98 protein-coding genes, 1 tRNA gene, 5 pseudogenes and 1 riboswitch (1 of these 105 running past the window's edge) are annotated in these 115,343 nt (G+C 39.0%); of the genes and pseudogenes, 39 read left to right on the top strand and 65 right to left on the bottom strand.

All coding sequences use genetic code 11. The features are described 5' to 3' along the window. The 3 genes and pseudogenes from L656_RS01000000122000 to L656_RS0106625 form a co-directional block, all read left to right on the top strand. Positions 1–2,192, top strand: a pseudogene (locus L656_RS01000000122000) (tetratricopeptide repeat protein); the annotation flags it as partial. Positions 2,193–2,211: 19 nt separating this feature from the next. Next, on the top strand, positions 2,212–2,607 hold the full coding sequence (locus tag L656_RS0106620) for a DP-EP family protein (RefSeq protein ID WP_024598589.1): 396 nt from the start codon (positions 2,212–2,214) through the stop codon (positions 2,605–2,607). Positions 2,608–2,776: 169 nt separating this feature from the next. Continuing rightward, the gene (locus L656_RS0106625; RefSeq protein ID WP_024598590.1) at positions 2,777–3,766 is read left to right on the top strand and encodes a sensor domain-containing diguanylate cyclase; all 990 of its coding nucleotides are present in this window, start codon (positions 2,777–2,779) and stop codon (positions 3,764–3,766) included. A gap of 77 nt (positions 3,767–3,843) precedes the next feature. Here the strand turns inward: L656_RS0106625 and L656_RS0106630 are convergent, their stop codons facing one another. After that, positions 3,844–4,326, bottom strand: coding sequence for a winged helix-turn-helix transcriptional regulator (locus L656_RS0106630; protein ID WP_024598591.1), 483 nt, complete (start codon positions 4,324–4,326; stop codon positions 3,844–3,846). A gap of 169 nt (positions 4,327–4,495) precedes the next feature. Here L656_RS0106630 and putA point away from each other — a divergent pair, with 169 nt between their 5' ends. Beyond that, positions 4,496–8,299, top strand: a complete 3,804-nt coding sequence (putA, locus tag L656_RS0106635) for a bifunctional proline dehydrogenase/L-glutamate gamma-semialdehyde dehydrogenase PutA (RefSeq protein ID WP_024598592.1) — start codon at positions 4,496–4,498, stop codon at positions 8,297–8,299. A gap of 117 nt (positions 8,300–8,416) precedes the next feature. Beyond that, on the top strand, positions 8,417–9,610 hold the full coding sequence (locus tag L656_RS0106640) for an HD-GYP domain-containing protein (protein WP_024598593.1): 1,194 nt from the start codon (positions 8,417–8,419) through the stop codon (positions 9,608–9,610). A 53-nt stretch (positions 9,611–9,663) separates the two neighbouring features. On the opposite strand, the gene L656_RS0106645 is transcribed toward L656_RS0106640, so the two are convergent. The 6 genes from L656_RS0106645 to L656_RS0106670 form a co-directional block, all read right to left on the bottom strand. Then, positions 9,664–10,695 (bottom strand): general secretion pathway protein GspB, encoded by a 1,032-nt coding sequence (locus L656_RS0106645; protein ID WP_024598594.1) that lies wholly within the window; start codon positions 10,693–10,695, stop codon positions 9,664–9,666. Positions 10,696–10,706: 11 nt separating this feature from the next. After that, the gene (locus L656_RS0106650) at positions 10,707–11,624 is read right to left on the bottom strand and encodes an ExeA family protein (RefSeq protein WP_024598595.1); all 918 of its coding nucleotides are present in this window, start codon (positions 11,622–11,624) and stop codon (positions 10,707–10,709) included. A 165-nt stretch (positions 11,625–11,789) separates the two neighbouring features. Further along, positions 11,790–12,308 carry an Lcl C-terminal domain-containing protein gene (locus L656_RS0106655; RefSeq protein WP_024598596.1) on the bottom strand — a complete coding sequence of 173 codons (519 nt, stop codon included), beginning with the start codon at positions 12,306–12,308 and terminating at the stop codon, positions 11,790–11,792. Between the two features lie 9 nt (positions 12,309–12,317). Further along, a complete protein-coding gene (locus L656_RS0106660; RefSeq protein ID WP_024598597.1) occupies positions 12,318–13,967 on the bottom strand; it encodes an Lcl C-terminal domain-containing protein in 1,650 nt (549 codons plus the stop codon). A gap of 69 nt (positions 13,968–14,036) precedes the next feature. Beyond that, positions 14,037–14,369: a hypothetical protein gene (locus tag L656_RS0106665; protein WP_024598598.1), complete on the bottom strand. Its 333-nt coding sequence runs from the start codon at positions 14,367–14,369 to the stop codon at positions 14,037–14,039. 22 nt (positions 14,370–14,391) lie between these two features. Continuing rightward, complete coding sequence (locus L656_RS0106670; protein ID WP_024598599.1) at positions 14,392–15,096, bottom strand: DUF2982 domain-containing protein; 705 nt, start codon at positions 15,094–15,096, stop codon at positions 14,392–14,394. Positions 15,097–15,342: 246 nt separating this feature from the next. Between L656_RS0106670 and L656_RS0106675 the strand changes: the two genes are divergently transcribed. From L656_RS0106675 to msrA, 3 genes are all read left to right on the top strand, one after another. Next, entirely contained in the window at positions 15,343–16,395 is a 1,053-nt protein-coding gene (locus L656_RS0106675; protein ID WP_024598600.1) for an efflux RND transporter periplasmic adaptor subunit, read from the top strand. A gap of 3 nt (positions 16,396–16,398) precedes the next feature. Beyond that, a complete protein-coding gene (locus L656_RS0106680) occupies positions 16,399–19,497 on the top strand; it encodes an efflux RND transporter permease subunit (RefSeq protein ID WP_024598601.1) in 3,099 nt (1,032 codons plus the stop codon). An 85-nt stretch (positions 19,498–19,582) separates the two neighbouring features. Further along, complete coding sequence (gene msrA / locus L656_RS0106685) at positions 19,583–20,119, top strand: peptide-methionine (S)-S-oxide reductase MsrA (RefSeq protein ID WP_024598602.1); 537 nt, start codon at positions 19,583–19,585, stop codon at positions 20,117–20,119. Between the two features lie 77 nt (positions 20,120–20,196). Here msrA and L656_RS0106690 read toward each other — a convergent pair whose 3' ends face one another. The 3 genes from L656_RS0106690 to L656_RS0106700 all read right to left on the bottom strand — a co-directional run bounded on the left by L656_RS0106690 (position 20,197) and on the right by L656_RS0106700 (position 23,750). Then, entirely contained in the window at positions 20,197–22,023 is a 1,827-nt protein-coding gene (locus L656_RS0106690) for a TonB-dependent receptor domain-containing protein (RefSeq protein WP_024598603.1), read from the bottom strand. A 37-nt stretch (positions 22,024–22,060) separates the two neighbouring features. After that, positions 22,061–22,224: riboswitch (cobalamin riboswitch) on the bottom strand. 98 nt (positions 22,225–22,322) lie between these two features. Continuing rightward, positions 22,323–23,108: a hypothetical protein gene (locus L656_RS0106695; RefSeq protein WP_024598604.1), complete on the bottom strand. Its 786-nt coding sequence runs from the start codon at positions 23,106–23,108 to the stop codon at positions 22,323–22,325. Between the two features lie 159 nt (positions 23,109–23,267). Continuing rightward, a complete protein-coding gene (locus tag L656_RS0106700) occupies positions 23,268–23,750 on the bottom strand; it encodes a YajQ family cyclic di-GMP-binding protein (protein WP_024598605.1) in 483 nt (160 codons plus the stop codon). Positions 23,751–23,902: 152 nt separating this feature from the next. Here L656_RS0106700 and L656_RS01000000122005 point away from each other — a divergent pair. Continuing rightward, positions 23,903–24,206, top strand: a pseudogene (locus tag L656_RS01000000122005) (VanZ family protein). Next, positions 24,199–25,101 carry a ketopantoate reductase family protein gene (locus L656_RS0106710; RefSeq protein WP_024598606.1) on the top strand — a complete coding sequence of 301 codons (903 nt, stop codon included), beginning with the start codon at positions 24,199–24,201 and terminating at the stop codon, positions 25,099–25,101. Before L656_RS01000000122005 ends, L656_RS0106710 begins: the two are co-directional and overlap by 8 nt. A gap of 25 nt (positions 25,102–25,126) precedes the next feature. Here L656_RS0106710 and thiI read toward each other — a convergent pair whose 3' ends face one another. Next, positions 25,127–26,584 (bottom strand): tRNA uracil 4-sulfurtransferase ThiI, encoded by a 1,458-nt coding sequence (gene thiI, locus L656_RS0106715; protein WP_024598607.1) that lies wholly within the window; start codon positions 26,582–26,584, stop codon positions 25,127–25,129. Positions 26,585–26,680: 96 nt separating this feature from the next. Next, the gene (locus L656_RS0106720; protein ID WP_007581663.1) at positions 26,681–27,334 is read right to left on the bottom strand and encodes a TetR/AcrR family transcriptional regulator; all 654 of its coding nucleotides are present in this window, start codon (positions 27,332–27,334) and stop codon (positions 26,681–26,683) included. Between the two features lie 198 nt (positions 27,335–27,532). Between L656_RS0106720 and coaD the strand changes: the two genes are divergently transcribed. After that, entirely contained in the window at positions 27,533–28,024 is a 492-nt protein-coding gene (gene coaD / locus L656_RS0106725; protein WP_024598608.1) for a pantetheine-phosphate adenylyltransferase, read from the top strand. Positions 28,025–28,059: 35 nt separating this feature from the next. Here coaD and L656_RS0106730 read toward each other — a convergent pair whose 3' ends face one another. The 9 genes and pseudogenes from L656_RS0106730 to argC form a co-directional block, all read right to left on the bottom strand. Beyond that, a complete protein-coding gene (locus tag L656_RS0106730) occupies positions 28,060–28,566 on the bottom strand; it encodes a hypothetical protein (protein ID WP_024598609.1) in 507 nt (168 codons plus the stop codon). 95 nt (positions 28,567–28,661) lie between these two features. Beyond that, positions 28,662–29,174 (bottom strand): hypothetical protein, encoded by a 513-nt coding sequence (locus L656_RS0106735; protein ID WP_024598610.1) that lies wholly within the window; start codon positions 29,172–29,174, stop codon positions 28,662–28,664. 2 nt (positions 29,175–29,176) lie between these two features. Then, on the bottom strand, positions 29,177–29,653 hold the full coding sequence (locus tag L656_RS0106740) for a hypothetical protein (RefSeq protein WP_024598611.1): 477 nt from the start codon (positions 29,651–29,653) through the stop codon (positions 29,177–29,179). A 577-nt stretch (positions 29,654–30,230) separates the two neighbouring features. Next, positions 30,231–30,431, bottom strand: coding sequence for a hypothetical protein (locus tag L656_RS0106750; RefSeq protein WP_024598613.1), 201 nt, complete (start codon positions 30,429–30,431; stop codon positions 30,231–30,233). A 265-nt stretch (positions 30,432–30,696) separates the two neighbouring features. Then, complete coding sequence (gene argH, locus L656_RS0106755) at positions 30,697–32,562, bottom strand: argininosuccinate lyase (RefSeq protein ID WP_024598614.1); 1,866 nt, start codon at positions 32,560–32,562, stop codon at positions 30,697–30,699. Positions 32,563–32,613: 51 nt separating this feature from the next. Continuing rightward, positions 32,614–33,788 (bottom strand): annotated as a pseudogene (locus tag L656_RS01000000122010) (argininosuccinate synthase). Further along, positions 33,785–34,717, bottom strand: a complete 933-nt coding sequence (locus L656_RS0106765) for an ornithine carbamoyltransferase (RefSeq protein WP_024598615.1) — start codon at positions 34,715–34,717, stop codon at positions 33,785–33,787. The pseudogene L656_RS01000000122010 and the gene L656_RS0106765 overlap by 4 nt, the downstream one beginning before the upstream one ends. 7 nt (positions 34,718–34,724) lie before the next feature. Further along, positions 34,725–35,492 (bottom strand): acetylglutamate kinase, encoded by a 768-nt coding sequence (gene argB, locus L656_RS0106770; RefSeq protein WP_024598616.1) that lies wholly within the window; start codon positions 35,490–35,492, stop codon positions 34,725–34,727. Continuing rightward, a complete protein-coding gene (gene argC, locus L656_RS0106775; RefSeq protein ID WP_024598617.1) occupies positions 35,493–36,503 on the bottom strand; it encodes an N-acetyl-gamma-glutamyl-phosphate reductase in 1,011 nt (336 codons plus the stop codon). Between the two features lie 223 nt (positions 36,504–36,726). On the opposite strand from argC, the gene argE reads away from it, so the two are divergent. Beyond that, complete coding sequence (gene argE / locus L656_RS0106780; RefSeq protein ID WP_024598618.1) at positions 36,727–37,887, top strand: acetylornithine deacetylase; 1,161 nt, start codon at positions 36,727–36,729, stop codon at positions 37,885–37,887. 68 nt (positions 37,888–37,955) lie between these two features. On the opposite strand, the gene L656_RS0106785 is transcribed toward argE, so the two are convergent. Next, on the bottom strand, positions 37,956–38,888 hold the full coding sequence (locus L656_RS0106785) for a hypothetical protein (RefSeq protein ID WP_024598619.1): 933 nt from the start codon (positions 38,886–38,888) through the stop codon (positions 37,956–37,958). A gap of 75 nt (positions 38,889–38,963) precedes the next feature. Beyond that, on the bottom strand, positions 38,964–40,349 hold the full coding sequence (gene radA / locus L656_RS0106790; RefSeq protein WP_024598620.1) for a DNA repair protein RadA: 1,386 nt from the start codon (positions 40,347–40,349) through the stop codon (positions 38,964–38,966). Between the two features lie 363 nt (positions 40,350–40,712). Between radA and L656_RS0106795 the strand changes: the two genes are divergently transcribed. Then, on the top strand, positions 40,713–43,190 hold the full coding sequence (locus L656_RS0106795; protein WP_024598621.1) for a PilZ domain-containing protein: 2,478 nt from the start codon (positions 40,713–40,715) through the stop codon (positions 43,188–43,190). 20 nt (positions 43,191–43,210) lie between these two features. Here L656_RS0106795 and serB read toward each other — a convergent pair whose 3' ends face one another. Continuing rightward, on the bottom strand, positions 43,211–44,239 hold the full coding sequence (gene serB / locus L656_RS0106800; RefSeq protein WP_024598622.1) for a phosphoserine phosphatase SerB: 1,029 nt from the start codon (positions 44,237–44,239) through the stop codon (positions 43,211–43,213). Positions 44,240–44,391: 152 nt separating this feature from the next. Here serB and L656_RS0106805 point away from each other — a divergent pair, with 152 nt between their 5' ends. After that, entirely contained in the window at positions 44,392–45,012 is a 621-nt protein-coding gene (locus L656_RS0106805) for an AhpA/YtjB family protein (RefSeq protein WP_007581635.1), read from the top strand. On the opposite strand, the gene L656_RS0106810 is transcribed toward L656_RS0106805, so the two are convergent. The 5 genes from L656_RS0106810 to L656_RS0106830 form a co-directional block, all read right to left on the bottom strand. Next, positions 44,979–45,746: a TatD family hydrolase gene (locus L656_RS0106810; RefSeq protein WP_024598623.1), complete on the bottom strand. Its 768-nt coding sequence runs from the start codon at positions 45,744–45,746 to the stop codon at positions 44,979–44,981. The genes L656_RS0106805 and L656_RS0106810 overlap by 34 nt on opposite strands. A gap of 21 nt (positions 45,747–45,767) precedes the next feature. Beyond that, positions 45,768–46,406, bottom strand: a complete 639-nt coding sequence (pdxH, locus tag L656_RS0106815; protein ID WP_024598624.1) for a pyridoxamine 5'-phosphate oxidase — start codon at positions 46,404–46,406, stop codon at positions 45,768–45,770. 411 nt (positions 46,407–46,817) lie between these two features. Further along, the gene (gene argS / locus L656_RS0106820; protein WP_024598625.1) at positions 46,818–48,560 is read right to left on the bottom strand and encodes an arginine--tRNA ligase; all 1,743 of its coding nucleotides are present in this window, start codon (positions 48,558–48,560) and stop codon (positions 46,818–46,820) included. A 62-nt stretch (positions 48,561–48,622) separates the two neighbouring features. Then, positions 48,623–50,212, bottom strand: coding sequence for a peptide chain release factor 3 (gene prfC, locus L656_RS0106825; RefSeq protein WP_024598626.1), 1,590 nt, complete (start codon positions 50,210–50,212; stop codon positions 48,623–48,625). A 415-nt stretch (positions 50,213–50,627) separates the two neighbouring features. After that, positions 50,628–51,002, bottom strand: a complete 375-nt coding sequence (locus L656_RS0106830; RefSeq protein WP_024598627.1) for an isochorismatase — start codon at positions 51,000–51,002, stop codon at positions 50,628–50,630. A 102-nt stretch (positions 51,003–51,104) separates the two neighbouring features. Here L656_RS0106830 and L656_RS0106835 point away from each other — a divergent pair, with 102 nt between their 5' ends. Both L656_RS0106835 and L656_RS0106840 read left to right on the top strand, forming a co-directional pair. Continuing rightward, positions 51,105–51,992, top strand: a complete 888-nt coding sequence (locus tag L656_RS0106835) for a LysR family transcriptional regulator (protein WP_024598628.1) — start codon at positions 51,105–51,107, stop codon at positions 51,990–51,992. A 280-nt stretch (positions 51,993–52,272) separates the two neighbouring features. Beyond that, on the top strand, positions 52,273–54,939 hold the full coding sequence (locus L656_RS0106840) for a sensor histidine kinase (protein WP_024598629.1): 2,667 nt from the start codon (positions 52,273–52,275) through the stop codon (positions 54,937–54,939). Positions 54,940–55,004: 65 nt separating this feature from the next. On the opposite strand, the gene rimI is transcribed toward L656_RS0106840, so the two are convergent. The 3 genes from rimI to L656_RS0106855 all read right to left on the bottom strand — a co-directional run bounded on the left by rimI (position 55,005) and on the right by L656_RS0106855 (position 55,905). After that, positions 55,005–55,472: a ribosomal protein S18-alanine N-acetyltransferase gene (gene rimI / locus L656_RS0106845; protein WP_024598630.1), complete on the bottom strand. Its 468-nt coding sequence runs from the start codon at positions 55,470–55,472 to the stop codon at positions 55,005–55,007. Next, entirely contained in the window at positions 55,459–55,764 is a 306-nt protein-coding gene (locus tag L656_RS0106850) for a hypothetical protein (protein ID WP_024598631.1), read from the bottom strand. The genes rimI and L656_RS0106850 overlap by 14 nt, the downstream gene beginning before the upstream one ends. Before the next feature lie 64 nt (positions 55,765–55,828). Then, positions 55,829–55,905, bottom strand: a tRNA-Trp gene (locus tag L656_RS0106855). 475 nt (positions 55,906–56,380) lie between these two features. On the opposite strand from L656_RS0106855, the gene L656_RS0106860 reads away from it, so the two are divergent. Then, positions 56,381–57,964 carry a BCCT family transporter gene (locus tag L656_RS0106860; RefSeq protein WP_029750664.1) on the top strand — a complete coding sequence of 528 codons (1,584 nt, stop codon included), beginning with the start codon at positions 56,381–56,383 and terminating at the stop codon, positions 57,962–57,964. 103 nt (positions 57,965–58,067) lie between these two features. Here L656_RS0106860 and guaA read toward each other — a convergent pair whose 3' ends face one another. Both guaA and guaB read right to left on the bottom strand, forming a co-directional pair. Then, the gene (guaA, locus tag L656_RS0106865; RefSeq protein ID WP_024598632.1) at positions 58,068–59,645 is read right to left on the bottom strand and encodes a glutamine-hydrolyzing GMP synthase; all 1,578 of its coding nucleotides are present in this window, start codon (positions 59,643–59,645) and stop codon (positions 58,068–58,070) included. A 102-nt stretch (positions 59,646–59,747) separates the two neighbouring features. Further along, on the bottom strand, positions 59,748–61,217 hold the full coding sequence (gene guaB / locus L656_RS0106870) for an IMP dehydrogenase (protein ID WP_002958783.1): 1,470 nt from the start codon (positions 61,215–61,217) through the stop codon (positions 59,748–59,750). Positions 61,218–61,352: 135 nt separating this feature from the next. Here guaB and xseA point away from each other — a divergent pair, with 135 nt between their 5' ends. Continuing rightward, entirely contained in the window at positions 61,353–62,684 is a 1,332-nt protein-coding gene (xseA, locus tag L656_RS0106875) for an exodeoxyribonuclease VII large subunit (protein WP_024598633.1), read from the top strand. Here xseA and L656_RS0106880 read toward each other — a convergent pair. Then, a complete protein-coding gene (locus L656_RS0106880; protein ID WP_024598634.1) occupies positions 62,681–63,361 on the bottom strand; it encodes a hypothetical protein in 681 nt (226 codons plus the stop codon). The two genes, xseA and L656_RS0106880, sit on opposite strands and share 4 nt — an antisense overlap. Positions 63,362–63,396: 35 nt before the next feature. Further along, positions 63,397–64,215 carry a serine O-acetyltransferase gene (gene cysE, locus L656_RS0106885; protein WP_002958786.1) on the bottom strand — a complete coding sequence of 273 codons (819 nt, stop codon included), beginning with the start codon at positions 64,213–64,215 and terminating at the stop codon, positions 63,397–63,399. A 658-nt stretch (positions 64,216–64,873) separates the two neighbouring features. Between cysE and L656_RS0106890 the strand changes: the two genes are divergently transcribed. Beyond that, positions 64,874–65,278, top strand: a complete 405-nt coding sequence (locus tag L656_RS0106890) for a hypothetical protein (protein ID WP_024598635.1) — start codon at positions 64,874–64,876, stop codon at positions 65,276–65,278. A 1-nt stretch (position 65,279) separates the two neighbouring features. Beyond that, positions 65,280–65,600, top strand: a complete 321-nt coding sequence (locus L656_RS0106895) for a helix-turn-helix domain-containing protein (RefSeq protein ID WP_024598636.1) — start codon at positions 65,280–65,282, stop codon at positions 65,598–65,600. Between the two features lie 191 nt (positions 65,601–65,791). Here the strand turns inward: L656_RS0106895 and L656_RS0106900 are convergent, their stop codons facing one another. Then, positions 65,792–68,674, bottom strand: coding sequence for a M16 family metallopeptidase (locus tag L656_RS0106900; protein WP_024598637.1), 2,883 nt, complete (start codon positions 68,672–68,674; stop codon positions 65,792–65,794). Between the two features lie 259 nt (positions 68,675–68,933). On the opposite strand from L656_RS0106900, the gene L656_RS0106905 reads away from it, so the two are divergent. Then, a complete protein-coding gene (locus L656_RS0106905) occupies positions 68,934–69,890 on the top strand; it encodes a methylenetetrahydrofolate reductase (RefSeq protein ID WP_024598638.1) in 957 nt (318 codons plus the stop codon). A gap of 330 nt (positions 69,891–70,220) precedes the next feature. Here L656_RS0106905 and L656_RS0106915 read toward each other — a convergent pair whose 3' ends face one another. The 3 genes from L656_RS0106915 to L656_RS0106925 form a co-directional block, all read right to left on the bottom strand. After that, positions 70,221–71,201, bottom strand: coding sequence for a sensor domain-containing diguanylate cyclase (locus L656_RS0106915; RefSeq protein ID WP_024598639.1), 981 nt, complete (start codon positions 71,199–71,201; stop codon positions 70,221–70,223). 58 nt (positions 71,202–71,259) lie between these two features. Continuing rightward, on the bottom strand, positions 71,260–72,507 hold the full coding sequence (locus tag L656_RS0106920) for a DEAD/DEAH box helicase (RefSeq protein ID WP_024598640.1): 1,248 nt from the start codon (positions 72,505–72,507) through the stop codon (positions 71,260–71,262). 187 nt (positions 72,508–72,694) lie between these two features. Then, on the bottom strand, positions 72,695–73,396 hold the full coding sequence (locus L656_RS0106925) for a DUF3581 domain-containing protein (RefSeq protein ID WP_024598641.1): 702 nt from the start codon (positions 73,394–73,396) through the stop codon (positions 72,695–72,697). Between the two features lie 112 nt (positions 73,397–73,508). On the opposite strand from L656_RS0106925, the gene L656_RS0106930 reads away from it, so the two are divergent. Together L656_RS0106930 and L656_RS0106935 are read left to right on the top strand one after the other, a co-directional pair. Further along, the gene (locus L656_RS0106930; protein ID WP_024598642.1) at positions 73,509–74,378 is read left to right on the top strand and encodes a CPBP family intramembrane glutamic endopeptidase; all 870 of its coding nucleotides are present in this window, start codon (positions 73,509–73,511) and stop codon (positions 74,376–74,378) included. Between the two features lie 101 nt (positions 74,379–74,479). Continuing rightward, positions 74,480–74,872, top strand: coding sequence for a hypothetical protein (locus L656_RS0106935; protein WP_024598643.1), 393 nt, complete (start codon positions 74,480–74,482; stop codon positions 74,870–74,872). 4 nt (positions 74,873–74,876) lie between these two features. Here the strand turns inward: L656_RS0106935 and L656_RS0106940 are convergent, their stop codons facing one another. From L656_RS0106940 to proB, 4 genes are all read right to left on the bottom strand, one after another. Then, positions 74,877–75,176, bottom strand: coding sequence for a hypothetical protein (locus tag L656_RS0106940; RefSeq protein ID WP_021032137.1), 300 nt, complete (start codon positions 75,174–75,176; stop codon positions 74,877–74,879). A gap of 181 nt (positions 75,177–75,357) precedes the next feature. After that, positions 75,358–76,842 (bottom strand): glutamate--tRNA ligase, encoded by a 1,485-nt coding sequence (gene gltX / locus L656_RS0106945; RefSeq protein ID WP_024598644.1) that lies wholly within the window; start codon positions 76,840–76,842, stop codon positions 75,358–75,360. Positions 76,843–76,881: 39 nt separating this feature from the next. Beyond that, a complete protein-coding gene (locus L656_RS0106950; RefSeq protein WP_007581591.1) occupies positions 76,882–77,241 on the bottom strand; it encodes a glutaredoxin family protein in 360 nt (119 codons plus the stop codon). Positions 77,242–77,357: 116 nt separating this feature from the next. Continuing rightward, on the bottom strand, positions 77,358–78,443 hold the full coding sequence (gene proB, locus L656_RS0106955) for a glutamate 5-kinase (RefSeq protein ID WP_024598645.1): 1,086 nt from the start codon (positions 78,441–78,443) through the stop codon (positions 77,358–77,360). Between the two features lie 119 nt (positions 78,444–78,562). On the opposite strand from proB, the gene L656_RS0106960 reads away from it, so the two are divergent. Then, complete coding sequence (locus L656_RS0106960) at positions 78,563–79,522, top strand: DMT family transporter (RefSeq protein WP_024598646.1); 960 nt, start codon at positions 78,563–78,565, stop codon at positions 79,520–79,522. On the opposite strand, the gene L656_RS1000000122750 is transcribed toward L656_RS0106960, so the two are convergent. From L656_RS1000000122750 to pdsO, 3 genes are read right to left on the bottom strand one after another with little or no spacing between them, the layout of a single operon-like run. Further along, a complete protein-coding gene (locus tag L656_RS1000000122750) occupies positions 79,417–80,022 on the bottom strand; it encodes a class GN sortase (RefSeq protein WP_076915761.1) in 606 nt (201 codons plus the stop codon). The two genes, L656_RS0106960 and L656_RS1000000122750, sit on opposite strands and share 106 nt — an antisense overlap. Further along, positions 80,019–82,043, bottom strand: coding sequence for a marine proteobacterial sortase target protein (locus tag L656_RS0106975; RefSeq protein ID WP_029750670.1), 2,025 nt, complete (start codon positions 82,041–82,043; stop codon positions 80,019–80,021). The genes L656_RS1000000122750 and L656_RS0106975 overlap by 4 nt, the downstream gene beginning before the upstream one ends. Before the next feature lie 45 nt (positions 82,044–82,088). After that, entirely contained in the window at positions 82,089–82,820 is a 732-nt protein-coding gene (gene pdsO, locus L656_RS0106980; protein ID WP_024598648.1) for a sortase-associated OmpA-like protein PdsO, read from the bottom strand. Positions 82,821–83,024: 204 nt separating this feature from the next. Here pdsO and pdsR point away from each other — a divergent pair, with 204 nt between their 5' ends. The 3 genes from pdsR (at position 83,025) to L656_RS1000000123255 (ending at position 86,284) form a co-directional block, all read left to right on the top strand. Continuing rightward, positions 83,025–83,714 carry a proteobacterial dedicated sortase system response regulator gene (pdsR, locus tag L656_RS0106990; RefSeq protein WP_024598649.1) on the top strand — a complete coding sequence of 230 codons (690 nt, stop codon included), beginning with the start codon at positions 83,025–83,027 and terminating at the stop codon, positions 83,712–83,714. Further along, a complete protein-coding gene (gene pdsS / locus L656_RS0106995; protein ID WP_024598650.1) occupies positions 83,714–85,852 on the top strand; it encodes a proteobacterial dedicated sortase system histidine kinase in 2,139 nt (712 codons plus the stop codon). Before pdsR ends, pdsS begins: the two co-directional genes overlap by 1 nt. 267 nt (positions 85,853–86,119) lie before the next feature. Next, the gene (locus tag L656_RS1000000123255; protein ID WP_007581574.1) at positions 86,120–86,284 is read left to right on the top strand and encodes a hypothetical protein; all 165 of its coding nucleotides are present in this window, start codon (positions 86,120–86,122) and stop codon (positions 86,282–86,284) included. Positions 86,285–86,286: 2 nt separating this feature from the next. Here L656_RS1000000123255 and L656_RS0107005 read toward each other — a convergent pair whose 3' ends face one another. Beyond that, positions 86,287–87,540: a multifunctional CCA addition/repair protein gene (locus L656_RS0107005; protein WP_024598651.1), complete on the bottom strand. Its 1,254-nt coding sequence runs from the start codon at positions 87,538–87,540 to the stop codon at positions 86,287–86,289. Positions 87,541–87,672: 132 nt separating this feature from the next. Here L656_RS0107005 and L656_RS0107010 point away from each other — a divergent pair, with 132 nt between their 5' ends. Next, positions 87,673–87,900 (top strand): hypothetical protein, encoded by a 228-nt coding sequence (locus L656_RS0107010; protein WP_024598652.1) that lies wholly within the window; start codon positions 87,673–87,675, stop codon positions 87,898–87,900. Between the two features lie 18 nt (positions 87,901–87,918). Here L656_RS0107010 and L656_RS0107015 read toward each other — a convergent pair whose 3' ends face one another. The 4 genes from L656_RS0107015 to L656_RS0107030 are packed head-to-tail and all read right to left on the bottom strand — an operon-like array spanning position 87,919 to position 91,784. Then, a complete protein-coding gene (locus L656_RS0107015; RefSeq protein ID WP_024598653.1) occupies positions 87,919–88,419 on the bottom strand; it encodes a DUF1543 domain-containing protein in 501 nt (166 codons plus the stop codon). Positions 88,420–88,427: 8 nt separating this feature from the next. Continuing rightward, positions 88,428–89,777 (bottom strand): sigma 54-interacting transcriptional regulator, encoded by a 1,350-nt coding sequence (locus L656_RS0107020; RefSeq protein ID WP_024598654.1) that lies wholly within the window; start codon positions 89,775–89,777, stop codon positions 88,428–88,430. Between the two features lie 2 nt (positions 89,778–89,779). Further along, the gene (locus tag L656_RS0107025) at positions 89,780–90,325 is read right to left on the bottom strand and encodes a hypothetical protein (RefSeq protein ID WP_024598655.1); all 546 of its coding nucleotides are present in this window, start codon (positions 90,323–90,325) and stop codon (positions 89,780–89,782) included. Between the two features lies 1 nt (position 90,326). Then, positions 90,327–91,784, bottom strand: coding sequence for a sensor histidine kinase (locus tag L656_RS0107030; protein ID WP_024598656.1), 1,458 nt, complete (start codon positions 91,782–91,784; stop codon positions 90,327–90,329). Between the two features lie 330 nt (positions 91,785–92,114). Here L656_RS0107030 and L656_RS0107035 point away from each other — a divergent pair, with 330 nt between their 5' ends. The 4 genes from L656_RS0107035 (at position 92,115) to L656_RS0107050 (ending at position 93,269) form a co-directional block, all read left to right on the top strand. Then, entirely contained in the window at positions 92,115–92,348 is a 234-nt protein-coding gene (locus tag L656_RS0107035; RefSeq protein ID WP_024598657.1) for an EF-hand domain-containing protein, read from the top strand. A 24-nt stretch (positions 92,349–92,372) separates the two neighbouring features. Further along, complete coding sequence (locus L656_RS0107040) at positions 92,373–92,600, top strand: hypothetical protein (RefSeq protein ID WP_007581559.1); 228 nt, start codon at positions 92,373–92,375, stop codon at positions 92,598–92,600. 186 nt (positions 92,601–92,786) lie between these two features. Next, a complete protein-coding gene (locus L656_RS0107045; protein WP_024598658.1) occupies positions 92,787–93,023 on the top strand; it encodes a calcium dependent protein in 237 nt (78 codons plus the stop codon). A 9-nt stretch (positions 93,024–93,032) separates the two neighbouring features. Then, on the top strand, positions 93,033–93,269 hold the full coding sequence (locus tag L656_RS0107050; RefSeq protein WP_024598659.1) for a calcium-binding protein: 237 nt from the start codon (positions 93,033–93,035) through the stop codon (positions 93,267–93,269). A gap of 57 nt (positions 93,270–93,326) precedes the next feature. Here the strand turns inward: L656_RS0107050 and L656_RS0107055 are convergent, their stop codons facing one another. Beyond that, positions 93,327–93,779, bottom strand: a complete 453-nt coding sequence (locus L656_RS0107055; RefSeq protein WP_024598660.1) for an energy transducer TonB — start codon at positions 93,777–93,779, stop codon at positions 93,327–93,329. A gap of 180 nt (positions 93,780–93,959) precedes the next feature. Then, a complete protein-coding gene (locus L656_RS0107060; protein WP_024598661.1) occupies positions 93,960–94,481 on the bottom strand; it encodes an energy transducer TonB in 522 nt (173 codons plus the stop codon). A 172-nt stretch (positions 94,482–94,653) separates the two neighbouring features. Between L656_RS0107060 and L656_RS0107065 the strand changes: the two genes are divergently transcribed. After that, a complete protein-coding gene (locus L656_RS0107065) occupies positions 94,654–96,336 on the top strand; it encodes an amidohydrolase (protein ID WP_024598662.1) in 1,683 nt (560 codons plus the stop codon). A gap of 55 nt (positions 96,337–96,391) precedes the next feature. Here L656_RS0107065 and L656_RS0107070 read toward each other — a convergent pair whose 3' ends face one another. Beyond that, positions 96,392–97,231 (bottom strand): HDOD domain-containing protein, encoded by an 840-nt coding sequence (locus tag L656_RS0107070; RefSeq protein ID WP_024590070.1) that lies wholly within the window; start codon positions 97,229–97,231, stop codon positions 96,392–96,394. A gap of 296 nt (positions 97,232–97,527) precedes the next feature. On the opposite strand from L656_RS0107070, the gene L656_RS0107075 reads away from it, so the two are divergent. Further along, a complete protein-coding gene (locus tag L656_RS0107075) occupies positions 97,528–99,228 on the top strand; it encodes a dipeptidyl-peptidase 3 family protein (protein ID WP_024598663.1) in 1,701 nt (566 codons plus the stop codon). Positions 99,229–99,269: 41 nt separating this feature from the next. Here L656_RS0107075 and L656_RS0107080 read toward each other — a convergent pair whose 3' ends face one another. Beyond that, the gene (locus tag L656_RS0107080) at positions 99,270–99,674 is read right to left on the bottom strand and encodes an HIT domain-containing protein (protein ID WP_024598664.1); all 405 of its coding nucleotides are present in this window, start codon (positions 99,672–99,674) and stop codon (positions 99,270–99,272) included. Positions 99,675–99,785: 111 nt separating this feature from the next. Between L656_RS0107080 and L656_RS0107085 the strand changes: the two genes are divergently transcribed. Together L656_RS0107085 and L656_RS0107090 are read left to right on the top strand one after the other, a co-directional pair. Beyond that, positions 99,786–102,011 (top strand): S9 family peptidase, encoded by a 2,226-nt coding sequence (locus L656_RS0107085; protein WP_024598665.1) that lies wholly within the window; start codon positions 99,786–99,788, stop codon positions 102,009–102,011. A 143-nt stretch (positions 102,012–102,154) separates the two neighbouring features. Further along, entirely contained in the window at positions 102,155–103,792 is a 1,638-nt protein-coding gene (locus tag L656_RS0107090; RefSeq protein WP_024598666.1) for a methyl-accepting chemotaxis protein, read from the top strand. A 71-nt stretch (positions 103,793–103,863) separates the two neighbouring features. Here L656_RS0107090 and L656_RS01000000122015 read toward each other — a convergent pair. From L656_RS01000000122015 to L656_RS1000000123260, 3 genes and pseudogenes are all read right to left on the bottom strand, one after another. Further along, positions 103,864–105,392: pseudogene (locus L656_RS01000000122015) on the bottom strand (M17 family metallopeptidase). A gap of 129 nt (positions 105,393–105,521) precedes the next feature. Then, a complete protein-coding gene (dinB, locus tag L656_RS0107100; protein ID WP_033036740.1) occupies positions 105,522–106,574 on the bottom strand; it encodes a DNA polymerase IV in 1,053 nt (350 codons plus the stop codon). 340 nt (positions 106,575–106,914) lie between these two features. Next, positions 106,915–107,091, bottom strand: coding sequence for a hypothetical protein (locus L656_RS1000000123260; protein WP_170071746.1), 177 nt, complete (start codon positions 107,089–107,091; stop codon positions 106,915–106,917). A gap of 168 nt (positions 107,092–107,259) precedes the next feature. On the opposite strand from L656_RS1000000123260, the gene L656_RS0107110 reads away from it, so the two are divergent. From L656_RS0107110 to L656_RS01000000122020, 3 genes and pseudogenes are all read left to right on the top strand, one after another. Then, complete coding sequence (locus L656_RS0107110; protein WP_024598668.1) at positions 107,260–107,694, top strand: acyl-CoA thioesterase; 435 nt, start codon at positions 107,260–107,262, stop codon at positions 107,692–107,694. A 9-nt stretch (positions 107,695–107,703) separates the two neighbouring features. Next, positions 107,704–108,756: an aldo/keto reductase gene (locus L656_RS0107115; RefSeq protein ID WP_024598669.1), complete on the top strand. Its 1,053-nt coding sequence runs from the start codon at positions 107,704–107,706 to the stop codon at positions 108,754–108,756. Between the two features lie 118 nt (positions 108,757–108,874). After that, positions 108,875–109,796, top strand: a pseudogene (locus L656_RS01000000122020) (ABC transporter substrate-binding protein). Here the strand turns inward: L656_RS01000000122020 and L656_RS0107125 are convergent. From L656_RS0107125 to L656_RS0107150, 6 genes are all read right to left on the bottom strand, one after another. Further along, positions 109,747–110,367 carry a fumarylacetoacetate hydrolase family protein gene (locus tag L656_RS0107125; protein WP_024598670.1) on the bottom strand — a complete coding sequence of 207 codons (621 nt, stop codon included), beginning with the start codon at positions 110,365–110,367 and terminating at the stop codon, positions 109,747–109,749. The pseudogene L656_RS01000000122020 and the gene L656_RS0107125 overlap by 50 nt on opposite strands. 284 nt (positions 110,368–110,651) lie before the next feature. Beyond that, a complete protein-coding gene (locus tag L656_RS0107130) occupies positions 110,652–112,619 on the bottom strand; it encodes a response regulator (protein ID WP_024598671.1) in 1,968 nt (655 codons plus the stop codon). A 10-nt stretch (positions 112,620–112,629) separates the two neighbouring features. Continuing rightward, a complete protein-coding gene (locus L656_RS0107135; protein ID WP_002958089.1) occupies positions 112,630–113,091 on the bottom strand; it encodes a response regulator in 462 nt (153 codons plus the stop codon). Continuing rightward, a complete protein-coding gene (locus L656_RS0107140) occupies positions 113,092–114,576 on the bottom strand; it encodes a sensor histidine kinase (RefSeq protein WP_024598672.1) in 1,485 nt (494 codons plus the stop codon). 38 nt (positions 114,577–114,614) lie between these two features. After that, positions 114,615–114,824, bottom strand: a complete 210-nt coding sequence (locus L656_RS0107145) for a histidine kinase dimerization/phospho-acceptor domain-containing protein (RefSeq protein ID WP_007581523.1) — start codon at positions 114,822–114,824, stop codon at positions 114,615–114,617. Between the two features lie 14 nt (positions 114,825–114,838). After that, positions 114,839–115,343 carry the final stretch of a sigma-54-dependent transcriptional regulator gene (locus L656_RS0107150; protein ID WP_024598673.1) on the bottom strand. Its footprint extends 836 nt past the window's final position, so 505 of the gene's 1,341 nt are visible here — the last part of the coding sequence; its start codon lies beyond the right edge, outside the window; its stop codon occupies positions 114,839–114,841.

Genomic DNA, 115,343 nt, shown 5'->3' on the forward strand with positions numbered 1-115,343 from the left:
CCTGCCAGCGTTAACCGCTAATTTAACGTTCTCGAATGACCCACAAACCCAAACACCACTGGATGAAATACTTTGTGCAGATACAGCCAATAACCCCGATGCACTGCCCATGCTGCAATACACATTGCAAGAGCTGTATTTACAGCGCAGTGATAATAACGAGCTACTGCACAGTGTTTACACAAAACTCGGTGGTATTGAGGGCGCCATAGGCAAAAAAGCAGAAGATATATTTATTGACCTCAGCAACGAGCAACAACAGCAACTAAAAAGCGTGTTATCACAGTTAATAACGCTTAACCATGATGGTAAAACCATTACGAGCCGCGCTGCCCGCTGGCAAACATTAACGAACACAAGCCAAAAAGAGCTTGTGCAAGCCATGGTCGATAGCCGTTTATTTGTATCGCACCTTCAAAACGAAGAAGCCTGTTTTAGCCTTGCTCACGAGGCATTATTACGTCAATGGCCGCGCGCAAAACAATGGATTAATGACCATAAAGATGCCTTAGCAATAAAAAGCCGCTTACAACACCAAGCGCAAAATTGGATAGATGAAGGTAAAAGTAGTGCCTACCTCCTAGCGCCAGGTAAACCGCTACAAGAAGCGCAGCTATTACTTAACGACAAACTGTTTAGATTAGATGATAACGAGCACGCTCTTATCAAAAGCTCTATTAAAAAAACAAAAGCAAAAATAAGAGTAAAACGAGTGACCGTTGCTTTATTGTGCTTACTTACATTCACCGCGTTATTAATGAGCTTTACTAGTTTTAAGGCCCAGCAACATGCGCAAAAAAAACAGCTTGAGGCCGAAAGCTTACTAGGGTTTATGGTGGGTGACTTTGCCGACAAACTGCGTAGCGTAAAGCGTATGGACTTACTTGATGGTATTAGTAATAAAGCACTTGAATATTTTACAAATCAAACAGACGAATCAGGTTCACTCTTCGGCTTTAGCGATAATAAAGCACAATTTAACAACCGTTTTCAGTACGCACAAACCCTCGAAGCAATGGGTGAAGTAGCTTATTCCCGAGGTAAAACCGATGAAGCCTTTACCGCCTTTGAAAACGCCAGCACCCGCCTTGAGGCATTATTAAAAATCAAGTCAAACAATTTAGAGCTACTCACGCTTGCGGGTGCAAATGCCTTTTGGCTCNCAGCTCCATTATGATAAAAGTGATTACGCTGCCACAGAGCCATTATTTAAAAAGTACCATACATACAGCGAAACCATGTATTCGTTAGCACCGAATGATTTTAACTCCATTATGGAATTGTCATATTCACATAATTCGCTGGGGTCTTTGTATTTAAAGCAATTTAACTACACTGGCGCGAAGCAACGCTTTACAGAGTCGCTTGCTTTAAAAAATGAAGCCCTTGAGCTTAAACCCAATAATAAAAACTTACTGCGTGATAAAGCGGATACAATCAGTTGGCTCGCCAGCACTGAAGAGAGATTAGGGCACTTTAATCGCGCACTGGATATGTTTAATAATGCTACTAACGAATTAAGAATCATGCTAAACAAGTACCCTAATGACGCTAGTTTATACAAGGGGCTTGCGTCAAATTACATACAACAGAGTTACTTGTTAAGTTATTTAAGTGATAAAAGTCTTGCGTATGAAAAAGCCGAACAGGCGACAACTGCGATTAATATTGCTCGCTTGCAAGACCCTGCAAATAAACAATTTCAACGTTCCTATTTTCGTTTTTTAGCTTTGCAGTTAGTGTTATCTAAAAATATTCAAACTGAAAATGAGGTGAATGAAATCCTGAATTTTTTAGCTCAAGAGAAATTTAACAATACAGAAATAATTAACACCCAAATAAGCCTAATTCAATATTTTTCACAACGGGGTTTCTACTCAAAAGCTGAAGCACTTTTAAAATCACTTGAGCAAAGCGACGATTATAGGGAGCAGGTAAATAGTCTTAATGAAGATGGTTTAGGGTCAATTTCTGCAATAGTAAATTTAGCTAATGCTAAGCTAACCCCAAATGAAGAAGAAAAAAAAATATACTGCCAAAACGCACTCAACATTTTGGGAAGTAAAAAAACTAAAAGCTTACATTACACTTTCCCACTAATCCAAGCGCATACTTGCTTAAACAAAGATGCCAAGATTACAAACTTAAAAAACAGCCTAACTAAATTAGGCATCAATAACTTTGAACTATAACAACTTAAAAGGAAAAAGCATGCTTCCAACCTTATCTCCATTTATATTTCATGTGGATATTATTATCAACGATACTGATGAAGCTATAATAACTTACTACCAGAATGACAAAGTGGTTAGCGGTGGTGGCAGCGTCGTAGATGCTAACTCAATTGGCCTTTATATTATTAAAGATCACCCTACCAATGAAGGTATCACATTCGTTGGCGTTGAGTTCTCGAAAGTAGAAGGATCTGTGGAGCCTTGCGCTAAAGAAGATTTTGCAGGTGCATTAATAAAAGGAGGTAAAGCTATTTGTGTATTTGATTCAAACCAAAATATTGGCCTCACCTGTATGCGTTTTGTAGTAGAGCGAGATGGTAAAGCGTACAAAAGCCCAGATCCACAAGTTGAGAACGATAAAAAACCTAACTAAAGCTGGAGGATAACACCAAAACAATTTGCACAGGCAAATCAAAGCCTGTGCAAAATAAAAATAAAAAAATCAAAGACTTAAAAAGGAAGATTACCGAAAGGTTTAAAAAATATAAATTAAATAAACTACTAGACATAAAGTTTCATTAACAATAAAAATGAGCAACACCATGTCTAACAATAATGAAAATAGCAGAGCAAATAACACCGAAAATGCTGTATCTGCATTAATCAGTAGCATTTCTAATACCGTTAACAATGAAAAAATAAGCGCAATTATTAATGTCACTAATGTCATGGCCGATGCTATTTTTATTGTTAATGCAGATGGGGTGTTTGAATCAGTAAATCCCGTTGCGGCTCGTTTTTTTAATGTTACGTCTGATTCATTAATAGGTAAAAAATGGCAAGATTGTTTACAAGAACAGTATCGCGATGACTATGCTTACATGTTTGAAAGTTGGAAAAACAACTATCAAACACCACTCAATCATGGCCCCAAAGAAGTTAAAATAATAAAAAACAATGGTAACTGTTTAGATATAGAGCTCTCAATTTCTTGTATACCCGCATCAACCACAAACAATATCCCTCTATTTATTTGTATTATGCATGATATTTCTAGGCATGTTAAAAAGTATAAAGTACTCGAAAACATAGCCAAAATAGATCACCTTACAGGTATCGCTAATCGCTGCACTTTAGAAAAGGCGATTATTAAAAATTGGCAAGAATGCATAGTAGACAAACAGCCTTTGAGTTTTATCTTGATCGATATTGATTTTTTTAAACTGTTTAACGATAATTTTGGTCATGTAAAGGGTGATAAATGTTTGCAAAAAGTAGCGCAAACAATTGAAGACTGCCTCCCCTCAAAAGATAGTTTAGTAGCACGCTATGGTGGTGAGGAGTTTGCTGTTGTATTACCTCGCTCACATGTCTCAAATGCAGAAATGATCGCAAAACGTATTCAAGAAAAAATACTCAACATTAGTTTTAGAGATATTGGTTTGCCAGCGAATGTAAAGATAAGTGTAAGCCAGGGTTTAGCCTGCGAATACGATAATCAATACAGAACATCTGAGGCATTAATATGCGCGGCTGATACGGCTTTATATAGAGCGAAGTCGGAAGGTCGAAATAAATTATGTATAAGGTGATGTACTCACTATTTGGTATAGCCTTTATGTACTGAAATAAAAACCGCACTTGGCGGTTTTTATTACTTGAGAAAAGTTTAAACGTCGATTAGCAGCCCTTCGTCTTTTTTAATCTTTTCGATCACCATATATGTATGATGAGTGCCCACGCCTGGAATATCGACTAAGTCGCCAAGAACTTGTCTATATTCTTCCATATTAGAAACGCGGATTTTTAATAAGTAATCATAACCGCCTGCCACCATGTCACATTCAACGACTTGTTGTATTCTTAGTATATGCTCTCTAAATACCTTAAATACTGCTGTATTTGAAGCAACAAGCGACACTTGAACGTGCGCTACTAAGCTCTGATTAAGTTTAGCTTCGCTAAGCTTAGCGTAATAGCCTTCGATATAGCCTTCTTGCTCTAATCGTTTTACACGATCAAGACACGGGCTTGCACTCAAATTAACCTGTTTTGCGAGGTTAACATTTGAAATTCTGCCGTTCTTTTGTAGAACGTCTAGTATGGCTAAATCAATACGATCTAGCATGCGTAATCTATTTGGAATTGTCATAACAGAATTTTATGCGGATAAGTTAAATTTATGCCCTGTAAATTATCGTAAAACGCGAAATTTAACCAGCATATTCTGCTGAAATTTAATTAGAATGCACTCACAATATCACTGGTAATTTATTGGTAATTAATTTTACTTTAATTCTTAACACTCCTGAGGGTTGCTTATGTTATTCAACGGCGATTTAACAACGATTTGTCCTATTAGACAAAGAATCCGTGACTTCTACCGCATAGATGAAAATGCGGTTATTGATCATATTTTACCGCTTGCAGAAGTAGGCGTAAAAGCACGAAGTCGTGCCTGGGAAAGAGCCCGCCAGATTGTTTTAAACATTCGTAAAGAGCAAGATGGGCAAGGCGGTGTTGATGCGCTTTTAAATGAATTTTCACTTTCAAGTGAAGAAGGCGTTGTATTAATGTGTTTGGCCGAAGCACTGCTTCGTGTACCAGACAAAGCAACTCAAGATGTACTGATTCGCGACAAGTTAGCGAAAGGTGATTGGAGCTCTCATTTAGGAAGTAGCGATTCTTTATTTGTAAACGCGTCTTCTTGGGGATTATTAGTTACCGGTAAAATGGTTAACTACACTGACAAAACGAAAGAACAACAGTTCGGTATGCTTAAAAAGACCATTGGTCGTTTAGGTGAGCCAGTTATTCGTAAGTCTGTAAATTTTGCTATGAAAATTATGGGTAAGCAATTCGTTATGGGTCGTACCATTGACGAAGCAATTGAACGTGCTGCCGATACAGAGCAAAAAGGTTATGTATATTCTTACGATATGCTAGGTGAAGGCGCGCGCACAATGAAAGATGCGAAGCGTTACTTTGACAGCTACATGAACGCTATACACTCGATTGGTAAAGCGGCCAATGGTCGTGGTCCAATTAAGAGCCCTGGCATTTCAGTTAAGCTTTCTGCTATTCATCCACGTTATGAGTTCACTCATAAAGACCGTGTGATGGAAGAAATTGTACCAAAGTTAAAAGAGCTTGCGCTTGCCGCTAAGAAATACGATATCGGCTTTACTGTTGATGCTGAAGAAGCTGACCGTTTAGATATTTCTCTAGATGTAATTGAAGCGGTATTTAGTGATGAAGATCTTGGTGATTGGCAAGGATTTGGCTTAGCGGTTCAAGCGTATCAAAAACGCGCTATTTTTGTAATTGAATGGCTAACAGACCTTGCAACCCGTGTTGGTCGTAAGATGATGGTACGTTTAGTTAAAGGCGCATACTGGGATACAGAAATCAAAACCACACAACAAGATGGTTTAGAGCATTTCCCTGTATTTACTCGTAAAGCAACAACCGATGTTTCTTACAAAGCATGTGCAATTAAAATGCTTGAAGCGCGCGACGTGCTTTATCCGCAATTTGCTACACATAACGCTTACACTGCCGCGACTATTTTAGAAGTAGCGAAAGGCGACAACACAGGTTTTGAATTTCAACGTTTGCACGGTATGGGTGAATCATTATTCGACCAAATCGTTAACGAAGAAAAAATTCAATGTCGTGTATATGCACCCGTTGGTCAACACGAAGACCTACTTGCTTACCTTGTTCGTCGTTTGTTAGAAAATGGTGCTAACTCATCATTTGTAAACGCCATTGTGGATACAACAAAACCTGTTGAATCATTACTACCAGACCCTGTAGAAACACTGCAAGGCTTGCGTAATAAGTACAATACGCAAATCAGAATGCCGATTGATTTATACGGTGAAGAACGTGCTAATTCTAAAGGCATGGATTTAACCGATATTAACGTTATTACCCCTTTCAAAGAGAATCTTGAAACATGGTTTAACGAGCACTTAATTGAGCAAAGCCAAGTACCAGAAGGCTCACTGGCTGTTAAAAACCCAGCAAATCACAAAGAAATCATCGGACACGTTAAATTGCAAACTGGCGAAGAGATGAAAGTATTACTGGCTAACGCTGAAGCTGCACTTGAATCATGGTCACAAACACCTGTAAAAGACCGTGCTAATTTACTGCGCCGCGTTGCTGATATTTTAGAGCGTCATCATGATGAACTAGTCGCTATCTGTATTAAAGAAGCGGGTAAAGTAGCGCAAGATGGTATTGATGAAGTACGTGAAGCGGTTGATTTTTGTCGTTACTACGCAGCGCGCGCTGAAGAGTTATCTAAAGATGAGCGTTTTGAAGCCCGTGGCGTTATTTTATGTATTAGCCCGTGGAACTTCCCGCTTGCAATATTCTTAGGTCAAGTCGCTGCTGCGATTGTTACAGGTAACACTGTAATTGCTAAGCCTGCTGAGCAAACAAGTTTAATCGCCCTTCGTGCTATTGAACTAATGCTGTCTGTTGGTTTACCTGAGCATGTTGTTCAACCGGTTATTGCTCGTGGTTCTGAAGTAGGTAAAACAATCGTTCCTGATGAGCGCATTCAAGCGGTTATGTTTACAGGTTCTACTGAAACAGGCACATTAATTTCTCAAACACTTGCTGCACGTAACGATATTCAAGTACCGTTAATTGCAGAAACAGGTGGCCAAAACTGTATGATTGTTGATTCAACGGCCCTTCCTGAGCAAGTAGTTGACGATGTGATCAGCTCTGGTTTTCAAAGTGCTGGCCAACGTTGTTCTGCCCTTCGTGTTTTATTCATTCAAGATGACGTAGCTGATGGCATTATTGAAATGCTTAAAGGCGCTCTAGCTGAGTTACACATTGGCGACCCAGCGTTACTATCAACTGATGTTGGTCCTGTAATTGATGAAAAAGCACTTAAAAACTTAAATGAACACGTTGAGTACTTAAAAGGTAATTCTATACTTCATTACGAGTGTAAAATCCCTGATAACACTCAAAATGGCGCATACTTTTTTGCCCCTCGCTTATACGAAATCGAAGACTTATCAGTACTTAAACGTGAAGTGTTTGGCCCATGTGTACATATTGTTCGCTTTAAGTCGAATGAACTTGATGATGTGATGGATCAAATAAATAACACGGGCTATGGTCTGACAATGGGTGTTCATTCACGTATTGAAGAGCGTTGTGAGTACCTTGCTAAGATGTCACGTGCAGGTAATGTTTACATTAACCGCAACATGATTGGTGCAATTGTTGGTGTGCAACCGTTTGGTGGCCGTGGTTTATCAGGTACTGGCCCTAAAGCCGGTGGCCCTAACTACCTACAACGTTTAGTAAAAGAAAAAGCATCACCAGATAACGTACAAATGACTAACCTGACGCCAGATGAGCTTGATTTACACCACTACAGCGGTGCGAATGAGCAAGTTCAAAAGCTAATGACGAACTCAATGCGCGATGAAAAAATCTGGCGCGCAACACCACTAAACGACCGTGTTTCGGCTGTACGTCAGTTGCTTGCTAAAATTGCGACGGTAGAAATTATCGACGATTTAGCAGACGATTTAGCATTAACACTATCAGAAGCACGTGCACAGCTTAATCGCCTTGAAAAGCACATGCGTAAGTTTACTACCCTGCCTGGGCCAACGGGTGAGTCTAATACACTTCATCTAGAAGCACGTGGTTGTGTAGTGTGCTATGCAGATAAGAGTACATCATTTAACTTCTGGGCATTGTCTATCATTACTGCTATTGCCGCTGGTAATACGGTAATTACAGTAGCGTCTGAGCTGTTTTATGATGAAGCCGTTGCCTTTAAAGATAAATTTATCTCTACAGGTGTTGCTGAAGGTGTTTTCCAAGTAGCTAAACCTAACCAGTTACAAGCTATTTTGGCCCACCCTCATTTGGCCGGTGCAGTAGTTGCTGCTCGCTCGTCTCGCTTGGGCTACTTTAGCCAACAGCTTGCACAGCGTAAAGGTGCTATTTTACCAGTAATTAGCTCTGAGTATTACGATACACTGATTAAACGTCTTATTACTGAAAAAACAATCAGTATTGATACAACAGCATCAGGTGGTAACACATCACTAATGACGCTTGTTGAAGATGATGAATAATTAAGCTAATGTTTTTTCATTAAAAAATAAAAAAGGCACTGAAAAGTGCCTTTTTTATTAGGTAGTAACGTATGTTTTTGTTAAATTAGTTAAAGATTAGTAACAGAAGCAGTAAATTTGAAAATAATTCCCGTTAGTCAGCTACTCCCAGGTATGTTTGTACAAAGTGTTACCAAGCAAACTGGTAGTATCAAAATTAAAAATCAAGGCTGGGTTAAAACTCAGGCAGGTATTAACAACTTGATAAAAGCAGGCATTCTAGAAATAGAAATCGACCCTGATAAAACCCTCATTGATACAGTCCCCGAAAAAGATCCAATTGCGACACCTACAACAAAAATAAAGCGCGACCCTTGGCAAAAAACACACAGTGCCGAACAAGAAATGGGAAAGGCAAAAAAGCTGTATGACGAAGCTAAAACGCTACAAATAAAAGCATTTAAAGATATAAAAGCAGGCCGCGATATAGATATTGCGCCATTTAAAGAGCTGGCAAGTGGCTTTATGGACTCTGTTTTTAGAAACCAAGATGCCCTAGCCTGCCTTACTCAAATGCGCCAAAAAGATGCCTATCTACTTGAGCACTCTATTAATGTATCGATACTAATGGGGATCTTCGCTAAGCATTTAAGTATAGAAAAAAACATTATCGTTGAGCTGACTACAGGCGCACTTTTACATGACATTGGAAAAATAAAAATTCCAGATGAAATACTCAATAAACCTGGTCGCTTTACTGATGAAGAATTTAAAATAATGAAATTGCACTCGCTTTTCAGTAAAGAAATTTTAGAAGAGTCCGGCTTAACAGGTATCGCTGTTGATATTGCAGGTATGCATCATGAAAGGCTTGATGGTAAAGGCTACCCATTTGGTAAAAAGGGTGACGAAATAAGCCAATACGTACGTATGGCGTCAATTGTAGATGTGTATGATGCACTCACTGCAGAGCGTGTTTACAAGGCAGGCATGGAGCCAATAAAAGCGTTTAAAATACTAAAAGATGGGTGCCCAGATAGCTTCGACCCTGTGCTGCTTAATAAGTTTATTCAATGTATTGGTATTCACCCAGTAGGAACGCTTGTTAGGTTATCGAGTCAAAAAGTTGGCTTAGTGACCGAGAGTAACCCAAGTACACCACTAAAGCCTATTGTTAAAACATTTTACAGCGCCAAACATAGTCGCTATACAGAGATAAAAGATATCGATTTATCTAATAAAAAAACCCTAGATACCCTTGAATCAGCGGTGAAACCTAAAGAGTATAATATTGATTTAGAACGCTTTTATAAAAACTCAATATTATCCTAAGCAATATTGAGAGCTCAACATTCTACCGAGCTCTCAATTAAATAACTAAGCGCTTACTCTGGCCAATCTTGCAAAGCTTTTAAGCTAAACTCATAACCATCAAAATCAAGTACACTTTGTTCAGGTGTAATCTCTCTTACAGTTAAAGCGCCAATCCTCTCACCCTCATGTAGCTCTCGGCCATTTAGCTTGATCCAACGCTTATCCGCACTCGATGAATATATATGTGCTTGATATTTAATACTAGGCAACATTGATTGCAAACCATCAGGCAGCAATTCTACAGGCTCAACACGTGATGACCTTTTTGATGCTTGGGTAACTTCATAATCTTGATTTTTTTCGACGTCTTGTATAGCTTGAGCAAACGCATTTTTAAGTGTTGTAGGCACCTCATCAAGTTCAGGATCGCTCATCAATTGAGATTGGTTGCTACCATTAATTGGCTTACCCAGGACTTTATATTTACTCATATCTAGTTGAGCAGATGCTGTATTTTGACTTTGCCCAAATACCGAAGCGTTCTGCATATTATTTGGATTGTAATTACTTTGTGGATTAAATACTGGCTGATTATAATTTTGAACTGGCATTACTTGCTGCACGCTCTGCTGATTATAACCTGCTGCATTCCCGCCCTGACTCGATGGCATAGGAATATATTGCCCATTAGGCGTTAATAACATTTGCTGTACACCATTAGGTGTTTGCACATGTACAAGTTGTCCTTCAATCGTTGCTGTATTTGTTGGAGCTACTTTAGCAGGCTCTAACTTAGCTATTTGCTGTTTTTCAACATCTACCTCTTTAACTTCTTCTTTAGGTGACGATTTTTCACTTTCAACCACCTTAATTACAGCGGGCTCCGATATGTTTAATAAAGTAGTACCTTGAAACCACTTACCCGTAGTAAACCCACCAGCTACCGCAATAAAAGCAGCTAAGCTTGTACCAAATACTAGCGCTAATCGTCTATAACGCTTAAGTGCTTGCTGTTGCTTTAACTGCTCTGATTGTAAGTCGTATTGCTCAGCACTCATATCTGATTGCTGTGACTGCTTTAGCGCATCTAATAAATAAGACATAACTTACCTAACTATAAAATAAATGAAAGCCCAATGCCTACGGCAAATAAAGCAGCGAATGCAAGGCTATATGGTACTAGTGACGTTGCTTTGTTAGCCTCATTAACGGGCGCTACAAAATCCATGGGTAATGACTCATGTGCTGATTTTTTTATTATATCGCTATCAACTATCAACTGCTGCTTTGCAAAAGTGCCTACCAAAGCTCGCTCACAGACCAAGTTCATTAATCGTGGCACACCACCGGTTAATTGATGAACAGCTTGCATAGCATCCATCGAAAAAATTCCTTTATCACATCCTGCAACATGTAAACGGTGCTTTATGTAAGCTACTGTTTGGCCTTGCGTAAGTGGTAATAAATGGTAACGAGCTGTTATTCTCTGGGCGAGTTGCCTTAATTCATTGCGCTTTAAAAGCTCTTGTAGCTCAGGTTGACCAACCAATACTATTTGTAATAATTTTTTATGATCGGTTTCTATATTTGTCAGCAAGCGTAATTGCTCAAGCACATTAGGGGCAAGTAACTGCGCTTCATCAATTATAAGAATGGTATGCCCACCCGATTTATTATTGGTCTCTAAATGCTTTTTTATAATATCGGTAAGACTTTTAAGCGTTGCATTATTAGCATCATAACTAATGTTGAGCTCATCACAAATACTGGCTAATAACTCTAGCTCTGAAAGTGCTGGGTTATGGATCATAGCTACTTGCGTGTTTTCAGGTAACTGCTCTAACATACTGCGGGTAATTGTAGTTTTACCTGTACCCACTTCGCCTGTTAATAATACAAAACCACCGTCTTCACCTAATCCATAGGTAAGGTGTGCTAAGGCTTCTTTATGTCGTTCACTTAAAAATAAGTAATGAGGGTTGGGCGAAATTGAAAAAGGTTTTTCATTCAGGCCAAAATAGCTTAAATACACCGTGATGTTCCTTCGTAATTAAATCACGGCCTATAATGGCAAAAAAACGCGCTAAGTGACAACGTTGTAAGCGCTTTATTATTGAAATAACGTAAATTTATGTAAAACAAAAAAATGCAGCGGGTTTAAGGCTGCACTTTCATCTATCTAATCTTACTATGTACTTTATTCTTCGTAACGAACTAACCGCAAATACACATTACTGGTTTTGGCGTGTAAGCTATTAAGCCCACTATCAAATTGATAAACCCACGCTGAGCTCATCGTGCTCACACCCGATGTATTTGACCAATAGTTTTGAAGCTTAGTACCAAAAAACACCTCTTCATTAATGCTCGGCTCGGTACAACTGTGCTCTAAAATACTCGCAAGCTCTTTAATGTTAGGCATTTGCCAATCATCGTAATCTGCGGTTGTATCATTTTTAGCACCGCGTAGTGCTTCTTGCCAAGTAAGAGAAGGTGTTGAGCCTTCACAAAGCTGGGTCTCTGTATTATAAGTTTGCCCATAACTACAGCGTTGCCACATGAGGCCTGTTTCGGTATCAGACACTGTACCATCTGTATTTATGGTAAATCTATCTGTCGGCGTTGTGGTATCTGCACCGTCGTAGCACGTTTGCGCCGCTGCAATATTAAAGCTCAAGCTTATAGTTGCTAGTGCATAGAGTAATTTTAATCTCATTATTTTCTCCTAACGGCTTCTAACTAAGCGAACATACGCGGTATTTTCTTTTGGATAAGCAAGATCGTTACCATCACTCATGTCAATAATGTACGCTTGCGATAAACTTGTACCATCGGCTGCGGTTTGTGAGGTCCAGTAACGTAAATGGCTTAATGCACTTTCACTGGGCATATTAGGAAAAAACGCCTCATCAATTAATATGCTTTGCCCTTGTTTACCGTAATCAATTAAACCTAAAAGCTCTGTATAAGTAGGTAACCGCCAGTTTGTACCACCACAAAAATCTAAGTTATTCACTTCGTTTATATAACTTTGTACACCGCAACTTGTGTTGTCCGGACACGTTGAATTGGCTGTACTGGTATCGGTAAAAGTAGTATTCCCTACATCCCAAAAGTAATGATTTTGCCCCTCACGCAAACTTGTATTTGGTAATACTCCTGAGGATTCACTTTTTACTTCCCATACAAGTCCAGTAACATTATCGCGTATACAGGTAAAGTCACTACTATCATCACCAACTTCATCAGCAAACTGATTAAGTTTAGTGTAGTCAAACGCTAAATTGCCTTTGCCAACCTTATCTAAGCGGTTTGCATAGCTATCGCGTCCAAGCTCAGCATCTTGCGCTGGAAAGTCATCGCTTTCACAGTTAATTCGTTGGGTGTTGTTATAGCACTCACCAACACCACTATCATTTATAAGCCCAAGCGCTTTTGGTGATACATCAACAAATAAAGAATCTGTATCGGTGCGTCCTTTTGAGTCGGTTACCGTTACTTCAAAGCTCAACGTAGATTCAGTATCTACATCAGAGGCAAAAAATGTCGTTGTACATTGGTCGCTATTACTTAATGTTTCGCTATTACCGGTAAGTTGTTGCCATTTACACTGATACGTATCGGTGACAGTTTCGCTATTCGTTGCATCAAGCGTTACTTCTTCAAACTCTTCGACATTTTGATCAGCGCCTGCATTTGCATCCACTAGTTCATTTGTTTTATTAAGTGTCATTGAATATTGAGTACTCGCCTCACCGCCTTCATCATCAGTGACTGTTAGCTGCCAAGATAAATTTACGTTACTTTCTAGTAATGGATGAGAAAAGCTAAGAGTTGACTCGTTAAAGCTCGCAATATCTAAATCAGGACCTGATAGCAGTTGCCACAAATAACTATCAATTTGGCCATTATCATCAGGATCGCTCGACTCAAGGGCGCTCAAAGTCACTGTATCTTTGTATACAGAAGGGAGTGTTTCAGGTAAGGTTTGGGTAACAACAGCAAGAGGAAGTTGATTATTAGAGCTCACTGAAATAGAAATATCGTCACTAACAGCGCTACTACCCGTACTTTGATAGCTCACTCTTAAGATAATTTCGCTGTCAGCTTTTACGTCAGGGGCTGTAAGTGTTTGATCTGCGCCATCAAGCGGAAAACCTTCTAAGCTTGGGCCGCTAACCTGTTGCCATGAAAACGTACCATCCGCAGGGGAACCTTGTGCTGTGATGGTAAATTCAGTTTTTTCGATAATTTGTAAATCGGTTCCAGCATTAACAGACGTTTCTACAACTGTATTATCGCTATCACCGCCACCGCCTCCACACGCACTCAGCAAACCACAAGAAATGAGGGGGATTAAAGCAAACGCTTTCATACGCAGCACCTTATTATGTCAAATAATTACTATAGTGTAATCATAAGCAATAAAGATGCCATTAAAGTACTACATATATGTATCTTGATGAATGCGTACAAACAACTTTGTACCTATTTTACTGTAATCTACTTTGTATTCACGCCCATCTAAAGCTTGAATAAACAGTAATTGTTTTTCTTCGCCGAATACATCAGCGCTACTCACATAAACCATCTCTAAATAACGTTCTTTTGCGTCACGGCGGTTTTTAGGTAACTCTTCTTTAAATGGCTCTAAGCCATGCTGAGTCACTTTAATTTTGGGATGAATTTCAGAGTTTACAATTACTAAATCGTGCTTTTTATCTTTATGTATTATGGTGTTTCGACCACTTTTTAAAAAGGCTCTGTCTTGGCTCATTTTTCTTTCCTACAGTCGCAGCTTAATTATTAATTTGCGACGCTATAAACTGACTAGGCTCGCGCTTCCATTTATTTAAGTTAGCACTAAATGTCCAGATATCTCTATCCAACACACTGGCTGGCAATAATAAATCGTAACCGGTTAACAGTCGAAGGTGCTTAGTCCTGTTAGCAAACATAGCTATAAGACCAGTATAGCTTATCCCTTTATGGGATGTGTAATGTGTATCTTCTATTAGCCATTCTGATGGGCAATTGCCATTTTTGCAATGTTTTTGAACAACTTGCATGAATAAGTTGCGCTGCTCTATTAATAATTTCCCTGCAATTCTAGGCGCTATGCTTGTTAAAAACTCGTCTATGTCGTTTACCTTAACACCAACTGCATTTAATTCTAAATAATCAAAGCCATCTTCTACTTTGGGTATACCACTGTGATGAAAGTTACTATGGGGCATACACCAAGCCCCGTACTTATGGCAATAAACAAGCTCCGACTCACTTAAAATAAGACTATGATATGGCTCTTGGGTTTTCAAAAAGCCAATAAAAATAGCAGCAAGGCACAAACTAACTAAAAACACTTCAAGTATGCTAATTTCACCTGGCCTTAGTATATTGAATAACATAATAAAAGCTAAGCCTATAGCACCTACAGCGAGCACCTCAATTGCGTTTCGCGCACCTTGTGCTCGAAACTTAATGACATTGTTAGATTTATCCATATTGGTAAAACACCATATAAAAAACAAACATAATAATGGCCCAAATTATGACCTTTCTTGTTGTTATACATAAGTTACAGGTAGTTTTAAATTTCATACATTACCGCTTTTACCTCAACAAAATAGGAACAATGAATAAATCTTATTTACTTTTACGCTTAACGCACAAATTTATGAGACACATAACCGTCTTTTCCCGGTCTTATTTCGTACAATACTTACAATTCATTTTCAGGTATGAAATCAATGTACTCAAGACAATCAGGTAAAGCACTTTTTCCATTTATTATTACGTTACTTCTAATATTTAGCGTTTATTTATATCTACCCGCTAGCCACGGCGAACAGGCCGATTCATCACAAATGTCTACTCAGGTAACTGCTCATACTGTTACTTCACAGGAAAATGCTGTGATGATAGAAGCTATCGGTAGCGCGCGTGCAAACCAAGCTATCTATATAAAAAGTGCGCAAAACGATTATGTCACAGATATATATTTTAAAGACGGCGACTTAGTCAGTAAAGGACAAAAACTAGTACAGCTACAAAGCCAACAAGAACAAATTGCAGTTAAAGAGCTTGGCATAAACTTACGTGAAGAAAAGCGCCAGTTAGATCGCCTAACCGAACTTTCACGCTCGCAATCAACGGCAAAATCGTTACTTGAGGAGCAGTTATCTCGTGTTGATGCCACTGAAGCTCAATTAGAAAGCGCTAAAACCAAATTAAACGAAATGACTATTAGTGCTCCGTTTTCAGGTTTGTTAGGTAAGCGTGAAATATCAATAGGTGCCTACGTAAGTAATACAACAATAATCACAACACTTGATGATATTAGTATTATTAAAGTTGACTTTAAAGTACCTGAAAAATATTTAGCACAATTAAACATGGGCATGAAAGTACTTACTCAAAACGATGCCTATCCAGGACAAACATTTAACGGCAAGGTAACGCATATTAGCTCGCGTATTGATTCGGTTACACGCAGTGTTGAAGTAACAGCAAGTTTTGCTAATAAATCAGGATTACTTCGCCCTGGTATGTTACTAAATACAGCACTTGAGCTAAGCAGCAACCAAGCATTAATGGTGCCAGAAAAAGCGGTTATACCTTTGCAAGACAAACACTTTGTTTTTCAAATTCAAGACGGAATAGCTAATCGAGTTGAAGTACATGTAGCTGGCAGAAATAATGGCTGGGTTGCTATAGACGAAGGCTTAACCGATGGCGAGCAAATTGTTACTGAGGGGCTAATAAAAATTCGCTCTGGAAGTAAAGTAAGCGTAAAGGGGTAATACGTGAAAATTACAGATACTAGTGTTAAACGCCCCGTTTTTGCCATTGTAATTAATTTACTGCTGCTTACTTTTGGACTGGTTGCGTTTACTATGCTGCCACTTCGTGAATATCCAGATATTGAAACACCCATTGTAAATATCAGCACTGAATACACAGGTGCTTCTGCCGAAATTATAGAAACCAAAATAACGCAAATAATAGAAAATCGAATTTCAGGTATTGAAGGCATCAAAAGTATTAACTCTTCGAGCCGTAATGGGCGCTCAAACATTACTATTGAGTTTGATATTAACCGCGACATAGACGCTGCATCTAACGATGTACGCGAACGGGTAGCACGTGCACTTGATAGTTTGCCTGATCAGGTACGCCCGCCAGAAGTGTCTAAATCAAATAGTGATGAAAGCCCAATCGCATGGTTTGTATTAAACAGCGAAACAATGGACTCGTTACAGTTATCTGATTACGCGCAGCGTTTTATTGTTGACCGTTTAGCCGTGGTAGACGGCGTATCTAACGTACGTATTGGTGGTGAGCGTCAATACGCAATGAAAATTTGGCTAAACCGCCAAGCAATGGCTGCTCGTGGTATTACTTCAAGCGATATTGAAAATACACTTCGTACAGAAAACGTTGAACTACCTGCCGGTGAAATAGAATCAATAGATCGTGACTTTACAGTACGTACTGCACGTAGCTATAAAGATCAACGCGATTTTAAAAACCTGGTAATTAAACGTGGCGATGAAGGCTATTTAGTACGTTTAGGTGAAGTTGCCGATGTACACTTAGAAGCTGCCGATGACGAAAGCTTATTCCGTGGTAACGGGCGTAATATGATTGGCTTAGGTATTGTAAAACAAGCTAAAGCAAACACACTTACCGTAGTAGATAACGCACGTAGCGAGCTTGAAAAAATCAAACGAAATCTACCTGAAGGCACCACAATCCAAGACAGCTACGATTCATCTGTATTTATTAAAGAGTCTATTAATGAGGTTTACAGCACACTAGCAATCTCTATGGGTTTAGTAGTACTCGTTATATTTTTGTTTTTAGGCAATATACGAGCAACGCTTATTCCAGCGGTCACCGTACCCGTTGCACTTGTTGGTAGCTTTATGTTTTTATTAGCAATGGGCTACTCAATTAACTTACTCACTTTACTTGCCTTAGTACTGGCCATTGGTTTAGTAGTAGATGATGCCATTGTAATGCTTGAAAATATCCACCGTCGTATTGAATTGGGTGAGCCGCCGTTACTAGCTGCATTTAGAGGCGCGCGTGAAGTAGGTTTTGCCATAATAGCAACCACTCTTGTACTTATATCTGTGTTTGTGCCATTAGTATTTATGGATGGCCGTATAGGTGCATTATTTACTGAGTTTGCTATGGCGGTAAGTGCTGCCGTATTTTTCTCAAGTGTTACAGCACTTACTCTCGCACCAGCTTTGTGCTCTAAAGTACTTAAAATATCAGACAAACCAAATAAATTTAGCCAATGGATGGACCGTCAATTTACTAAAATTGAAGTAAGTTACCGTAATTCACTCTCCACTAACATAACCCGAAAATGGGGCTTAATGGTGAGCTTATTATTAGCTGGCTTTGTTAGTTACTCGTTGTTTTTACAAGTTCCTTCTGAGCTAACACCAAAAGAAGACCGTGGCACGTTCTTTATTATGATGAGCGGCCCTGAAGGCGCAAGTTACGAAAATAACGCCGCTAATATGGCTAAAATTGAAGAGCGCCTAATGCCTTATTCGCAAGCAGGTGAACTGAGTCGCGTACTTGTTCGAGTACCCGGTTGGGGTGGCAGCGGCGGTGTTGCGATTGTGGGTATGGCCGATTGGGATAAACGCAAACGCTCAACGTGGGAAGTAATGGATGAAATAAGCGGTAAAATGCAAGAAGTTACCGATGTTCGTGCATTTGCCATTATGCGCCGTGGTATTGGCGGTGGTGGTTCATCTCGCCCAATTGAGTTTGTGCTGCAGGGTAATGACTATGCACAACTTGCCGATTGGCGTGACCGTATAATAAAGCGTGCTGAGCAAAACCCTGGTTTAGTAAGAATCGATCATGATTATAAAGAAACCTTCCCACAGTTTTTAGTCAGTATAGATAAAAACAAAGCCGCCGATTTAGGCGTGTCGGTATCTGATGTAGGCCGTACACTAGAAACAATGTTGGGTCAACGCCGTGTTACAACCTTTATTGACCGCGGTGAAGAATACGATGTGATTTTAAAAGGGACTAAAGAAGATTTCACCAACCCTACTGATATTTCAAATATATACCTTAAATCACGAAGCGGTGAACTAGTACCACTTGATAGCCTTATCAGCTTAAAAGAAGAAGCAACAGCCTCACGCTTAAACCGTTACAACCGTATGCGCGCAATTACATTAAGCGCCAACTTAGCCGACGGTTATACACTTGAGCAAGCGCTTAACTTTTTAAACGAGGTAGCCGCGCAAGAAAACGATATAGATGGCGCAGTAGATTACAAAGGTGAATCGCAGCTTTATTACGAAGGCGCATCAGCGATGACCTACGTATTTATACTTGCACTCACCGTTACCTTTTTAGTACTTGCTGCGCAGTTTGAAAGCTTTATGCACCCGTTTGTAATTATGCTTACCGTACCGCTTGGTTTAATGGGCGCTATGTTTGGGCTTTGGGCTACAGGACTTACCTTAAATATTTACAGCCAAATAGGTATTGTCATGCTCATAGGCTTAAGTGCTAAAAATGGTATTTTGATTGTAGAATTTACTAACCAATTACGCGATAAAGGCGTTGAGTTTAGTGAAGCAATACTACAAGCAGCTACCCAGCGCCTTCGCCCAATAATAATGACCTCACTAACAACCGTTATGAGCTCTGTTCCTTTGGTTTTTGCCTCAGGCCCCGGCGCCGAAAGCCGTATGGTAATTGGTGTAGTTGTGTTTACAGGGGTTATTGTATCTACCCTGCTGACTCTTTTTGTTGTACCTGCTGCGTATTATGCTCTGTCGAGAAATACTCAGTCACCTGAGTTTTTACAACAAAAGCTGAATAAACAAGCTGCTGAAAAACCTTTCGAAGAGATCTAATCTCTTTATTGCGCCGTAACCTTGTTGTTGCGGCGCATACAATTTATGCTCGCCTTTAAACTCCATATACATTTTAGGAATACTTATGAGCTCAACAACGCAAGTAGCAACATTTGGTGGCGGCTGTTTTTGGTGTATAGATGCTGCATTTAGACGTGTAAATGGCGTATTAGATGTGAGTTCTGGCTATACAGGCGGCGAAACCGACGACCCAACCTATAATTCTGTATGCTCTGGCACAACAGGGCACGCTGAGGTTGTTAAGATTGAATTTGACGCAACTGTCGTTAGCTTTGAAACACTGCTGGCAATGTTTTTCACTTTGCATGATGCAACACAGCTGAATCGACAAGGTAACGACATAGGCACACAGTATAGAAGCGTTGTTTACTATCACGATGAAGCTCAGCTAAAGCAAACCAATGAAATGATAGCTCAACTGCAAAGCCATGTGAGTGAGCCAATTGTGACAGAAGTCAGCCCTGCCACTACATACTATCCAGCAGAGCATTACCATCAAGATTACTATAACGAAAACCCACAGCAGGGTTACTGCAGTATTTTAATCGCACCTAAATTACATAAGTTTGAAACCGTATTTAAAGAGTTTTTAACTGAGTAACTAAGTTTAGTCGCATAGTAAAAAGCCCGATTTAAATCGGGCTTTTGTCTTTTTTACTCTTTAACTATTAAAAGCGATTAAAACTGGTAACTTGCGCCTGCAAAAAAGCGGCGCTCTGGTGTGTTGTAGTAATACACTTGACCCGTTGTAAAATCAGCGTTTGAGTCAACCGCGTTATACTCTTTATCAAATAAGTTTTCTACACGAAGCGAAACCTCAATGTGTTCATTTACTTGGTAATTACCCGCTAAATTCCACAGCGTGTAAGAGCCTAAACGCGTTACTGCACCTTCTCGGTCGCTACGGTATTGCATGTCTAACCTTGCATCAAAAGCACCAAACTGTTTTGCAAGTTCCCAGTTAAATGTGCGTTTAGCAACATTACGTAACTCTGCGCCCGTTTCTTCGTCTTCTGCACTTAAATAAGCAAAGTTAAGGTTGCTATCAAAACCAAAAAACTGCTGAGATAAGCTAAATTCAACCCCTTCATAACGTGCTTCATCGATATTAGCTAATGCAAAGTTTGCATCGTAATCAATTTTATCTTCAATATCGTTTCTAAATATTGCAACATCAACTTGCGCAATATCAAAGTCCACACTCAAACCTAACTCACGGTTTACTGATTTTTCAGGCTGTAAATCAGGGTTACCATAAAGTGGGAAATATAAATCGTTAAATGTAGGGGCTTTAAAGCCAGTACTTTGGCTTATACGAAATGTTGCATCTTCAGATAAATGGTAACCTGCAGCAGCTGTATACGTTGTTTCGTCGCCAAATTGCTCGTCATCATCTTGGCGAACAGTTAAATTAGCCAATACTTTATCTGCATCGTAGTAAGCACCTACAAACACAGCAAGTACATCTCGGCTGTCTTCAACAAATAGTTGCGAACTATGAGATACATCATCGTTGTACCAGTTAACACCACCACTAATGTTAAGCTCATCAGATAGTAGGTATTGGCCGTTATAATCAACCTGTGTGCGTTTAGTTATAAAAGTACTTGTTGTTGGTCCAACTGAAAAATCGACATATGTATTGTCTGAATCATCCGTTGCTAGCGCTAAATCAATACTGTGCGTTTGATTAGTGTAGTTTTTACTCCAACCTGCAGAAAGCTGGTAGTTTTTAAAATCATCTCGTTCAATCGTACTGTCGGCTGGACTAAAGCGACTGTCGTAATCTGCGAAACCTTCACTGTATTGACCTAATAACTTAAAGTCGCCGTAGTGTGCATCAGTATAATTTACTTTAAAACCAAGATTTTTATTTTCATAGCCATCTTCATCGGGTGCTACGCCTTGCAGTACATCAAAGTTATCTGTTTTTTCAAATCCTGCATTAAATGCTGTTGTTATATCGCCTGATTTTACAGAGCCTGCCACTTGATAATTTTGATAAGAATCAGAACCAAACGTAGCACTCAAAGATAAGTTATCTGATTCACGCGTTATAATGTTGATTACGCCAGCAAGTGCATCAGAGCCGTAAACAGCCGCGCGAGAGCCCTTAATAATTTCGATGCGTTCGATACTATTTAGAGGAACATTATTTAATGCTTTTTGACCAAGTGTTGCAGAACCCGTACGTACACCGTCAATCAAAATTAGCGTATCGCCAGAGCCAGTACCACGAAGTGACACACCTGTATTTTGGCCAAAACCACCATTTGGATTAACCTGAAAACCAACTCGCGTGCTTAATAAGGTTGGTAAATCGCGTACGTTGCTTGCTTCTATTTCAGCGCGTTCAATAACACTTACACTCGCTAAAACGTCATTAATTGATTGCTCAAATTTATTAGCAGTAACGATTATTTTTTCAATTGAATTATCTGCAGCAGACACAGAAAATGAAAGCGCAGCAGAAATAGCAACGCCTAGAGTTGTTTTGTTTAACATGATGTCCCCTACCTTTGCCCACCGCAAAGATTTAAGTAAGTAAGATTGCATCAAGGCCGGTCTCCGGACTCAGTAAGCACATAAAAATATGCAATACTTTACCGTTGCGGGGGCAGTGTTGGGCTTGTAGTCATCATGAAAACTCACCAACTTCCCGATTATCTTGCTGTTAGTTTCAATACCTTAAAACCAATGCATAAGCATTAAGCAAGCACCTCAAAAATATGCGGCTATTGTGAGCATTTTGTTTACAAATGTCAACGGACGTCTATACAGCTAAAACAATTTAACTATAAGTATTACTCAATATTAAAACTTGAAGAAACACCGTATTTATTTAGCAGGCTTTTGATCTGGAACTTAATAGCTGAAGAATTAAGAATAGCATCAATTTTAGACGCTGATATTTTGCTTTGCTGAGTATTAACTAAAAAGTGAGTATCGAAAACGGCATCGGGGATTTCACTTTTGTATAGCAAACTCATATCGAAAGCTTTTTGGTCTTTAAAATACTGGTACGCAATACTATTTAGTACGCCAATGTTGGCACGCTTTAGTAACAACATTTTTACCACGTTGTATTCGTCTATAGTAAGGCTAACACCGTGCTCCTCACTTAAATAATATGCATCAGTATTGTAGCCAGCAAAGTGATACGAATAGCCTAAAACCCCTACTTTTGTTAGTGCTCGTAAATCATTAAAATAAGCTTGATTTATTGCATTTTCTTTAAGCGCATATAACTCATTTTTTGTAATCATATAAAAACTACTTTGCATCACATTCGAGCGCATAGATTGCGGGATCCATTGCAATGCCATTAAGAATAGAACATCAAAATGCCCCTGTTCAACAGACTTTGATAGCCTTTTAACAGGTAAGGAATTGAGTATAAAGTTAAATTCGCTCTGTGAGTCATTCAATATTTTTATAAACTCAGGTGCAAGCCCTCGTTGTGTTTGTGCATCAATAACAATCGGGAAATAGCCATCTTCAACCAATATATTAATATCAATTGCTTTTGATAAACTAGGCTGCGTAAATAGAGCTAACAGAAATAGCAAAAATAATTGATAGGCTTTCATTTAATACCTTGTATAAAAATCACATGTAATAAATATAGTAGCTTAAATACTAAAAAGTGGATCAATCGAAGAAAGGTCTTTAGAAGGGAATATATAAAGCGGCTTTAATCAAAAGTAAAAAATCAAAGCGCGCTTTATTACAAAGCTTATAAAGCTTTATTAATCGCGGAAATTTTTAAACTGAAAAGGCTGACCTAGTTCAGCGCTGCGTACTACTTGCATAGCCTCTTGAAGATCGTCACGTTTTTTACCCGTTACACGAACTTCTTCGCCTTGAATAGCAGCTTGAACTTTAACTTTAGAGTCTTTAATGGCTTTAACTACTTTTTTAGCCATATCTTTTTCGATGCCCTGTTTTAAGCCCACATTACGAAAAACATTTTTACCTGCGCGGCTAATATCTTGAAGTTCCAAGCTTGATACATCCATACCACGCTTAGATATCTTGCTTGCTAAAATATCAAATAATTGCATAACCTGAGAGTCAGCTTCAGCTTTAAGCTTAATTGTTTTATCATTTAGCTCAATAGATGCATCAACCCCTCTAAAGTCAAAGCGGGTCTCTAGCTCACGATTTGCATTATCAACTGCGTTTTTAGCTTCGTTCATTTCTACTTCAGATACAATATCAAATGAAGGCATTGGTTTGCTCCTAACTATTTAATCTTAATTTTATGTCGCAATTATAACGCTAAAATTATAAATATTTACATTTTTCTGCATCTTGTTCAGGTGCGATACTAATTTAGTTTGATATAATCCAGTTTCTTTTTTAAGCGATTTTAGGATTTGTCGTGACAAGGCGTGTTTATCAAGCAATTTTTTTAATCAGCATAGTAGCTTTTACCTTTTTATTTGCCAAAGAAGTAAAAGGTGGCGTTGTAAATTTATTTCCTCATGTTGATAAAGTCGCCCATTTTGGGATTTTTTTTATACTAGCCANTGGCTGGTTATGGCGCTTCTATAGAAATAATGCAAGATGCACTTCCATATAGGCAAGCATCACTCGGTGATTTTTTTGCTGATTTTGCAGGTGCTGCAAGCTACTTTTTACTTAGAGTAATTTTTACACCTCGAAAAAAGAACCCATATGGCTAATATTTTAATTGTTGGCGATGGTGCTATTGGCTTGTTACTTAGCCATTTTCTAAGCGCGTCGCATAATGTCAGTGTTTTAACTCGCAAGAGCCCAACAAATACCCGCTTTTATAGTCGAGGTAAAAGCGCATCTAAAAAAATTGACGCACAATTTATTTCATTAAATCAGCTAAATAAAGCAGCTGAATTTGATGTTGTTTTATTTACCGTTAAAGCCTTTCAAGTACTTGATGCATTTTCACAAATAAAGCCGCTTTTACCAAATCATTGCTCTGTTGTACTTTCGCATAATGGAATGGGTAATGTTGATGAGGTAAATAGCCAACTAAGCACTCACCAAGCGCTCTACTTTTTAACTACAAGTATAGCGGGCTTTAAATCAAACCAATACATTGTGCAGCACACTGGTGAAGGGCAAAGCGTTATTGGTGACTGTAATGAATTAGCTTTTCAAAATAGTGCGCCAATAGCTGATATTTTTAAAGTAATACCCAACCTAAAGTTTACTAATAACATTCAGCAGCTTCGTTTTGAAAAACTACTCGTAAATATTGCTATTAACCCATTAAGCGCCTTAAATAATGTAAAAAATGGTGATTTACGCGCACCTAAGTACAACGCTATAATTTTTAATGCACTCACTGAAGCATGCAATATAGCAAAGGTACAAGGGCTTAATATCCCATTGATTAAAGCACTTAATACCGCTTATAAAATAATGGAATTAACGTCTGACAATTACTCTTCAATGCAGCAAGACGTAGCGCATAGCAGAGAAACTGAAATATCAGCTATATGTGGCTATATTAGCCAACAAGGTAAACTCCACGGTGTTCCAACACCTTACAATGATGAGTTACTTGCTAAAATTCAGGCAAAAAAAAGCGTGGTGTAAACCACGCTTATATAAGTTTTTTACTTTACGGACGATAAACTTTTACAGTTTCAAAGCCCTGTTCGTGCAGCATAAGTGCCTGTAGTTGGCTCATTACACCTCTATCACAATATAAATAATAGTCAGTGTCTTTTGGTAAATCACCAAACTTAGTCGCCAGACGGAAGAACGGTAAATGCACCACTTCAATACCATCAATTTCTAAGGGCGCAGCTTCTTCTTCCTCAGGAGAGCGAATATCAACTACTACAGAGCCTATAGGTAAATCAGCAACCGACTCAGCTTCTTTAAGTTCTTGCTTGGCTTCTACATCAATATCACGCACGTCCATTATACGTGCATTATTTACAACAGTATCAAGCACATCAAAGTCGAATTTTTCTTCCTCACCAAGAATAACGTCTATTTTGGCTTTAACCGTTGGCTTTTTAGAAATAACACCACAGTATTCAGGCATTGTTTCTGCCATTTCGGCTGTACCAATTTGGCGAGCAATATTAATAATTTCTTGCTTATCGTGTTGAATAAGCGGACGTAAGATAAGTGTTTCAGTAACACGGTCAATCACGCTTAAATTCGCTAATGTTTGACTAGATACTTGGCCAATACTTTCACCAGTGACAAGTGCCTGAATGTTTAACTTTTCGGCAACTACACTACCCGCGCGCATCATCATACGTTTAAGTACAACACCCATTTGGCTGTTTTCAACGTTCTCTAATATTTCAGCAACAACAGGTTCAAAATCAACCGTTACAAATTTAACTTTATGTGTAGAGCTGTATTTTTTCCATAAGTAGTAACTTGCTTGCTTAACCCCAATTTCGTGGGCTGCGCCACCAAGGTTAAAGAATAAAAAATGTGTGCGCGCGCCTTTACGAATCATTTGGTAACTTGCTACGCCAGAGTCAAAACCACCCGACATAAGCGAAAGCACATCTTCTTGCGTTGGCAGCGGAAAACCAGCCATACCAAAATGGGTTTGCGAAACAATGTAAGCTTTATCATCTTTTACTTCTAAGCGTATTGTTACTTCTGGGCGGCTAAGCTTTACGCTTGCGCCTTCGATATGTTGATTTAATCCACCACCAACATAACGCTCTAAATCAGTTGAGGTAAAGTCGTGTTGACCTATACGCTTTGCACGAACACAAAAGGTTTTACCTACAATTGTATGACCAACTAACGCTATTGTTTTTTGGTAGATATCATCAAGAGTTTCGAATTGTGTTTCGGTTACTTCAATAAATTGAACAATGCCAGGGATGCGTTTAAGGCTATCGATAAAATCAAGACGAACTTGTGCGTCTTCAAGTTTCGTAACAACTGAAATGTTATCCCAGTTATTTCTTACTTGTACTTTTTCGTCAACACGTCGCAATACAATTTTAATGTTATTTTCTAACACTTTAGTAAAGCGTTTACGGACCGAACGGCTTTTAATGGCTATTTCAGGATGTAGTTTGACGATAAATTTAAGCATAGTTCACTCTTAGACTGCGGGAATTCGCGCTCCCAGGCATTTGGCGCGGGATTATAGCAAAAAATTCAGCGCCTAGGAAACAACCAAGAGCAAAGGCTAAACAACAGTTGGGGCTTGTTGTGCTAATTCAGTATATTTTTCACGTAGCAGGTTCATTTTATCAATGCTTTTATCGGTACTGTACGCTCTAAATAATGTAAGTACTTTTAAAATACCATGATATATATCTTGCTCAGCAAGCGTACCACTTGGCCTACGGGCTTTAATATAAGGTGTCCAAAAACTAACCGTTAACTTTAGTGTATGTGCTAAATCAATGACATCTTGCTCATCAATAGCAATCATTTCACTGTCGCGAAGTCCTAAAATAATTTTACGAACTTGCTCTAGTAATTCGAGTTGAAAATCAATATAAGCTTGTTTTAAATCAGCATCTCTAGAGAGAATATCACCGAGATTGTCGTAAAAAAAATGATAGCGCCACATCAGCTCAAATAACGAATCTAGGTAAGCCGTTAAATGATTAAAAGCATCATCATCTTTATTTATTGGTTTAAAGTGAGTATTTAAATGATCGCGATACAACGCAAAAATATGACGGATAATGTCTTCTTTATTTTTAAAATGATAATAAAGATTACCCGGGCTCATCCCTAAGTTTGATGCAATATGATTTGTCGTTATTGCACGCTCACCATTTTCGTTAAACAACAAAATACTGGTGTGTATTATTTTATCCTTGGTATTCATATGCTAATACTCAAATTATCTATAGGCTACATTACACTCAAAAGAGGTAAACAGTATAAACAAATATGAATCATTAAAACACTCCCACCATGGACTGACCTGTTTAAAGAAAGTAAGTGTTTATATGGTTTTTTAGCTAGGCTGCTTTGTGGCATAAACACTGTTAAACTAGCGCTAAAATAATAAACAGTGAATATTATGAAAGTTATTGCAATTTACCCAGGCACCTTTGATCCATTAACTAACGGGCACACAGACCTTATTCAACGTGCGGCTAAAATGTTTGATACCGTATTAGTTGCTGTTGCTAATAATCCAAGTAAAAAACCCTGCTTTAGCCTTGAAGAACGTGTTGAACTTGCAAACACTATTTTAAACCACTTAAACAATGTTAAGGTAATTGGTTTTTCTGGTTTATTGGCTGACCTTGCGCGCGATCACAATGCTAATGTGCTTATTCGCGGTATTAGAGCGGTCTCTGATTTTGACTATGAATTTCAATTAGCGAATATGAACCGGCGCCTAAACCCTGATTTAGAAAGCGTATTTTTAACACCCGCAGAGCAAAATTCATTTATTTCATCAACACTCGTTAAAGAAGTCGCTCGCCATAATGGTGACGTAAGCGAGTTTGTAAACCCTGTAATTGTTAAAGCTCTAAAAACTAAACTGGGCTGTGGTGCCAGTTAATAATAAATAAGGCCTGTTAGCACTGAAAACCATTACTAATAGGTCCTTTTATTAAACACTTTATTTAGCTTTCCTTCTAACCAAGCAAGTTTTAAAACATCTTTACCTATAAAGAAAATCAAAACCATGGTCAAATCTGTAAAATTCATACCTACTATGTACACCCACCAGAACCACCAAAATTCATAATGGTGCATAACATCATTATCTATATACATTGCAAAAAATAGTAAGGTGTTTATACCTAAACCAAATAATAAATAAATGTATACACCGCTAATCTTTATATAAAAGCCAGATAAAATAATAACAAATAGAGTAATAATATCGAATAAGAAAAAATCGAAGTAAGTTATCGCATCCATATCAATAAAAATACTAGAAGAGTAAGAAAGTGCCATGATGAAAGATAGCCAAACAATGCTTTTATCTGCGCTATTTATCGAACTTACTAAAGAATATAAAAAAGCCATCAAAAAGCCCCACTGTACAAAAGCACCTATATAAAAAGAGATATTTGTATTTAAAAGTAGCTCAACCATCTTACTCCAACACTAGATAAATAAAAATTATGCCGCTTTACGGCAACATCAAAAAGGCATAAAACCACTGTTGTATTCAGTTGAACTTTACCGCCTCACCCATTTAAATATAACTTTTTAAAACTCTTTAAGAGCTTGTTTAAGCCTAAAACATCCTTATTGATGATTAATACCAATGCCATTGTAAAATCGACAAAGTACATTCCAAAAATATAAACAGTCCAAAACCACCAATAGTAAAGAGTACCTGCAATTTCAATATCGTAATGCATACCTAAAAATAAACATGCATTAATAAAAAGCCCAACAATTAAATAGGAGAAAGCAATTGGTACTAATTTTTTATATATAAACCGCCAAAGTATCAGGACGCTAATAGTAGCAAGATCATAATAGAAGTAATTTAGATGAGGATTTTCAATAAGTGGATCCATAAAAAGACTAGATATATATGAGACCATCATTATAAATGAAAGATGCATTCTACTTTTATCATTTTTATTAATACTCGCTGATAGGTTATATAAAAATGCGATTAGGAAGAACCATGTAAATAGTATTGCTACGTTATACCCTAAATCTACCAAAGCCCATAGTATGTCAGCCACTACTATTTATTCCTTTTCATAATACTATTGTGGAACCATGTTTTAATTGCAGCTAAAGCTAAAAAATCTTTGTTTATAAAAAATATAGCTACCATCATGAAGTCGGCTAAATTAACAACAATTGAATAAAAAAACCAAAACCACCAAGGTTCGTAATTATTAAAAACTGACATATCTATATACATACCAAGAAATAATGATGAGTTTATAGTCAACCCTAACAACAAGTAGATCGATATAAGATTTTCAATAATGAAAAACCTTAAAATAAAGATGGCTAAAATAGTTGCTATATCAAACAAAAAGAGCTGAAGGTACGATATGTGTTGTATATCGATAAACAGACTTGAGGAGTAAGAAATTGACATAACAAATGATAACCATACAGCTTCTTTTTTAGGTGTGTTAATACTTACAACTAATGAGTACAAAAAGGCCATTAGAAAGCCCCATTGAGAGAAAGCTTCTACATAATCCATTAGGGCTTCAGTAACGTACATTTTAAACTAGGTTACTTTGTGGGTATCGTTTGATTTGAAGTAGCTGAGTAATTTGTTTTTTAATTTATGAAGACCAAGAAAGTCTCTATCTACAATTAATACCACTATCATAACTAAATCAGATATATTAATGCCAAATGAATATATCTCCCATAGTATCCAATGAGTTGTATTTTCGTATATATAGATATCAATATATATAGATATCAATAAGGCTATATTAAATATAAGACCTGTTAGCAAGTAAAGAAAGGAGGGAGTAGTTTTTTTTATAAAATAAAGACAAATTAATAGGCATATAACAGTGGCTATATCATAATATATCCAATCTAGATAAGTCGCTGCGTTTATCGAAAGGAAAGTAAAAAAATAATCACCTAAAGAGTATGATAGCATCATAATAAATGAACTGAGTAGAAGGGTACTGTTTCTTTTGATACCTAGTGAATAAACAAAGGCATTAAAAAAAAAAGCCATTAAAAAACCCCAGACAGCAAAAGCTGACAGAGAAAACATACCAAAAAACTCAGTTAAAAACATTTAATACCTATATTCACTATTTTGGTTTCTTCGGTAGATACACACCGCCGCCTCGCTGAAGTTCTTCACTGCTTGCTGCAGCCATACCTTCTTGAGAGAAGCTTACTGTATCAGATTGCAGGGTTTTAGGGCTAGCAGTTTGTTCCATTGCAGGCTTTAATTGTTGTGTTTTGTTGTATGCTTGCATTTGTACTTGGCTATTAGCTGAAACTTGCATGTGATTGATCCTTGTAAAAGTTTTAATTATATTTGGTGCAACTTTTAACCACATTATTATGTAGATAAATGCATCACCTGTTTAAAGTAGTGATAGCTATTTTGCTATCTACCTTATACAAAGCAACCAATGTGCCAACTTTTTTTGACACCTTAAAATTCACTCAAAACATACTTATATAATCAAACCAAACAACTCCGACCAGTTTACTGTAAACATAAAAAAACGCACAGGGATAACCGTACGTTTTTTGTATCCAGGGAGTTTAAGCTACGTATTTACACGGGATCTCCGCACGTGTACTTAGCTTCAAAATATATTCCATTGCTACTTCGTCACAATTTTCTTTACGAAGGCAAAGTTCACAATCTTTCATTACTTTTTCAGGCAAAGAGTCTTTGCTACAAAAAGTAAAACGTTGCTGCTCAAAAAAGTCTGGTACACGCGTTAATACAATAACGCGGTTAAGTGCCAATTTTTTGGCTTTAGCAAGTAAGTGCTCTACAAGCAGTCTTCCCTGCCCCGACACTTTACTTTCTGGGTTTATGCCCAGTGAGCGTATTTCAGCAAGGCCTGTATCGTAAATGTATAACGACGCACAGCCCGACACTTTGCCGTTTATTTCTGTTACTGCAAATTCGTTAATTGAGTGAACCATGTCGCTCTTTGCACGAGGCAGGTTTTCACCTACCGTTGCCCAATGCTGTATAAGTGTGGCAATTGCTTCTACATCATCTAAATTTGCATCACGTACCGTTATTTGCTGTTTTTTTTTGGCTTCTTTAACAGCATTGGTTACTTGTTCAATAGACGTCCCACCAAGGGCCTTACGTGCTTTTATACACGCATCAATTTCAAGTACTGGATAAACATCGTCTTCAAATACAGTGTTTACTGACTTGTACTGTTCAAGCGATAGCTCTTCAAGCGTTTTACCTTCGCTAATCGCAAGCTGTACAAGTACACCTACGATGTGATGCCCTTCTCTAAATGGCACTCCTTTAGCAACTAAGTAATCAGCAAGTTCGGTGGCATTTGCATGTCCTCCTTTTGCTGCAGCAAGTGTCTTATCACCGTTTACTTTAACGCCTTTAATACATGCTTGCGCCATATGAATACATGCAAGCCATGTTGGCATAGCGTCGAATAGGCCTTCTTTGTCTTCTTGCATATCTTTATTGTATGCAAGTGGCAGCGCTTTTAACGTCATCATCATAGCGCTAAATGCACCAAATACACGTCCGGTTTTACCGCGAATAAGCTCGAGTGCATCAGGATTTTTTTTCTGAGGCATGAGCGATGAGCCTGATGTTACGTTATCAGCAAGCTCTATAAATCCGGCTTCACCCGAATTATAAAAAATCAGATCCTCTGACATACGAGATAAGTGAATCATCGAAATAGACGCACAACTTAAAAGATCTAAAACAAAGTCACGATCAGATACGCCATCAAGGCTGTTTTTTGTAGCCGCTGTAAAACCTAATCCGTGTGCTAATGCTTGGCGATCAATCGGATAAGCTGTACCGGCTAATGCACCGCTGCCTAATGGGCAAAAATTCATGCGCGCTTTAGCATCTTGCAGGCGGCTTTCATCACGCTCTAGCATTTCTACATATGCCATACACCAGTGGCTGAATAGTACTGGTTGTGCGCGTTGCAAGTGCGTGTAACCTGGTAATATTGTACCAAGCTCTCGCTCTGCAAGCGCTACAAACTCGCCTTTAAGCTGTGCAATAGCATCTAGTAAATGGTCAGCCGTATCACGGCACCATAATCTAAAGTCGGTGGCAACTTGGTCATTGCGGCTTCGGCCTGTATGTAATTTTTTAGCTAAATCACCTACTTTTTCAATTAGAGCTGCTTCAACATGTGAATGAATATCCTCTGCACCTGAAGTAGCTACCGCTTGTGGATCTGCTTTAACTTCTTCAAGCAGCTCATTTAATGCAGCAACTAATTTTGTGTGCTCATCACTTGAAAGTACATTTACCTGCTCAAGTGCGCCAGCCCATGCGACAGAGCCAATAATATCTTGCTCTGCTAACTGGTAGTCAAAGGGAAGAGAGTCGTTAAATTGCTTAAACGCCTCATCTGGACCCGTAGAAAAACGTCCGCCCCATAATGCCATGAAATCTCTCCAAACCCTGTAGTGCCCCTTTTATAAGAGGCTATAAATAATTTACTTTTTAGCCAATGCTGAAATTCTGCTTGAAAGCGAAAATAAACGAATAAAGCCTTCAGCGTGTGACTGGTCGTACACATCATCTTCGCCAAATGTAGCAAATGCTTCGCTGTATAAGCTATTTGGTGACTGCTTTTGAACTGCAGTTACTTGGCCTTTGTATAGCTTAAGTACAACTTCACCTGTTGCCACTTTAGAAAGTGCTTCTGCACCGGCTAAAATAGAATCTTTAAGAGGTGTAAACCAACGGCCGTCGTATACTAAATGCGAAAACTCACCACCGAGTACTTCTTTCCACTTACGGCTTNTTGAAGCGCTGCCATAATGACTGTGCCGCCTGGGGTTTCGTAACAACCGCGTGACTTCATGCCAACTAAACGGTTTTCTACAATATCAACACGTCCAACACCATGAGGCGATGCAATATCGTTTAATTTAACTAAACAATCGTAAGGTTTAAGTTCTACGCCATTTACAGCAACCACTTCGCCTTCAACAACTTTTAATGTTACTAGTTCTGATTTATCTGGTGCTTGCTCTGGAGAGTTAGTCCAAGTCCATACTTGTTCAGTTGGTTGACACCATGGGTCTTCAAGCTCACCACCTTCGTGCGAAATATGCCATGCGTTAGCGTCACGGCTATAAATTTTTGTAGCAGATGCTGAACACGGAATGTCACGCTCTGCTAAGTAATCAAGTAATGATTCACGGCTCGATAAGTCCCACTCACGCCATGGCGCAATTACTTTTAAATCAGGGGCAAGGGCCGCAAAACATGATTCAAAACGAACTTGGTCATTACCTTTACCAGTACAACCATGAGAAAGTGCATCAGCACCTACTTTACGCGCAATTTCAACTTGTGCTTTAGCAATAATTGGGCGCGCCATAGACGTACCTAATAAATAAGTGCCTTCGTAAATTGAGCCTGTTTTAAGCGTTGGGTAAATGTAATCACTTACCATTTCATCTTTTAAGTCAACTACGTAACATTCAGATGCACCAGAGGCAATTGCTTTAGCTTCTACGCCTTCAAGTTCTTCAGCGCCTTGACCTACATCAGCAACAAACGCGATTACTTCACAGCCATAGTTTTCTTTTAACCATGGAACGATAGCCGACGTATCAAGACCACCAGAATAGGCTAAAACGACTTTTTTAATTGAACTCATAGGTGTTCCTTAACAAAATTTGGATTTAGTAATGTAACTAGCAGAGCATTTTGCGCATGCATGCGATTCTCTGCTTGTTGAATAATTTTAGATGCTGGACCATCCATTACCTCAGAGGTAATTTCAAATTCACGGTGTGCCGGTTGGCAATGTAATACCGTAGTCGCACCAGTTTGATCTAGCAATGCCTGATTTAATTGATAAGGCATGTATTTTTCTTTTACTTGCTCAAGCGGCGTTGTATCACCCATTGATACCCATGTATCTGCGTATACAACATTTGCACCAACCGCAGCTTCAACTCTATCGCTCACCATAACTGATGCGCCATTCATTGCTGCAATTTGCTCAGCCTTCTTAAGTATTTGCGAATCTGGTGAACATCCTTTTGGGGTTACAGCAACAAAGTCAGTACCTAGCGTTGCAGCAAGTAACATCAATGAATGAGTCACGTTATTGCCCTCACCTAAGTAAGCTACTTTAAGCTCACTTACATCCCCATGTACTTCTTGAAGTGTTAAAAAATCAGCAAGAGCTTGGCAAGGGTGGTACAAGTCACATAAGCTATTAACTACAGGTACTGATGCATATTCACCTAACGTAGTTAATGTACTGTGTTGATTTACACGCGCTACAATACCGTCGGCCCAAGTAGAAATATTAAGTGCAAAATCTTTAATTGATTCGCGTGCACCCATAGCACCATTTTGCTGATCTAAATAAACAGCATGGCCGCCAAGGCGATTAATGCCTATATCAAATGATAAACGTGTACGTAAACTTTGTTTTTCAAACAATGTTACGATTGATTTTCCTGATAATACTTGGCTGTATTTTTCTGGCTTTGCCTTAATATCGCGCGCTAACTTTAATAAATTAAGTGCGCCTTCTTTGTCTAACTCTAAACCCGTTAAAAAATTCTCAAACATAATAAACCTATGGTGTAATCTTTGTTCCGACATGCTCACCTTGTAGCAGAGCAGTTAAATTTTCTGGCTTTTGCCAGCTGGAAATATACACACCGCGTCGTAAGTGTTGGGCAGCGTGAAGACTGGTCTTAACTTTGACCTCCATCCCGCCCACAATTACTCCATCTGTAATTAAAGTATCAATGTGTTTTGTGTCAAGTTGATGTAACGGCTGTTTATTTGCATCAAGTACCGCTTCTACATCTGTCATAAAAATAAGTTCTGCATTTAAATTACTAGCAATAGCCGCTGCAGCTTCATCTGCATTTACGTTGTACCACAAGCCTTGTTCATCAAAGCCGATAGAGCTAACAATAGGTAAACGACCTATTTTAAGTAAATCACTAATTATAGAATCGTCGTTGCTTTTGCACTTACCTACTAAGCAAAGCGCTTTTAGCTTTTGAGTAGCAGTCACACCCGCTTCAAAAAGGCTTAAGCCAACAGGTTTATGCCCTGCATTAATCGCCTGAGTCATTAATTGTTTATTAGCACAACCTGCAAGTGCCCCAACTATATAAGGCATTTGCTCTGCTGGACTAATACGTAAGCCTTGGTGCTTAGCACTAGCAAAACCGGCTTGCTTAAGCCATGTATCAACTAAAGAGCCACCACCGTGCACAATGACAAACTCATTATTTTTTTGCTCATTGAGTACATCAAATAACGCTTTTGCTGCATTTTCTGTATTAAGTACTGCACCACCGAGTTTAATAACCCACGTTTTTTTACTCATTTAAAACGCCCCTTTTAAGCCGGTCGTGTGCTCTAAATTCATAGAAATATTAATACATTGCAAAGCTTGACCGGCAGCACCTTTTAATAAGTTATCAATCGCAGACATTACAATTAACTGCGTGCCTTGTTGTTGCCAACCAATATCAACAAATGGCTGCTTAGCTACACCTTTAATTGAAGGTATTTTATTGCCTAACAAACGAATTAATGGCTCGTTAGCAAGTACTTGATAAGCCGATGCAACGTTTTCCTTGGTAACGCCTGGCTTAAGTTGTACATAAATAGTTTCTAAAATACCGCGCGGGAAATTACCTAAATGCGGTGTAAATAACACTTTGTGGCCAAGGTGTTGTTCAATTTCAGGACCGTGGCGGTGGTTAAACAAACCATAAGGTGCAAGCGATACCTCACAAAAATGTGTTCCTACACTCGCTTTACGCCCGGCACCCGTAACACCCGATACGGCATTAATAATAATACTTTCACTGCTCAATAAGCCTGCTTTTTTAAGCGGTTTAAGTGCATTAAGTGCGGCAGTTGGGTAACAGCCTGCAACAGCAATTAGCTTTGCGTTAGCTATAGCATCACTGTTCCACTCTGCTAAACCGTAAGCCGCTTCATTTAAAAGCTCTGGGTGTTGATGCTCAAAACCATAGTAAGTAACGTAATCATCATTACTTGCTAGGCGATAACCACCAGACAAATCAAATACTTTTTTACCCATAGCTAAAAATTGAGGCGCTAAATCAACACTTACTTTGTGATCGGTACATAAACATACATAGTCAGCATCATTTTGAATGTCATCAAAAGCTGATGCACTAAGAGGAAGTAAAGGACAATCTAGTAAGCCAAGGTGCTCTGGATATAAATCACTTAGTAATTTATTTTTATCTAAGCTACCCTCAGATACATAACAGCCTGTTAAGGTAAGGTTTGGATGATTAGCAACTAAGCTTGCTAACTCTGCGCCGCTGTAACCGCTTGCGCCAATAATAACTACATTCATTGATTACTCGTTATTTTTAAATTTACGGCTAAATATATATGTTGTTCGCTTAAACTAGCTAAAACGCTAAATTAAGACTTAATTTAATGAATTTGTAGATTATCGTCGCATTATTTTCATAGCTTTACTTTAATATATTTATGCTTAAAAAGTGAATTGATATTCATCATAAATACTTTTATATTGTTATGCAATTAAATTGAATAATAATTTTGGATTTTTTATGCCTTTGCCTTCGTTTATTTCTATGTATCAACAATTGATTGCAGCCCCTTCTATTAGCGCAATTGAAGACAACCTGTGTATGAGCAATAAAAACGTAATCGAACTCCTTGCAAACTGGTGTGAAACACTTGGTTTTACGTGTGAAATTATTGAACTAGAAGGTGGTAAGGGCCGCTTTAATTTATTAGCAAAACGCGGGAAAGGCGATGGCGGATTAATGCTTGCGGGCCACACTGATACAGTGCCTTTTGATGACAGCCGCTGGAACCACAATCCGTTTAAACTTACCGAACTCGACAATAAATTGTACGGGCTAGGAAGCATTGATATGAAAGGTTTTTTTGCTTTTGTATTACATGCGATTAGTGAGCTTGATGAAAAGCAGCAAACTCAACCTATTTTAATACTCGCCACTGCCGATGAAGAAACAACTATGGCAGGTGCACAGCAAATATGTAAGCACCCTAATTTAAAACCTGCGCGCTGTATAATTGGCGAACCTACTGATATGACTCCAGTATTTATGCACAAGGGCCATATGAGTACATCAATAAGAGTAGTTGGTCGCTCTGGGCATAGCTCAGATCCCGAACGTGGCCTTAACGCCATTGAAGTAATGCATAAAGTGATTACAAAATTGATGTTCTTAAAAGAGCAACTAAAGCATAAGTATTCAATAAATCACTTTGAAATTCCTTATCCAACATTAAATTTAGGTAATATTCATGGTGGCGATAACGCGAATAGAATTTGTGGTTGCTGTGAAATGCATATAGATATGCGCCCATTACCGGGTTTAAGCATTAAAGAACTACAAGCATTAGTACACGATGCAACGAAAGAAATTAATGATCAATACCCTAACGCTGTGAGTGTTATTGATTTACACGAACCCATTCCGGCATTTAGTGGCAGCACCGACAGTGCTTTAGTAAAAATGGCTGAAAAAATAGCGGGGCAAAAAGCGGTCGCGGTAAATTACTGTACTGAAGCTCCTTTTATACAACAACTTGGCTGTGAAACAATTGTAATGGGTCCAGGTTCAATTAACCAAGCGCATCAACCTGACGAGTTTTTAGCGATGGAAAAAATAAAACCATCACAACAAATAATCACCGATATTATTAAAGCTAATTGCTTTAGCTATCCGGGTCACTAGCTGCTTATAACAACACAAATAATAAAGGCGCCAATTGGCGCCTTTATTAGATGATTAAATACTAATATTTAATCACCTTTAACTTCTAAATTAATAAACTTAACTAGCTCTTCAGGTTGCCCTACTAGCATCATAACTTGTTGATTAATTTCCATCATGGTTTTACCTTCAGGTAGCTTTGCAGATACGCTAAATGAATTTAAACCTTTAGCAAAGCTAGTTAAAGCTGCGGCTATGTCTTCAGTAACAGGCGCTTGTTGCAACTGTTGCTCTAGCGTCATTTCCATCTGCTCAAGCGTCATACCTTGCTTTTCAAGCTCGCTTGATAATAAATCTTTTAGCTTACCTTGATTATTTAAAACAAAGCTAACATTACGTGGCTCTAACTTACTCATTGCTTGCATAACAAGTGTTTGCTGCTGTAACTCTTGCTCGTAAGTAAGTGGCTGGTTACCCGCTTCTTGCTGTGCTTTACTAATCGCCAATGAAGCATCCATTAATGCTTTTGAATTAGCCAAGCCCATATCCATATTAAAACTAACAATATCTTTTGCATCAAGCTTAACCACAACATCACTGTTGCCAGACTCTTCATCGTAATCAAGTGATGAATGTAAATCGTAACTTGCCGACGCTAACATTTCGTTTGTATCTGCAGGTAATTTTGAAACAAAATCTTTATCAAACTGAAAGCTTTTTACATCAAATGATGTATGCGGTGATATTTTATCTGGCTCGTAACCAGTTATTTCAATGCTTTGAATATTAGCAACATTGTCACCCTCAGGGCTTATTACTTCCATGTTTGTTATTTCTACGCTTTTTGAAATAACACTTGCCGATAAACCAGCGTATTTAAATGTAGCGCCAGTTTGCTCGCTTACTAAAGCAAGTTGCTTATCTACTTCTGCACGCACTTCTTGTGTAGCTACATAATTTGCATAGCTCACGCCACCAACGCCCGCAGCTACAATTGCTGCAACTATTACTAACTTTTTCATGTTATTTCCTTATTCTATTCTTTGTGTAAACCGAGTTTTCTTAAGAGTAACATTACAAATTAACACCCGTAAGTGTTAATTAATTAAACTAAGCAACTCATGTACTGTTTTAACTGGCGTAATTTTAGCGCCAAGCCCTTCCATTGATTTATGATAATTACGAAATGGAATATATATTTCTGTAAAACCATGCTGAGCGGCTTCTTTAACACGTGGTACACCACTGTCGATTGGGCGTACATCGCCGTTTAAGCTAAGCTCACCCATAATACACGTGGTACGAGGTACAACAAATTCGTTTAAGCTACTAAGTAATGCGGTAACCAATGCTAAATCAATACACGTTTCTGTTTCATCAATTCTTAGGCCGCCAACAATATTAAAAAAAGTATCGTGAAATATTTTAGTTTTAGTGTGTTTGCGTAATATACCAGTCAGCATTTTTATACGGTTCATATTTAAACCAACACAAACACGCTGCGGAAATTCTGCCTCGGTTTCGGTCGTTAAACACTGAATTTCGAGCAATAAATTACGATTGCCTTTACGAATACAGGTAATTGTAGACCCTGGTGAATCGGTTGTAGAACCCGATAAAAATATTTCGCTTGGATTATCCACGCTCAACATCCCACGTTCACACATTTTAAAAATGCCCACAGTATCAATATCACCAAAGCGGTTTTTATTTGCCCTAAGGGTTCGAATTTGCCCATCATTGGTATCTATGTGTAAAAGTGCATCGACAATATGTACGAGTGTTTGAGGGCCTGCTATTTCGTTATTTTTATTTACGTGAGCAATAATGAACATGGTTACATCATTTTGCTTACAGTATTGAGTTAACGCTTGGGCTGCACTTTTTACTTGCGATGGCGAACCTGGGCTGCCATTTGCCGTATCGGTTACAACAGCTTGAATAGAGTCAATGACAGCAAACTTAATTTTATTTTTCTCGAGCTCTTCAATAATAGTTTCAACACTAGTTTCTGAAAGTAAATAAAGCTCATCAGGGTTATAGTTTAACTTTAAACGATTTACCCTGTTTTTAAACTGAGATAAAGACTCTTCTGCCGTACAGTAAAGTGATGGCATACGTTGTGACATTCTCGCCACTAAGTCAGATAGTAAGGTTGTTTTACCAGCGCCTGGATCACCCGAAATTATATTAACCGAGCCAGTAGTTACACCACCGCTTAACACTCGATCGAGCTCGCCAATTTCTGTTAGCTGTTTTTCTGCCTCTGACGTAGCAATATCATTAATTTTTTTAGAGCCGCCACCAATACCCCCAGCATAACCACCAACACTTGATCGCACTGCCGCTTTTTTACTTTGTCCTGCTGAAGGTTTAAATTCTGCTAATGTGTTCCATGCACCGCAGCGGCACTGACCTTGCCAACGAGGGTAGTTCATGCCACATTCTGTACACACAAACTCTATTTTTGCCGCTTTAGTCATTTATTACCTTACCTACTATTCTTTAATTTTGAAAATACTTACCATTAAACGCATATTTTGCCATTTCAAGCATTTACTTAGCAACAAACTCTTGCCTGCGTAAAAATCTACCGTCACAATCATTAAATACACATGGTGTTTCTTTTTAGCTATAATTTAGGGCATACTTTTTGCTTTGAAATAGTTTAAAGTAATTTGCCAATAAAATGGCAAATAACACATAAATAACAAGAGCTAAACGGTAGTTACTTAAATAATCGTACCTATATTAATAACATAGCGCGATTTAACGTTTATTGAATTTCTAATAAATGGACTTAATAGTATACCTACTTTTTCAATTAGACGGTGATGGTTTTATAAATGGCTGATGACATAATGCTCAAACACGAAGACCTCGTGAATGAGTTAAAAACATATTTAGGCAATGCTAAATTTGACCTGATTTTCAAATCAAAAACTGCGGGGTTAACCAAACCTGAGCAATTTTTGATGAAAATGGAAATGTCACGCTTATCTCAGCCAGTGGCACGTTTTGTTGATCTTCGTGGATTAGTAACAGGCCAAGTAAAACCGTATGAGCATAACGGCAAACAACACTTTATGGATGACACTGCCATTGAAGTGTTTGAAAAAGCGCTTAAACAACATGGCGAATACACCCTAGCCGTTTATGAAGCAGTAATGAATACAGAAAATAATCACCGTGTATTACAAAAACAAGCCGCCGAAAAATCAGAATTACAAGAATTAGAAAATAACTTAAGCACTGAAGTAATTAAGTTTGCCTCTTACGAGAGCCGCCGTGAAGAGCGGATGAATTACTCAATAAAAGTAACTATTGATTACAAAGATAAAAAGAACATTGCAGCGAGTACTTCAGATATATCTTTAAGCGGTTGTAAGGTTAAGCTAGCAACTCGTTACTCTATAAAAAAAGGCGAGCTAATTGCAATGCGCTTAGTTGGCCTTGAACAAGACTTTGAGCTTGGCTTAAAAAACGGTATTCAATACGAAGTTGTTGCCGTTGAAAATATTTCTCGTGAGTTTAATCATATTCGCTTAAAACGCACTTATATAGAAAATAACGATGCCTTTAATGACTTTTTAGAAAGCTTTATTCACGGTAATAAACGTCGTTATAAAGTGAATTTAGATAACACACTCGATGCTGTAGTATCAAAAGGGTATGAACAATACTACATTCCTCGCGTAACGTCTTTATATGTATTTTTAAGCAAAAAAGATGATCAATATTACCCAAGTCTTAGCCTTACTACTGAAAATAATATTTTTATCCAACGCTATTTTACCGATGAAAGAAAAATACCGTGTTTGTACAATGTACTTAATCATCAACGCATTACACAATTACTAACCCAAATTACTGCGGTCAAAGAAGATTATCTTTATACATTTACTCATGTATCATCAGGTAAAATTTATTACTACTCAGCGACACGTACAGAACTAACTAATAGTCCCAAGTTACGTGATCTATTTTTAGGTTTTGGTAGCCAAAAAGAGAGCTGGAAGTGTTTTAAAATACAAATAATGCCAAGCCATCCTGACGACTCTTTTATACCCCTTTCACTACCTAATAGTGCTGGTGAAAATATAGAAAAACTCAATAAGCCGCCATCACCTCGCGTAAAGGGCCTTATAAAAGACGTTAAATATATTGTAGTACTAACAAGTATCGGCAATAAAACAGAGCAGGCAGATTATAAACAACTTACTTTTGACAAAGCGTTAGTAAATCAGCTTAAGCATTTTGGCCACGCCAAACACAAAACGCCACCTTATTTAGACATTGTGCCACTTGAATACGTAAATTTACGCTCACATAAGCGCTACCTTTATAAAACACCAGTTAGCATCACAATTAATGGCGAAGTATTTAACGGTTACACGCGTGATTTTTCAGTGATGGGTTTACAGTTAGAGTGCGAGCAACCTGCTACATTCAAAAAAGGCGATATAGTACTTTTAACATTTCCTGAGCTTCAAAAAATAACTAAAAAGCATAAACTTAGCGAACTAAAGTACGAAGTAATGGCTATTAGTAAGTCATTTACTACTATTAACCTAAAAGCGAATCGCATTGCTGAGTTACCCCATGCTGGCGTAACCTTTTTCACTCAGTTAATAGAAGGAAATAAAGACAAGCTTAAAGTATCTGAAGAAGCACCTAAAGTAGAAGGCTTATCTACCGCGCTTAGAAATATGGTGACGAAAAGTGTATGCCAATTTCCACTGTATTTACACAAGGAAGCTGCACACTTTAAAACGGGTGCAATTGGTTATGGTTTATACGCAAGCCCTATGCATGTTATTTTACAAAACTTTGGTTTATTAAGTAACAAAACTGACTTTTCGAGTATTCTTACCGAAGAGCAAATTATTAATGTTATAACGCCTAATATAAAAGATCGCAGTCGCCAAGATGCACCGCTTGCTTTCACAATCGCGATTAACTTCGACCCTCGTAAGGGTAACATTGAAGAGGCCATTGTTAGCCAATGCACTTTAGGCGAAGACTACTCAAGCTTTTATAAACAAATTAGTAAAGACATTACATCGCAACTTATATTTGTAATGCGTTTATATATTTCGCGCACAGGTCGCCCTGACACTGACTACCTCTCTAATGAGCTAAAATACGTAAGCCAATACGCAATGCACAAAGCAAAAGATTTAGAAGAAGCCTTATGGGCTGTTGCGGGTGTGGGTGACGTAGTAGATATAACTGAAGAAGCTTTAAGCCATTTAGAACTTAAAAAAGAGCAAGTTGAACAAATGGGCCGTCGTAAGCTAATTTGGTTAAACCGCTTACGCTAAGCGGTTTAACTTAATTTATTTTAAAGTGTTGGTTGTTTTTCTAACGGAATAGCCAACATATACAGCAATTGCAATAATGACCCTTCACAAATAGCCGCTTGCGCTTGCTCAACTACTTTAGGTTTACCATGTACAGCAACACCAAGGCCTGCTTTTGCCATCATTACTAAATCGTTTGCGCCATCCCCAATAGCTACAGTTTGTGTTTTTTTAAGCCCTAGCTTTTGCTGAAGCGCCTCTAAAATAACCGCTTTTTGCTGCGCGTCTACAATTGTACCCAGTACCTTACCTGTTAATTTATCGTCTTTAAATTCAAGCACATTAGCGTGTACTTCATCTAAATTAATAAGCTCTTGAACGCGCTCAGCAAACGGTACAAAACCTCCAGAAGCTATTGCTAAATACCAATTATGCTGCTTTAAAATTTGGCATAATGCTTTAATACCAGGCATTAAAGGCAATGCATTTTTTAGCTCTTCAATTAAGCTTTTTTCAATACCTGTAAGCTTCGCTACACGCTGATTTAAGCTCTCGCTAAAATCAAGCTTACCGGCCATAGCAAGTGCGGTTACAGAGGCAACTTCATCATATACATCTGCAAGGCGTGCTATTTCGTCTATGCACTCAATAGTTATTGCAGTTGAATCCATATCCATAACCAATAAACCAGGCTCATATAAATTAGGTGGAGTAACAACTTGCACTAATTGACAATCTAGAGTGGTTGAAAATTCTTGTAGCACGAGCGGGTTTATAGTTTTATCTGCATTTTGCGCGTAAAAACACAATGCAGGTGCAAGCCCTAAATCTGGTTGATATTGGCATATAGCAGTGACGGTTTGGTTATGCGTAGCTAAAAAATCAATAATGCTAACAATGTGTTTTTCTTCAAAATCACCTGCAAACGCGATGCTGAATAACCCTAATGCTTTATTGGGAATATAATCAAGAAATGTAAATACACCATCACTAAAGCCAAACCATTTATTTAAAGTTAAGTGTTGTAATGGCTGCTCAGCAGTTGGCTGTGCCATGTTGATTTGCGACATGGGATCTCCGTGTTTATTTTTATTTTCCTGATAGTTGGCATATCAAAACTGGTATTCTCAACACTAAATTCGCCATCAGGTGGGGTTTAAGGTTATAGTTAGTGTAGTTGTAACATCAAATCAAAATGCTGTCAGCAGCATAAACGGTGACTATGAAAAATAACCATATTAAAAACCCTATTACCGCTTCACAAAGAAAGCGACTTGTTCGCTTAATACTTGCGGCTGGCTGTTTTGTATTATTAAGCTGGGTAGGCGTTAATAGTAGTTTTCAAAGTCATCAATTGTTATACGATAGCGCCGATAGCACTGCAAAAAGCCTCACTCAATTTATGGCTTTAAATGTTAAAACGCCGCTCATAGAAAAGAATAAACCACAACTCAACGCCATTTGTAACGATATAAGTAAAGATGAGTTTGTGCTTTCTGCCACTATTTATGATCAACAGGGCATTTTAATTGCCAGTAGTGACAATTGGCAATCACACCATATTTATGGACAGCTTCCAGACTCAACACCGGGTATTAGTAAACTAAAAACACCTTTTATGGAACCAGTGATAAGCGATGATGACCGCCCTATAGGCTTTGTGTCTGTTACTTATTTAACTCGCGCTGCAATATCCGACAGCCATAATCATTTTCATGACTTAGGTCGGCAGGTACTATTAATGCTAGTGATTGCGTGTATTTTTACGTGGCAGCTAGGACGTGGATTAAAACGTTGGCAGGTAAATCGCTATATGCAAAAAACATCTGAGCAAGAATCGTAAAGCTGCTTTGCAAGCGCTTCTCTATCGCTGTGTGGTTTTAAATCACATAACGCGTTAAATACATCAGGTATATGCAGCGGTGTGTTTATTTCACCTTGGTAGCCACTTAACGGCATTGAAGGTGAGTCGGTTTCAAGCACTAAGTTATCTGGCTCAATAGCAGCAATAACAGCGCGTGTTTTAACTGCGCGATCATAGGTAATAACACCGCCTACACCAAGCTTAAAACCGTGCTTTATATAATACTGCGCTTGTTGGATTGATCCCGAAAATGCATGAATCACCCCGCCACTTTTTGGCTTACACCGTTTAAACGATTGCGCAATTAAATCGTGACTTTGTCTGTGATGTACAATAAGCGGTAAGCTTAGCTCGTTAGAAAGCCTTATTTGCTGTTCAAATAAATAAGTTTGTTTAGAGAGGTTTTCAATACTTCGATCAAGCCCGCACTCCCCAATAGCTACCAGTTGGCGCTTATTTTCAGTCGCAAAATCAAATAACGCTTCTATGTGCGATTCTTTATGTTGTTCTAAAAAATAAGGATGTAGCCCAGCGGCTATTTTTATACTTGGGTAAGTTGCTTTGAGTTTTATGAGGGTATGCGATTGAGCAAGCGTAATACCTGGCACAACAAACTGATTAACTCCCTTTGCTACACACTCGTTTATGAGCGATTCACGATTCGAATCAAACTCGCTAAAGTCGAGATGGCAATGAGAGTCAATAAATTGCACGGTTACTTACTCATCTATTTATTAAGGGTTTAAGCGCGTAACTTGCCAGCTGTTATCTGCTTGGCGCTGATACATAAAACGGTCGTGCAAACGATGCGCTCCGCCTTGCCAAAACTCAATTTTAGTGGGTACTACACAATATCCGCCCCAAAAATCAGGAAGTGGTATTTCACCTTTAGCAAACTTGTTTTTCATATTGGCAAAGGTTTCCATGAGTACTTTACGTGATGACACCGGACGACTTTGCGCTGATGCCCACGCGGCTAATTGGCTTTCTTTAGGACGGGATAAAAAGTACTTTGCCACAGCAGAAGTCGGTAAGGGTTTAGCCTCGCCATACACAATAACTTGGCGCTCCATGTGATGCCACGGAAAGTGCAAGGAAATTTTGTTATTACCTTTAAGCTCTTGCGCTTTACGAGAGCCGATATTAGTAAAAAACACAAACCCGTCATCATCCAAATGCTTTAAAAGCACAATACGTTGTGAAGGCTGACCGGTTTCATCAACGGTTGCTACAACCATGGCAGTTGGATCGGGTAATTGGCTTGCTACCGCATGCTCAAGCCATGTTTCAAACTGCTTAAACGGATCATCTTGCAAGTTATCTTCGCTTAACGCGTCTTGCAGGTATTCACGGCGGATATCTTCGAGTTTCATAACAAGTCCTTTAAATAAAGCCTTAGAAAAGAGCTTATAGTAGCGAGCTTAAAACATTAGATGTTGAGTAATAACAAATATTAAGATTCAGGTGTATGCGATAGCAATAACACCGAGTCTTGAGTGTATCCATAACAGTAAACATAGAGCCTCAGGTGCATTCGATAGCAATAAACACAGAGCCTCAGGTGTATTCGATAGCAGTGAACATAGAGTCTCAGGTGTATCGTTGGGTTTCGTTTCACTCAACCCAACCTACAGCGCAAACTACACAGCTCAGATATCTGCAAGTGTAAGAGTGCTGACAAGGCGGAGTACTTTTTTATGCCAAGGAGCATACATTTAGTATGTGACTTAGGCTAAAAAAGCACGACAACGCAGTCAAAGCGAACTACACGCAGCAGAAGGTGATTACATTTGCTCCATAACTTCAATGCCAAGTAAGTCTAATCCCGTCTCTAATGTTTTAGAAACCAAATTACACAGCACTAAACGGCTATCGCGCACGCTTGGCTCTACGCCTTCTTTAAGTACTGGGCAGGCTTCGTAAAATGTCATGTATAAGCTTGCTAACTCATATAAGTAACCACATAGTACGTGCGGTGTTGCCTCAGAGATCATTAAATCAAGTACTTCTTCAAGCTGTAGTAGCTTAAGTGCTAGTGCTTTTTCTTGAGGCTCAACAATTGCTACGTCTGAATTTAATGTAGCTGCATCAACGCCTGACTTACGGAAAATACTGCGGATACGTGTATAAGCATATTGTAAGTAAGGGGCTGTTGCGCCTTCAAAGCTTAGCATGCTGTCCCAGTTGAATATGTAATCGCTGGTACGGTGCTTAGAAAGGTCAGCGTATTTAACTGCGCCAATACCTACTTTACGGGCAATTTCGCTGCGATCGCTATCACTTAAATCCGATTCACGTTCAGCTAGTTTTGCAGCTGCACGGTTGATTGACTCTTCTAATAAGTCAGCAAGTTTTACTGTGCCGCCAGTACGTGTTTTAAATGGTTTGTTATCGGCGCCCATCATGGTGCCAAACGGGCAAAACTCGTAACTTGTTTCGTCTCGTAATAAACCTGCTTTACGCGCTGTTAGCTCTACTTGATTAAAGTGTAGGTTTTGACGTGCATCTACAAAAATTAAGATGCGATCGGCACCTAATTTATTTGAACGATAATCACATGCCGCTAAATCTGTTGTTGCATATAAAAAACCACCGCCAGATTTTTGTACGATAAACGCAGATGGTTCGCCATCTTTGTTGGCTAGCTCATCTAAAAACACAACTTGTGCGCCTTGCGACTCTACAGCAATGTTTTTATCTTTAAGTAGGCTAATAATATCGTTAAGCTCTGCGTTGTATGCGCTTTCAGCCATAATATCGGCTTGCGTAAGCGTTACATTTAAACGTTTGTATACTTCTTCAGAGTGCTTAACTGAGGTTGCTATAAATAGTTTCCAAAGCTTTTCACAGTGCGCGTCGCCACCTTGTAATTTAACAACGTAATTACGGGCTTTATCTGCAAAGCCTTCTTCGTCGTCAAAACGTTTTTTAGCATCGCGGTAAAAGGTTTCTAAATCGGCAAGTGCAACAGTATCTAAATCTACACCTTGGCTAATTTGATCTTCTAAATGCGCGATTAACATACCAAATTGCGTGCCCCAATCACCCATGTGATTTTGACGTACAACCGTATCGCCTCTAAATTCAAGCGCACGTACAATTGAGTCACCAATAATGGTTGAACGTAAATGGCCTACGTGCATTTCTTTAGCAAGGTTTGGTGATGAGTAATCCACAACCACTTTTTGTGGGTTAGCGTGCTCGTTTACTGCAAGCTTTGCATCGCTATTAGCTGCTTTAACACTTTGCGCTAAAAACTCTGGCTTTAAATGAATGTTAATAAAACCTGGACCCGCAATTTCAGTTTTCTCTGCGATATCACTTACATCAAGGTTATCTATAATTTTTTGTGCAAGCTCTCGTGGGTTGCTTTTCATTTTTTTAGCCGCGCCCATTGCTGCATTAATTTGGTAATCACCAAATTGTGGACGTGTGCTTTGCGTTACTGCTGGGTTTGTGTCTTCAGGTAAGCCTGCGCCAGCCATAGCGGCAATAGCTTTTTCGATTAAAATAGTACGAATGTTCATTATATTATTTACCTTTGTAAGCCCGCCTAAGCAGGCTTTCAGTTAACTGTAGTCGGTCAATTCTAGTTTTCGCGCGTGTGGTTAAACGTTACTTCTGGATAACGCTCTACCGATAAATTAAGGTTTACACGGCTCGGCGCTATGTAAGTTAAGTTATCGCCACCATCGAGTGCTAAATTGCTTTCGCATTTGCGTTTAAAGTCTTCAAACTTTTTAACGTCACTGCACTCAACCCAGCGTGCTGTATTTACGTTTACACCTTCGTAAATAGCATCTACGTTATATTCAGCTTTTAAACGCGCTACAACCACATCAAACTGAAGTACACCTACCGCGCCCACAATTAAATCGTTGTTTATAAGCGGTCTAAATACCTGTACAGCACCTTCTTCAGAAAGCTGTACTAAGCCTTTTAATAATTGCTTTTGCTTAAGCGGATCGCGAAGACGAATACGACGAAATAGCTCAGGCGCGAAGTTAGGAATACCACTAAATTTAAGTTTTTCGCCTTGCGTAAACGTATCACCAATTTGAATGGTACCGTGGTTATGCAAACCAATAATATCGCCAGCGTAAGCATCTTCTGCTCGCTCACGATCGCCTGCCATAAAGGTTACCGCATCAGAAATACTCACCTGCTTACCAATACGCACGTGGTTCATTTTCATGCCCTGGCTGTATTTACCCGATACAATACGCATAAATGCAATACGGTCACGGTGTTTAGGGTCCATGTTGGCCTGAATTTTAAATACAAAACCGGTAAAATTCTCTTCTGTTGCAACAATAAGTCTGTCTTCGGTTTCGCGTGGTAATGGCGTTGGCGCCCATTTAGTTAAACCATCTAAAACATGGTCAACACCAAAGTTACCAAGTGCAGTACCGTAATAAACTGGCGAAAGTTCACCGGCTAAAAACAGATCTAAATCAAATTCGTTTGATGCACCAATAACAAGCTCAAGCTCATCGCGTAATTGCGCAGCTAAATCTTCGCCAATCGCAATATCTAACTCTGGGTTATCAAGTCCTTTAATAGTGCGAACTTCTTGAATTTTATGACCTTGACCTGTTTTGTATAAAACAGCTTCGTCATTATGAATATGATAAACACCTTTAAACTCTTTACCACAACCAATTGGCCACGTAATTGGAGCACAGGCTATATTTAGCTCTGTTTCAACTTCGTCCAATACTTCCATTGGGTCACGAATATCACGGTCACACTTGTTCATAAACGTAACAATTGGTGTTGTACGCAGGCGCGTAACTTCCATGAGCTTACGGGTACGGTCTTCTACACCTTTTGCCGCATCAATAACCATTAAGCACGAATCTACCGCTGTTAGCGTTCGGTAAGTATCTTCCGAGAAATCTTCGTGTCCTGGCGTATCAAGTAAGTTAACAAGCGCATTGTTATACGGGAACTGCATTACAGAGGTAGTAACCGATATACCACGCTCTTTTTCCATTTCCATCCAGTCAGATTTAGCATGCTGATTAGAACCACGCCCTTTTACAGTACCGGCTCTTTGAATAGCTTGTCCGAACAACAATACTTTTTCGGTGATAGTTGTTTTACCAGCATCCGGGTGAGAGATGATAGCAAAAGTCCTTCGCTTGCTGATTTCATTGATAATAGTTTGGTCTGCCATTAATAAATTCTTTTAGTTTGATGCGGGGTTGAATGCATTTAAATAAGCGCTTGCGAGTAAACCCGTAATGTTGATCGTAATTAACTACTATTTCCGCTGATTTTAACGTTATAAACAGCTGATAATAAAACGCCAATAGCTAATTTTTTAATAATGACAATTGTAACAGGAGTCGGTATAAAAGTGTGCTATCTAACTTAAAAATTTCTTGGCTTTATAATGAAGAGATATGACTAGAAATATTTGAAATATGGTCAGCAATTAAATTACAGACCATTTTATAATTGTTTAAGCGATGATTCGTTGCTTTTTAAGCTTATTTTCACCGAGGAATTTATATAAGTATTTTATTTCACAACCTTAGATAAATTAGACTCACTAGTTAGCACGTACTCAACTCTAAATTAATAATTACTTAGCGCTCACCTAATACTTCAAAATCGTCACTTTTTAACTTTGCTTTTCCATCTGCTGCAACAACCCAATGTTCGCTATGAACAACACCATGCGCTTGGTTCATTGTCCATTTAGCTGATAAAACATAACCATCATCACCAAGCATTTCCCATGTTACATCAGTGTATTGCACATTTTTAAAGCCTTGATCCATGATCCCTTGCCAAAAGCTTTCTATTGCAACCTCTCCTTTAAACATACCAAATGGGCGAGCATGCATTTCACAATCAGAAAAATACTGTTGCGCGCAGCCTTTTGCATCTTGGTTATTAAATGCATCCTGCCAATCCGCTATCCCTTGTTTGCATTTTTGAAGTACTAATTCGCTATTCATAGATCACCTGTAGTTAATAAATTACGCTTATATTAGCTATATCTTTTAACACTAAAAACAAAGATAATAAAAAATACAGTTTAGAAAAACAGAACAATAAATATGAGTAAATTTAAACAAATGTCGGTGTTTGCAAATATTATTGAGGCAGGCTCTATATCTGCCGCAGCTGATAAGCTTAATGTTTCTAAATCGGTAGTAAGCCAGCATTTAAAAGCGCTAGAGCTAGAGCTTGGGGTAACCCTTTTAAAACGCACAACGCGTAGACAAGCATTAACGGCAACCGGCGAGCTGTTTTACATACAATGTAAAGAGTTAAATAATATCGCGACTACGGCATGGGATACCGTAAAAACTCAACAAGCAGAGCCTACTGGCAATATAAAGATAACTGCCCCAAATGCATTAATGGAAACGCTTATTACCCCTGTTATTGCTAACTTAATGAATCAATACCCCAAATTAACGCCAGAGCTTGTAAGTGCCGATCAGCATATAGATTTTTTAGATCATAATATTGATCTCGCTATTCGAGTGGGTCCCTCAAAAGACAGCGCCCTAAAACAAAAGCGCATAGGTAGCTTTACTGACAGGCTGTGTATAAAAACGGGAGTAATTAAAAGCCCTAAACAGCTAGAGTCTAAAATATTGAATGCAACGCCTTACATCGCTAATACTTGGCAAGGGTTAAATATAGATCACACCTTTAAAAATAAACATGGAGAACTACTTCACTTCAGTACCCAAGCTCGTTGCCTTGCAAACTCTTTCCATAGTTGTTTATCGCTTATAAAAGCAGGAGCTGGAATGGGGCTGGTACCGGATTTTTACTTAAACTTAGTAAAGCCATCACTTGAGGTAATTAACCCCGATTACTCACTTAGTAGTAAAAGTATTTATGCATTAACGCCCTACACGCACAACATGCCAATCTCTGTAAAAATATGCATTGATGAAATAACAAAACACTTAAACAAACTTACAACTTAAGTTTAATAAGCGTTACTCCACTTTTTTAAATATATTAAGCATAAAAAGTCACTTTTACATGCATAAATATTGTAAAATTTATTCAATCACTAAAATACCATTTCAATAATACGTAACTTATTAAATTAAAATAACTTAATTATACAAATAAGTAGCTAACCTTAGCTAAATACCGCGCAATTAAAGGTTACATTTCAGCCATCAAGACCGCTATAAGCTTGTTTAATAAAGCCGTAACGCATATTATTGGTAGATTGCATGGAGGATAAGTCGCTTGGTCATGAAAACCAGTAAGTTAAGTATTCGATTATTATGGTATATAACACCCCTTGTTATTCTACCGCTGCTATTTTTAGGTGGCTTTACGCTCACCAATGTAACTAATTCAACACAAAAACAAGCTGATTTAATAATGAGCCGTTTTGTTGAGCAACAACAGCAAAAAATATTTAACTATATCGACTCTTTTCACTCTACAGCAAAACTACTTTCAACTTCGCCAGTACTTAGCGACTTTTTAGCAAACGACATTCGTGCCAACGGTAACCACACCCGAAAACTTGGCGCGCTTATGGATGTATTTGCCAGCTACAGTGAAGCTTATCCAGATATTATTAGTATTAATTTAGTCTCTGCCAGTGGGAAAAGTGATGCTTACTACTCTAACAACCTAACTACTGCACCTAAAAGCTATCCATTTTTTAATCAAGTCTTGCAAAGTAATTTAAGTAAACAGCAATTTATGATTCAAAAGGATGACGGCACCACTAGTTTGTATTTTATTCAACGAATTTATAGTGTTGATTACTACTTAAAACGCCCACAGCAACTTGGTTTTATTGTAATACATATAGAGCCTTCAATACTTAACTCCAGTATTTTAGAAGCCCCATATAACAACACGCTTAATTTGATGTTAACCAAAGACGGTAAGATATTATTTAGCTCTGACTACAACATGCGCGGCCAATATATAAGCGAATACGAACTCAACCAAATCCACGACCTGGCCGATATAGGCATGCTTTCGACCATTGAGCTCTCAAGCATAGATAAAATTGAGCGTATGATTTTTGCAGTACAAATGCCCGGCGGATATTATTACGTATCTACCATTCCAAAAGGTGTGCTTTACCAATCAGGCAAAGCTATAAGTTTAATAACGGGCTTAATTGTTATTATTTCGGTGATCACTCTACCAATATTAATTTTTGTAGTGGTACGTAATTTATTACTTAATCCAATTGAGTTACTAGGTGCAGCGAGTCACCGTGTGGGTGATGGTGATTTGTCGGTGCACTTACCTGCGCACACTAATGATGAAGTGGGTGTTTTATTTAACGACTTTAACCACATGGTTAATCAAATAAGGCACTACCAACAGCAGCTTGAAGAATATAAGCATCATCTTGAGGATAAAGTAGAAAGTCGCACCCAAGCACTTGAAGCTATGAACAGCCAACTTGAGTTGGCTATTGGCCAAGCTGAGCAAGCCAATCAACTTAAGAGCCGATTTTTAGCTAACATGAGCCATGAAATACGCACGCCACTTACTGCTATTATGGGCTTTACAGAACAGTTGCTACACAATGGCAAGATTGAGAACGATAAGCAACATCTCAGTACTATTTTACGTAACTCAAAACACTTATTAGAGCTAATAAATAATATTTTAGATTTATCTAAAATTGAAGCCGAAAAGCTAGCTGTTGATTTGTCAGCATTAAACGTAGTGCAGCTTGTACACGACATTGAATCAATTATTCAACCACTGGCACAAGAAAAACAATTAACCCTTAATATTGACTATCAACTACCACTACCTCGCACTATTTATAGTGATGTGACTCGCTTAAAACAAATACTTATAAACATTGCCAATAACGCCGTTAAATTTACCGAAAATGGCAGTGTGTCTATTTGTGTGCACTATTTAGAATCGAGTCAAAAGCTTGAGTTTGTAATTAAAGATACCGGTATTGGTATGTCTGAGCATCAAATAGAGCGTGTATTTAAACCGTTTGAACAAGCTGATGCAACAACTACACGTCGTTTTGGTGGTACAGGTCTTGGATTGTGTATTTCTAAAAATTTAGCACTGCTACTTGGTGGCGATGTAAATCTTGAAAGTGAAGTGGGTGTTGGTAGTCGCGTTACAATTAGGGTGGCGTGTCAGTTATCTGATGATCAACCCATGCTTGAATTTTTAACGCAAGACAGCCAGTTAATACCAGAGAAAGACCCTCTATTATCATTTGCCAGCAATAGCTTCGACGCCAATATATTAGTTGCTGAGGATAACCCAGATAACCAATTATTAATTAAATTACTACTGCAAACCTGGGGTCTTGAACCCGATATTGCCAATAATGGTGCACAAGCCGTAGAAATGGCACTCGTAAACGACTACCAACTTATTATTATGGATATGCAAATGCCTGTAATGGGCGGGTTAGAAGCGACTAAAATGCTTCGCCATGCCGCGTATGATGGCCCTATTATTGCCCTTACTGCCAATGTAATGAACCACGATATAGGGACTTACCTAGAGGCTGGTTGCGATAAAGCACTTGCTAAACCCATTGATAAAGATGCTCTGGAAAATGTACTCGTGAGCTACCTGCATCTTGAAAAAGATAATCAAAATAAATGGGATAGCCTATTAAAAAGCGAAAAATTCCAGCAAATTGCTGATAATTATTTAGCTAACTTACCTACATATTTAAAAGAAGTTAAAGCTCTGCAACATTGTGATGATTGGGAAGCATTAAGAGGTGTAGCGCACAGTATTAAAGGTAGTTCTGGATGCTTTAACTTTGATGAAATTTACCATAGTGCTACGGCACTTGAAGAGAACTTAAAAAGTAACAATAAAGTGCCAAGAGACGAGCTGGTAAATGATCTAATAGCAGCCATTGAGCAAGCAATTAGCGACAAAGTAACCTAAAAGCAAACTTACAAAATGCAGTACTTTAGCGACTCTGTATTTTAAATGCTAATTACCGACTTTAATTATGAAAAGTTTAAACCTAGCGCCATACCCATTAAAATAGCGTCTTCAAAGCCATTTTTAGCAGGGTTATCACTTGGGTAGTAGTTTTTACGAACTGACATCTCAGCAAAGCCTGCGCGCTCGTACAGCGCAATAGCACGTGTATTTGATTCGCGTACTTCTAAAAAGAGGTTTTCAGCATTTTGCTGCTCACCATATTCAATAAACTGCGCTAACAACTGCCTTGCAATACCCTTACCCTGGTGACTTGGTGTTACACAAATATCCATAAGTGTAAAATCAGGCCCCGCCTTTTCACCAATATAAAAACCAATCATGCTACTCTCATCAAATGCGGCAACATTAAAATAGCGCCCGCCTATGCATGAACTCATTGTATTTAAAGTCCACGGATGGCTATGACACGCTGTTTCGACGGCCATTAATTGAGATATTGCAGTTTCATCTACTGGTTTAAAGTTTATCAAGGTGTTCACTCATTAAAGCCCATAAAGCACGCTTTTCAGAAGCGTTGAGCTGTGGGGTTGGCAATGTAAGCTCATTATCGTTTAATTGCATCTCACGGCCCTGTACAACGCTATTTATAATAATAGGCTCGGCACTGAGTTTAATGTCTGCAAGTAGTTGCTCATTTAGCGTTAAAGAACTAGCTATCGTGCTTTGCGATAAAGTATTAGCTTGATCATTTGCTTGAGGACAATAATGTTGATTGAGTTCAAGATTTTCTATATCAAAAATAGCTGCGTAACGTGGATGCATAACAACTCAGTAGATTAGACATTTGAACAATATAAGAAGTAATAAAAACGATGTAAAGAAGAAATGGCAGGGGCGGAGAGATTCGAACTCCCAACCATCGGTTTTGGAGACCGCTGTTCTACCAATTGGAACTACGCCCCTGCAATGACGACGAATTATAGAGAAGTTTCGCCAAAGGTAAAGAGAAAAATCACTCTTTTAGCTCAACTGCTTTTAAAATAAACAAAACGGTGAATTAGCATGCTAATTCGCTGTTTTATCTACTGTAGTAACACAATAAATACTTTTATTTAGCGCTCTGCCCAGCGAGGGTTATTAAGAATAGACATCATAGAAACATAAAGAGCATCAGTTCCATTCAAAAAGTTGGTGAAAAAAAACACCTAAAGTAACTGTCATTACTGTTTTCTTAACTAAATAAAACTTAGCGGATGAGTAAACATACAAACAAATCAATAACATTGATAGCATTTATGATACAGTTTTCCTCCAGAAGATCCGCGCTTTATCTCTAAATTGCATATTTCATCATGTATCTTATTCACGCGGGTTATACACAATACCAATATGGAGGAGTTTTACTATTCGCTTTTGCGGATGGTTTACACCATGTTATATGAAGTTTAAATCAAAAAAATATAGTATCGATTCAACCGATTATCAAGTAGGTCAAGATAACGTCAGTAAATGGGGGATGGATATTCATAGTAATGTGTTTTCTATTTCAATTGGCTTATCTTTACTTTTCATAATAACTTTACTCGCCTTGCCACCTAGCGAAACAAAAGACGCTATTAACACGATAAAAAATGCTGCACTCGTAAATTTTGATTTCGTATTTATGTGGGGAGCAAATATACTCCTGCTTTTTGCTATCGGCATTGCAGTATCTCCGCTTGGAAAAATTCGCTTAGGCGGCGATAAAGCAACAACCGACTACTCTACCCTTTCTTGGATTTCAATGTTATTCGCTGCTGGCATGGGCATAGGGCTTATTTTTTGGGGTGTTGCCGAACCAACCGCATTTTATACAGACTGGGCAGGTACTCCTCTCAATGCTGAACCATTTACCGAGCAAGGTCGAGAAATTGCCTTAGGTGCAACGGTATTCCATTGGGGTCTTCATGCGTGGGCGATTTATGGGATGACCGCATTATGCCTAGCTTATTTTGTTTATAATAAAGGCTTACCACTTTCAATGCGCTCTATATTTTATCCACTTTTTGGGGATCTAGTATGGGGAAAACTAGGCGATGTTATAGATGTAATGGCTGTTTTAGTGACTCTATTTGGTCTGGCTACATCACTTGGTCTCGGTGGTTCGCAAGCAGCAAGTGGGATAAGCCATGTTTTAGGGTTTGAAAATTCGCTACTATTGCAACAAGGCATCATTTTACTGATTATGGGCTTAGCCATTTTGTCGATTATACGTGGTATGGATGGCGGCGTTAAACTGCTTAGCAACATTAATATGGGCATTGCTTTTGTGTTTCTTGCTCTAATTGCTATTTTAAATTTTACTACCGTACTTGATTCTGGCTACACCGCAGTCGTCGGCTATGTAAAAAATATTATACCTTTGAGCTCAAGCACAGGCCGAGAAGACACTGAGTGGCTACATAGCTGGACTGTATTTTACTGGGCTTGGTGGGTGGCTTACGCACCTTGCTTTGGCATGTTTGTGGCACGTATCTCTAAAGGCCGCACCATACGAGAGTTTTTAGTATACGTATTACTTATCCCAACGCTTGTTACTACAGCCTGGATGTCGGTTTTTGGTGGGATAGCTATCGATCAGGTTATAAATGAAATTGGAGTGCTAGGCGCCGATAAAGGTATTACTGATGTATCACTTAGCTTATTTTATATGTTGGATGCATACTCTTTTAGTACAGTGCTTTCGCTTTTAGCTATCGCGTTGATTATCATCTTTTTTGTAACGACTCTAGATTCGGGCTCTATTGTGATAGATAGCCTTACATCAGGCGGTAAACTTGAAGTACCAATAAAACAAAAGCTAGTATGGACTAATATTGCAGGTATTATTGCAATGCTAATGCTCTGGATTGGGGGGACTGAGTCTATTCAAGCGCTACAATATATAACGATCATTGCGGCGCTCCCTTTTACGCTTATTTTATTACTTGGCAGTATTAGCCTTGTAAAAGGACTAATAACAGAGCTAGAAACACACAAGTAAAAACCTATCAGCACGAAGCTGTAGTCGTAAAAAAGCCCGTTTTATAAACGGGCTTTTTAATGAGCAACTATAAACTGACTAAAATAAGCTTATACGCTTAGCGTTATTCCCACTCAATAGTTGCCGGTGGCTTACCAGAAATATCGTAAACTACACGTGAAATACCATCTATTTCGTTAATGATACGGTTTGATACCACACCTAAAAACTCATATGGTAAATGTGACCAGCGCGCAGTCATGAAGTCGATTGTTTCAACACAACGAAGTGATACAACCCAATCGTACTTACGTGCATCGCCCATAACCCCTACCGATTTAACAGGTAAGAATACAGTAAATGCTTGGCTTACTTTATGGTAAAGCTCAGCTTTGTGAAGCTCTTCGATGAAAATCGCATCAGCGCGGCGTAATAAATCACAGTATTCTTTTTTGATTTCGCCAAGTACACGCACACCTAAACCTGGTCCAGGGAAAGGGTGACGGTAAAGCATGTCGTACGGTAAACCTAGCTCTAGGCCAATTTTACGTACTTCATCTTTGAATAATTCACGTAATGGCTCAACAAGTCCCATTTTCATGTCATCTGGTAATCCGCCCACATTGTGGTGAGATTTAATAACATGTGCTTTGCCTGTGGCAGATGCCGCAGATTCAATAACGTCTGGGTAAATTGTACCTTGCGCTAACCATTTTGCATTTTTAAGCTTTTTGGCTTGCTCATCAAATACATTAATAAACGTGTGACCAATGGCTTTACGCTTATCTTCTGGGTCTGACTTACCAGCAAGATCATTTAAAAACTGCTCTTCGGCTTCAACTTTAACAATGTTTAAACCAAATTTATTACCAAACATGTCCATTACTTGTTGGCCTTCGTTTAAACGAAGTAAACCATTATCAACAAATACACATGTTAGCTTTTCGCCAATTGCACGGTGAATTAGCATAGCCACAACCGATGAATCAACACCACCAGAAAGGCCTAAAATAACTTCGTCATCACCTACAGTTTCTTTAATACGCTCGATAGCATCATCGATAATTTTTGCAGCAGTCCACAACTTTTCACAGCCACAAATATCAATAGCAAAACGCTCTAATAAGCGCTGACCTTGATGCGTGTGCGTCACTTCTGGATGAAACTGTACGCCGTAAAAACGTTTTTCTTCATTAGACATTGCAGCATGTGGACAAGTAGATGTTTTAGCTGTTGTAGTAAAGTCAGCTGGAATATCCATTACTTTATCGCCATGGCTCATCCAAACGTCAAGTATGCCGTTGCCGCCATCTGTAATATGGTCTTCAATTGCATCAAATAATGCACAATTGCCCACTTTTTCTACTTGTGCGTAACCAAACTCTTTTTTATCTGAGCTGTGTACGTTTCCGCCTAGTTGAGCTGCCATTGTTTGCATACCGTAGCAAATACCTAGTACAGGCACGCCTGCATTAAATACATACTCAGGAGCGCGCGGGCTATTTTCAAGCGTTGTTGATTCTGGGCCACCAGAAAGAATAATACCTTGTGGGTTGAACTCGCGGATTTGCTCTTCAGTCACATCCCATGCCCATAGCTCACAGTAAACACCAATTTCGCGGATACGGCGCGCGATCAATTGCGTGTATTGTGAACCAAAGTCTAAAATGAGAATTCGTGAATCGTGAATATCTTTGCTCATGGAGTATCTCGTAAAGTCTGATGCTAAATGTCATTTGTTAATGTAAACGACTAAAAAGAGGGCTTGCAAAGCAAGCCCAGTATATTAAATTAATTACGCTGCTTAACCTAAGCGGTAATTTGGTGCTTCTTTAGTGATTTGCACATCATGAACGTGCGACTCACCCATACCCGCTGAAGTAACACGTACAAATTGTGGTTTTGTATTAAGCTCTTCAATTGTTGCACAACCCGTTAAGCCCATAGCACTACGTAAGCCACCTACTTGCTGATGAATAATCGTTGCAATAGGACCTTTGTAAGCTACGCGACCTTCAATACCTTCAGGTACTAACTTGTCTGCTTCGTTTGATTTTTGGAAGTAACGATCTGATGAACCTTCTTTTTGATCCATCGCACCTAATGAGCCCATACCGCGGTATGACTTGTAGTAACGACCTTGGTATAATTCAACTTCACCTGGCGCTTCTTCAGTACCAGCAAGAAGAGAACCCACCATTACACACGATGCACCAGCAACAAGTGCTTTTACAATATCGCCAGAAAAACGAATGCCGCCATCAGCAATTACAGGAATGTCGCGACCTTTTAAGCCTTCAACAGCATCTGAAATAGCTGTAATTTGTGGAACGCCACAACCGGTAACAATACGTGTAGTACAGATAGAACCTGGGCCTATACCTACTTTAACTGCATCGGCACCAGCGTCTGCAAGTGCAATAGCACCTTCAGCGGTAGCTATGTTACCGGCAATAATTTGTAAGTCAGGGTACTCTTTACGCGTTTTAGTAACACGGTCAATAACGCCTTGAGAGTGACCATGCGACGTATCAATAAGTAAAACATCAATACCCGCTTCTACTAATGCAGCAATGCGCTCATCAGTACCTGCGCCAACACTTACAGCAGCACCTACACGTAAACGACCTTGGTCGTCTTTACATGCGTCAGGTTTGTCTTGGGCTTTTTGGTAATCTTTTACTGTGATCATGCCTTTAAGTTTAAATTCATCATCAACAACTAAGATTTTTTCAATGCGGTGTTCGTGCATTAAGCCTAAAATTTCTTCGCGTGCTGCGCCTTCTTTAACGGTAACAAGCTTTTCTTTTTTAGTCATAACGGTAGAAACAGGCTGTTCAAGCTTAGTTTCAAAACGCATATCACGACTAGTAACAATGCCTACAAGCACATTATTGCTATCGGTAACCGGAAAGCCTGAAAAACCTTTTTCGTGCGAAAGCTCAATTGCATCTGCAATTGTTAAATCGGCAGTAACCGTTACAGGGTATGAAACAATACCTGCTTCGTAGGTTTTAACTTTACGTACGTTTTTCGCTTGTTCTTCAATAGTCATGTTTTTATGAATAAAACCAAGACCACCTTCTTGCGCAAGGGCAATAGCTAAACGAGCTTCTGTAACAGTATCCATAGATGCTGAAATAAGCGGCAAGTTAAGTTTGATACCACGCGTTAAGCGAGTTGAAATATTTGCCGTGTGTGGCAAAACAGTAGAATGACCAGGTACTAAAAGTACGTCATCAAAGGTAAGAGCTTCTTTAGCGATTCTAAGCATTTTGGCAACTTCTCACATGTGGATCTAAGATAAGGAATTGCGGCCAAATTTTAACAGCGTTGTTGGCATGAGTAAATAATATTTCGCAAATATTTATGATAAAGTAGCCCTATAAATAGATTTAGGTTGTTTTTTATGTTTTCACCGTCCTCAAAAGCAGTTTACACCGTGTCACGCCTTAATAGAGAAATTCGCACGCTTCTTGAACAAGGGTTTGCATCGCTTATATTAACCGGCGAAATTTCGAACTTTATTACACCAGCATCTGGGCATTGGTATTTTTCGTTAAAAGACGATAAAGCACAAATTAAAGCCGCTATGTGGCGCGGCAACAATCGCAACCAAAGCTACCGCCCTGCCAATGGCGCACAAGTTACAGTAAAAGCGCGTGTATCGCTTTATGAACCACGCGGTGATTACCAGCTTATTGTTGAGCATATGGAACCCGCAGGCGAAGGTCAGCTAAAGCAAGAATTTGATGCGCTTAAAATGCGCTTAGCCGCCGAGGGATTATTTAGCTCAGTTCACAAACAACCATTACCGCAAAATATTAATCGTATTGGTGTTATTACCTCAACAACCGGCGCTGCTATAAAAGATATTTTAACGGTACTCAAACGCCGAGCGCCGCAGCTAGAGGTCATCATTTACCCTGCTATGGTACAAGGCAAAGAAGCGCACGTGCATTTAATTAACCAAATTGACTTAGCCAACACACGTGACGAAGTAGACGTACTTATTTTAGGACGCGGCGGTGGTTCACTTGAAGATTTATGGTGTTTTAATCACGAACAGCTCGCCCGCGCTATTTTCAAAAGTGAATTACCGATAGTAAGTGCGGTAGGCCATGAAATAGATACAACTATTAGCGATTACGTTGCTGATGTTCGTGCAGCGACCCCATCAGCCGCTGCAGAGCTTGTAAGCCCAAATACACAAGAGTTACATAACAAGGTAACGCAATTAGTTAATCGTTTATCCAACGCGTTTAAGCACGATATTGCTGAAAAACGCGCACTTGCAACGCAGCTACAACATCGCCTTAACTTATGCCATCCGCGTAATCAGCTTAATCAAAAATCACAACGTTTGGATGAGCTAAGCATTGCGCTGCAACAAGCTATGCGTAATCGTTTATACCAGCAAGAACGCACACTCAATAACTTAACGCCGCGTTTAATGCGCCAATCGCCTGATAAAAAACTCGCTACAGCAAGCCATCAACTTTCGCAATTACAAGCTAGGCTAAACCAAGCTATACAGCATCAATTACAGCAAGCTAATAATAGCTTGGCATTGCAAGCAAGTAGGTTAGATTCGGTAAGTCCGCTTAATGTTTTAGCGCGCGGTTATAGCATCACTAAAACACAGCAAGGGAAAGTAGTTAAATCTGTGGATAAAATTAAAACAGGCGATGTTTTAATTACAGAGCTCGTTGATGGCTCTATAGAATCACAGGTTACTTAAAGCTCGGTACTTAGCAACAATTTAAGCTCGCTATCGCTAGATGTAGAGGTAGTGCTTTTAAATTGCTGCCAAAATTCCTGCTTCATCAACTTGTCGTTTAGCTCTCGCCATTGAGCACTGCCAAATGTATCGTTATCAGCGGGCGCGGCTAGTTCAAATTCACATACCGTTGTTTTACATTTTGCGCTAACAATATCAGGCATAATTGCCAAATCAGCTGTTAATAAAAAATCTTGTAATGCCATTTCAGTACGATAAGCCCATTCTTCGTCACGCGTTTGCTTTTCAAATTTATCACGTAAGACCTTCTCAAAATCTGAAGGGCCTCTCATTTGCTTTAAAACGCTTTTAAGCGTCGCTTTCTGTTCGGCGAGTTGCTGCTTAAGCTGAGTGACTTGCTCTTCTAAAGGTAGCTCATCAAGCATTTGGGGTTCTAAATCGGTTGGAGACGTGTCTTCAGCGGGCTCTGTATTAGCTACTTGCTCAGGTACTACAGAGTCTGCATTACTTAATACCTCATTACTTTGTTGTTCAGTATGAAGCTTTTGCTGTTTTTCATAACGTTGCTGCGACTTAACAGATTCTGGATGACTTGAAGCTGCATTAAAGTAGCTCCAAGTTAAACCTACACCCGCAATAAACCCAATCCCTAGAGCCAATAAACTATTTTTGTTCATGTTAATTCCTTTTAAGTTTTATTATTTTTCATTACCTATAGCATTGCACTCGTGTGCGATTCGTTTTCAGGCTCAGGATTTGCTAAAAAGTTTTGGTTCATACTTTGCGCCGGACACTCACAATCCGGTCGACCAATAATTTTAGCGGGTACGCCAACAGCGGTTGTGTGTGGTGGAACATTGCTAAGTACAACTGAGCCCGCGCCAATTCGTGCGCCCTCACCTACTTCAATATTACCCAGTACTTTAGCACCCGCGCCAATTAATACGCCCGCTCTAATTTTAGGATGACGATCGCCCTGCTCATTGCCTGTACCGCCAAGCGTTACAGATTGCAAAATTGATACGTTATCTTCAATTACCGCTGTTTCACCAATAACAATACCGGTTGCGTGGTCAAACATAATGCCTTTACCCACTTTACATGCTGGGTGAATATCGACCCCAAACACTTCAGAGTTACGGCTTTGAATAAAGCGTGCTAACTCTTTGCGATTTTGTTGCCACAAACAATTAGCCAAACGGTGCGCCTGAATAGCATGAAAACCTTTTAGATTTAATATAACCGTAAGATAGGTTTCTGATGCAGGATCGCGGTCTTTTACCGCTTTAATGTCCTCAGCAACAAATGAGAGCATACGGTCACATTTTACAAATGCTTGGTCGAACAGCTCTCGGATAGTGAATGCAGATACAACCGCATCAGCCAACTTATTAGCAACAATAAAGCTCAATGCCGAACCTAAACAATCATGATTCAAAACACATGAATAAACATGACTTGCTAATAATGGTTCACGTTTTACTACATCGTTAGCTTCATCGCGAAGCTGTTGCCAAATTGCATGACGCATAATACTGCACTGCCTTAAGTTGATATAAAATAGCCTTTTCCCAAGTCTAACGGATTTAGCCACTAAGGTGTTAATCCCTTAGTTATTTGTTCTGGTTATTAGATATAACTAGGGCGTGTTGATCTTTGGTGATTGGATTTGCAGCAGTATATTTGGTTTTTAGGCAAGGCAGAGCCTATGTAGTGTGGTTACTCCCCATAAATAGGCGATAACGCAGCATAAATACCAAACATGCGCTGCCCTTTGAGTTCTTTCTAGGGACGATTAACTCTTTGTTGCTCGGTTTTTACTTATTCTTATATGGATGTAAGCCAGTAGAATAACGCAGGAGCAGTTATCGAGCCCACTAGGTTACAAACCGCGCGCCGCGATTAAATCGACCCTAGATTGAACAAATTTCAATCCACAGAGTTCAACACGCCCTAGCACCCAGAAATGATATTTTAAATACATACCCACTTTTTAGATTAAGTTATACGACAGTTGCTAAAATTTCCAATACATACTTAAAATATAATAAATTAATAAAAATCAAAAGCTAACAACATATGACAGCTCACCTGTCATATGCCAAAATACATACTGGCGTATAGCTGACGGCGTAAATAACAAAAACAAACGCTAAATTAGCATCATCAACTCAACAAGGATAACGATGATGAAAAACGATATATTAAATACAAGAAAATTAGGTTACAAATTTTACTTTCAAGATGGCGATAATCAAATAGCGTGTTTTGGTAGCTACTTTACAGGGAAAGAAGAAGTATACGTAAATGATGAACTTATAAGTAATAAGCGTAACCAAAGGATTCACAGTGGCCATCAATTTAATATTGGTGACAATGATTTTAAAGTAATGTTTGAAATGCGTAATATTTTAACTGGCAAGTTAGAGTGCTCACTTTATAAAAATGGCCAATTTATAAAAAGTTATGAACAATCATCATTATTAAATAATCCAAAAACTTCGTTAAAAGTGCTTTTTGGTTGCTTTTTTGGAGGCCTAGTTGGTGGCTACTTGCTAATTATAATTTTAGAATTCTTGATTGGGAAGCTTTAAAATGCAACTTAATCCTAAAACAATAAAAGAACTTAGGCAGCAATTTAATTGGACGCAACAGCAACTTGCCGATGCCTGCGATGTAAGCTTGAGAACAATCCAACGGGTAGAAAAAGAAGGCGCGGCATCAAAAGAAACCACAATGGCTTTATGCGCGGTTTTAGAAGTACGCCAGGGTAAATTAATTAAGCTTGATGAAGATACAACACCTCTCGGTGGTGCAACAACTTTAAACAAGCACACTATAACCACGGTGTTAGCATTGTCATCAGTAGTCAGCTTCATATTAGGCATGATAACTGTTTTTTTTATTATGAAATAAAGAGCTACAGCAATATCAAAATATAAGTCGAAAGAGCTACGTGGCAACATCACTTTAGTTGTAATAATAAGTGCAATGATACTTTTTGGGTTAGGTGTAAAAATTGGTTCAATACTATATCCAACACCATAAAAAATGCCCCAATATATGGGGCATTTTAATTATCTTAACTTATATAACTATTTAAACCTTCATTGAAAGACTTTATCGACTTTCATCACTTCAATATTTTTTGCAGGAATGGCTAATTTGTAATCAGCAATTACTTTATCCTCAGCAACCAACTCAGCAGGTTTATTAGTGTTGTAAACCATTGGTGATGTTTGCTCAGACGCTAAACGTTTTTGCATATCAGCGCCGTCTGCGGTTATAAACACATATTGAACATTGTCTGTTTGTAAGTTTTCTTTAATAACGCGATTAACATCAGTAAGCGTTAGCGTTTTAAGTTTATTAGTTACGTAACTTACAAAGCTATCTGTGTTGTAGAATTCGCTATCAAGTGCGTAACCTAATTGGCGATTTTGACTTGCGACCATTTGCGGCACAAAGTTAATTAAAAAGTTACGCGTTGCTTCAAAGTCATCTTCGCTCATACCATTTTTAATTAGCTTATCTAGCTCAAACAAGGCTGTACGTGTTGCAAAGTGCGCATCGTTATTAGAGCGAAGTGGGCGTAACCACACTTGAAAAATTTGCTCAGAGCGCCCTAGGTTTGCATCAGGCTTGGTTTGAAACATACCACGTGGAAAATATTCAATGTATGCGTAATCGCCGTAGTTCATGCCGCGAGTTTCACGAATGCGCTCATATAAAAAGCTGTTAGAACTACGGTGCTCACCAAAGTACGAACGCACAAGCCAAAGGGCTGTCCAGTCTTCGCTACTTCTTATTGTATCAATAGGAAAACCAAACGATACCGCAGTCGATTGTGCCGATTTTTCTACAATCGTTGCATGATGACCTTTAAGCACTGGCGCATCAGGAATACTTAAACGGCTTTGCTCACCTTTTGGTAGCGTTGCAAAATCGCTCATCATTTTAGCTTTAAGTTTTACAGGCACAGCCCCAATTAAGCCAACCGTGAGTTTTGATTGCGTAAGCTCGCTGTTATAAAACGCTTTAACATCATCCAGCGTCAACGCTTCTAAATCCGAAATATCACCGTAGTTGTAACTTTCATAAGGGTGATTTTTGTAAAGCGCACTGTATAGCACTTCTTTGCCTAGCTCTTCATCGTTAGATGCTTTTAAGCCTGACTTAATGCCGTCGATCATTTCTTTTTTAAGGCGCTTAAAATCGTCATCTCTAAAACCTGGATTTAGTAATTGATCGCTCACAAGTGTATACCACTGCGCCGCATTATCTTTATGAATACGCCCTTGAAACGACAGCATTTCTTTATCTATTTGGTAGCCAAAGCTACCCGCAAGCGGATAAAGTGCTTTTTGAATATCTTTATAGCTTGTCGCCTCTGAGCCACCTTGTGCAAGCATAGCCGCAGTTAACGCAGCAACACCTTTTTTACCTTGTGGGTCGGCAGCCGCACCAGTATTGAATAAAAAGTTAACATCAATTAATGGCGAGCTATTCGTTTTATCAAGTACTTTAAATGCAACTGCCGCTGGTGCTTGTTCAAGCTTTGCAGTAAGCGCATTTAAATCAACTTCTTGCTCAAAACCTGGGGCTTTATCAAGTGCCGACATTGTTAATGTGGTACGTGCGTTATCGGTAAAGTATTTATTAGCAACGGCTTTAATATCTGCGCTGGTGATATTATCTGCCGATTTATACAGTTGGTTTATAACCTCAGGATCGCGCTCAAAATGCATGTAGCTGGCAAGGGTTGATGCAATCGCTTGCGACGAATCTAAGCCATTAATAAAGCTGTATTTAAGGTTCGATTTTAAATCACTCAGCTTTTGCTCATCAACAAGCTCAGTGCGTGCTTTTGCATAAGTTCGGTTAATCGCATCGCGTGCAGTGGCTAAATCGTCTGCGTTTTCTACTTTAACAAATACGTGTAATAAACCCGGATCTTTAGTCTCTGGGTTATAGGTAAACATTTGGCTGGCAATTTGTTTGTCGACCACTAGCTCTTGATATAGATCTGAATTATTTGAAAAATAAAGCTGTGAAATTAAATCAAGTGCCGCTCTGTCCTTTTTAGCAGGCTCCCACGCAGCACCTTTGTACGATACAAGTAACCAATGCCCTGGTAGTGCTTCATCTTGCTGGTGCAGATATTTTGGTGCTTGTTGAACAGGCCCTGCTGTAATGTCAGCAACATAGTTACCTTTTTTCCAGCTTCCCCAATGCTTTTTAACCATTGCCATTGTTGCTTGTGGGTCTACATCGCCCACGATGACAAGTGACACATATTCAGGCTTATAAAACTTAGCAAAAAATTCTTTCCCGTACGCCATTTGATCAGGCATGGCTTCTATGTCTTTAAAAAAGCCCATAGTGGTGTGTTTATACGTGTGCTTATCAAAGGCTTCTTCGCGTACAGCACTTAATAATTTACGAATTGGGCTCGCGTTGTTTTTTAAGTACTCACCTTTTACCGTTTGTGCTTCGGTTCTAAATTGCTCTTCGGTGTAGGTTAAGTTTTGAAAAATATCAGCTTCAAGCTCAAGTACTTTATCAAGATGCTGCTTTGAAAAGTTTAAATGGTAATTTGTGTAATCGTTTGTTGTATACGCGCGGTTATCAACACCTGAATTTTTTAATATGTCTGAATATACGTCTTCAGGGTATTTTTGTGAGCCTTTAAACATCATGTGTTCAAAAAAGTGAGCAAAACCTGTTTTGCCCTCTTCAACTTCGTTACGCGATCCAACCGATACCGGAATTTGCAGCGACACTACATCAGGGTAATCGGTTTTAACAACCATGACACGTAAGCCGTTTTCTAGCTCTTCAATTAAATAATCTTGCGAAAAAACACGATCATCAGCTTTATTTACTTGTTCTTGTTGTGCTGTTGTTTGCGTGCTTTGGTTTTGTTGCATGGCGCAACCCGTTAACGCCAGCGATACCGCTAAGCTGGTTGCTAATAATTTAAATTTCATTGTTGTCCCTTTTTAAATTGAGCAAATTTGTTGTTAGATTTAACACTAACTCACCCTCGATTATGCCCCAAAGCCAATAAATATAAGAGTCCCAAGGGAATTTATTATGTAAACAACTGTGTCAATTATAAATAATGGGAACAAGCACTATGAATAAACATCATGTTAGTTGAAAAACTTTCATTAAATAAATCTATCTAGACGTCTAAATGGCTGCTATATTAAATCTATCAAAACGCACTTGGCTGGAATGAGGATTATGGCTTTATCATTAAAAGAGAAAATAGAGGACACCAACCAAGGTGTTTATCTTATTGGTACTACCCCGCCTAAAATAGGCACCGATAAAGCGCAATTAAAAACTATTGCAGAAAAGCTATTAGGTCGCTTACACGAAATTGAATACGACGGCGTAATAATTTACGACATTCAAGACGAAAGCAGTCGAACTAATCAAGCGCGCCCGTTTGCGTTTAAACAAACCGTTGATCCGCGTGAATACAGCCATTTACTGCGTGATTTATCTGCACAAGATGTAATTACTTATAAAAGTGTGGCGCAGCGTGGCGTAGGCGAATTTAAAGATTGGCTAAGTGAAACTAAAAACGACTACGATTTACAAAATGTAGTTTTAGTAGGTAGCCCGTCATCGGTAGGCGATATAAAGCTAAGCCTGCCAGACGCGTATAAAGCATTAGCTGAGCAATCAGATGATTTCTTTTTAGGGGGCGTTACGATTGCCGAGCGCCATTCAAGTAAACGAAATGAGCACGAACGCTTAATAGAAAAAACAGCACAAGGTTGTCAGTTTTTTATATCGCAAGCTGTTTACGACGCACAAGCGACTATAGAGCTAATTACTAGCTACGCGCGTACATGTAAAGCACAAGGGATTACACCACAACGTATTATATTAACGTTTACCCCGTGCGGCGGCGAAAAAACCTTAGAATTTATGCAATGGTTGGGTATCTCAGTGCCAGAGGCAACTAAATGGCGCATGCTTGATGCAGACAATACATTAAGCGAATCAGTTCGTATTTGCCGCGAGAACCTCGACTTAATACTTAAAAGCTGTGCACATTTAGACGTGCCGCTGGGCTTAAATATTGAAAGCTTAACAAACCGTAAAGAAGAAATTGACGCGTCAATTAACTTATACCGTTTATTAAAAGCCATTATGGAATTGAACCTTGCGGAAAAACTAATTGCTTAGAGCTTGAGCCTAAACTAATTCACACCCTTCTTGGCAAGCCTAGTGGCTTGCTTTTTTATGTCCGTTCTTTGAAAAATGAATTAATAAATACAAGTAAAGATTTGCAGCTTAAGCTATTTATTAAAGCTATTTTTGGTTATTACTCTCAAGCTTTTTTAAAGCAAACCCCATAGAGGAGCACATAACACCAAAAATAATTCCCTCATTAGATATAAATCTAATGTTAGGGAACGTTTCAAATCAGCTTATTATTGCTAATGAAAAAATAAAACCTATCGCAGAAAAAACCAACTAAGTTTTGTGGTATTAGTCATGACGAACTTCCTTTTATTATTGTGCTTTTTTAGCTAGCTTATACGCTTGTTTATTTTTATACATTGCGTGGTCCGCATCATTTAATAGCGCTTCAAAGGGCTGCTTTTGTTTATCAGTAAAACTATAACCAATACTGAGTGATAAATCGCACACGTTTACTTTAAGTAAGGCTTTTGAATACTCGGTCGAAATTTTATTCATAATATAGTTAATTTTACTTTTATCGCTTACTTGCATTACTGCAACAAACTCATCGCCACCTAAACGCCCTACTATATCGGCATCTCTTAAATGCGTTTTTAGCGTATCTGCCAATATAATCAATGCTTTGTCACCCACTTCATGTCCGCAGGTGTCGTTTAATTTTTTAAAGTCGTTTATATCAATAAACAAACAACACACGTCAAAACCTAAACGCAGTGCTAAGTTAAGCTTTTGCTGAGCTAGTAAGTTAAGTGCTCGGCGATTATAAATATTAGTTAATGAGTCTAACATGGCTATTTCACGCATTTGCTCATAGCTATAAACAAGGGCTAAGTCGTCTTCAATCAAATCGCGTAGCTGTTCTATGAGTTCAAAGTATTCATCGGTATAGCTTGTTATTTTAGTGTCTTTTAAACATAACGTGCCAAACACTTCGCCTTCAGGCCAATGAATGGGTAAACCTAGGTAGGATTCAACACCGTCTTCAACGACTTCTGACAGGGTATTCCATGTATCGTTATTACTTGCATAATTAACATATAATGTATTGTTAGTTTCAGCTACGTGGCGACAAAACAGAGGAGTTTGAGGAGGGAGTATAGGGTTGGTCTCAAAGTTAGATCCACCCTCGTTACTTCTAATAACAACGCGATAGCCTTTGCTTGTTGCCTGAACTATATAACCAGACGGGGCTGAAAAAAGCCCCGTTATAAGATCTATGGTTTTTTGCCATTTATGCAAAGATATTTGGCCATCAATACCAGAAAATGCCCATTGATCAATTTCAAACATTGCTTTACCTCGGCTGCTTAGTAGCTCCAGTATAGGCAAAAAAGCAAAGTAAAAGCTATTATTTACGACGCCTACTTGGCTCTCTTTTACCAGTGATGCGTTTTTTATCGCGATCTTTTCGCGACTTATTGGTGTTTTTACGGTTGTCTTTTGGCTTTTTATTAGGATCTGGCTCGTAACCTTCTAACCACTGCGGCGTTAGACGCGTATCGAGTAACATTTCAATTTCTTCTAGCAGCCATTGCTCATCAAGACTTACCAGCGACATAGCAAGTCCTTGTTCACCTGCACGACCTGTACGACCAATACGGTGTACGTAATCCTCTGCAATGTATGGTAGCTCAAAGTTAATTACGTATCTAAGTGTTGAAATATCTAAACCACGCGCGGCTACATCGGTTGCAACAAGTACACGTGTAATACCTTCTTTAAAGTTTTGCAATGCACGGTCGCGTGCGCCTTGAGATTTATCGCCATGGATTGATTCGGTTTTTAAACCGTCTTTACACATTTCTTTAGCGAGCTGATCAGCCATTTGTTTTGTGCGAGTAAAAATAAGCACTTGGCGCCAGTTTTTCATGCCAATCATGTGCGATACAAGTTCGCGCTTACGATCCTCATCTACAGCGTAAATAACTTGCTCTACTTCAACCGCAGCTGAGTTACGTTTATCAACTTCAATTAGCTCTGGGTTTTTAAGTAGTTTTTTACTGAGTTCAAACACGCTGTCATCAAACGTAGCTGAAAATAGTAAAGTTTGGCGATCGCCTGGGATATGACGCAATATACGTCTAATTTCATCAATAAAGCCCATATCAAGCATGCGGTCAGCTTCGTCAAACACTAAAGAGTCTACGCTTGAAAGCACCACACTGCCTTTAACTATATGATCAAGTAAACGCCCAGGTGTTGCCACTATAACTTGGGCTGTTTTAAGTGCTTTTATTTGTGGACCAATACTTACGCCGCCATACGCTAAAGCACCATTAATGTTAGTGCCTTTTGCGTACTTTTCAAAGCTTGCAAATACTTGCTGAGCAAGCTCACGGGTTGGCGTTAAAATTACAACGCGAGCAATGCCTGGCTCATCTTTTTTTGGGGTATTTAAAAGCTTATGTAATAGAGGTAAAACAAAGGCGGCGGTTTTACCCGTACCTGTTTGTGCACTGCCCATTACATCACTTCCGGCTAAAATAGGCGGAATAGTTTTAATCTGAATTGCGGTAGGCTGAGTGTAATTATTTTGCTCAATCGCAGTTAATAATAACGGGTCGAGATTAAGTGATGTGAACGTAGTGGCAGACATAGGCTTAGCTTTAAAATAACAAAGAGCGCTATTGTACGCATATTACTGTACTGCGTAAATTAACCAGTTCAGAAAAGTATTTAATCGTAGTTACTCACTTTCGCTTTAGCGCTAAAACAATAAAAAACCAATAAAAAAGGCGCTAAATAACAGTTGTATTTAGCGCCTTTTATAATTTTCTGTAGCTTTAAGCTGGCTTTAGTGTCGCTTTACGTTCGTTGTAAAACGCTATTAAATCGTCAACTGTTGCTTGGCAGTATTCGCGTATACCCGAAACCACCATGTGCTTTTCACCACTACCCACTTTAACGCCGTTTTCCAACAGGTTAAAACGTAGTGTGATTTTTCCGCGCTTACCGGCATACTCAAAACTAGGCTCTGCAAACTCAAGTTCTGGTTCTGTAATATCAAGATTATCAAGATTGATAAGCATTGATTCGTAAATCACCATCGGACGAGCAGGGTTTATCATTACCTCTTGCTTACCCATTAATGGAATAATTACATGCGGAAAAGTAGTACCAGAAAACTCAACATAATTTTTTATAAGACTATTAGTTAATGCTGGGCATTGGCTGGTTTTACCGCTGCGCTTTACCTTTAAAATTACTTTTTCGCCATTGGTAACATCAAACTCATCAGCTCCCTCAGGAAAATTAAGTTTGGTGTTTTCATCAACCATACCGGCAAAAGTAAATTCCATTTGTTCACTAATACCGTAGCGGTCTAGTACCAATGAAAAAAGTAAGTCTCCTGGCGCGCAAAACTTTTTGGCATCTTTGTCGTGAAGTGGATTGTAATCGTCAGCAACGCATTTAGCGAATCGACAACCCTGCTCACGAGAGATAGAAACATAATCAGCATGCTGCTGAAAAAAAGGACTTAACATAGTTTGTTCACTGCTTAAACTGCTTATAACCTATCTATATTACCAGAAAAAAAATATTGAGAGGTCGAATCTGTTAGATTAATGGCTAAATAAAACAGAGCAATAAAAAACAATGACCTTTTATTTATTAGCGCTATCAATTATATGTGTTTTTCCGTACTGCAAAATATCAATAATGCGGCAACCCCTTTGGCACTACTTACTAGCTTTAGGTGTTGTAAGTGCGTATTTTCAAGGTTATATAAATTTATATGCTCTGCTGTTCACTGGGCTTTACGTTGTTTTATACTACTGTGTGCTAAATACAAAGCGGGCAATAATACGCGCTACTTTAAGTACTGTGTTTATAGTTTTCTCATTGGCGTTAGCGCTTCATTGGGTGCCTGGTTTTAATAACCTTCCTATTGTTATAGACGAGCGTATTACCAGCGATGCGATTGCTTTTACCCTTTATGCTAATTTTGATAAAGCTATGGCTGGGTTATTTCTTTGTGCTTACTTTTATTCGAATAAACAAGCTTTAAAAGCAGACTCTAATAAAGCGAGCCCATTAAACGTTAAACAACCCATTTTTATAATTATTGCTACTGTTTTAGCTTCGCTCACTGCGGCTTTAATGCTTGGACTTGTAAGCTTTAACCCAAAAGTACCCAACTTTTGGTTAGCCTTTATTGCTATTAATCTTTTATTTACCTGTGTAGCTGAGGAAGCTTTGTTTAGAGGATTACTACAAACTAAGCTTAGCAAAATAATTACACCGACCCGTTTAGCAATACTTGCCCCTGTAATTACTGCAGGTATTTTTGCTTTGGCACATTTTGCTGGAGGAATTAACTATGTATTGGTTTCATTTATTGCAGGCTTGGGGTATGGCTATGTTTTTTATAAAACGCAGCGCTTAGAGTGGGCTATTTTATGCCATTGGTTGGTTAATGTTTGTCACTTCTTTTTGTTTACTTACCCTATGCTCAGTAAAATCTAAATACATTTACAAATGCTAACAATTTACTCAGCAGTAAACATTGCCAGCATTTGATTTTGTTAGTAATTTACTACTTTAAATAAATTAAAGGATTAATGAATATGCTACGTTTTATAACAACAATAACTGTGCTCGCCACAATAACTGGTTGTTCAAGCATGACTTATCATACAGATATAGACAACGGCGTTTTATCTCAAGAAATTGGCACTTACGTTAATAAAAGAGATTTACAGCAATTTTATAGCGATCAAGAAGCTCACGAGAGTGGCGCAACACTTTTAGGCCGAATAGAAGCTGAAAGCTGTGATGGCGACGGTAGAGGTAAAAATAATGTAAGCTACAATCGCTCTAAATCAAACGCGATTGATTTACTTAAAGCTGATGCCATGCGCAGAGGTGGGAATGCTTTTACTATCAATTCTTGTAGTGAAACCTCTGTATCGTACTGCGACCTATCTGTTTTATGCACCGGACAGGCCTACGATTATTAATAACTTATATATTAAGCGCAAAGCTCAGTAGCACACGCTTTCCAGACTCGATTTTAGATACGCTGTGTTCGTACTTATCGGGTCTGAATAAATACACGCGATTAAATAAATTTATAATGCATTTTGAACATTTAAATACCCCACCCGCTTTAGGTTTTTCTAATACAAAGTTGAGCTTGTAATAGCGCCCTTGCTGCACAGGGTCAATATGGTTCATTACGCTGTGATTAGTTGGGTAAGTAACAAGGTTTATCGAAAATGTATTACTGCTAAAAATAGCTTTGTTTTTAACGGTTGCAATCATACTGCCTCCTATGAGTTTATATGCCGCATTGTAGCATTTAGTAAATTATGAATGCTTAGGCTAAACAATATCAAAATACGATGTCATATAGCTAAACAGACTGAAACAAAAAAGCCGAGCTTAATAAAGCTCGGCTTTTAATACTTTTAACAACTAACTATTGAGCCGTTATTATTAAATACTATGCGCTTGGGTATTCGCGGTACGCACGTTCTATATTTTTAGCCTGCTTTTTAGAAATACCTAAATGAGCAAGCGCTACACGTAAACGGGCGCGTGATAGGTCAGAGCCTAAAATTTCCATTGCATCAAGCACTGACGTACTTGATGTTTTGCCAGTAATTGCGACAAATATTGGCTCTAAAAAGTCTTTAATTTTTAACTCATGGAATGTTGCAACTTCTTTTGCGATTGCAAAAATAGCGGGTTTTTCAAAGCTACGCAAACCTTCAAGCTGCCATACAAAAAATTGTAGCGCTTGGCGAATTACGTTTTCGTCTGCTTTGCCGGCTGTTAATAACGCAGGATCGTAAATTGGAATTCCGCCTACAAAGTGCCCTGCTAGTTCAACCATATCCGACAGTGTATTAATACGTGTTTTAACTTCTGGTAATATTTTAGCGAGCATTTCGCCGTTAAACTTCCAATCAACAAAGCGCTGAATTAACTGTTCGTCGGTTAGGTTTTCGCGGATCCACATGCCGTTTAACCAGCTTAGTTTATCTACGTCAAATACCGGACCACCAAGCGATACACGCTTCATGTCAAAGTTTTCAATCATTTCATTAAGTGTGAATTTTTCACGCTCATCTGGCATTGACCAACCCATACGACCTAAGTAGTTAAGTACGGCTTCTGGCAGGTAACCCATTTCTTTATAGTAATTAATAGACGTTGGGTTTTTACGCTTAGACAGCTTTGATTTATCTGGGTTACGTAGTAATGGTAAGTGACCAAGTACTGGTGCTTCCCAACCAAAATCTTCATACAGTTTTAATAACTTAGGTGCTGAGTTAATCCACTCTTCACCACGGAAAATATGACTAATTTCCATGTGGTGGTCGTCAACTACGTTCGCTAAAAAGTACGTTGGGAAACCATCCGCTTTTAAAAGCACTTGCATGTCTACGTTTTCCCACGGGATCTCAATTTCATCACGTAGGTAGTCGTTAAACTTAAATGTGCCTTCGCTTGGGATTTTCATACGTATAACGTAAGGTTTGCCTTCAGCTAAGTTTGCTTTAATTTCTTCATCTGTATGGTTTAAACCACGGCCGTCGTATTTAGGGCGTAGGCCTTCTGCCATTTGCTCTTCACGCATTTGATCAAGCTCTTCGCTTGTTGCAAAGCAATAAAACGCTTTACCATCGTCAACTAACTGATGCGCGTACTTTTTATATAAATCGCTACGCTCAGATTGACGGTAAGGACCAAATTCGCCACCCACATCAGGACCATGATCCCACTCAAGCCCTAACCAACGTAGGCTATCCATAATCGCAAGTTCAGACTCTGGCGTGCTACGTACTTGGTCTGTATCTTCTATACGAAGTACAAATTCACCGCCTTGTTGTTTAGCAAAACAGTAGTTAAATAAGGCGATATAAGCGGTGCCAAGATGCGGGTCACCAGTTGGCGACGGGGCAACACGGGTGCGAATTGTCATGGTATATTCTCTTTAAATAAGTGAGATAGTAAAAGTGGTTTATGCAGCTACTTTGTTTAAATAAGCAATAATATCGTTTGATTCATACAGCCATTGTACTTGGCCATTTTGCTCTATACGCAGGCAAGGTACTTTAACTTTGCCACCTTGCTCTAGTAGCTCTTGACGATATTGCTCATTGTCTTTTGCATCACGCGTTTCTATGTTTAAGCCTTCGCGTTTAATGGCGCGACGTACTTTTACACAAAACGGGCATGCTTTAAATTGATACAGTTTAAATTGTGAGGTTTGCTGATCAAGCTGTGCTTGCTCGTCGCTTGCACGCTTTTTACTGCGAGGAGTAAATACAAAATTAAAGAATAAGATTATACAACCTAAAAACCAACGAACTAATTTCATGTTCTGTGCTCTGCTTACAACAATTTAAGGAGCCAGATTTTAGCACAAATTTACAATCAAAAAAGTGTAATACTCCGAGAATTACACTCAAGTAATTTAATTTACTAAAAGTGCTTCTATAGCAATACCATATCATCCCTATGAAGTACTTCTGCGCCACTATCGTAATCGAGTAATTGGCCTATTTGACTAGAGTGCGCACCCTTTATTTTATTTACCTCAACGCTACTAAATCGCGTTAAGCCCCGTGCAATCACTTGATTTTTTGCATCTATTAAATCAATTAAATCACCGCGTTCAAAACGTCCAAATGCATTAGTAACGCCTTTAGCGAGTAAACTTGCGCCTTTATTTTGAAGGGCGCCAATAGCACCTGTATCAATAACAATTTGACCGGTACTTTTAGGCCCGGCTAGTAACCATTTTTTACGGCCATCTTTTGGGGCGGTGAGTTTTAAAAAACGCGTGCCTGGTAACTCGTCACTCATACATTTTAAAATAACGTTTTTACCTGCACCTTTAGCAATAATAACTTCAACGCCTGCGCGCCTTGCAATATCGGCGGCNCCGCCGGTGCCTAAATTTGTGCCACTGCCACCAGCAAGTTGGCGCAGTTCATCGTTTATATGTGTTACTTCGCCAATGAGGGTGGCATCGGCGTTTGTACGCGGATCGCTGGTAAATAAGCCTTCTTGATCGGTAAGTAGCAATAATTTATTAGCATTAGCCAAAATAGCGACAAGCGCCGATAAATTATCGTTGTCGCCTACTTTTATTTCACTGGTAGCTACTGCGTCATTTTCGTTAATGATGGGTACAACGTCGTAATTTAATAACGCATTGAGTGTATCGCGGGCATTAAGGTAGCGCTCTCTGTCGTCTACATCAGCGCGAGTAAGCAGCATTTGTCCTACATTTATCCCATATAAACCAAACAAGCTCTGCCAAATATGAATAAGTTGACCTTGTCCAATTGCAGCAAGCATTTGTTTATCAATTAAGCTTCTGCCACAGGGTTTTAATAGCTGTTCACGCCCAGCAGCTACCGCGCCGCTCGAGACTAAAATAACGTGATGTCCCAGCTTTTTAAGCTCGCAGCATTGGCGTACTAATTCAACCATGTGCGCTTTATCTAGTTTATCGGTGCCGCCAGTAAGTACGCTTGTACCAAGCTTTACAACTATTACCTGTTCCCTTTGCATGTGCTTTTTACTAATCATTAATTAAAGATGAATTAATTTATACCAGCTCGGTATTTTTGAACAAGTTAAAAATATTCATGCTAGGATCTGATTTTATTAAATTATATAAATTACTCTCTATGCCTGCCAGTTTGTGTTTAATTATTGCCACCTTTTTATGGGGCAGCTCTTTTATAGCGCTTAAATATGCCATTGCCATTTACGACCCTGCCTTGGTAATATTTTTACGCATGCTCACCACGTTAGTTTTATCGCTTTGCTTATGGCGCTACGTTATTCGGTTTGAGTATTTAAAAGGTGATTGGAAGTATTTAGTGGGTATGTCGCTTGCTGAGCCTTGCTTGTACTTTTTATTTGAAGGCCATGCAATGGAATATACATCAGCCTCGCAGGCGGGTGTTATTGTGTCGTGCTTACCTATAATTATTGCCCTACTTGCCTTTGTATTACTTAAAGAATACATAAGTAAATCCATTGTGGTCGGTTTTACGCTGTGTATTGGCGGCAGTATTTTACTTACGCTTCTTTCACCAAATTCTGAGCAAGCACCAAATCCGTTACTGGGTAACTTTTTAGAGTTGATGGCTATGGTGTGTGCGGCATTTTATACCGTAAGTATTAAGCATTTAGCTAATCGCTATTCCCCCCTTACTTTAATTGCACTTCAAGGTATTAGCGGCAGCTTGTTTTTTGCACCTTTTTTGTTTTTTATCGACCTACCAAGCGAAAACCAACACGACTTAACCGCGCTTATGAGTATTTTATATTTAGGTTCGTGTGTAACCCTTGGCGGCTACGGCATGTACAATTATGCTATTAGCAAAGTATCGGTATTAACCGCGGCTGCATATTCTAATTTAATTCCTATTTTTACACTTATTTTGTCAGCTATTATTTTGGGCGAAGTGCTCAACGTGTGGCAATGGCTGAGCATATTTGTGGTATTTATTGGTGTAATGGTAAGCCAGCGCCATCAAGAACTTGTGGTTGATATACCGCTTAGTGAATCGGGCGAAGACATTTGCGCAGATACAAGCAATCTTAAATCAGTACCTGAGGCAAGCGAATCAAAAGGGTAACAGGTAAGCAAGTACAATCCAGGTGTTTGTAAAAAGTCATGTTGAGATTGATGAATAACCTCAATCCCCGTTACTTCATAGTTTTGTATCACCCCACTTTGCAATTGCAAAGTAAACGCCTCCCCCACTTTTGCGTTTTGTAAAAATGCAAAGTGGGTGTCGTTATGCCCTGCTATTAGCGCGCCTTTGTTGTTACCAAACTCTTTGCCACCAAGCGCCCCTGCGGGTAAAAATTGGCTTGGCGCAAATGCTAAGTTACGCCCGCTTGCTCCTGCCAATACACTTAAAGTTTTATTGTGGCTTGGCCAATTAAGCTTTGCAGTAACGTAACTGTCTGCGTAATACCACGGTTTTACTTTAGTGCCGGGTGATTTAAGCGCCTCTTGCCATGCTTGCTCAATTAACACTTGAGCAAGCCACGCTTTTGCCTGCATATAAGTGCCGTGCCCAAATAATCCAAGCCCAGCTATTAGTAAGCCCGCGCTTAGCCACTTTTTCATTTATGCTCCCTACTTAATTTAAGCCCTCGGTTTATTTTAAGCGCGCCAAATCCTAATAATAAAATACAGCCTAATACTATATGCAGCCTGCTTTGCCCATCGGTTTGTGGTAAACGCATTGCCATACCTTGCGGTACTACATTAGTAGCTTGCGCCGTTTGCTCTGCCACTTCTTTTATTTGAGTTTGTTCAATCGCTATAAAAGCAGTAAACGGGCTAAGTAATTGATGAGTAAGCGCAAGCCCCTGTACTTCATCTTTAACGGTACTTTGCTCGTTGTATAAAAGTAATGACTTAATTTTTTGGCGCGCCCACAGTTTTGCTATACCTTGAGCGCTTGAACTATTTTGTGTACTTAATCTAATACTTAAAGGCCCTTGTGCTGTTTGCCCAGCAAGTACCACACTTTTAGCATTATTAAGTTTTATAGCGACCATGATAGGCTCGCCAAAATATAAATCAGGTAGTGGTGATGGCCAAAAATCTAAGCTGTTACCGCTTTCATCGCTTAGCGCCAAATTAGTAATCGCTGGATGTGCAAGCTTGTCAAACAATTGCTGCATTTTAGGTTGCACCTCGCTTGTGCTGCCTATAAACGTAAATGAGCCTTTGCCTATATCTGCCGCTCGGCGCATAAAAAAGCTGTTAGGTGCGCTGCCAATACCCACTGTAAATAAACGGCTATCACCTAATTTACTTTGAATGTTTTTAAACAATGCGTCTTCATTACTTACGCTGCCATCGGTTAAAAATACAACTTGGCGTACAAAACCATCAAACTGGCTGCCATCAAGTACGGCATTAAGCGCACCTTGTATTTCTGTGCCGCCGTCGGCTTCTAGGCTATAAATAAATCGCTCTGCACGGCGTAAATTAAAGTCGCTGGCTATAAGTGGTTTATCGCTCATTGGAGTCACTATGTTATCAAAACCAATAATATTAAAACTGTCGTCGCTATCAAGTAATGACAGCGCATAAAACAAGGCTTTTTTAGCTTGCTCCATAGATTGCCCGTGCATAGAGCCTGACGTATCAACTACAAATACCATTTCGCGAGGTAATCGCTGAGTTTGTGTAAAGTGATCCCCCGGTGGCATTAGCATAGCAAGCCCGTATCGGTCACCATTTTCAAACTGCTGAGTAAAAAATGCGGCTTGAGCTTGCTCTTTTTGCAGCGGTTTAAACTCAAGTACAAAGTCGCGATCAACTGCATTTGTCTCATTTAACGCTATTTTATATTGCCCAAATGCGGTGTTTTGTACATCAACATTATGAAATTTAGAATTGATATCCACCAGTTCTAAGCCCACGTCTATATCAATGTTTAAGCTAAATTGGCTACTTGGTACGTTATCAGTTTGAGTGCTGTTTTGAATGCTGTAAACAGGGCTCAACCACCCAGTTGGGAACGGATTAACATGCGTTTGGTTTTGAGTATTAACTTCAACTTCACCACTAATCGCGTGATAACGCGGTGTAATGGTAGTAGGAAATCTAATAGCGAATGTACCGCTGTTGTAATCAATTATTTCTTGATACTCAAGCTCAATAATTACCAGCTCACCAGGACCAATATTCGCCACATTCGTAATAAACATATTGGCGCGTTGCTGGCGTACGAGTGCCGCTTGCTTGCCTGATTTTTTAGCCTCGTCGTATTTTTTTTCAGCCTCCACTTTTTTATCAATTTGGCCTTTAATAACTCGCTCACCTATACGCATCGTCATGGCATGTACGGCGCTTTCATCTGGCAATGGAAAAACGTAGCGCGCATTAACTGCAAACGGATTTTCGTTTTGATAGGTTTGCGTTACTACAACATGATTAATCAGGCCGGTTAAGGTCATATTGGCATCGCTTTTTAATATTATTGCTGGCCCTGCTGGCGCACCATTGCTATCAAAAAGCTCTAACTTGGGTGATTGCGCATGGCTTTTAAAGCTCGCTAACAGCACAATCACTATGAATATAAAAATGCTTACTTTAGTAAGCATTTTGGTTGGTTTACTCAATTTAAACATAAATCACTCCATCGAACGCTTAGCTTTACTTAGATTCAGTTAGGTTTAGTTACTCGCCGTTTGGCCATTTACACTATTCATTGAGCGAGTGGTAAGCGTTACGCGTCTATCAAAAAAGTTATCTTCCACCGTGTTGCTGTTAGCCAATGTTTGCTGCTCGCCAAATGCCTGCGTACTTAAGCGCTTGTGGCTCACACCGTGTTTTATTAAATAGCTTTGCACAGCATTTACACGTGCTTTAGAAAGTAAAAGATTTGCTTGCTCATCGCCGCGCTGATCGGCAAAGCCACTTAAATCAAGTGCGAGTTGTGGTTGGTTGTTTAACAAGGTAATGAGTTGATCTAACTGCAGCGCAAAATGCGGGGCAATAACACTTGAACCTGTTTTAAATTGTACCGTCATCGCCAATAAGTTATTAATTTGAACTTGAGTTAACTGCTCATTTTGATTGGCAAGCACTTCTAGCTGTTGCTCTAACATATTATTGTGGTTAAGCACGTGTTGGTAATCGCTGGTTTTTTCTTTCATAACCGTAATGGCACGCTCTTGCTCTGCAATTTTGTTATCAGCTACTTTTGAATCACCTATTAAGCCACCGGCAAATGCCCCAATAAACGCACCAATTGGCCCGCCCACTACGCCGCCAATAATAGCGCCTGCACCTAGCCCAATAGCCGTTTCTTTATGGGCTTCTTTTGATGGCGAGTTAGATGTTGAGGCAATTGCTGGAGTACAAAAACTAGCAACCAGTGTTAATGCAATTAATGTCTTCTTCATGATTTGATCCTTAAACTTACTTTTTAATTTGTGACGTTTTGTTTTGATGGCTGTATTAAAACAAGCTCAAGTGGCAATAAAGGGGATCAAAAATGGCAAACTGCTGAGCAATTGTGGCAAAAAAATGGCAATTGCCTTTTTAAGCGTACTTAGCTTAAAAACTTCGATATAGTGCACAGCAGAGCCGATAGGATAATGATTAAGATGAAAAAAATAGCCATCGTTGAAGATGAACCCGCAATCCGCGAAAACTACATAGAAATGCTGAGCGCACAGGGCTACCAAGTAAGTGGCTTTGCCGATCGCGCTTGCGCAGAAGCTGAATTTAAAAATGCCCTGCCCGATTTAGCCATTGTTGATATTGGCCTACGCCATGAAATAGATGGTGGTTTTTTACTGTGCCAAACATTGCGATCGCTTTCTAAAACACTGCCTATTATTTTTTTAACCGCCCGCGATAGCGAAATAGATACCGTATGCGGCCTGCGCATGGGCGCCGACGACTACCTAACAAAAGACATAAGCTTGGCTCACTTGGCTGCACGTATTGGTGCGCTGTTTCGCCGAATGGAAGCACTTGAGCAACCCGCTGATGCAAACGCACTCATAACACGCGGGCAATTAACGCTCGACACACAACGTATGCAGGTATTTTGGCAACAACAATTAGTTGATTTAACCGTAACCGAATTTTGGATGCTGCATTCACTCGCCCAGCGACCAGGCCATGTTAAAAGCCGTAACGAATTAATGAGCGATGCTAAAATTTATGTAGACGACAGCACCATTACTTCACACGTAAAACGTATCCGTAAAAAGTTTATAGCACTCGACAGCGCCTTTGATTGCATAGATACGGTGTATGGCATGGGCTATCGGTGGGAACAACACTAATGCTACGATTTGGTCTGCGCAGTAAATTTATATTACTTTCATGTTTTTTGTTTTTGCTGCCGTGGCTTGGCTACGAGTACGTATGGGAAATGGAAAAGTTTTTACGCCAAGGCCAAGAAAAAACCCTCGTAGGCACTACTCGCGCACTTGCTACTGCACTACATGAGCGCCCCGCATTATTTGACGAGCAAACCAACTTTTTAGACCAAGTAGTAAAAGGCCGCGATTTATACGCTTATAATCTTAAAAATCCTATTCAGCTCGACGGTAAACTTAACGATTGGGACAGCTACCAACCGCTATTTTGGCATTACGACAAGCGCTACTTACAAAAAACAGATAACAAACATCAAGCCAGTGACTTATCGTTTGATCATATGGTGGGAAAGTTTGATAACTACTTATACGCCGTATTTAAAGTCACCGACAATACCCTTATTTATCGCGCTAAAAATAGCTTAAGCATTACTAATAACGATTATTTACAAATTGGCCTAAAAACGCCTGACGGCCAGTTTAACACTTACATTATTGCGCCACGCCAAAACGGCTGGGTTAATGCGTTTGATGCAAAAACCAAAGCCCCTTTTACTAAAATCCAGGGCTATTTTGAAAGTACCGAATCTGGTTATAACGTAGAGCTGCGTTTTCCTATCAACATGCTGGGCAACAAACTTGGCTTTGCCATTGTTGATGTTGATAATAAAGAGGCGTTGTTAGAGCCTAAAATAATGTCGACCTCAAACTTAAATAACCCAAACGATTTAGGCTCGGTACTCGTACCTTCCCCAGAAATTAGCCGTATTTTAAAAGGCATGGGCCACAGTGGTAGCCGCATTTGGGTAGTTGATAACCATCATCGCGTACTTGCACAATCGGGTACTATTCAAAATGCAGATGGCGTATGGGCTGATGGGCTTACTAACCAAGCACCTAAAACTTGGTGGCAGCGCTTTGAGCAAAATTACTTACACCCAATTTACTATAAAATATTAACGCGCCCCGAAAATGAGTTTTTAGATACCCTGCACGATGTAGCTTCTATGCAGGGCACACATTTAGCTAAAGCATTAAAAGGGCAACCAGCATCGTCTTGGCGCTTAACTCCCGACAGCAAAGCTGTTATTTTATCGGCCGCTTACCCTATTTGGATCCAAGACCAAGTAATTGGTGCAGTAATAGCAGAGGAAACCACTAACGGCGTACGTACGCTACGTAATAAATCGCTCGAAAAACTGTTCAACGTTATTTTAGCCGTAATGCTAATTGGTACTGTCACCTTGTTCTTTTTTGCCTCGCGTATATCGAACCGAATTAGGCGACTGCGCGATACAGCTGAACAAGCAATTGATGCACAAGGGCGTGTTACCGGCAGTATTAATTACAGCGATGCTAACGATGAAATTGGCGATCTGTCTCGTAGTTTTTCAAACATTGTTAGTCGACTTGGTGGCTATACCGATTACTTAGAAAATATGTCGTCGCGATTATCACACGAGCTGCGCACGCCGGTTGCCGTAGTACGCTCGTCACTCGAGAACTTACAAAGCTTGCCGCAAAACGAGCTGAGCCAAAAATATCTCGATCGCGCCAGCGAAGGAGTTGAACGCTTAGGTAAAATAATAACCACCATGAGCGAAGCCACTCGCCTTGAACAAAGTATTCAAAGCAACGAACCTGAGCCTTTTGATTTACAAAAAGTAATAAATGGCTGCATGCAAGGCTATCAGCTTACTTACCCAAACCAGTTATTTACGCTTGATGTATGCCAAAACAAATTACCTATGCAAGGTGCACCGGAGTTTATAGCTCAGCTACTTGATAAGCTTATTAATAACGCGCTGGAGTTTAGTGAAGCCAATACGGCTATTAATGTAGGCCTTAAGCAGAGCGAAAATAAAGCAACATTAACAGTGAGTAATACAGGCCCCGCATTACCCGAAGGATTAACTGAGCATATTTTTGACTCTATGGTGTCGGTACGTAGCCAGCAAATGCAGCAACAGCCACATTTGGGGTTAGGTCTTTATATTGTAAGGCTGGTGTGCGACTACCATAAAGGCAGTGTAACAGCGCAAAATGACGAGCAAGGTGATGGTGTCGTATTTACCGTAACGCTGCCGTTAGTTACTGGCTAAGTCTGTATTTTTACCATTATATTTATAGCTACAGTCTTATATGCAAATAGTAAGTACACAATAAATTAAATTCAGCTGTATATTTTTAGTTAAAAATAGTTACTTTAATTTACCTTAACTCCATATAAATTAACAAATAAACCCCTCTCATCCCTCAAAACCTGCCAGTTACAATTTAGTACAACTTCAAATGTAACTATTCACTTTTAATTCAGTCGAATGACCATACCCTACATCATATTAAAGTATTAAATTGAAGGAATAATCATGAAACCATCACTAGAGCGTGAAGAACTAGACTTTATTTTTGACTTATACAGGCCCTCTAAAAAACCGGAGTCTGAAAATGTAAAACCTAAAAGTACAAACTACAAAGAACTAAGAAAGCACGACGCGACTAAAAACCAAGGCGTATCGCACTATTTAGTCTAATTTTATTGCGCTTGGGATTTCTCATGTTCTAAAAATGCTTTAATGCAGTTTATTTCTGCAAGTTTTACTTCTTCGCCTATTTCAGGGCCTTTTTTGCCATTTTTAAGTGCATTTTGCACTACTTGCTTCTTATCCATTTTTTGCAGTTCAGTATGAATTGCTCGCAGCTTAGCTGCTTGCGGATATGGCTTATCTACCAGTGTTTCACCACGCCCTTGTGCATCGCATTGGCATGCTTGGGTAAACGCTATAAAACGTTCTGGGTGTACCAACGCATTTAAGTTAGTCACTATTAGCTTGTGAATAGTTTGCGGCCTTAACTGATCAATCGTGTGGCAAAGGGTATGATTATCACTGGTGAGTACACCAACATCGCGAAAACGATTAGGCACTTTTAAGCGCTCACAAAACGCCTCAATAACTGCAACACCTTCGCGTTCGTGCCCACGTAGGTTTCCATACTTTTTAAAACTAAGCGCTTTTCCAAAATCATGGGTTAGTGCAGCAAAACGTGCTTCCAAGTTAAAGTTTAAATCGGCAGCACGCCTAAGTACCAGCATAGTATGTACAAATACATCCCCTTCAGGATGATGGTTTGCTGGTTGCGGTACATTAACCATGCGCTCAAGCTCTGGAAAAATACCTAAGCCTTGCAGTGCTTCAAAATAAAGCTCAGGGTACTTTTCACCCAGTGCTTTTTCGGTTTCAAGCCACACGCGCTCTGGTACTAAATGATTTAGCTCACCTTTATTTTTAAGCTCACGCATTAGTGCATACGTACTTGGGTGAATACGCCAATCACTGCCATAGCGCGCTAAAAAACGGGCAATACGCAGTACTCGAACAGGGTCTTCTACAAATGCCTCAGTGGTGTGGCGCAGTGTTTTATTTTGTAAGTCAGTTTGGCCATTAAACGGGTCAATAATATTACCGTGTTCATCAAGCGCCATTGAATTTATGGTTAAATCACGCCTTGCTAAATCTTCTTCTAGCGTTACAGTTGGGCTGGCATCAACCACAAAGCCAGTATAGCCTTTGCCACTTTTACGCTCCGTGCGCCCTAGTGCATATTCTTCTTTTGTTTTTGGGTGTAAGTAAACCGGAAAATCGCTACCTATTGGTACAAAACCTAGCGACTGCATTGTTTCTGGCGTTTCACCAATCACTACATAATCGTTATCTTTTGATTTTATATTTAGCAGCTTGTCGCGAACTGCCCCACCAACGAGGTAAACTTGTTTTAAGTTACTTTTCACTTTATTCCCATAAACATTAATAAAATTGTTTGATGTTAATCATAACATTAATTAAAAAATTCTGCGGTGTTTGCCAAGCTCAAGTAAGCTCATTACAATGGCGCATTATTTTCAGCTATAGCCTCACAATTAATGAAAAACCATTCATCAAAAAAAGAACTTATGTTACTACCCATTTTATTAATGGTTATTTTAATGTGTGTGGCGGGTCACTTTTTACTACAAGCAAATTTTCAAGACAGTAATATGGTTGAATACATGTTAGCAGCACTGCCGTTTGCTATGTTTGGATTGGTTATTGTGGCGTTTAAAATGGCGGCTAAAAGCGAAAAGGATGAACAAAACGAGCAGGACTCTTAATCCTGCTTTTTGGCTGATTTAAAGTACGTGGTAGCCAAACCAGTCTGGCTTTATCGGCTGCGATATACCGCTGGGCGTGAGTTTAATGTTTAGCTGGCTATCGAGTAAATCAATGGCAAAGCAATCGTCTACGTCATGTAAATCATCTTTATGAATACGGCTAAGGCCTGCAAGTAAATCGTTTTTAGCACGCTCTTTAGCTTCATGGCTACTGCTTGCAACATACAACGCAAAGTCGTGTTGCTCAGCCATAGAATCACTTCTGTAAGCGCCTAAATTTACAAAATAGAGTTGTTTATTTTGCTCCACATAGCTATCGACTACTTCTACTTTAAAGCCATCAATATGATTAATTGCCATGTAACTATCCATGTGAACACTACTTCTGTCGCCTACCCACTGGCTTTTTAACTTTGAGTAGGTTTGCTCTATATTCTCCCCAACTACAAAACGGATATCATGCATTTCAATGTGGCAACCTCGAATCCGGCCACCTAAATAAACCATAAATAACTGCATGCTTTTCCTTAACCTAAATTATCAACATCAATATTATGCTTTTTAATCAACTTATAAAAATCTGAGCGGTTACGTTTAGCAAGCTTAGCGCCTTCGGCTACGTTACCACCTGCCATTTTTAAAGTGTTAATTACATAGTCGCGCTCAAACTCTTTTTTAGCGTCGTTTAGTGATAATGGTTCTACATTTGTTTCGTTACTATTTAGCGCTGCTAACACTAAGTGCTCTGAAATAACATCGCTTGGCGTTAATGCTACAACCTGCTCTACTACGTTTTGTAGTTGGCGGATATTACCTGGCCAGTCGTAACGCACAAGCGCATGCATCGCATCGCTTGCAAAGTGTTTTTCAGTTTGCTTCATGCGCTTAGCAATGCTTGCACTAAAATGCTGTGCTAATAAGCTTATATCTTCGCGGCGCTCACACAGTGGCGGTAATTTTAAATTAACTACGTTTAAGCGATAGTATAAATCTTCTCTAAATTGCTGGCTTAAAATAGCTTCAGGAAGATTTTTATGTGTTGCCGATACAATACGTACATCAATTGCTATTTCTTCTTGAAAACCCACCGGGCGAATTGTTTTTTCTTGTAATACGCGCAGTAACTTAACCTGCAAGTTAAGTGGCATATCGCCTATCTCGTCTAAAAATAGCGTGCCGCCCTCAGCTTGCTGAAACAAACCTTGATGATCTTTAATTGCGCCCGTAAAAGAGCCTTTTTTATGACCAAATAATTCGGACTCTAAAAGCTCCCCTGGTACAGCGCCGCAGTTAATTGCAACGAAAGGGCCACCGCTTACATGACTATGCTGATGAATCGCCTGTGCGAGTAGCTCTTTACCTGTACCACTAGCCCCCGAAATCAATACATTTACTTGTGTTGGCCCAAGTAGTTTTACTTGCTCGAGCAAGTGAAGCATTGTGCCGCTACGCGTAACTATATTACTTTTTGGTGCGGCTTCATCAGCGTTAACACCGTGAATTTCTATCGCTTTAGCAAGGCTGTCAAATAGCTCATCTTTATCTACAGGTTTAGTTATAAATGCAAAAATGCCTTGCTTAGTTGCCTCTACTGCATCAGGAATTGAACCGTGTGCTGTCATCATAATGACAGGTAATGCAGGGTAGCGGCTTTGCAACTGACGATGCAGTGCCATGCCATCCATTTCATCCATACGCAAGTCGGTTATTACGGCGTCAAACACTTGGCCTTTAAGTATTTGTAGTGCGGTTAAGCCGCTTTCACAGGTCGTTACTTCGTATCCTTTTGATTCGATACGAATAGCGAGCAGTTTTAATAAGCTAGCGTCGTCGTCAACGAGTAATACTTTTGCACCTTGCACTTTAGTTGCTGCCATAGTTACTGCTCCTTAGTTTCTTCTCGTAGTAAAAGCTGCTGCTCAATTGTTGCTAACGATGAGAGGGTTTCTTGCATTTTATTGTTAAGTGCTTGCTGCTCTTTTTTAGCATTTATTTGCATAGTCACTTGCTGCTTTTGAAGCCATAAATATTGCTTTATATCATCTGGCCAAAAGTAAGCAAGATCGAGTTTTAGCAACTTAGTCATTACTGTATTTGGATCATCATTTATGTTTAAGCACATAAATTTAAAAAAGCGTTTAAGATCGTTTTCGCCTGTAAAAATATCTTTTTTTGGCACCAATTTAAATCCGCCACACTGATTAGCGTGCCATGCAATAACTTGCTCTGCTGGAGGGTAGCTAGGTTCTATTTTTGGTCTGGGTTTTGGGCTTGGTTTGCTGTTTTTGTCGTTTTTTATTTTAGTATCGACCACAGGTGCTGGTGTAATTGACACACGCTCTTCTTGCCCATTATTAATTTCACAACCAGATATAACCATGCTGCTACTGAGCACACATAAAATAGCGATTAAACGCAAGCGCATGTTAATTAACTCCTAGATTTTTTGTTATGGGAATTTTAATTGAAAACCGACAACCATGTGGCTCATTATGTTGAACAGTAAGTGTACCTCTTAGCTGTTCAACAGACTCTTTTACAATAGTTAAGCCCAGCCCACTGCCTTGCAGCGTAACATTTTTACTGTGTTTACCTTGATAAAATGCGCTGAAAATTTGAGTTTTTTCTTGCTCTTTAATACCGCACCCTCTATCGAGCACAGCGATACAAAGTTGATTTTGCTCAAGCGCTAAATTAATAGTAACGCTTTGCTTATCTTCTGAAAATTTTAAGCCATTTGAGATAAGCTGAATTAAAATCATCTCAATAAGCTCACTAGGTAAAGCAAGCGGTTCATTTGGTAAGTCATTTTTCCATTGCAGAGTCTGCTCACGCGCACTTAAGCGATGCTCAAAATGGCTATTTATTTTATTAATAAGGAGGCTAAATTCAACTTCGCTTAGGGTGTCTTTACTGGTACGAATCGCATTATAACTCAATAAACTATCAATCATTGTGCGAAGGCGCACCATAGATTGACTAATCAGTTCAAGTACCGCTTTTTGCTCACCTGTAATTGGGCCTACTATTTCATCAGTTAGTAAGTCAGTGCCTTCGACCATTGAAGCTAACGGCGTTTTTAGCTCATGGGTAACATGGCGTAAAAAAGTATCTTTTTGCTGCTCAAGCATATGTAGTTGCTCTTGCACCCACTGAAGCTTCTCTCCTAGCTCAACTAGCTCAGCGGAACCTTTAACTGATATTTTTTGCTGCCAATGTCCCTGTCCTAACTTATCAATAACCGTGGTTAACCCTTTTAGTCGCCCACTTATGCGCCATAAAAAACCACCACCTACAATTAAAGTAAGTGGAATAAGTGCCACCAGCCAGTTTATAAATGAGGCTTGCAAGCTTGTCAGCTCATTTTGGTTATTGGTAATTTGCGCTTCGTTTTTATCACGTAACCATAAAGTAAGTTCAGCGACTAAATCGCTCACTGGCACAAACAACTCAGCTTGTTGTTGTTTTTGCTCAACCAATTCAACATGCGCGGTTTGTAAGGTGGTATATAAGCGTTGCCATTGGTGGGTATAATCTTTATTCATGTTTACAAATTTAAGCTCATCAATGCTTTGCAGGGATGATTGCCATTTATCAACGATGAGTTTGTCGAGCGATTCACTTTTTAATACCCAGTTTTGCCTAGTGGCCCGCTCAAGACTGTTGAGTTCTTGTTTTAGAGTATTAAACGATTTAGTAACTTGGTAATTGTTACTCACAAGACTTTGAGTAATAGCTAATTGTTTGTTAAGCGCATTTAAAAATACAATCACCACTATAGAAAGCGGGAGCAACGAAAGCAGCATACTCATTGCAAATTGCCCGATTAAATTAGGCCGCCAGTTAAGCATTGCTTGGTATTTTTTAGCTACAGTTACTGGCATTGCGTTTAGTCCTTTTAAATTAAGCGTTCTATTATTAAGTGCTTACCTTATACACTAGCTGAACCAGCAATTATATTTAATACGATTAACAGCCAGTGCTACAAAAACAATGTGTCGCCAAATAGAGACAGCGTAAGCCATTGATTTTAAAAACATCTCTTTAATCTCGCTACATAGTGTTGCAAAAGACATACAAAAATTACAATAAAGCCCGTAAAAAATTCTCACTCCCCTCAAGTTAAAATGCTAAGCACTTGAAAATTAATAACAATTATTATTGGCATCATTTTTGTAATGCTGTTACTAACTTTAATCAATAAGGAAATAATTATGAACAAACGCATTTTAGTAGTTTCATCATTACTAGCTTTAGGCTTTTTAGGCGCTAACGCACACGCAATGGACGTTCACGCGACTTTTAACGAGCTTGATAAAGACAGTAACGGTACATTAAGTGAAGCCGAAGCAGGTGAAGATGCCGTTTTACATGAGAATTTTTCTCAAATTGATACGAATCAAGATGGGCAATTGTCGCTAGATGAATTCAAAAAATTTATTCAATAAACTCATTTAATAAGGAACGTGATTATGAAACAACTTATAGCCGCTTTTTCATTAATGTTTTTAGCAATTAGTGCCACCGTAATTGCATCCCCAACAAACGTGCGCTTTGCTCATTTAGATAAAGATATGGATGGACAAATATCAATTGTAGAAGCAAAGGAAGACAAAGAAGTAATGAGACAATTTGCCGACTTAGATGAAGACGGTGATGAAAAAGTCTCAAAAAAAGAATTTGAAAGCTTTAAACCTTAATCAGTAATTACTGATTAAGGTTTACTTAAGCTTGTTACAGGTAGACTGAGCTTAAAAGCATTTGCCATAATCCCTGAGGGAGTGTGTAAAAGGATTTAATGTTGGGAGTTAAATTACGGCAAGTGCTTTTTCCTTTTTACTTTGTTTTAGTCACGAACTTTTAATACATCTTTTGGAAGGAACACCATGAAGATACTTCCCCTTGTTATAAGCATTTTAATGCTATTAAGTTTTGATGCCGCGGCACTTGATGTAAAGCAACGCTTTGATCACCTAGATAGCGACAAAAGTGGCTATTTAACACACGACGAACTTGATCCCCAACCACAACTTTTAAACACCTTTGTAAAATGGGACAAAAACCAAGATAACCAAATTTCGCTAGTCGAATTTAAAAGTTATCTAACTAACAACCTTTACTAAGTGATTTGTATGAAAAGTATTAGCTATATAACGCTGCTGGCGTTTAGTATTTTTAGCACATTTAGTTTTGCCGCAAGTAACGATATTGCAAAGCAATTTAAAAAGCTAGATAGGAACAAAGATGGTTTCTTATCACGTTCAGAAACCGCTATAGATCCGGCTTTGTGGTCACGGTTCTCAAGCTACGATAGTGATAAAGATGGCAAGTTAGCACTAAATGAATATGGCTTATATGCAAGTAAGTAGTTTTATAGCTAGGTAAACAAGCACCTAGCTTATTATATTTATATCTATTAATTACGTTCAGGCTTTATTTTTAGAACAATGCGCCAAATACTCTGCATCAGTAGATTTTGGGCTCACCATAAAATCCATTTTGAGATAAGTTAGAATAGGTTGCTTACTCGTATTTTCAGTTGTCGCTTTCCAGCGCCATAAACCCAAAGCAGCAGCTGCATTATTATCAAACACACCCTCAGGGTAGGATGCAATAACCTTATACCCTTGGGCTTCACCTTGTGAATTAATTAACATAGCAAGCTCAACACAACCTGAAATACTTTTCTTAGCAGCTTCTATCGGATATCGCGGCTCTACTCTTTTAGCAACATCCCAGTATTCACCTGCCTTACTTCGCAGTTCAGGACTCGATAAATCAATAAAACTCGGCATTTCATCGTTTACTTGTTGATCAGACGTTGAGCCACAGGCTGTTAGCATCATGCTCAACGGGAATAATAAATAGAGAGCTTTCACAGTATTTCCTTATTCTTGATGCTTATTTAGTTATTTGTAATATCCGTATTAAACTCATACCCATCAGATTTTATAAAGGTTCGATCTAAAACGTTACACACACTTAAAGTAACTTTAGAGTGAGGTAAATAAGTACTTTGTTCAAACCTTATAATCTTTCCCGTTACTTGAAATGTTTCATCAGTAGGAGGTTTTTTTTATTTTACCTGTTACTTGAAATGTTTCGCCAGCCGGACAATTTTTTAAATATTTTTTACCTACTGGCATTGAATCAATCATGAAATCAATTCTGATATGAGTAAGTACAGGTTGTTTAGCTACATTTACGTTAGTAGGTAGCCAGGCCCATGTATTTAAAGATTGCGCTGCGGCTTCATCAAATAACCCCTTAGGGTATGAAGAAGTTACTTTATATCCTTGCGCCTTACCCTCAGAATTAATAATAGTCATGAGTTCTACACAACCAGCAAGACCTTTTTTTGCAGCAGCTATTGGATATCGTGGTTCTGTTCTTGTGGAAATATTCCAATAGTCTTTCACCCTGTCGCGCAGCTCAACACTTGATAAATCTATATAATCGCGTATTTCAGCATTTGATACATCAGTATGGTTTAGCTTTTCTACACTTTTATCTGCAGTAGGTGTCGATCCACATGCCGCAAGTAATGAAGTTAATGGGAGTAATAAATAGAGGGCTTTCATAGCGTTTCCTTATGCTTTATTGATTGTTTTACATACTAAATAACTACATCAATTACCTATTTTGTAAACAGTTAATATAGAGAAAAGCCTTAAAATGAGGTCTATCAATTCATTGGTATTATAAAATCAAGTTTGTTAATGTAAGTAAATTAACAATAAAAATTAAGTAACTATGCCACTCAAAAAAATAATCAAACCACTCATACTAGCCAGCCTTTGCGCTAGTTCTAGTTACACTCTCGCACAAACAAAAGTAATTTATAACGCCAATGGTTATACCCCTTTATACAAAGGTGAAGTACAGCAGTTTTCTACCCTCGTTATTAAAAATGGCAAGGTAGTTAAGCTCGGTAGCGAAACACTTAAAGATAGCTACCCAGATGCCAAGCTAATTGACGCGCACGGTAATACCTTATTACCTGGCTTAATTGATGCTCATGGGCACGTTATTGGCCTAGGAGATAATTTATCGCAACTTGACGTACGCGGCGCAAAATCGGTAGATGAAGTAACAAATAAACTAAAAGTATTTGCCGATAACAAACAAGGTTGGATTATAGGGCGAGGTTGGAACCAAGAGCTTTGGGCTGATACACGCTTTCCTACGGCTAAAGATTTAGACAAAGTAGTGAGCGATCGACCTGTGGTTCTTTCGCGGGTTGATAGTCACGCCATTTGGGTTAATTCAAAAGCGCTCGAACTTGCTGGGATTAACGCCCAAACAAAAGCGCCCGAAGGCGGTGAAATAATTAAAGACGAATTTGGTAATCCTACAGGTATTTTTGTAGATAAAGCAGAATCGCTAATTACCCAGCATATGCCAGCCCCTTCAAAGCAAGATATAAGTGACTCACTAGATGCAGCAGGTAAGCATTTATTAAGTTTAGGCATTACCTCTACTCACGATGCAGGTATTGATAAAGCCACATGGGAGGTTTACAAAGAGCGCGGCGACCTTGGTAATTTACCGCTACGTATTGTGGCAATGTTAAGTGGTGCAAGCCCTGATTTAGATACAATGTTAAAGGCAGGCCGATACCACGACAAAAATGACTTTATGGAAATTCGCAGTGTTAAAGTTTACGCAGATGGCGCACTTGGCTCTCGCGGAGCTGCTCTGATTGAAGAATACGCAGACAGACCTGGTCACCATGGTTTAATGCTTGAAACACAAGAAAAACTCGAAGCGCTCTTTACACAAAGCTTTAAAAGCGGCTTTAGCGCAAATACCCACGCCATTGGCGATAAAGCAAATAAAGTAGTACTTGATGCCTATCAAAATGTGTTTAAAAAAACGGGCGGTATATTACTACGTAACCGAATAGAGCACGCACAAATTGTAACGCCTGAGGATATCCCTCGCTTTAAAGCGTTAAAAATAATCCCTTCAATGCAGCCAGTACATGCCACTTCTGATATGCATATGGCAGAGCAACGCTTAACTGAAAAACAATTAAGCGGAGCCTACGCTTGGCAAACATTTTTAAAGCAAGGATCGGTTGTGGCAGCAGGGTCTGATTACCCTGTAGAGCTTGCAAATCCATTTGATGGTTTGTATTCAGCCATTACACGCATGGATCATAACAAACTACCTGAAAACGGCTGGCGCGCAAGTGAACTACTAAGCCGCGAAGATGCATTACGTGCATTTACTCTCGGTGGCGCTTATTCAGCTCATCAAGAATTTAAGGTGGGTAGTTTAGAAAAAGGTAAATGGGCCGACTTTATTTTAATTGATAAAGACTACTTTAAGGTGCCTGTTGACGAGATATACAAAACAAACGTCCTGCAAACATGGGTAGCGGGAATAAAACGGTACGAAAAAACCAAAACAGAAAATACTATCGATAAATAAAACCAAAAAGGGTTAACGCAAGTTAACCCTTTTAGTTTGCTATGATAAAACATGTTTAGCTAAACATGTTTTTCACATCTTTTAGCATATCGTTGTATTCATCACTTGTGAATAATTGCATTGACGGTATTACACCTTTATCTATATATGTTTGCAGCGCTGCTGACTTATCAGAAACCTGTAATGTTCCCTCTAAAATAGCGCCTACTCGAATAAAGTCTACGTAACTAACTTTATCAGGTTTGTAACTTGGATCTGCCCAGCTTAGAGCTACATCAACAAACTCTTTAGGAAACTCCCACGCTTGCATGATGGATGAGCCAATTTTTCCACTCAGTTTTTGAATTGCGTGAGCTAAAAAGCTTGGATTAGCAAACACTTCAGGGTGGCGCTCAGCTTCAGTTAAAATTGGTAATACACCAATATTATAAACAAGTGCAGCTAATGTAATTGAATCACGATTTAATGAAGTGTGTTTATTGTTTTTTAAGTAAAACTCCATGAGTGTTATTGAATGGCTAGCAACGGTTAATGTTTTTTGCCAAGCCTTACCCATGTAGCCTTTAATCAGCTCATTGTTTGATACAAATAATTGCTCCATGGCCATGGCCGTTGCAATATTTTTAATTTGGCGCAACCCAATACGAGTCACCGCTTGTTGTAAATTAGATACTTTTACAGAACGTCCCATAATCGCACTATTAGCTACTTTTATCATACGAGCTGAAAGCGCTGGGTCTTGTGAGATTACATCTGACATTTGCATTAAGTTCACATCAGGGTTATCTGCAGCTTGTCGAACCTTAATCGCAACTTCAGGTAGCGTTGGTAAAACCAAAGTATCGTTATTTATTCTATCGACTAGAATCGTTAATAAAGCGTTTTCTGTAGACATAAAGCTGCCGTCCTTTTGTGTTCAGCCTGTAAATTAACTGCAAACTCAGGCAGTTAATTTTCGTATTAGTAATATAATTAGTATTGTCTAACTTACCGATAAAGTTAAGGAAATTATAGAAGTTTATTTTTATTTATAATGCTTTACCGCTCATGCTTGCCTTACAACGCCAAATACTTGCTATTTACTATTTAGTTTTGCTTTAATGCACTCACGATAAGGAAGCGTTTGTACATATTTAGTTATTTAACTAAGCAGTACAAGTTATTAAACTTACTTTTTTAACAGGCAATATAATGATCTTAAATAAAATTAGCCAAGCAATTATGCTCTCAGGTGTCGTTTTTCTTAGTGCATGTTCTGAACAAGCACCGTCTTCTACCGACAATACAGCCGTAGAGCTTGCTCAAAAAAGCAGTGCACAATCAGGCCCTGAGCTTATTAATACAGATAAACAACGTTTAGATATTTATACCGACTTTAGCCTAGAGGCTGACCTTTCGCATTTGAGTGATAACCAAAAAGCGATGGTGTCTAAGCTTATTGATGCTTCAAAAATAATGGACGAGTTATTTTGGAAGCAATCTTTTGGTGAGAATAGAGATGCGTTTTTAGCAAAACTCAATGATGAAAAAGTCCGTAAATTTGCCGATATTAACTACGGTCCATGGGATCGCTTAAATGGCGATGAAGCATTTTTATCTAGCTATAAAGAAAAACCTCTTGGTGCACAGTTTTACCCTGCCGACATAACTAAAGAAGAGTTAAATAATGCAGACGTTGAAGACAAAACAGGGCTTTACTCTGTAATCAAGCGTGATGAGCAAGGCAAACTTTATAGCGTACCTTACTCTAAAGAATACGCTGTTGAGCTTGCAAAAGCCGCTGACCTTTTACGTGAAGCAAGTAAACTTGCTGACGATAAAGAATTCGCTAATTACCTAAATCTACGTGCTGATGCCCTACAAAAAGATGATTTTCAAGTGTCTGATTTTGCGTGGATGGATATGAAAAACAACCCTGTAGATGTGGTTATTGGCCCAATTGAAACTTATGAAGATCAATTATTTGGTTACCGCGCAGCGTATGAATCTTACGTACTAATTAAAGATTTAAAATGGAGCGAGCGTTTAGCTAAATTTGCAGCTTTTTTACCTGAGCTTCAAAAAGACTTACCTGTTGATGCTAAGTACAAACAAGAAGTACCGGGTTCTGACGCAGACCTAAATGCATATGATGTTGTTTATTACGCTGGGCATTCAAACGCGGGTAGTAAAACAATTGCAATTAACTTACCAAACGATGAGCAAGTGCAACTAGAAAAAGGGACTCGTCGTCTGCAACTTAAAAATGCGATGCGAGCCAAGTTTGATAAAATTTTAGTGCCAATTTCAGAACAATTAATTGTACCTGAGCAGCGTAAACACATTACCTTTAACGCATTTTTTGCCAATACTATGTTTCATGAAGTGGCACATGGCTTAGGTATTAAAAATACACTTACGGGTAAAGGTACTGTTCGCCAATCACTACAAGAACACGCAAGTGCACTTGAAGAAGGTAAAGCCGATATTTTAGGTCTCTATATGGTTGAACAGTTACTTAATAAAGGCGAAATTACTGAAGGCACCCTTGAGGATTACTACACAACGTTTATGACCGGTATATTCCGCTCAGTTCGCTTTGGTGCATCAAGCGCACACGGTAAAGCCAACATGATTCGTTTTAACTTTTTTGCACAAGAAGGCGCATTTTCTAAAAATGACGAGGGTTTATACCGCGTAAACATGGAAAAAATGAGCATTGCAATGGCCAAGCTTTCTCGTCTAATTTTAACCTTACAAGGTGATGGCGACTACGAAAAAGTAGATCAACTAATCGCAACGCATGGCGATATTAAAGAAGAACTAGCTAAAGACTTAGAAAAACTAAGTAAAGCAAATATCCCTGTAGATGTAACGTTTAAACAAGGTAAAGAAGTACTAGGGCTTAAATAAGTTTAGTCAAACTTAGCTAAACCCTAAATAAGCGTTGCAGCTTAAAACTGCAGCGCTTTTTTTATCTCTGTAATTTGTACATCTGTATACGGCACTGCTGGGTGCTTACCCCAAATTGGCGCAGGCCAAGCTGCATCACTCGTAAAGCGTGCAATATGGTGAATATGTAATTGCGGCACCATATTACCCAAAGCAGCTATGTTTAACTTATCAGGGCTAAACACATCCATTAATAATTTACTTAGCTTGGCTGACTCTTTTAAATACACAATTTGATCACTCTCAGATAAATCAATTACCTCTCTTAAGTCAGCCTGCCTTGGTACTAATACAAACCACGGATACTGACTATCGTTTAATAAAAGTACTTTACACAGCGGCCAATCTGCAAGTTCTATACAGTCGCGCTTAAGCTCTGGCGCAAGTTCAAATTTAGGGTTCGTCATTGTTATATCCTACTTTGTCTTTAATAATCGCCACTTTATAGCATTTAGTTGCAGTTGCACACGCTTGGCTTTACCATCAAAGCAATATTTATAATAAGCTAAGGCAACCTTGTGCTAAAAAAAATAAAACACCTCTCACTAGCCCTACCATTAATGGTTGGCGCTATTAGTGTTCAAGCAAAACCTTTATCGTTGGAGCGTATTTTTGACGATCCGAGCCTTTCAGGTAAATCACCTGTACAACTTAAATTTTCGCCTGACGGCAGCCGTGTAACTTACCTGCAAGGTAAAAGCGATGACTACAACCGCTACGATTTATGGGAATATAATTTAAAAGATAACACCAATCGTGTGCTAGTTGATTCGGCAAAATTATTTTCAGGCCCAGAAAACCTATCAGATGAAGAAAAAGCCCGCCGCGAACGCCAACGTATTTTTGGTAAAGGCATACTTGAGTACAAATGGTCGAAAGACGGTAAAGCACTTTTATTCCCACTTAACGGCGACCTTTACTATTACGATTTAGCCTCAGGTAAAAGTAAAAAGCTAACCGATACTGAAACATTTGAAACCGATGCACGCTTTTCACCTAAAGGTAATTATGTATCATTTATTCGTGAACAAAATCTTTATGCTTTAGAGCTTGATTCAGGAAAAGAAATTCAGCTTAGTAAAGATGGCGGTGGCGTAATTAAAAATGGTATGGCTGAGTTTGTTGCTCAAGAAGAGATGAGCCGCATGACGGGTTACTGGTGGTCAGGGGATGAAACTAAAATTGCCTATACCCGCGTTGACGAAACCCCAGTAAAAGAAGCTATCCGTAACGAAATTTACGCTGATGAAGTTAAGTTATTTAACCAGCGCTACCCGTTTACAGGTACCGACAATGTTAAAATTCAACTCGGTGTGGTTAAACTAAACGACCAAAAAGTAGATTGGATTGATTTAGGTAAAGATGAAGACATTTATATCGCGCGTGCTAAATGGCTAAAAGACGGCAATACACTGTCTTACCAATGGCAAAATCGCTCGCAACATAAATTAGAGCTTCGTTTTTATAACAGTGAAACTAAAGCACAAAAAGTAGCACTAACCGAAAACAGCGAAACGTGGATTAACCTACATTTTGATCTTGAGTTTTTAAAAGACAAAAAGCATTTTGTGTGGGCATCTGAGCGAGACGGTTTTAAACATTTATATCTGTATCGTACAAACGGTCAACTTGTTCGTCAAATTACTTCTGGCGATTGGGCTGTTGATAGCTTAAAAGGCATTGATGAGAAAAAAGGCATTATTTACTTTGCTGGTCGTAAAGACACTCCTCTTGAAAGCCATTTATACAGCGCGCCTTTATTTAAAAAAGGCGATGCCAAACGTATCACCGAAAAAGGTCAGTACCATAATGTTGTGCTAGCAAAAGACAGCAAAACCTTTATCGATAATAGCTCATCTGATAATAAACCAAACTCAGCAGCGCTTCGCAAAGTAAACGGCGAATTTATTACATGGCTTGAAGAAAATAAGCTAGATAGTAATCACCCGCTTACCCCTTATTTAAGCGATTTAACAAAACCAGAATACGGCACAATCAAAGCTGAAGATGGTCAAGTTATGCACTACCGTTTATTTAAGCCAAGTAACGTAACCGATGGTAAAAAGCATCCTGTTATTGTTAACGTATACGGCGGCCCGCATGCTCAGCGAGTAACGAATAGCTGGCGCAGTAAAAACTTGTACTTTCAGTACATGGCGCAACAAGGTTACGTAATTTTTCAACTCGATAACCGTGGTTCTTACAACCGTGGTAAAAAGTTTGAAGATGCAATTTATAAACACTTAGGTGTAGTAGAAGTTGCCGATCAAATTAAAGGCGTAGAGTTTTTACGTACACTTGATTACGTAGATCCACAGCGTATTGGTGTTTATGGCCACAGCTACGGTGGCTACATGGCACTTATGACTATGTTTAAAGCGGGCGATTACTTTCAAGCGGGCGTATCGGGTGCTCCAGTAACCGATTGGGCTCTATACGATACCCATTACACTGAGCGCTATTTAGGTCATCCTGATACCAATGCTAAAGGCTATGAGGACAGCGCAGTATTCCCCTACGCAGATGGCTTAAAAGGTCCATTAATGATTTATCATGGAATGGCTGATGACAACGTGTTGTTTACGCATTCAACTAAATTATTTAAGCAACTACAAGATAACGAAAAACAGTTTGAAATGATGACCTACCCAGGCTCTAAGCACAGCCTACGTGGTAAACAGGTGCAAACACACTTACATCAAACAATTACAAACTTTTTTAATCGTCATTTTGATGTTAAATAATTAAACTATTTTAAAAATAGACAAAGGCTGATTGATAAATCAGCCTTTTTTTTTGCATTATTACTCGTCGGACCTAGATTAAACTCTCTTTTTAGCTACGCTTATCCTATGCGCTAAAGCGCACACTTTTTGAGGATAAATGTATGCCTAGTCTACGTAGTTTCAGTATATTCCAACGTTTCTCGCTACTTATAGCAATTGTGGTGTTTGGGCTTATAGCGCTTAGTATAGCCAGCTTAACTCACCAATATAGCTCTCTTAAAAACGAGCAGTACCTAAAAACACAAAACGTAGTAGAAACTGCTTACAGTATAATCGAGCACTTTTATGACCTTGAGCAAAGTAATTCACTTACTCAACAACAAGCTCAATCGCAAGCACTTAATGCAATAAGAGCAATGCGCTACGACAAAACCAATTACTTTTGGATTAACAACTTTCAGCCCACAATGGTTATGCATCCTATAAAACCTGCGCTTGAGGGAAAAGATTTAACTAATAATAAAGACCCCGATGGCAAAGCATTATTTGTTGATATGGTGAATATAGTTAAACGTTCTGGCGAGGGGTTTATTCCTTATAAATGGCCAAAACCTGGTAAAGAAAAACCAGTTGAAAAAATCGCATTTGTTAAAGGTTTCAGTCAATGGCAATGGATTATTGGTTCAGGTGTTTACCTAGACTCAATTGACGCAGCATTTAGCGAGCAGCGTAATCTTATAGTTATCAGTGCTACAATTATGATTATTGCTGTTATTTTACTTAGTTACTTTATAGGCAAGAGCATTTTAATACCTACTCGTTTAGCGGCCGATATGATGAAAGATATTTCACAAGGCGAAGGTGATTTGACCCGCAAATTGAGTGAATCTGGAAATGATGAAATATCTGAACTATCACGTTCGTTTAATTTATTTGCTTTAAAAATGCGAGAGTCACTTGCCCATGTATCTCAAAGCGCAAACGACGTAAGCGAGCATGCGCATACAGTTGATGAATCAAGTAGAACAAGCCACTCATTTATTGAGCTCCAAAACGATAGCTCAACCCAAGTTGCAGCTGCCATGGAGCAAATGACTCACCAAATACATGATGTAAGCCGTAACGCCGAAGCCGCAGAGCAAGCAGCTAAAGACGCAGCACAAAATGCATCGACAGGTAAAAACGTAGTTGCTCAAACAATTACAGCCATAGAAACACTCTCAAGCAACATAGAAACAGTCAGCCGTGTAACAGAAGATTTAGCCAACGAAAGCCACAATATAGGCTCTGTACTTGATGTAATAAGAAGTATATCTGAGCAAACAAACTTACTGGCATTAAACGCTGCCATTGAAGCTGCTCGCGCAGGAGAGCATGGTCGAGGATTTGCTGTTGTTGCAGACGAAGTAAGAACATTGGCTAGTCGTACAGGGCAAAGTACTGACGAGATTCAAACCATGATCACTAAACTACAAGAAGGTGCAAAAGCAGCAGTAGAAGCAGTTAAATCAAGCCAAGCACTTTCGGTTTCTACCGTAGAACAGGCGTCATCAGCCAATACTTCGCTTAATGAAATAGAACGACTTGTTTCAATTATTACCGAAATGAACAGTCAAATAGCACGTGCTACAGAGCAACAAACTCAAGCTGCTGATGAAGTTAATTTACGTATTAATGAGCTGTCTCAATCAACTGAGCAGTCACTCAATAATACTAAACAGCTTACCAATGCTAGTGATAACCTTAAACAAAGTAGCCAAGAGCTTTCGAGCGTAGTTAATCGTTTTAAATTAGATTAATCGATAGCATTGTCATAAAATGCAAAAGCCCTGAATTAACAGGGCTTTTTTATCACATATAAACTTTTAGCTTACAAACAGTAACGTGCAAACAAGCTCGTTACTGATGCAGCCGTTGGCTTGCCATGCTGCCAATCACCGCCTTCAACACCGCTACCAGCAATATCCATATGAACATAAGGTAGTGGCTGAACTGAATCGTTACCGTGCTTATCAAGCCCACCAACAATAGCCATAAAGGCCATTGGGAACTGATGACCACGAGCTGTAACAGCCGATGCTGCGTTATTGCTAGATAAAACATCGTCAGCTAGCGTGCGTGGTTTAATAAAGTCGTAATCTTCGCGACGTGAACGCGATACTTCTGCGCCATCAGCCCACAAATCACCAAGATCAGCTATTTGACGTGAAACACCTGCGCTACGAGCAGGGCCATTTTCAACATACGCACCGTAAGGACCCATCGCACGTGCCGCGTGACCCGTTAATGTAGCTACAGTAAATAACGTTGGATTGACCTCAGTTTTAGCTAAATCTTTCATTTCGCTAAGCAGGTCGCCCATTGCTAAGCGCCCTTCTGCATCGGTATTACCAATGCGTATACGGATACCTTCTCGACTAGTAATAATTTCATCTGGCACAAAACAATCCGAGCCAATAGAGTTACGAACAACAGCTAAGTACGATACTACTTTAACGCCTTTAGGCTGATAATCCGCAACAGCTTTCATAAAGCCCGCAACAGAAGCTGCGCCGCCTTTATCACGACTCATGCCTGCCATATGGCCGCCTACTTTTAAATCTGCACCGCCTGTATCGTATACAAGGCCCTTACCTACAAACATAAGTGTGCGAGTAATTTCGCCCTCTGGTACATATTCAAGCTTAACAACACGTGGGTGATGGCGCTCAACTGCATACGATGCACGCGCAACAGTGCTTAGCATTGGGTAGTTTTTATCAATAGCTGCAATATCATCAATTACGTCAACCGCAATGTTTGAGCCTTTAAATAAGTCAACGCAGTAATCAGCAAAACGTGGTGGAGCCATACGCTCAGGTTCAGTGCCACATAAATCACGCGCGGCATATTGGCCAGCTGCAATTGCATTAACCGCTTTGATTGTTTGCTCGCTTGCGCCAACTAAACCAATTTGAGTAATAGGTTCAATACTTTCACCGTGATATTCACGCGCTTCTAATGGCTGCCATNNNNCCATAAGGCTTGGCAAGCGCCTAAGTAAGAAACTTCTAAAGCGCGCTGATAACGACTGTCGCCATTTAAATTTGGTAAAAATAATGCAGGATTAACACTACCCGACGCTTTTGCTTCGTTAATTGCTAATTTAGCAGCATCAAAATAACGGCGAACATCATCGTAATCTCTATTTAACGGACCAGTAGGCGCAAGTACAACGCGCTTGTTTTCAATTACTAATAATGTAACTTGCTTACCGATGCGAGAATCAACGTTTGCTTGGGCTAAAATAGCATCACGTAATGAGTTATTTGGTAATAAAGAAAAGTCATCACTAATAATAATAAGCGCATCATGTGATGTGCATTCAAGGCTCGCACTAACCGCTTGAGGGTATGCCATAAGTAAAGTCCTGTTAGAAAACATAGGCCTCTATTATCGTCGATTTAAATATTGAAGACCAGCAAGGTGCGATGAGCTAATTACACAACTTGTCAATAAATGGCAACTTGGAGTTACAGGCTTTACAGCTTAATCAAGAATACTCAGTTGAAAGTTTTGATCTGGCTCACTTTTAATACCAACGCCTATACCAAGTAATCGTACAGGCTGCTGTAAACCTCTTTGATAAGCCTTGGTAAGTAGTTGAACAAGTATTTCAGTGTTTAGTTCGTGGTATGCTTGGTCGGCTGAGGTTACTACAAAATTTGCAAACTTCACCTTAACACTCAATTTATTAATACGGTTTTGTAATTGTTGCTTATTAAGCCTTAAAACTAATTCGTCTAAGAGTTTTGGAAGCTCATCTAAGCACTCTTGCAAACTTGTTTTATTGTATTCGTAGGTATGTTCAACACTCAGCGATTTTCTAATGCGATCTGTCGATACTTTACCAATATACTCACCTGCACATTTTTGATAAAGCGATACACCAAAATTGCCTACATGTTGCTGCATCCAATTTACGCCCTTTTCACGTACATCTTTGCCGGTATATAAGCCTTTTAAATTGAGTTTTTCGAGCGTTACTTTACCCACCCCCGGAATTTTCCCCAGCGGTAATTGCGCTAAAAAGTCATCGATCTCATGAGGCAAAACGACAAACTGACCATTCGGTTTTTTTTCGTCACTGGCAATTTTGGCAATAAACTTAATTGGTGCAATACCTGCTGATGCAGTTAATCCTGTGGCACTGTAAATATCGGCTCTTATTTGCTGTGCAATTAGTGTAGCACTGCCTTTACAAGCGGTGCTGTCTGTTACATCTAGGTAGGCTTCGTCAAGGGAGAGAGGCTCTATTAAGTCTGTATAGCGGCTAAATACTTCGCGTATTTGATTTGAAGCTTCTTTGTATACAGCCATGCGCCCAGGAACAATAACTAAATCGGGGCATAATTGTTTAGCATGATAGTTCGACATAGCCGATCGTACGCCATATTCTCTCGCTATATAGTTAGCGGTTGAGAGCACGCCTCGTCGGCTATTGCCTCCAATAGCAAGCGGTACACATGCAAGTTTAGGATTATCTCGCATTTCTACTGCTGCATAAAAGCAATCCATGTCTATGTGAATAAACTTCTTCATCACCACAACAACAACTGGTTATTTATACAGCCATTATTATAGAATCAAATGTGATAAGCAAGCCTAGGGCCTGTTTATCTTTCGAGGTTAAATTTGCAGCAGTATGTTTGGTATTTAGGCAAGGCAGAGCCTATGTAGTGTGGTTATTCCCCATAAATAGGCGATAACGTAGCACAAATGCCAAACATACGCTGCCCGAAGGGTTCTGCCTAGGGGCAATTTACTCTTTGTTGCTCGGTTTTTACTTAGCCCACTAGGTCACAAACCTCGCGCCGCGATTAAATAGCCCCTAGATTGAACAAATTTTAATCCTGAAAGGTCAACAGGCCCTAGTTAGCGATTAAAAAAAGTGCTTATTATCTTCTGGCTCTTTATGGCCACGTAACCAAAACATAACTTCGAAGAAAAACCCCGCTAACATCAAAATAATAGCGCCAGATTCATTACCCATTGCGTAGCAGGTAAATGAGGCTATAAAAACCAAACAAGCTAAAGACCAATTAATTATATTGTGCATACATACCTCTGTGTGTGTTTTTGTGTTTGTGTTTGTCTGTGTAATTTAACTGTAGACCTAAAATTAAACAGGTACAATCATCTTATAAAAAAACATGCTATTAATTACCTTGAGCTCACAACTCCATATTGATAATCTAAATACTTTAAAATTAAGGGCCAATAAATAATGCAAACGTTTAAAGATCAGCACCCTATCCATACCGACATCACCGTAGCGTGGGCTGATATGGATGCACTACAACACGTAAATAATGTGGTGTATTTACGTTACTTTGAAATAGCCCGAATCGACTTCTTAAATAAAATAAATCTGTTCGATACAATAAGCTCTAATGGCGTAGGTCCGGTAATAAGCGAAAACAACATTCGTTATAAACGCCCAGTTACTTTTCCAGATACGCTTACAGTCGGCGTTACTATTTCTGATATAAAAACAGATCGATTTGTTATGAATTACACCGTATTTAGTCACGCGCAAAACGCTATAACAACAACAGGCACTTCAAAAGTGGTTATGTTTGATTTTGAAACAGGCCAAAAAGCGCCAATTGCAGAGCCTCTTTTATCAGCGTTAGTTAGCTACTCTCAAGACGATCAATAAGGAATTCTCATGCAATACAGCCCACTTGGCAGCAGTGGTATTAACGTTTCAAGAGTATGTTTAGGCAGTATGACTTGGGGTAAACAAAATACTCAAAGCGATGCTGATGAACAAATAGCCTACGCGCTAGAGCAAGGCGTAAACTTTATTGATACAGCCGAAATGTATGCTGTGCCTCCTTCTCCAGAGACCTATGGCAAAACCGAGGAAATTATTGGCGACTGGCTATCGCGTAATCAGCAAAAGCGTGGCGATGTAGTACTTGCCACAAAAATTGCAGGCAATGGATTATCTTGGGTACGTGATGGCGGTAATATTACTCGCCAAACAGTAATAGAAGCCGTGGACGACTCACTTAAGCGTCTTCAAACCGACTACATTGATTTATATCAGCTGCATTGGCCAAATCGCTCTACTCCACACTTTGGCAGACAATGGCCTGGCACACTTAAATTTACCGACGTAAATACACAAGAACACCAAGCTAGTATGCTTGATATTCTACAAGGCCTTAATGAATGTGTTAAAGCAGGTAAAATTAAGCACTGTGGTTTATCTGACGATACGCCATGGGGTATAAGCCAGTTTTTAAGCTTGGCCAAAGAGCATAACTTACCGCGCATGGTATCTATTCAAAATGAGTTTAGCCTAGCGCACGCTAAAGACTGGCCGTATTTAATAGAACAATGTGTACACGAAGATATTGCCTACTTACCGTGGTCACCTTTAGCCGCCGGTTTATTAACAGGTAAATACCTAAATGGTGCTCGCCCAGAAGGCTCTCGTTGGACCTTCATGCAGCGCAACGGTATTTTTAGAGATACACCAAACGCAGAGCAAGCAACTAAGCAGTATGTTGAACTGGCTCATGCAAACAATATTACTCCAGCACAACTAGCACTCGCATGGTGTAACCAAGTAGATGGCGTCACATCTTCAATTATTGGTGCAACAACCATAGCCCAATTAAAAGAAGATATTGATGCATTTAACATTACATTAAGTGACGAAATCCTCAGCGAAATTAATACTATATTTAAAAACTATCCAATGCCTTATTAAGCGTGTAGCAGTTAAAAAGCAGCCTTGCATAAAGGCTGCTTTTAACTAAAATATTTGACCCTACAACAACCAACACTATACTTTAATTAAGTTTTATTAATTCAACGAATAATTATCAATGCTGAAAAACGGATACTATGCATTTTGCTTATTAATTGTATTTAACGCACATGCCGTTGAGCAAAAAGTACAGCCTCTAGAAGAGATTATTTGGCTGCAAAGTTACACGCCCCCTTTTCATATAGCTAAGAGCGAAAGTGCACCACAAGGTGGAATTTGCGACAATCTAACTGAGCAACTAATCAGAACCATAACTGATGTAAAACATACTCGCTTAATAGTCCCTCAGCAGCGTATAAATAAATATTTAAATGAAGGAAAAAACGTATGTTTCCCATGTGTTATTTATAAAAAATATAATAACCAACTACTTAACTACTCAAATCCAACAACGGTATATCCTCCATTTTCAATTATCACGACAAAAGAGCTAAAGCCACAATTAGAAAAAAAGCACGGCTCGCCTATTCATCTTATTAATTTATTAACTGATCCCCAATACGTATATGNAAGCCGCTGCACGTAAATTTACAACTGAAATTAATACTATTATCGAAAATACAAAACGAGATAAAGAGTCATCGTTAAGTTGGAGCAGTGAAAACGAAAGTCAGGCTGTTATAGCGCGTTTGAGTCACGGATTTTTAGACTATTCAATTGATTACCCGTTTATGGCCGATTACTTTAATAAGCAAGGCGAATTTACTAATATAGAGAGTGTACCAATAGAAGAAAATGATGTTCAATTTATAAGAGGAGCAATAGGCTGTGCGGCTAACGCCCCCAATAATTTTGCAGAGCAAGCGCTCAAAAAAATTAACCGTTCACTAAAAAACAACGTACTACAATCACCTGAGTACCAACAAAGTCAGCATACTTGGCTTAAAACTACCTTTACCGACTTTGATAAACACTACCAACAGCAAGTCATTAATTTTTACTTACTTTCCACTGATGCTCAAGTAAACACTGATCATTAGCATAAAGTGCAACAGCAAAAATACTTTTAGCCGTTACCTCACCTACGCCCGAAGGTGTGCCTGTCATTACTACATCACCGTCCTCGAGGCTCATAAATTCATTAATCTCTTGTAAAATCGAGTCAGGATTATGTAGCATAAAATGAGTATCACCTCGCTGAATCACTTCATTATTAATTTTAAGTTCAAACGTAAAGTGTTTCATAGCATCAGTTAGTTCGACAAAGTCACTTAAAATAACAGAGCCATCAAACGCTTTAGCGCGCTCCCATGGAAGCCCTTTATTTTTTAATTTACTTTGTACTGTGCGCTTAGTTAAATCTAAGCCCAACCCAACACCTACAAATTTTTTATCTTTAATTACAAAGCATAACTCGGTTTCATAATGCAGCGTATCGCCGTTATGAGCTGCAAGTAACGTATTAGTAATTGCGCTATTTGGTTTGTTAAATAAAACCATTTGATCTGGCGTTTCGTTATTTAGCTCTGCAATATGTGCGGTATAGTTACGGCCAACACACACTACTTTTGATGGTATTAATTCTTCAGATACTAACTTTATTGAATGCATATAAATAATGTCTCAGTTATTGGACCTGTTGACCTTTCAGGATTAAAATTCGTTCAATCTAGGGGCTATTTAATCGCGGCGCGAGGTTTGTAACCTAGTGGGCTAAGTAAAAACCGAGCAACAAAGAGTAAATAGCCCCTAGACAGAACCCTTCGGGCAGCGCATGTTTGGCATTTGTGCTACGTTATCGCCTATTTATGGGGAATAACCACACTACACAGGCTCTGCCTTGCCTAAATACCAAACATACTGCTGCAAATTTAACCTCGAAAGATAAACAGGCCCTAGCTAATAAGCGTTTCAAGTAAGCTCAAATTAATAGGTTTAAGTAAAACTCGGTCTATATTTAAATCTTTTATTTCTCTAGGATCTGGCTCTGCACCACTTACAATTACTAAGCGAAGTTCTGGATATCGCTCATTAATTTGCTGGCCTAAATCAGTGCCACGTCCATCGGGTAAATGCATATCTAGCAATACTTTATTAAATTGCTGGTCGTGATTAAGTATTTGTAAACATTGCGCGCAACTTGACGCAATCACCGTCTCAACACCTAAACTTTCTAAAAGTAGCTGCGTAATTTGCGCTGCATCGTGATCGTCTTCTACCAGTAAAAAACGTTGTTTTTTCTCGGTTAAGCCATTACTACAATGTATATTTTTAGCTTGCGGTGCATGCTCCGGCGCGACTAAATAATCTTGCAGGCACTGGTATAAAGCAGCGCTATCAACGGGCTTTGGTATTACATCGTTAAAGCCAAGGGCTGCAAGCTCTTCGCGTATCCCTTTCATTGTAGCTGCCGTAAGCGCAATTATTGGGCCTTTGTAGCCCATTTTTCTGAGCTCTATGGTAGCTTCCTTGCCGCCCATTACAGGCATATGAATATCAATAAAAATAATATCGTAAGGCGCTTTATACGCATCTGCAATACGTACTTTTTCAAGTGCTTGCTGCCCATGTTCGGCGTAATCTACGCGCGCACCACAGGTACTGATCATATGCCCTACTAACATGCGTAAATCACGTAAATCATCAACTACTAATACTCGCCCATGCACTTTGCATGGGGCCGATTTACTTTGTAGTTGTGGAACGCTGCTAAAATTAAGTACTTGTCGTTCTACTTCGCTAATATCACCTGGATACACCGAAATCGTAAATGTAGCACCCTTGCCAATTTCAGAGTGCAAACTAATATTACCGTGCATACGCGCTAACAACTCAGCACATATTGCCAAGCCAAGGCCTGCACCACCTACAGAGCGTGATTCCACATCGGCTATCTGCTCAAATGGCTTAAATATTAGTTCTTGTTTTTCAGGGGCAATGCCCATGCCTGAATCTTTAATGCTAAAAAATAGCATTTCATGATCATCAACCCACTGCGTCCACGCATTAACAACAATTTCGCCTTTATCGGTAAATTTAACCGCATTGTTTATTAAGTTTATTAAAATTTGGCGAACTCTTGTTGCATCCAGTCGTGCAACTAAGGGCAATGGCTGTTGAGATTCAAAACGCAGTGTAAGGCCTTTATCAAGCACCGATACACGCATTAAGGTGTATACATCGGCAAGCATGCTATCAAGGTTAACTTCGCTTAAGGTCAGTTCGAGTTTATCGGCCGCTATTTTAGATAAATCGAGCACGTCGTTTAACAAGCTCAATAAATGTTTACCATTTCGATAAATAACACCCAATTCATTTTCTGCTTGCTGACTAAAGTCGCTCTGCATTAATAATTCGGTGTAACCTAAAATAGATGATAGAGGGGTTCTTAATTCATGGCTCAAATGAGCTAAAAAGCGGTCTTTTGAACGATTTTCAGCTTCGGCTTTTAAACGTTCAACTCGCTCGCCTTCAACATCTTTACGAGCAAGTGCATAACGAATAGCACGTGCAAAACGGCTCGAACTCATTTCTGTTTTTATTAAGTAATCTACTGCACCGGCATCAAGCGCTGCCGAGTCTAACTCATCGTTTGACTGCCCAGTAAGCATAATAATTGGGCCGCTAAAGCCATTCGCAATGGCCTCTTTTAATACATCTAAACCATTAGATGCACCCAAGCGGTAATCAAGCAGGCAAATGTCGTGCTCATTTTTACTAAGCGTTGCAATTGCCTGCTCTGGGGAGCTTATCCATTGAATGTTAAACGTGTGTGAATCCAATTGGTCCAGATAGTCGCAGGTGAGTATATAATCATCTTCATCGTCCTCTACAAGCAGCAACTGAGTCACTTTATCTAACATACAATCTCCATTAATCGTTAAATGTTGTCGGTAGCTCTACAAACTCTACCCAGTATTTTCCTAGCGTTTTCATCAAATCAACCAAACCATCAAACGTCACTGGTTTTGTAATATAAGATGCAGCACCTAAGTTATACCCTTTAACCATATCTTCTTCTTGCTTAGATGTAGTTAAAATAACAACCGGAATTCCCTTTAAATTAGGATTTCCTTTTATAGCTTCAAGCGCTTCACGGCCATCCATTCTTGGCATATTTAGATCAAGTAATATTAATCCTGGTCGCGGCGACACTGTTTTATCTTCAAACTTACCTTTACGTTCTAAATATTCAAGTAACTCAACGCCGTCTTCTACAAAATGAAGCTCGTTAAGTACACGGCTTTCAGCAAGGGCATCTTGTGTTAACAAACGATCATCTTCATCATCGTCTGCCATTAAAATAGTAATCGGTTTTACTTTTGAATAGGGCATTTAAGCCTCTCCTTGCAATGTGAAAAGCGCAGCTTCCACAGGTAGTTTTATAATGAAGGTTGCACCTTCACCGTCTTTACTTTGGGCTGTAATTGTTCCGCCATGGCGTTCCACAATACGCCTACATACAGAAAGGCCAATACCCGTACCTTTATATTGTGAGCGGCCATGTAAACGTTGAAACGGTACAAATATTTTATCGGCATAGTCTTGTGAAAAACCAATACCGTTATCTTCTATAGTAATAACTTGAAAGCTTAAATTAGCATTATGATCCTCGCTAAAAATGTCTTCATGCTGGTAACTAATTTTTATATGTGGACTTACATCTGGGCGTCTAAATTTAACAGCATTCGACAACAAGTTTAAAAACAACTGCTGCATTTGGCTCTTATCAGCCTGAATAACTGGTAAATCCTCTACATCAACTTGTGTATTAGACTCGCCTATCGCAATTTCTAAATCACTGAGTATATCGGTTACAACGTCGTTTAAATTTGTATCATCAAAATCTTTACCACGGGTGGTAATACGTGAAAACTCTAGTAAGTCGTTTATTAAATTAGACATGCGTTGCGCCGCATTTTTCATGCGTCCAATATAATCAATACCCTTTTCACCAAGCTCATCTTTAAACATGGTTTCGAGTCGGTCACTAAATGCCTGAATTTTCCTAAGAGGCTCTTGTAAGTCATGGCTTGCAACAAAAGCAAACTCCTCAAGCTCTCGGTTACTTCGGCTCAGTTCATCAGAATACAAAGTTAGCTCTTGTGTACGCTCAGACACTTTAGTTGCTAATGTTTCGTTTTGTTTTTCAAGCTCAAAGCGATACCGTGCCGCATTTCTTAAATTAAGCCGCGTCATTACAAACATACCTATAATAAGTAATATGCTTGTGACTGCTGTAATAGCAAACGTGATTTTAGCTTCATTCTTAATTTGCGCTAACTTTGAAAAATGGCTCACTTTAAAGAGTAATTCACGGTCTTGAATTTCATTAACATACTCTCTAATTTGCTTATAAAGCTCCCTGCCTTTATGTGTATTTAACACATACAATGCACGCCTTTCTCTATCATCAAGTGCCAGGTTTACGGTTTGTTTTAGCTCTTTAATTTTACTATCGACAAGTACAAGCAACTGAGCAATACGCTCAGCTTGGCCATCAATTTCAGAGTGCAACGACTTAACATGATCTGTCTGCGCTTCAATTTGCCCAACAGCATCGTAGTAAGGCGTTAAATAGTCAGTCTCTTCTGTTAATAAATAGCCACGCTGGCCTGATTCAGCCTGAACTATTGACAAATGTAGTTGCTCAATTGCTGTTGTCAGCATATTAGTGTTGTCTAAACTTTTTTGGGTTTGTGTTAAACCTTGAATCGTATTCAATGCTAAAAATGCGTTACCCACAATAATACTCAACACAACAACTATAAAAGCTGCCCAAGTAATATTCGCTTTCCCTTGATGTTCTTGTTTGCTCATTTAGCTTCCCGAATTAGCGTTTATACAACACTTAATATTTATTGAGAGTCAGTTATTTTTTGTAAACTTTCACTACACTGTTGACAGTTGTTAATAATCTTATCAAGCGCATCTAACGCTTTTTCTTTTGGCATATCGTTTTCGAGTACCAACTTAATAAGCTCTGCATTCATCGATATACGATTAAGCGGCGCTCTTGCATCGTGAACTAACTTGTTTAGCTGCTCTGTTTGGTTATCGGATGTCATGCCCTTCCTCAAATCTATTTGTATTCGCCAATACCGCCATATGCATTAAGGCGGTTATAAAGTGTTTTAGTACTAATACCCAGCATTTGTGCAGCAAGCGTTTTATTACCTTGCACCTTATCAAGCGTTGCATGAATAAGCTCTTTTTCAACTTCTTCAATAGTTTGCCCTGCTGATACTATCTTATCTGCAGTTTGGTTATTAACACGTGAAAACGGCGACTCTAAGTTATCAGGTAAAATAATATCGCTAGTTTGCGGGTCACTCATAATGAATGCTCGGTGTATTGCGTGGCGAATTTCGCGCACATTACCTGGCCATTCATAGCTTTGTAACTCTTTAAGCTGTGCGGGTGTCCAACTAAAGGCAGTGCCATTTTCATCATTAAGCTGATCTAAAAATGCTTTCGCTAATAAAGGAATATCTTCTTTTCTGTCGCGTAGCGGCGGTATATCAATAGGGAAAACAGCCAACCTAAAGTAAATATCTTCACGAATAATATTATTTTGCGCTAAATCG

It is taken from the genome of Pseudoalteromonas sp. TAE56, assembly GCF_000497955.1.
GTDB lineage: Bacteria > Pseudomonadota > Gammaproteobacteria > Enterobacterales > Alteromonadaceae > Pseudoalteromonas.

Excerpts from the sequence above, each read along its gene's own strand:
- L656_RS0107010 (WP_024598652.1), top strand. The coding sequence starts at position 87,673 with ATGAAAAACCATTCATCAAAAAAAGAACTTATGTTACTACCCATTTTA.
- L656_RS0106830 (WP_024598627.1), bottom strand. The coding sequence starts at position 51,002 with ATGAATAGCGAATTAGTACTTCAAAAATGCAAACAAGGGATAGCGGAT.
- L656_RS0106960 (WP_024598646.1), top strand. The coding sequence starts at position 78,563 with ATGCCTGCCAGTTTGTGTTTAATTATTGCCACCTTTTTATGGGGCAGC.
- L656_RS0107060 (WP_024598661.1), bottom strand. The coding sequence starts at position 94,481 with ATGAAAGCCCTCTATTTATTACTCCCATTAACTTCATTACTTGCGGCA.
- L656_RS0107045 (WP_024598658.1), top strand. The coding sequence starts at position 92,787 with ATGAAGATACTTCCCCTTGTTATAAGCATTTTAATGCTATTAAGTTTT.
- L656_RS0107040 (WP_007581559.1), top strand. The coding sequence starts at position 92,373 with ATGAAACAACTTATAGCCGCTTTTTCATTAATGTTTTTAGCAATTAGT.
- L656_RS0106900 (WP_024598637.1), bottom strand. The coding sequence starts at position 68,674 with ATGAAATTTAAATTATTAGCAACCAGCTTAGCGGTATCGCTGGCGTTA.
- L656_RS0106690 (WP_024598603.1), bottom strand. The coding sequence starts at position 22,023 with ATGTTAAACAAAACAACTCTAGGCGTTGCTATTTCTGCTGCGCTTTCA.
- dinB (WP_033036740.1), bottom strand. The coding sequence starts at position 106,574 with ATGAAGAAGTTTATTCACATAGACATGGATTGCTTTTATGCAGCAGTA.
- L656_RS0106890 (WP_024598635.1), top strand. The coding sequence starts at position 64,874 with ATGAAAAACGATATATTAAATACAAGAAAATTAGGTTACAAATTTTAC.
- L656_RS0106670 (WP_024598599.1), bottom strand. The coding sequence starts at position 15,096 with ATGGATAAATCTAACAATGTCATTAAGTTTCGAGCACAAGGTGCGCGA.
- L656_RS0106655 (WP_024598596.1), bottom strand. The coding sequence starts at position 12,308 with ATGAGATTAAAATTACTCTATGCACTAGCAACTATAAGCTTGAGCTTT.
- L656_RS0106940 (WP_021032137.1), bottom strand. The coding sequence starts at position 75,176 with ATGATTGCAACCGTTAAAAACAAAGCTATTTTTAGCAGTAATACATTT.
- L656_RS0107025 (WP_024598655.1), bottom strand. The coding sequence starts at position 90,325 with ATGCGCTTGCGTTTAATCGCTATTTTATGTGTGCTCAGTAGCAGCATG.
- radA (WP_024598620.1), bottom strand. The coding sequence starts at position 40,349 with ATGACTAAAGCGGCAAAAATAGAGTTTGTGTGTACAGAATGTGGCATG.
- L656_RS0107110 (WP_024598668.1), top strand. The coding sequence starts at position 107,260 with ATGCAAACGTTTAAAGATCAGCACCCTATCCATACCGACATCACCGTA.
- L656_RS0107020 (WP_024598654.1), bottom strand. The coding sequence starts at position 89,777 with ATGGCAGCAACTAAAGTGCAAGGTGCAAAAGTATTACTCGTTGACGAC.
- L656_RS0106920 (WP_024598640.1), bottom strand. The coding sequence starts at position 72,507 with ATGTCTGCCACTACGTTCACATCACTTAATCTCGACCCGTTATTATTA.
- L656_RS0106625 (WP_024598590.1), top strand. The coding sequence starts at position 2,777 with ATGTCTAACAATAATGAAAATAGCAGAGCAAATAACACCGAAAATGCT.
- serB (WP_024598622.1), bottom strand. The coding sequence starts at position 44,239 with ATGTCGCAAATCAACATGGCACAGCCAACTGCTGAGCAGCCATTACAA.
- L656_RS0107035 (WP_024598657.1), top strand. The coding sequence starts at position 92,115 with ATGAACAAACGCATTTTAGTAGTTTCATCATTACTAGCTTTAGGCTTT.
- L656_RS0106905 (WP_024598638.1), top strand. The coding sequence starts at position 68,934 with ATGGCTTTATCATTAAAAGAGAAAATAGAGGACACCAACCAAGGTGTT.
- pdxH (WP_024598624.1), bottom strand. The coding sequence starts at position 46,406 with ATGAAACTCGAAGATATCCGCCGTGAATACCTGCAAGACGCGTTAAGC.
- L656_RS0106925 (WP_024598641.1), bottom strand. The coding sequence starts at position 73,396 with ATGTTAAGTCCTTTTTTTCAGCAGCATGCTGATTATGTTTCTATCTCT.
- prfC (WP_024598626.1), bottom strand. The coding sequence starts at position 50,212 with ATGGCAGACCAAACTATTATCAATGAAATCAGCAAGCGAAGGACTTTT.
- L656_RS1000000123255 (WP_007581574.1), top strand. The coding sequence starts at position 86,120 with ATGAAACCATCACTAGAGCGTGAAGAACTAGACTTTATTTTTGACTTA.
- guaB (WP_002958783.1), bottom strand. The coding sequence starts at position 61,217 with ATGCTTAGAATCGCTAAAGAAGCTCTTACCTTTGATGACGTACTTTTA.
- L656_RS0106730 (WP_024598609.1), bottom strand. The coding sequence starts at position 28,566 with ATGGTTGAGCTACTTTTAAATACAAATATCTCTTTTTATATAGGTGCT.
- L656_RS0106750 (WP_024598613.1), bottom strand. The coding sequence starts at position 30,431 with ATGCAAGTTTCAGCTAATAGCCAAGTACAAATGCAAGCATACAACAAA.
- gltX (WP_024598644.1), bottom strand. The coding sequence starts at position 76,842 with ATGACAATTCGCACCCGTGTTGCCCCGTCGCCAACTGGTGACCCGCAT.
- L656_RS0106935 (WP_024598643.1), top strand. The coding sequence starts at position 74,480 with ATGCTACGTTTTATAACAACAATAACTGTGCTCGCCACAATAACTGGT.
- L656_RS0107070 (WP_024590070.1), bottom strand. The coding sequence starts at position 97,231 with ATGTCTACAGAAAACGCTTTATTAACGATTCTAGTCGATAGAATAAAT.
- argE (WP_024598618.1), top strand. The coding sequence starts at position 36,727 with ATGCCTTTGCCTTCGTTTATTTCTATGTATCAACAATTGATTGCAGCC.
- L656_RS0106765 (WP_024598615.1), bottom strand. The coding sequence starts at position 34,717 with ATGTTTGAGAATTTTTTAACGGGTTTAGAGTTAGACAAAGAAGGCGCA.
- L656_RS0106785 (WP_024598619.1), bottom strand. The coding sequence starts at position 38,888 with ATGAAAAAGTTAGTAATAGTTGCAGCAATTGTAGCTGCGGGCGTTGGT.
- L656_RS0106665 (WP_024598598.1), bottom strand. The coding sequence starts at position 14,369 with ATGAGCCAAGACAGAGCCTTTTTAAAAAGTGGTCGAAACACCATAATA.
- L656_RS0107115 (WP_024598669.1), top strand. The coding sequence starts at position 107,704 with ATGCAATACAGCCCACTTGGCAGCAGTGGTATTAACGTTTCAAGAGTA.
- msrA (WP_024598602.1), top strand. The coding sequence starts at position 19,583 with ATGAGCTCAACAACGCAAGTAGCAACATTTGGTGGCGGCTGTTTTTGG.
- L656_RS0106700 (WP_024598605.1), bottom strand. The coding sequence starts at position 23,750 with ATGCCTTCATTTGATATTGTATCTGAAGTAGAAATGAACGAAGCTAAA.
- argH (WP_024598614.1), bottom strand. The coding sequence starts at position 32,562 with ATGGCATTATGGGGCGGACGTTTTTCTACGGGTCCAGATGAGGCGTTT.
- L656_RS0107065 (WP_024598662.1), top strand. The coding sequence starts at position 94,654 with ATGCCACTCAAAAAAATAATCAAACCACTCATACTAGCCAGCCTTTGC.
- L656_RS0107125 (WP_024598670.1), bottom strand. The coding sequence starts at position 110,367 with ATGCATTCAATAAAGTTAGTATCTGAAGAATTAATACCATCAAAAGTA.
- coaD (WP_024598608.1), top strand. The coding sequence starts at position 27,533 with ATGAAAGTTATTGCAATTTACCCAGGCACCTTTGATCCATTAACTAAC.
- L656_RS0106620 (WP_024598589.1), top strand. The coding sequence starts at position 2,212 with ATGCTTCCAACCTTATCTCCATTTATATTTCATGTGGATATTATTATC.
- L656_RS0106895 (WP_024598636.1), top strand. The coding sequence starts at position 65,280 with ATGCAACTTAATCCTAAAACAATAAAAGAACTTAGGCAGCAATTTAAT.
- xseA (WP_024598633.1), top strand. The coding sequence starts at position 61,353 with ATGTTTTCACCGTCCTCAAAAGCAGTTTACACCGTGTCACGCCTTAAT.
- guaA (WP_024598632.1), bottom strand. The coding sequence starts at position 59,645 with ATGAGCAAAGATATTCACGATTCACGAATTCTCATTTTAGACTTTGGT.
- L656_RS0106645 (WP_024598594.1), bottom strand. The coding sequence starts at position 10,695 with ATGTCTTATTTATTAGATGCGCTAAAGCAGTCACAGCAATCAGATATG.
- L656_RS0106915 (WP_024598639.1), bottom strand. The coding sequence starts at position 71,201 with ATGTTTGAAATTGATCAATGGGCATTTTCTGGTATTGATGGCCAAATA.
- L656_RS0106695 (WP_024598604.1), bottom strand. The coding sequence starts at position 23,108 with ATGAAAGCCTATCAATTATTTTTGCTATTTCTGTTAGCTCTATTTACG.
- L656_RS0106975 (WP_029750670.1), bottom strand. The coding sequence starts at position 82,043 with ATGTTTAAATTGAGTAAACCAACCAAAATGCTTACTAAAGTAAGCATT.
- L656_RS0106850 (WP_024598631.1), bottom strand. The coding sequence starts at position 55,764 with ATGCATCCACGTTACGCAGCTATTTTTGATATAGAAAATCTTGAACTC.
- thiI (WP_024598607.1), bottom strand. The coding sequence starts at position 26,584 with ATGCTTAAATTTATCGTCAAACTACATCCTGAAATAGCCATTAAAAGC.
- argC (WP_024598617.1), bottom strand. The coding sequence starts at position 36,503 with ATGAATGTAGTTATTATTGGCGCAAGCGGTTACAGCGGCGCAGAGTTA.
- L656_RS1000000123260 (WP_170071746.1), bottom strand. The coding sequence starts at position 107,091 with ATGCACAATATAATTAATTGGTCTTTAGCTTGTTTGGTTTTTATAGCC.
- L656_RS0106740 (WP_024598611.1), bottom strand. The coding sequence starts at position 29,653 with ATGGATTATGTAGAAGCTTTCTCTCAATGGGGCTTTCTAATGGCCTTT.
- L656_RS0107130 (WP_024598671.1), bottom strand. The coding sequence starts at position 112,619 with ATGTTAGATAAAGTGACTCAGTTGCTGCTTGTAGAGGACGATGAAGAT.
- cysE (WP_002958786.1), bottom strand. The coding sequence starts at position 64,215 with ATGCGTCATGCAATTTGGCAACAGCTTCGCGATGAAGCTAACGATGTA.
- putA (WP_024598592.1), top strand. The coding sequence starts at position 4,496 with ATGTTATTCAACGGCGATTTAACAACGATTTGTCCTATTAGACAAAGA.
- L656_RS0106720 (WP_007581663.1), bottom strand. The coding sequence starts at position 27,334 with ATGAATACCAAGGATAAAATAATACACACCAGTATTTTGTTGTTTAAC.
- L656_RS0107090 (WP_024598666.1), top strand. The coding sequence starts at position 102,155 with ATGCCTAGTCTACGTAGTTTCAGTATATTCCAACGTTTCTCGCTACTT.
- L656_RS0106880 (WP_024598634.1), bottom strand. The coding sequence starts at position 63,361 with ATGAACAAAAATAGTTTATTGGCTCTAGGGATTGGGTTTATTGCGGGT.
- pdsS (WP_024598650.1), top strand. The coding sequence starts at position 83,714 with ATGCTACGATTTGGTCTGCGCAGTAAATTTATATTACTTTCATGTTTT.
- L656_RS0107080 (WP_024598664.1), bottom strand. The coding sequence starts at position 99,674 with ATGACGAACCCTAAATTTGAACTTGCGCCAGAGCTTAAGCGCGACTGT.
- L656_RS0107030 (WP_024598656.1), bottom strand. The coding sequence starts at position 91,784 with ATGCCAGTAACTGTAGCTAAAAAATACCAAGCAATGCTTAACTGGCGG.
- L656_RS0106860 (WP_029750664.1), top strand. The coding sequence starts at position 56,381 with ATGAAGTTTAAATCAAAAAAATATAGTATCGATTCAACCGATTATCAA.
- L656_RS0106710 (WP_024598606.1), top strand. The coding sequence starts at position 24,199 with ATGGCTAATATTTTAATTGTTGGCGATGGTGCTATTGGCTTGTTACTT.
- L656_RS0107140 (WP_024598672.1), bottom strand. The coding sequence starts at position 114,576 with ATGAGCAAACAAGAACATCAAGGGAAAGCGAATATTACTTGGGCAGCT.
- L656_RS1000000122750 (WP_076915761.1), bottom strand. The coding sequence starts at position 80,022 with ATGAAAAAGTGGCTAAGCGCGGGCTTACTAATAGCTGGGCTTGGATTA.
- L656_RS0106840 (WP_024598629.1), top strand. The coding sequence starts at position 52,273 with ATGAAAACCAGTAAGTTAAGTATTCGATTATTATGGTATATAACACCC.
- pdsO (WP_024598648.1), bottom strand. The coding sequence starts at position 82,820 with ATGAAGAAGACATTAATTGCATTAACACTGGTTGCTAGTTTTTGTACT.
- argS (WP_024598625.1), bottom strand. The coding sequence starts at position 48,560 with ATGAACATTCGTACTATTTTAATCGAAAAAGCTATTGCCGCTATGGCT.
- L656_RS0106950 (WP_007581591.1), bottom strand. The coding sequence starts at position 77,241 with ATGAAATTAGTTCGTTGGTTTTTAGGTTGTATAATCTTATTCTTTAAT.
- L656_RS0106660 (WP_024598597.1), bottom strand. The coding sequence starts at position 13,967 with ATGAAAGCGTTTGCTTTAATCCCCCTCATTTCTTGTGGTTTGCTGAGT.
- L656_RS0107075 (WP_024598663.1), top strand. The coding sequence starts at position 97,528 with ATGATCTTAAATAAAATTAGCCAAGCAATTATGCTCTCAGGTGTCGTT.
- L656_RS0106675 (WP_024598600.1), top strand. The coding sequence starts at position 15,343 with ATGTACTCAAGACAATCAGGTAAAGCACTTTTTCCATTTATTATTACG.
- L656_RS0107050 (WP_024598659.1), top strand. The coding sequence starts at position 93,033 with ATGAAAAGTATTAGCTATATAACGCTGCTGGCGTTTAGTATTTTTAGC.
- L656_RS0106930 (WP_024598642.1), top strand. The coding sequence starts at position 73,509 with ATGACCTTTTATTTATTAGCGCTATCAATTATATGTGTTTTTCCGTAC.
- L656_RS0107135 (WP_002958089.1), bottom strand. The coding sequence starts at position 113,091 with ATGCCCTATTCAAAAGTAAAACCGATTACTATTTTAATGGCAGACGAT.
- L656_RS0107145 (WP_007581523.1), bottom strand. The coding sequence starts at position 114,824 with ATGACATCCGATAACCAAACAGAGCAGCTAAACAAGTTAGTTCACGAT.
- pdsR (WP_024598649.1), top strand. The coding sequence starts at position 83,025 with ATGAAAAAAATAGCCATCGTTGAAGATGAACCCGCAATCCGCGAAAAC.
- L656_RS0106805 (WP_007581635.1), top strand. The coding sequence starts at position 44,392 with ATGAAAAATAACCATATTAAAAACCCTATTACCGCTTCACAAAGAAAG.
- argB (WP_024598616.1), bottom strand. The coding sequence starts at position 35,492 with ATGAGTAAAAAAACGTGGGTTATTAAACTCGGTGGTGCAGTACTTAAT.
- L656_RS0107015 (WP_024598653.1), bottom strand. The coding sequence starts at position 88,419 with ATGCAGTTATTTATGGTTTATTTAGGTGGCCGGATTCGAGGTTGCCAC.
- L656_RS0106795 (WP_024598621.1), top strand. The coding sequence starts at position 40,713 with ATGGCTGATGACATAATGCTCAAACACGAAGACCTCGTGAATGAGTTA.
- L656_RS0106835 (WP_024598628.1), top strand. The coding sequence starts at position 51,105 with ATGAGTAAATTTAAACAAATGTCGGTGTTTGCAAATATTATTGAGGCA.
- L656_RS0106630 (WP_024598591.1), bottom strand. The coding sequence starts at position 4,326 with ATGACAATTCCAAATAGATTACGCATGCTAGATCGTATTGATTTAGCC.